Below are 112,058 nucleotides of genomic sequence, written 5' to 3'. Positions count from 1 at the left end.
CGGGAGCACGACGAGCTGACCGGGGGTTTCAAGCAGATCGCCGAGTCCCTGGAAGGCATCGTCGGCAAGCTCGGGCTGGAGTCGTTCGGCACGGCCGGCGAGCCGTTCGACCCGAACGTCCACGAGGCCCTGATGCACTCCTACTCCGACGAGGTCGAGGAGCCGACGGCCATTCAGATCCTGCAGTCTGGGTACCGCATCGGCGAGCGGACCCTCCGCCCCGCCCGGGTGGCCGTGGCCGAGCCGACCACGGACCTCGCTCCGGAGACGGAGAGCGCGGCCGACGAGGCGACGTCTGAGGCGGACCCCGACGGCGACGGCGCCGGCGAGGACTGAGACGAAGACCGACAGCGAAAGAGGTAAGGGACGCCGGTGAGCACCAAGGACTTTCTCGAGAAGGACTACTACAAGGTCCTCGGTGTTCCGAAGACCGCTACTCAGGACGAGATCAAGAAGTCCTACCGCAAGCTGGCGCGGAAGTACCACCCGGACGCCAACCGCGGCGACGCCGAGTCCGAGGAGAGATTCAAGGAGATCTCCGAGGCCTACGACGTGCTGTCCGACGAGAAGCGCCGCAAGGAGTACGACGAGGCCCGCAGCCTGTTCGGCGCCGCCCGGCCCGGCGGCGCGCAGGGCGGTTTCGGGTTCGACCTGGGTGACCTGTTCGGCGGCACCACGACCGGTGGTGCCGGCGGCACCGGCGAGCGCATCGGCGACCTCTTCGGCGGACTGTTCGGCGGCCGCCGGCAGCCCCCCCGGCGGCCCCGCCGGGGCACCGATGTCGAGACCGAGGTCACGCTGACCTTCAATGAGGCCTTGGACGGCAAGACGGTGCCGATCCGGCTGACCAGCGAAGCGGCCTGCCCCACCTGCCGGGGCACCGGCGCCAAGACCGGCACGGTGCCCCGGGTGTGCCCCCGCTGCGAGGGCACGGGGCAGGAGAGCCGCAACGCCGGCGGGTTCGCCTTCTCCGACCCCTGCCGCGAGTGCCACGGCCGTGGCCTGGTGGTCGACGACCCGTGCCTCACCTGCCACGGCAGCGGGCGGGCGCAGAGCACCCGCACCATCCAGGCGCGCATCCCCGCCGGGGTGGGCGACGGCCAGCGGATCCGGCTCAAGGCCAAGGGTGCGCCCGGTGAGAACGGCGGCCCCAGCGGCGACCTCTACGTCGCCGTGCACGTCACGGGGCACAAGGTGTTCGGTCGTTCCGGCGACAACCTGACCGTCACGGTCCCGGTGACCTACCCCGAGGCGACGCTCGGCGCCGAGATCAAGGCGCCGGTCCTCGGCGGCCAGCCGGTCACCCTGCGCATCCCGGCCGGCACGCCGAACGGGCAGACGTTCCGTGTCCGCGGCAAGGGCGCGGCCCGCCGTGACGGCACCAAGGGCGACCTGCTGGTGACCGTCGAGGTCCAGGTGCCGAAGAAGGTGGACGAGACCACCCGCGAGGCCCTGGAGAAGATCCGCGCGAGCAACAACGGTGACGACCTGCGCAGCGAGCTCCTGCGGATGGCGAGAGAGGAGTGATCGTCATGGAACCGTTCGGCGACGACAGTCCGGTCTACGTCATCTCGGTCGCGGCCCAGCTGTCCGGGCTGCACCCGCAGACGCTGCGCACGTACGACCGGCTGGGCCTCGTGTCCCCCGGTCGTACGGCCGGGCGAGGGCGCCGCTACTCCATGCGGGACATCGTGATGCTGCGGGAGATCCAGCGGTTGTCCCAGGAAGAGGGCGTCAACCTCGCCGGCATCAAGCACATCCTCGACCTTCAACGCGAGTCCGACGCACTGCACGGCGAGGTGGCACGCCTCCGCGTGGTGGTCGAGGAGCTGAGCACCGAGCTGGAGTCCACGCGCGCCGTGGCCGCCCGGCTCGCCAAACTGAAGAGTGGCCACGGTTCTGACACTGGAGCGGACCTCGTGCCGATCCGGCAGACCAGCGTGGTGCTGTGGCGATCGCGGGGGGAGGAATAAGTGGATTACAAGCTGACCCAGAAGAGCCAGGAGGCCGTCTCGGTCGCGGTCCGGAGGGCCGCGACGGAGGGTCACCCCCAGGTCGAGCCGGTGCACCTGCTGGTCGCGCTGCTCGGCCAGGCCGACGGCATCGCCGCGCCCCTGCTGGAGGCCGTCGGTGCCGACCCGCAGTCCATCCGGCGCCGCGGCGAGGAGCAGATCGCCGCGCTGCCGAAGGCCGCCGGGTCGACCGTCAACGCGCCGGACACCTCCCGGCTGCTGCTGAAGGTGCTGAACACCGCCGCCAACCGGGCCAAGCAGCTGGAGGACGAGTACGTCTCCACCGAACACCTGCTCGTCGGCCTCGCCACCGACGGCGGTCCCGTCGCCACCCTCCTGAAGGAGAACGGCGCGACCCCCGACGCCCTGCTGGAGGCGTTCGAGAAGGTCCGCGGCCACGCCCGCGTGACCAGCGAGAACCCCGAAGAGACCTATCAGGCGCTGGAGAAGTACGGCGTCGACCTGACCGAGCAGGCGCGTGACGGAAAGCTCGACCCGGTCATCGGCCGCGACACCGAGATCCGCCGCGTCGTGCAGGTGCTGTCGCGCCGTACGAAGAACAACCCGGTGCTCATCGGCGAACCCGGCGTCGGCAAGACGGCCGTCGTCGAGGGCCTGGCCCAGCGGATCGTCGCCGGCGACGTGCCGGAGACGCTGAAGAACAAGCGCCTGATCTCCCTCGACCTGAGCGCGATGGTCGCGGGCGCGAAGTTCCGCGGTGAGTTCGAGGAGCGGCTCAAGGCGGTCCTGAGCGAGATCAAGCAGAGCGACGGCCAGGTCGTCACGTTCATCGACGAGCTGCACACCGTCGTCGGGGCGGGCGCTGCCGAGGGCTCCATGGACGCGGGCAACATGCTCAAGCCCATGCTGGCCCGCGGCGAGCTGCGGATGATCGGCGCGACCACGCTCGACGAGTACCGCGAGCGGATCGAGAAGGACCCGGCGCTGGAGCGGCGCTTCCAGCAGGTCCTCGTCGGCGAGCCGACGGTCGAGGACACCATCGCGATCCTGCGCGGCCTCAAGGGCCGGTACGAAGCGCACCACCAGGTGCAGATCTCCGACGCCGCCCTCGTCGCCGCCGCCGCGCTGTCCGACCGGTACATCACGGCGCGGTTCCTGCCCGACAAGGCCATCGACCTGGTCGACGAGGCCGCCTCCCGGCTCCGCATGGAGATCGACTCGCGGCCCGTCGAGATCGACGAGCTGCAGCGCTCCGTCGACCGGCTCAAGATGGAGGAGCTGGCGCTGGAGAAGGAGTCCGACGAGGCGTCCAAGCGCCGCCTCGAGCGGCTGCGCGCCGAGCTCGCCGACAGGCAGGAGCAGCTGAACGCCCTCGTCGGCCGCTGGGAGCGGGAGAAGGCCGGGCTGAACAAGGTCGGCGAGCTGAAGAAGCGCATCGACGACCTGCGCGGCCAGGCCGAGCGTGCCCAGCGCGACGGCGACCTGGAGACCTCCGCCCGTCTCATGTACGGCGAGATCCCCGTGCTCGAGAAGCAGCTCGCCGAGGCGTCGGAGGCCGCCGAGGCCCGCGAGACCATGGTCAAGGAGGAGGTCGGCGCCGACGACGTGGCCGAGGTCGTGTCGTCGTGGACCGGCGTCCCCGTCGGCAGGCTCATGGAGGGTGAGACCTCCAAGCTGCTGCGCATGGAGGACGAGCTCGGCCGCCGTCTCATCGGTCAGGCCGACGCCGTGCGCGCCGTCTCCGACGCCGTACGCCGGGCGCGGGCGGGCGTCTCCGACCCCGACCGGCCGACCGGGTCGTTCCTGTTCCTCGGCCCGACGGGTGTCGGCAAGACGGAGCTGGCCAAGGCGCTCGCCGATTTCCTGTTCGACGACGAGCGGGCGATGGTCCGCATCGACATGAGCGAATACTCCGAGAAGCACTCGGTCGCACGGCTCGTCGGCGCGCCTCCCGGCTACGTCGGGTACGAGGAGGGCGGCCAGCTCACCGAGGCGGTCCGCCGCCGGCCATACTGCGTGGTCCTGCTGGACGAGGTCGAGAAGGCCCACCCGGAGGTCTTCGACGTCCTCCTGCAGGTGCTCGACGACGGCCGGCTGACCGACGGCCAGGGCCGTACGGTCGACTTCCGCAACACGATCCTGATCATGACGTCGAACCTCGGCTCGCAGTTCCTGGTCGACCCGGCCCTGGACAACGGTTCCAAGCGGGACGCCGTCTTGAACACCGTGCGGGCGAGCTTCAAGCCCGAGTTCCTCAACCGGCTCGACGACGTCATCATCTTCGACGCCCTGTCGACCGAGGAGCTCACGAAGATCGTCGACCTGCAGATCGACCGGCTGGCCCGCCGCCTCGCCGACCGGCGCCTGACGCTCACCGTCACCGAGGCCGCCCGGGAGTGGCTCGCCCTCACCGGCTACGACCCGGCGTACGGCGCCCGTCCGCTGCGCCGCCTCGTGCAGAGCGCGATCGGCGACCAGCTCGCCAAGGAGCTGCTGGGCGGCGAGATCAGCGATGGCGACGAGGTCATCGTCGACCTCGACCTCGCCTCCGACACGCTGACCGTCAAACCCGCCGTCACCGTCAGCTGACCGGTTGGCATGAGAGGGGCCCGCGCGACCGCTTGCTAACCGCCGGTGGCGCGGAGGGCGCGGGCGCCGAGCGACCGCAGGTACGCGATGAGTTCGGGCGGCTCGTGCACGGTGAACTCGCAGCCGAGCATCGTGAGCCGCTGGGCGAGCCATTCGACGGTGTCCGCGTGGGTGCGCAGGTGGCAGCTGTCCTCGTCGATGGGCTCGACCTCGCCGAGCCGAGCCGCCGGGACCTCGCCGGCCGGCGCGCACAGGGTGACCAGCGCCCGGTACGTCGGGACCAGCGAGTAGAGCTTGCGCGTGACGTAGGCGGCCGCGTCCTCGTCGGGCGGCCGGCGGGGTGTGTTCGGCACGCCGGTCGGGCGCGGTCGCCGGACGCGGTCCATCCGGAAGATCCGCCAGTCGTCCCGGCCGAGGTCGTAGGCGACGAGATACCAGCGGCGTCCGGCGGCGACCAGACGGTACGGCTCGACCAGGCGGTCATCCTCGCCGTCCGCGCCGCCGCGCCGGTAGGCGAAGCGCAGTCCCCGACGCCCCGCGGCGGCGACGGCGACGGTCGTGAGGTCGTCCGGGTCGATGCTCGGGCCGGCCTCACCCAGCAGCGCGACCGTTGCGGCGTTCAGCGCGCCCACCCTCTGTCGCAGCCGCGACGGAAGCACCTGCTCCAGCTTCGCCAGGGCACGCAGGGACGCCTCCTCGATACCGCCGACCGGATACCCGGCCGCGGTACGCAGGGCGACCGCGATGGCCACCGCCTCTTCGTCGTCGACGAGCAGCGGCGGCATGGCCGTACCCGCGACCAGGCGGTAGCCGCCCGCCGGGCCCATCGTGGCCTCGACCGGGTAGCCCAGGTCACGCAGCCGCTCGACGTCGCGGCGGACCGTACGGGGGCTGACGCCCAGGCGCTCGGCGAGCTCGCTGCCCGGCCACTCGCGTGGAGTCTGCAGCAGGGACAGCAGCGTCAGCAGACGAGCCGAGGTCACGGGCCCGGAGTCTAGGGGGTGTCCCCCCTAGGCCAGGAGATCAGAGGCGGTTCCATGCGTAGGTGGGCAGGGCGTGGCTGCTTGCGATCGGTTTCCACAAGGCGATCACCTGGCGCTTGGCGGGACCGGCCTTGTCGTTGGCGGCGATGGCGTTCTTGTACGCCGCCGTCAGCGGGGCGACCCTGCCGCCACAACGTCGTGCCCGCACCCCCTGCGCCCACGCCAGGTACGCCCGATCGGCCTTAAGGGAGCTCTGGTACGCGCCGATCATCGACTGGCGGAGCCGTGATCCGTCCGGCAGCCGGTCGACTTTGAGGCCTTTCGCCTGAGAGAGCTCCTGCTGCCGATCCCGGACGACCTGCTGGAAACCGGCGACGCCCGCGGCCACGTCATCGCACGTCCGCAGGCGGGACGGCAGATGCCCACGGGCCGTCTGCCCCGACTTGAGGACCTCGTCGACGGCGGCGGCCTGCCGCGCGGCGCCCCCGGCCTCCGGCTTCTGCTGCGGAGTGTGCGCCTTGTCCGCTGATCCCCGAGTCAGGGCAAAGACCAGGCCTCCGGCGAGCACGACCGCGACTGCGGTCCCTCCTGCCACCAGCAGCATCCGGTTCCGTCCCATGCCGCCACCCGGCGAGGACGGCGCCGTTCCCCCCGCGACCGGCGGAACGGCCTGGTCCCAGCCGCCCGGATATCCGGGCGATGACACCGGGCCCATCCCCGGAGGGCCGCCGTTCGGTGCGGCGGCGTCGTATCCGGGCGGCATCGGGCCCATCCCCGGAGGGCCGCCGTTCGGTGCGGCGGCATCGTGTCCGGGCGGCATCGCACCGGGATTCCAACCGACCGGGCGGTATTCGGGTGGCATCGGACCGGCCGACGAGGTGTCCAGGCGTTGCGTCGCATGACCGGGATCAGGCGTCCCTGCGCCGTCGGCTGCAGGATGCTCGGACCGTACATTCCCAGGAGTCTCCGCGCCCACGTCCCAGACCGGAATCGGCAGTGGCTCGGTTCGCGGGTTCGTCGACGAGTCGCCGGCGAAGGGTGGCGGTGAGCCGGAGTGCTCACCCGCCGACGGGAGCAGTGCACCGCACTGGGTGCAGGCGGACCAGCCTGGGGGTACATCGATCTCGCATGCCGGGCACTTCATGCATGATCCTTACGCTTTGGCCGTTTTCTCGCGGAAAGAACATTGTGCCGTTCAGTCGCGGTGAGTGGTCGCCCAGGGTCGAGAGGCTGCAGGCCCGGAGTCTAGGCCAGGATCCGACCTACATGGGGCATAGCGTCGACCACGTCGCCGATTCGAATCGGTCGCGGCGACGGTCACGCCGTACGACGTCGTACGGCATCCGAGACGTAGGGGACACGATGAGCGAAGAGATCCGGCCGTTCCACATCGACGTTCCGCAGGCCGAGCTGGACGACCTGCGCGACCGCCTGGCCCGTACCCGCTGGACCGCGCAGCTGCCGGGCGAGGGCTGGAGCCCGCGCCAAAGCCCTGGTGCCCGAGGAACTGGCGTTCGCCACCAAACCGCAGCTGGGCCGCCAAATCCTGGCAGACCTGCATACCGAAAGCCGGCTCCCGCCCTGGGTGAGCGGCGACGAGGTCTACGGAGCCGACCCGAACCTGCGCGCCTGGCTGGAGTCGGTGGGTGCCGGTTACGTCCTGGCCGTGGCCAAATCGACCCCGATCGCCTTCACCAAAGCCACCACGGCCAGGGCCGATACGGCGCTGAAGATGCTGATCGCCGCCGACTGGGTCATCGAATCGTGCGGGACCGGATCCAAAGGCGAACGCCGGTATGCCTGGGCGTGGATCGGCACCGCCGACCCACGCCGCCACCTGCTGATCCGCCGCAGCCTGGTCCCGAACGCCAAAGGCGTCCGTGAAGTGGCGACCCTCACCTCGTTGACCTTGGGACTATCGCCCTTCTTCGGCCCTTGCGGACGGCGATAATCCCAAAGTCAACGGAGACGTCTGCCTGTATACCGTGGCGCTAAAACGACCGCGCTGGTTCGGGCCCATGGGCCCGAACCAGCGCGGTCTCAGGGTGCGGGAGAAGAAGCATTCCTTGACGGGGCGTCGCTCAGCTCGGCAGCGTCCACTTCTGGTTGGCGCTGCCAGCGCAGTCCCAGATCTGCAGGCGTGTGCCGTTGGCCGAACTCGGGCCCGTGGCGTCGAGGCACCGTCCCGATCCGGCGTTCACCAGGGAACCGTTCGCGCCGGGCGTCCACTTCTCCGCGGCCAGACCGGTGCATTTGTACAGCTGCGCCTTTGAACCATTGCTCTTGGCGGCGTACGCGACATCGAGGCACTTGCCGAGCGCCTTGACGGTGCCGTCGGCGCCGATCGTCCACTTCTGTGCGGACGAGCCATTGCAGTCGTACAGCTGCACCGCCGCACCGTCCGCGCTGCTCGCTCCGGCCACGTCGACGCACTTGCCGCCATAGCCCTTGATCGTGTTGACAGGGGAGGGCGTTCCGTCGCCGCCGCCGGGGTTGCTTCCGCTTCCGCCGGTGATGCCGTTGAACGTCCGGGCGAACTGGTAAGAGCTCTGGGACGTACCACTGCAGGTGTCGGACAGGGTGCCGTTGCTGGCGCAGGCCTTGTCCCGGCCCAGTGACCAGAAGGCGAGTTCCTTGATGCCCTTGCTCGCGGCGAAGCTTTCCAGGGCCGTGGCGTTGGCCGTGCTGAAGACCTCGTTCTTGGCGTCGTTCACCCCGATCATCGGGGTGTTACCCTCCATCGCCCACAGCTGATCGGAGCTCTTCGTCGTCCAGATCTTCCCGAGCTGATCATGCAGAGCGGTGGCAGCCTTGATGGCGGCCTGCCCCATGTCCATCGACGGGCCGTAGTCCATCGTCATGATGTTCACGACGTCGACGTCCAGCCCTCGCTGCTTCGCGTTCTTGAGGAGGCTGAGCCCGTCGGACGGCAGGCCGGTGGGGTCGACCGGCAACGTGTAGTCGACGGCCAAGTGTTTACCGGCGGCCGCGTATTCCTTCTGCAGCGCGGCCAGGGCCTGGTTGCGGCGATCGTTCGCACCCGTGTCGTCGAGCGTCGAACCTTCGATGTCCAGGTCGATGCGGGTCAGGTTGAGCGTGTCGATGACCTTCTTGTACTGCGCCTGCAAGCCGGAGACCGAGCCACAGGCCTGACCCAGCTCGACGCCCGCGGCGCCTCCGAACGAGGCGAGGACGTCGCCGCCGGAGCTCCGCAGGCTGTTGATCGCGTTCAGCCACCCACTGTCACTGATGGAGGTGTCGCCATTCCAGGAGGCGCTGCAGCCGTTCTTGCTGATGACGAAGGCGAGCGAGTAGTACTTCAGTCCGGTGGCGGCCTTGGCGTTCGCCATCGCCGACGTCGAACCCCACGTCTCAACGTAGGGAGCGGCGAAATGGGCGGGGAAACCGGGCCCAGAGGTGGCCGCGGCGGCGGCCGGACTCGCGTTGAGCAGCAGGCCTGCGACCGGTATCGCGGCCGCGGCGAGGGCCTTCAGGCGGGGACGGGGCATCGTGCATGTCCTAATTTCGGGTCCGAGGCAATTCCTGGCACACCCTTTTGTGTGGCTTAACAGTTATAGCGACCCGAACTAAGCAAGATCCTTAGGTGATCCTTAAGAGAGGCATAACCGATGCTTTCGGGAGGTCCGCAGACGCCGGCAGCGGCCATCGGTGCACCTGAAATGCACTCATGCAGTCCCGGCTATTTGTACGGCCGTACCGGGCCGACCTGCTTGACCAGCGGTGCGCGCCGCATGGATCCCGAACCGGCCGACCAGGGTGACCATGTCCCCGGTGGCCAAGCTCGCGTGAGGGGCCGATCACAGTATGAACTCGGCGATGTCGACTTCGGCATGACCTGACGGTCGCGGTCCACGGCCGGCTCAGCGCGGCGCTGGAACGCTGGACAGAATGGCTTTCCCGACCGGAGCCTCCAACCCCCGGTGTCGCTGACCGTGGGTAGCCGACTCGGTCGGACCCCGCGCACATCACCATGGATTGCGACTTCGGTGGACAGGGTCTGCCTCGGCGCGGTAGTCCGTTAGATCATGACACGACTCATCCTCGGGCCGTTGCTGCGCCACGTCGGTGCCCGTACGGCGACGGTCTGGGTGGAGACCGATCAGCCGTGCGAGGTCCGCGTCCTGGACGCCGTAAGCCGGACGTTCACGGTCCACGGGCACCACTATGCGCTCGTGGACGTCGACGGCCTGGAGCCCGGCTCCGACACCCCGTACGACGTGCTACTCGACGGCGAGCGGGTCTGGCCGGAGCCCGGGGCGCCGCCCGGCCCCATCCGCACCCGTACGCCCGGCGGGGCGCGGCGGTTCGCCGTCGGGTCCTGCCGGGTCGCGCCGGCCTCGGAGGCCACGCACGGCGTCGACGCGCTGGCGGTGTGCGCGCGGCGGCTCCTGGCAGGCGACGATCCGCCCGATGAGCTGCTGCTGATCGGCGACCAGGTGTACGCCGACGAGACGACGCCGGAGGTACGGGAGTTCATCACGGCGCGGCGTGACATCGACGCGCCGCCGTACGCCGAGATCGCCGACTTCGAGGAGTACGCCCACCTCTACCGGCTGGCCTGGGGGACGGATCCGGCGGTGCGGTGGCTGCTGGCCACGGTGCCCAGCTCGATGGTCTTCGACGACCACGACATCCGCGACGACTGGAACACCTCCGAGGCGTGGCGGCGGGAGATGCGGGCCCATCCCTGGTGGGAGCGGCGGATCACCGCCGGGCTCGGCGCGTACTGGATCTACCAGCACCTCGGGAACCTGTCACCGGTGGAGCGCGCCGCCGACCCGGTCTACCAGGCGGTGCTCGCGGCGGTCGGGGACGCGGGGAAGGTCGTCGACGAGTTCGCCGAGCGGGCGGACCGGGAACCCGGCGGGTTCCGCTGGAGCTACGTACATGGACACGGGCGGACGCGGATCGTCGTCCTGGACAGCCGGTGCGGGCGCGTGCTGGAGGAGGGCCGGCGGGCGATGCTCGACGACGCGGAGCTCGCGTGGTTCGGCGAGCAGTGCCGCGCCGACGTCGACCATCTCATCGTCGCGACGTCCCTGCCGTTCCTGCTGCCCGGGGCGATCCACCACATGGAGGCGTGGAACGAGGCCGTCGCGGGCGGCGCGTGGGGACGGCGGGCGGCCGGGTTCGGGGAGCGGCTCCGGCAGACCCTCGATCTGGAGCACTGGGCGGCGTTCGACGCGTCGTTCCGGGCGGTGGCGGACATCCTGCTCGAGGTCGCGAACGGCCCGCGCCCGCCGGCGAGCATCACGCTGCTCTCCGGCGACGTCCACTACTCCTACCTGGCGCGAGTGCGCGGAACCCGTACGCCGATCTCCCAGGTCGTCTGCTCGCCGCTGCGCAATCCCCTGACGGGCCCGTTCAAGCGGGCCAACCAGGTGGCCTGCCGTGACGTCGGCGGCCTGCCCGCCCGGGCGGTGGCCCGGCTGGCAGGGGTACGCAGGCCGCCGCTGAGATGGCGGGTCACCGACGGGCCCTGGTTCGACAACGCGCTCGCGACCGTGCACGTCGATGGGCGGACGGCCTCGGTACGGTGGGAGGCCGCTGACGCCGAGGACCGGTTCCGCGAGCTCGGCCGCGCCCCGCTGTCCTGACCTCCGACGGCCGCCCCGCGCTCCTGCCTCCGACGGTCACGCCCCGGCTGCCTCGATCCACGACGGCCGCGCCGTGGTCTCCTGACCCAGCGGTGTCAGTAGAACTGCTGGTCCGGGGCCTCGTCGGTCTTCTTCAGCAGGTCGTCGAGGAGCGCGTCGTAGTCGTCCTCGGGGCGGCCGAGGTCGAGGCGGCAGCGATACCGGATCCGCAGCAGGCCCTCGAGGGCGTCCGGGTCGGACGACCGGGCGATATCGGCGCCCTCGGTGGACCAGTCGTGCGCGCCGACCAGGTCGCCCTGCTCGTGCAGCAACTCGGCGACCGCGCGGAAGATCTCGGGGTCCTTCGACGCGTCGGCCCGCACCTGGTCGATCAGTGCCCGCGCCTCGTCGGCGCGATCCAGCTCGAACAGGGCACCCGCGAGATAGATGCGCGGATCGCCGTAGGCCTCCCCGCCGTCGTCCAGCGCGCCGCTGTACGCCTCCGCCGCTCTCTCGTGGTCCCCCGCGTGCTGCCACTGTTCACCGGCACGCAGCAACAGGCTGGCGCGGGAAACACCGCCTGAGACCGTATCGGCCAACTGGACGAACCGTGTCGCCGCAGCGGCATGGTCACCGGTGCGGAGAGTCTCGAACTCGAGGTCATCGAGATCGTCTTCGGTCACATGCGTCACCTTCTAGACGCTACCCGGCGTACCTGCTGCGAATCTGGTCATTTGGGATGATCGCCCGACCAGAAGCCGACCGGAGCGGCCCGGCCCGGTAGAGACGTTACCGCGATCAGCTGCGCCGCGAGCGTTCCAGCGCGTCCCAGAAGCCGCGTCGCAGCGCGTGACGCACCTCGTCGTGCAGCAGGAAGTCGATCGGCAGCGACGAACCCTGCAGCAGCCGTGCCTCCAGGTCCGAGGGCATCCGCGGCTTGCGCGCCAGCACGGCCTCCAGCCACAGGGCGGGGGCGTCACGGGCGACCGACTCGCCGAAGTCCTGCCCCTCCTTGTGCGCCGCCTTCACGGCGTCGGCCAGCGTCGGCGTCGACTGATGGACCGGGGTCGGCGTGATCTGCTGCGGGCCGGTGTACGGGCCGACGGGCTGCTGAGGGTACTGCGGACCGGTCGCGTTCGCGGGCGGCGACGGGCTCGGCGGCGACACCGACGGCGTCGGGGCCGAGTGCGTGGGAACCGAGCGCAGCGGCGGAGTCGGTGTGACCGACTGACCGGCGCCGGAGTGGCGGCCGAGGCCGGACGAGGTGGTGTTCGTGGAGGGGCCGAGCTGCGGCGACGGCGACGGAGACGGGGTGATGGGCGTGCTGGGCGGCGCGGCGCCGTGCTGCGTCGACGGCCGCAGCGGGGCGAGCGCGGTGCTCGAACCGTTGGACTGGCCGTTGGACAGCGGTGAAGCCGAGGTGCCCGCGCCGGTCAGCAGGTTGACGTACGGCCGGAGGTGACCGGAGCCGATCTCGATGAGGTCGTCGCACTCCTGCCGGAGCACACGAGAGATCGTCCAGTTGCCGTCGACGGCCACGTGCACGACGGTGACGCGCACGCCGAGGTCCTGCGCGTCGGCGATCACCTGGGCGAGGTCCTCGTCGCCACTGACGATGACGGCGTCGGCGACCCCGCCGTTGCGGGCGAGCGTCATCAGGTCACGGTGGATCTCGGTGTCGACGCCCTCGCGGCGGCCCGGGCGGATCCGGGAGAGCCGCAGCTTGATGCCCGGCAGATCGGCCAGCCCGTCGTGCTCCGGTGTACGGCGACCCTCGACGGTCGCCTCGTACCAGTAGCAGCGCAGCAGCGGCAGACCGGTGCGCTCGCGAGCGAGGTTGCCGAGGAGCTGAAGGATGCCCCCGAAATCCCACGACACCGCTTCGCGACGGCGGGTTCCGTGCACCGCCATCGCGCCGTCCGCCAGCAGATAGCCGGCATCTACGAACAGCGCACAGCGATCCACGCGACACCGCCCCCTTTCTCGGCACGAGACCCTTATCAGTGACCCACGGGTGAGCTTTCGAGCCGGCGAGCGACCTCGGGAACCACAGCGTAGTGAAGTCCGCCGTCGGCGTGGGCCGATCCAGTGATTGGCTGCTCCTCGAGATTATGAGGCAAATGCCGCTTTCCGCACCCGGGTGACGTCACTCCTCCCGCGTGTCACCGTTGACTCCGTCGCTCGCCACTGTATGACGGGGAGCGCCGCGTCACCGCTGACTTGGGAAGACCGTCAAGGTCAGGTGCCCGATGGGCGACGGTACCACCCGCTTCATGCGTGGGGAATATCCCGCCGGCCTCCCCCAGCGGACATAATGATCATGCCTCCGGGACAGCCGACCGGCACTGTGCCTCTGGTGTGTCGCGGGCTCAGAGGGCGGCGATCAGCGCGGTGAGCGCGTGCACCGTCGCGGCCGGATCGGCGACGGCGGCGAAGTGCCCGCCGTCGTTCGCGGCGACGGTCCAGCCACGCAGCCGGGCCTGCGCGGCCTGTCTCTCGTACGCCGCCGACGTGCGAAGGTATCCGCAGGGCGCGTCGGGCCAGTCCTGCGGCATCGGCAGCGGCTCGGTGAAGAAGCCCTCGTCGCGCGGGCGCGCGGTCACGCCGGCGGGCGGCTCCTCGTCGGGGAACCGCCCACCTGCCTTCAGCGACGCGGCGAACTCCGCGCCGAACGCGCCCGCCTGGTCCAGGCGGCTCGCCCCCGCCGGCGGCGGCAGCTCCGCGTCGACGAAGACGTACCCGCCGACGAGGCGATGCGCCGCGCGCTGGGCCGCGCCGATCGGCGGGAGCAGCGGGCCGGCTCCCCCGTGGCCGACCAGGACGACGGGCGGCCGCACGCCCGCCCTGGTGATCTCCAGCGCCGCGCGGGCGACGTAACGGCCGGCGTACGGCGGCCGGTCGTCGTCGGTGATCTCCGGCACCACGACGTCGTACGGGCCGAGGGCCTCCGGCAGGGTTCCCCAGGCGGACGCGGTGGTCAGCGGACTGTGCAGCAGGACGAGGGTGCCGGGTGTCATGTCGATAGAGTTTCCCCCATGACGGATCGCGACGATCTCCTGGCCGAGATCAAGAGCAAGGCCGTGGTCCACGGCAAGGTGGTCCTGTCGTCCGGGCAGGAGGCCGACTTCTACGTCGATCTGCGCCGCGTGACCCTCGACGGGCGTGCCGCGCCGATCGTCGGGCGGGCGATGCTCGACCTCACCGAGGACCTCGGCTACGAGGCCGTCGGCGGGCTGACGCTCGGCGCCGATCCGGTCGCCACCGCGATGCTGCACGCCGCCGCCGCGCGCGGCAGTCACCTCGACGCGTTCGTCGTGCGCAAGACGGGCAAGGCCCACGGGCTGCAGCGGCGTGTCGAAGGGCCCGACGTCGCCGGGCGCCGGGTGCTCGCCGTGGAGGACACCTCCACGACCGGGGGCTCGGTGCTGACCGCGGTCGAGGCGCTCCGTGAGGCCGGTGCCGACGTCGTCGGCGTGGCCACCATCGTGGAGCGGGGAGCCGGGCCCCGCATCGCCGAGGCGGGGCTGGAGTACCGCTCGGTGTTCACCCTGGACGACCTCGGCCTCGGCTGACCGCCCCGAGAGGCGTGCGGGCCGCAGATCTACCGGACCGCCGCCGCTCGTCCGCAGACCTCCTCGAACGCCGGCGCTCGGCCGCGGAGTCGCCGGCCGGCCGTCGCCGGCCCGCGGACCTCTCAGACGGCCGCTCGGTCGCAGACCCGGCGGACCGTCGCCGCTGGGCCGCAGGCCTGCCGTTCGGCCGTCGCCGTCCCGCTGGACCGTGCCACGGCGCGGCGGGCGCGTCCGCTTACTGCTGGGCCGGGGCCTTGTAGGTGTGCTGCTGTCCGTGCCGTGCCTTCGGCTGCTGCTGACCGTTGACGACGACGCTGACCGTGCTCGCGTCGTCGACATGCAGGATCAGCCGGGTGCCGTTGTACTTCCGGCGCTCGCCATGGGTGAGCGGGCGGTTGTCGATGACGTCGTTGGCGCCGGGCCCGGCCACGTAGATCTGACACTGGGCCACAAGGCACTGGACGTCGATCTCGTTGCCCGACTGGACACTCGGTGGCGCAGTGCCGGACTTGCCGGATTTCTTCGGTGTGACCGCGCCGCTGGCCGAAGGGTCGGGCGTGGATGACGCGGTCTTGGACGCGTCCTTGGCGAGCGCCCCCCACAGCGACACGCCACCAAGGATCACGAGGCCCAACGCCAGGCTGACGGCGAGGACCGCGATGGCTATGCGTGCGAGACCCATGGGGTCTGATCGGTGACGTCCCACAGGGGGAGGTTAGCGATAACCGGGACCGTCAGCGACGGTGACGGCCAGATGGCATCGCCGTCTTCTTGCGGTCATCGGTCTCACCGGCCTTCTTCGGACCCCTCAGCACCTCGCGAATCACCGGAATCACCGAGAGGAGGACGGCCACGGCGACGACCGGAAGGATGAATTTGTCGATCCCCTTCACCCGGTCACCGAGGAAACGTCCGAGCAGGACGATCGACTCGGTCCAGAGCACGCCGCCGATCATGTTGAAGACGAAGAACCGGCCCGCGGACATCTCGAGCATGCCGGCGAGCGGGTTGAGGAAGGTGCGCACGACCGGGACGAAGCGGGCCAGCACGACGGCCTTGGCGGGGCCGAACTTGTTGAAGAGGTTCTCGGCCTTCTCGACGTGGTCCTGCCGGAAGAGCCGGGAGTTCGGCCGGTCGAAGAGTTTCCGCCCGTACTTCGCGCCGAGGAAGTGCCCCACCTGGGCGCCCGCGATCGCGCACACGGGCGCGCCGATCAGCAGGGCCGGGAGCGGCAGCGGCGTGATGTGAGCGGCGCTGGCGGCGGTCGTCGTGGTGAAGACGCCCGCGGTGACCAGCAGCGTGTCACCGGGCAGGAAGAACCCGACGAGCAGACCGGTCTCGGCGAAGATGACGGCGAGGATTCCCACGAGTCCGAACGTCGCGATGAGGGACTGAGGATCCATGATGTTCACGGCGAGGGCCACGGGCCGAGAGTACCGGTAGGCGTGCCATGGTCCGGGCCGGGCAGGGATTTCGAGATACTGGAGTGGAGCAGTGCCGGGAGCCACGCCCAAGGAAGGAACAGCCATGCCCATCGCGACCCCAGAGATATACGCGGAGATGCTCGATCGGGCAAAGCGCCAGGGCTTCGCCTACCCCGCGATCAACGTCACCTCGAGCCAGACGCTGAACGCCGCCCTGCGCGGGTTCGCCGAGGCCGAAAGCGACGGGATCGTCCAGGTCTCGACCGGAGGTGCGGACTTCCTCTCCGGCACCACGGTGAAGGACATGGTCACGGGCGCGACGGCGCTCGCGGAGTACGCGCGCGTGGTCGCCGAGAAGTACCCGGTGCAGATCGCTCTGCACACCGACCACTGCCCGAAGGACAAGCTCGACGGCTTCATGAAGCCGCTGATCAAGATCTCCCAGGAGCGGGTGGCGCGCGGCGAGGAGCCGCTGTTCCAGTCGCACATGTGGGACGGCTCGGCCGTTCCCCTCGAGGAGAACCTGCAGATCGCGGCGGAGCTCATCGAGGAGTGCGCCAAGGCGCGCGTCATCATGGAGATGGAGATCGGCGTCGTCGGCGGCGAAGAGGACGGCGTCGTCGGGGAGATCAACGAGAAGCTGTACACCACGCCCGGGGACGCCCTGGCCACGATCGAGGCCGTGGGCCTCGGCGAGAAGGGCCGTTACCTTCTCGCCGCGACGTTCGGCAACGTGCACGGCGTCTACAAGCCGGGGCACGTGAAGCTGCGGCCGGAGGTCCTGAAGGAGATCCAGGACGTCGTCGGCGAGCGTTACGGCAAGGAGAGGCCCTTCGACCTGGTCTTCCACGGGGGTTCCGGCTCCACGCTGGAGGAGATCCGGGAGGCGGTGTCGTACGGCGTCGTGAAGATGAACATCGACACCGACACGCAGTACGCCTTCACCCGGCCGGTCGCGGACCACATGTTCAAGAACTACGACGGCGTCCTGAAGATCGACGGCGAGGTCGGCAACAAGAAGGCCTACGACCCGCGCGCGTACGGCAAGGCCGCCGAGGCGGGCATGGCCGCGCGCATCGTGGAGGCGTGCGAGCACCTCCTGTCGCAGGGCACCAAGATCAAGTAAGCACCGCGATCGACGAGCGGGGACGACCGGACGGCGCGGCCGTCCCCGCGTTGCTTGACGAAACCCTGCGGCCTACGCTGGAAACGTGCTCAACCGCACGTACGACGACCAGAACTGCTCGATCGCCCGGGCGCTCGAAATCGTGGGCGACCGCTGGACCCTGCTGGTGATCCGTGACGCGTTCGAGGGCGTCCGCCGGTTCGACGACTTCCAGGCGAGCCTGGGCGTGGCGCGCAACGTCCTCACGGACCGGCTGAACCGCCTGTGCGACGAGGGCATCCTCCGGCGGCACCTCTACCAGGAGCGGCCCGAGCGTTACGAATACCGCCTGACCCGCAAGGGCGTGGGCCTGTGGCCCGCGATGATGTCCCTGCTGCTGTGGGGCGATCAGCACTACGCCGAGAACGGCTCGCCCCTCGTCGTCGTCCATCGCGGCTGCACCGGTCGGCTGACGCCGGCCCTGACCTGTTCGGAGTGCGGCGCCTCTCTGGGCCCGACCGACATCGACCCGCGGCCCGGCCCTGGCGCCCTGCCGACCGACCGGGTCGTCCAGCAGGCCCGCCAGAGCACACCTTGATCATTGATCATGCTTTCTTGATCATTTTTGCCAGAACCCCAGAACGATCTCGGTAGCGTCGGCGTCTCAATCCGTGAACACCGACCGCCGGGCGCTCCGCGCCCGCCGACCCTCCTGGGGAGTTCATGATGCGAGACAAGAACCTTCGCCGTATGCGGATCGCCGTCGTCACCGGTGCCGTTGCCGCCGGCTCGATCGCCGCCGCCGCGCCCGCCATGGCCGGCACCACGACCGCCACACCTGCCTGCAAGGCCGCGAACCTCACGGTCCGCCTCACCCACATCGACGCCGGCGCCGGCCAGCGGTACGCGACACTCGACTTCACGACCAAGAAGACCTGCGTCCTGCGCAACAACCTGAAGGGCTTCACCTACGCGGTCCCCGGCAAGAAAGGGAAGACGCGCAACGTTTCCGTCCACACCTACCGGGATACCGGCTACTCCGCCAAGCAGGCGGTCGTCCTCAAGCCCAGCAAGCACGGCAAGGGCGGCACTGTCGGCCACCTCGTCGTCCACTGGAGCGCCGTGGCGGACAAGCAGATCGCCCCGAAGGCCCTCAAGTTCAACCTCCCGGCTGCCGGCGGCCGCGCCACCGTGACGTGGAAGCAGCTGGTCGACGGTGACCTCCGCCTCGGCATCGGAGCTCTGTCGCTCCACCGCTGACCGGACGGTCGAGGGCCGGAGGGGATGTTCCCCTCCGGCCCTCTTTCGTTCATGCCGGGAGTTGCTTCACGCAACTTGTGGATGCTCCAATGGGTTTCGTGACGAAACTGATGGCTCGGACGGCACTCGGCGTACCGACGGTCGACGTGCGGCCCTACGACGGCGGTGACCGGGAGGGCGTCCTGCGGATGCGGCTGTCGCTGCGGAGCCTCTACCACCGGTTCTTCGCCGGCACGCCGCACATCCCGGCCTTCTACGCCGGCACCCTCGACCGCGTCGACCACCAGGATCGCGACGCGGTGATCGCGGTGGCGGGGCCCGAGGTCGTGGGGATCGCCGAGTACACGCGGGACACGGCCCTGCCGTGGGTCGCGGACATCGGGGTCGTGGTCGCGGACCCCTGGCACCGGCAGGGCGTCGCCACGCGGCTGATCGGGAACCTGACCGTATCGGCCCGGCGGCACGGGATCACCGAGCTGCGCGCCGACGTGCTGGCGGGCAACCGCGCCGCGCGCGCCGCGATCCACGGCCTGTGGCCGCGTGCCCTCGCCGCCCGCGGCGACGAGGGCACCGTGATCTACCGACTGCCCATTTAAGACAGCGCGGCGAACTGCTCGTCGGTCAGGGTGATGTTCGCGGCGCCCATGTTCTCCTCCAGGTGCGCCACGGAGCCGGTACCGGGGATCGGCAGCATCACCGGCGAGCGCCGGAGCAGCCACGCCAGCGCGACCTGCGAAGGGGTCGCGTCCAGCTCCTTGGCGATGTTGTCGAGGTGGCCGCCCGGCTTGGTGAGGTCGCCCACGGCCAGCGGGAACCACGGGATGAACCCGATGTTCTCCCGCTCGCAGTAGTCGAGGACGTCCTCGGACTGGCGGTTCGCGAGGTTGTAGAGGTTCTGGACGGTGACGATCGGAACGATCTCCCGCGCCTTCTCGATCTCCTCGACGCTGACCTCGGACAGGCCGATGTGCCGGATCCTGCCCTCGTCGCGCAGGTCGCGCAGCTCCCCGAGCTGGTCGGCGAGCGGTACCTCCGGGTCGATGCGGTGCAGCTGGAACAGGTCGATCCGCTCCAGGCCCAGCCGGCGCAGGCTCATGAGCGCCTCCTGGCGGAGGTACTTCGGGTGCCCGAGCGGCTGCCACTCGTCCGGGCCCGTCCGGACCAGCCCGGCCTTGGTTGCGATCGTCACCCCGTCGTACGGGTGCAGCGCCTCGTGGATCAGCTCCTCGGACACGTACGGGCCGTACGAGTCGGCCGTGTCGATGAAGTCCACGCCGAGCTCGACGGCGCGCCGCAGCACGCGGAGAGCCTCCTCACGATCGGCGGGAGGACCCCAGATGCCGGGTCCGGTGATCCGCATGGCGCCGTAGCCGAGGCGGTTGACGGTCAGGTCACCACCGATGGCGAACGTGATTTCGGTCATGCCACAACCGTACCGAGCGTCGAAAAGCGCGAAGTTTCCCCTCCTCCGGAATAGGAGATCGTCGCTGAATTGGGCAGGATGACCCCATGGAGCCACAGAACCTTCTCGGCGGGCCGGCCCCGACCGAGCTGCCGGACATCGACGAGGCCCGACAGTCCCTGGAGGCCGGCGTCGACCCCTTCGAGGTCACCGCCCGGTTCCCGACGTACCCGGCCGCCTGGGCCGAGCTCGCCGACCGCGCCTTCGGGAAGGGTGACGTGATCGAGTCGTACGCCTACGCCCGCACCGGCTACCACCGCGGCCTCGACCAACTGCGCCGCGCGGGATGGAAGGGTCACGGCCCGATCCCCTGGGAGCACGCGCCGAACCGCGGATTCCTGCGCGCCCTGCACGCCCTGGCCCGGGCCGCCGCGGCGATCGGCGAGGACGACGAGGCCGAACGCTGCCGGACGTTCCTGCGGGACTCCAGCCCCACGGCCGCCGAGGTCCTGGCCACTTGACCGGCTCCTGCCGTTTTCCTCGCGGTCATCCGGCGGGTACTCTCTGATCGCAAGAGCCCCTGTCGCTGCTGCTTGCGCCAGGGGCTTCGTCGATGCCAGGGGAGAGAACTCCTATGCCGGCCATCGTGCTCGTCGGCGCCCAGTGGGGTGACGAAGGCAAAGGCAAGGCCACCGATATTCTCGGCGGCGACGTCGACTATGTCGTCCGGTACCAGGGCGGCAACAACGCGGGGCACACCGTCGTCATCGGCGACCAGTCCTACGCCCTGCACCTGCTTCCATCGGGGGTGCTCTCCCCGGACGTCATACCCGTGATCGGCAACGGCGTGGTCATCGACCCCGGCGTGCTGCTGAAGGAGATCGACGGGCTGCAGGTGCGGGGGGTGAGCTGCGACCGGCTGCTGATCTCGGCCAACGCGCACTTGATCATGCCCCACCACAAGGCCCTGGACAAAGTGAGCGAGCGGTACCTCGGCAGGGCCCGGATCGGTACCACCGGCCGCGGCATCGGCCCGGCGTACGGCGACAAGATCGCGCGCATGGGCATCCGGGTGCAGGACCTGCTCGACCCCGGCATCCTCCGGCAGAAGCTCGAACTCGCGCTGCGCGACAAGAACCAGATCCTCGCCAAGGTGTACAACCGGCGTGCCATCGAGATCGACCCGATCATCGAGGAGTACATCGCGTACGGCGAGCGGCTGCGCCCGCACATCGCCGACACCGCGCTCGTGGTCAACAAGGCGCTCGACGAGGGCCGGCTGATCCTGCTGGAGGGCGCCCAGGGCACCCTCCTCGACGTCGACCACGGCACGTACCCCTTCGTCACCTCCTCCAGCCCGACCTCGGGCGGGGCGTGCGCGGGCTCCGGCGTCGGCCCGACGCGCATCACCAAGGTGATCGGCATCCTGAAGGCCTACACCACCCGCGTCGGCTCCGGGCCGTTCCCGACCGAGCTGCTCGACGAGACCGGCGAATGGCTGCGCGTCACCGGCGGCGAGTACGGCGTCACCACCGGCCGCAACCGCCGCTGCGGCTGGTTCGACGCGGTGATCGCCCGCTACGCGACGCGGGTGAACGGTGTCACCGACTACTTCCTCACCAAGCTCGACGTGCTGTCCGGCCTGGAGAAGGTGCCGGTCTGCGTGGCGTACGACATCGACGGCGAGCGTTGCGACGAACTGCCGATGACGCAGACCGGGTTCCACCACGCCAAGCCGATCTACGAGGAGCTCGACGGCTGGCAGGAGGACATCTCCGAGTGCAAGACGTTCGAGGACCTGCCGAAGAAGGCGCAGGACTACGTCCGGGCGCTGGAGGACATGTCGGGCGCCCAGATCAGCGCCATCGGCGTCGGCCCCGGCCGGGACCAGACGCTTCAGCTGCGCTCCCTGGTCTGACGCACCGACTCGGCGGCCCCGACCTCTCGGGGCCGCCGGGTCGTATGTGACCGGACCTTTATTCGGAGGATCTTTTTCCGTATCTCCCTGGCAGGCCAAGATCACCGGCTGTAGTCTTTGCGACTTACGTGAGTTCTGCCCCGCAACGTGACGTCGGAGGCTGGATGTCCGTCCTCGCCGAATTTCCCCCTGCCGGGGTGACCGGGTTTCGGACATCGCCGCTCCGCGGCATGGAGCGATCACTCACCCTTTCTTCCCGCCTCAAGGATCTGAGGGAGCGATATATGTCGGCGGTGGCATTCGTATGCCTGACGGCCGGGCTCCTGGCCGCCGTGGTCCTGTTGGTCCGCCAGCAGCAGATCACCTCCCGGCTCCGCCGGCGGAACGCCGCGCTGGAGGAGATGACCCGCGTCCGTGACGAGGAGCTGGGCTATCTCGTCCGTGTCCGCGTCCCGGCCCTGGCGGACTTCTTCCAGGGCAAGCCGGTCGAGGTGCCCGGTCCTCTCAATCCGGCTTTCGCCGGAACCAGTACCGAGCAGGGCATCAGGGCGATCCTGGGGATGTTCGCCGAGTACGCCGAGACCGCGAAGGATCGCGCCGACCAGGCGGCGAAGGTGACGCTCAAGGCCATGATGCGCGCCGTGCAGAGCCTGACCAACGAGCAGCAGCTGACCATCTCCACCATGCAGGAGCGCCACGACGACCCCGACGTGCTCGGGGGCCTGATGAAGATCGACCATATGAACGCCCAGCTCGGCCGCCGGGCGCAGGCCACCTCCGTACTCTGCGGGTCCTGGCCGGGCCAGCAGCGCTCCGCCGCCGCGCTGGTCGACGTCGTCCGCGGAGCCACCTCCCGCATCCGCGACTACCTGCGCGTCCAGGTCCAGACGCAGGCGAACCTCGCCGTCGTCAGCCGCGTGGTCGAGCCGGTCGTCCTGACGGTCGCCGAGCTCCTCGACAACGCCGCACGTCACTCCCAGCCGAACACCATGGTCGAGGTGAACTTCCGGCAGACCCACAACGGCGTCGCCATCGTGATCGACGACGCCGGAGTCGCCATGGACGCGGAGGAACTGCAGCGGGCGGAGCGGCTCCTGTCCGGACGGGAGTCCACGGACATCAACCGGCTCGGCGACCCGCCCCAGGTCGGGTTCGCCGTGGTCGGCGTGCTCGCCGCGCGGTACGGATTCCGAGTCTCCGTCGACAGCCGCTCCCCGTACGGCGGGGTGCGCGCCGTGGTCTTCCTCCCGAGCGAGCTGCTCACCCGCGTCGACACCGAACCGGCACCGGTGCACGCCCAGTCACTCCCGGTGCACACCCAGTCGCGCCCGATGCGTGCCGAGCCACGACCGGTGCACGCCGCGCCGACCCCGCCGATCCCGCCGACCCCGGCCCTGTCATCCGAATGGGAGGAGCGACCGGTGACCGAGTGGGAGGAGCGTCCGGTGACCGAGCGGGAGGAGCGTCCGTTGACCGCCAACGGCCTGCCGAAGCGCCGACGTGTCACCCCGACGGGCGAGCAGCCCGTCCCCTCGGCCGGGGCACCACCCTCCACCCGCCCGGCGGATGAGATCGCCTCCGGGATGGGCGCCTGGCAGCGTGGTTCCCGAGCCGGCCGCGTCCCCGTTTCTCCCGAGTCCGAAGGGAATGTCGCCGAATGATCGATAGCGCGAACAACAAGCTCGGCTGGATGCTCGACGATGCCCTGAAGATGCCGCAGACGCGGCACGCCATCCTTCTTTCCGCCGACGGGCTGCTGGTGGCCCACTCCGAGCGCATCGGCCGCGACGACGCCGAACGCCACGCGGCCGGGATGTCCGGACTGCAGTCGCTGGCCCGCGCCTCGGCGGAGTTCTGCGGCGACCCGCACACCACCTGGCGCCAGACCGTCAGCGAATTCGATGGCGGGTACGTCTTCCTCGTCGCCGCGGGCCCCGGCGCGTACCTCGCGGTCTCCACCACGGAGCGCGTCGACATGGAGGCGATCTCCTTCCGCCTTCAGGAACTCGTTCAGCGTCTGGGCAAGGAGCTGTCCGCCCCACCGAGGCATACCCCGGGCGTCACGGCATGAGCCCGAACCGGCGCGAACGCGCGCTGGTCCGGCCGCACGTGGTGACCGGCGGGCGCGCCCGCCCGACCCGCAATATCTTCGACCTGGTCACGCTCGTCATGGCCGCACGCTCCGAGGTCACCGGCCTCAACCCGGAGAAACGGCGGGTGATGGAGCTGTGCCGGGGCGGGGCCCTCTCGGTGGTGGAGGTCGCCGGGCATCTCGGCCTGCCCGTCAGCGTCACCAAGGTCCTGCTGTCGGATCTCGTGGACAGCGGCCACATCGTGACCCGCGTCGCCGGGCCGGTGGACACCGGCCCCGCCTCGACCCTGCTTCTCCAGGAGGTGCTCGATGGACTCCGCGCTCGTCTCTGACGGCACGTATGTGCGCGATACCGTACGGACCTCGGTCAAGGTGCTGATCGTCGGTCACTTCGCCGTCGGCAAGACGACGCTGGTCGGCACCTTGTCGGAGATCCGGCCGCTGCGCACCGAGGAACGCATGACGCAGGCCGGCGCCCTGGTCGACGACCTCGCCGGGGTGCCGGACAAGCAGACGACCACCGTCGCCATGGACTTCGGCCGGCTGACGCTGAGCGAGAGTCTGGTGCTCTACCTGTTCGGGACCCCCGGCCAGCACCGGTTCACGCAGCTGTGGCACGACCTGTCGCGCGGAGCCCTCGGCGCGCTCGTGCTGGCGGACACCCGGCGGCTCGAGCAGTCCTTCGACATCATGAACTTCCTCGAGGAGCAGAAGCTCCGGTACGCCGTCGCGATCAACCAGTTCGACGACGGCCCGTCCTTCCCGGAGGAAGAACTCCGCGAGGCCCTCGATCTGCTGCCCTCCACGCCGCTCGTCACCTGCGACGCGCGTGACCGGGCGTCCTCGACCCGCGCGTTGATCGCCCTCGTCGAGTACCTCGTCCAGATCGAGCAGAAGAGGATCCGTGACCTCTGACAGCTCGGCGCCCGTCATCACCTCGCCGCCCGGCCCGGGCTGCCCCGCGCACGGCGGACGCACGCCGCTGTACGGACCGGAGTTCGCGGCCCGCCCGGCCCGGGTGTACGCCTCCCTGCGCGGGTACGGCCCGGTCGCCCCCGTCGAGCTGGCCCCGGGCGTCCCGGCGTCTCTGGTCATCTCCTACGACGCCGCCCTCCAGGTGCTGCGCGATCCCGACACCTTCCCCAAAGACGCACGCCGATGGGAGCGGACCGTCTCGCCGGACTCCCCGGTGGTGCCGTTCTTGAAGTACCGGCCGGCCTGCGACAAGACCGACGGCGCCGAGCACGCACGGTTGCGCGCGGCGGTCTCCGACGGCCTGTCCCGCATCGACCTGAACACGCTGCGCGAGTCCGTCGAACGCCACTCCGAGGCGCTCATCAGGCGATTCGCCGCCAAGGGCGCGGCCGACCTGCGAACCGAGTACGCGCTGGTCCTGCCCCTGCTGGTGTTCAATGAAATCCTGGGCTGCCCCCCGGAGATCGGCGACCGCATCGCCGTCGCCATGCAGGGGCTCGTCGACAACGTCGACACGGCGAAGAACAACCAGATCCTGCTCGAGGCCACCGGCGAGCTGGTCGCGCTCAAGCGCGCGCGACCCGCCGAGGACCTGACCAGCTGGCTGCTGAGCCACCCGGCGCGGCTCACCGACGAGGAGTTGACCGAACAGCTCATCCCGCTCATCGGGCTCGCCACCGAGCCGGAGCAGAACCTCATCGCGAACGGTCTGCGGCTGCTGCTGTCCGACGACCGGTTCGCCGGTGACCTGTCCGGGGGCAGTCTGCCGGTCGAGGACGCCCTCGACGAGGCCCTGTGGACGGATCCACCGATCGCGAACTGGGCGATCAGCTATCCCGTGAAGGACGTCGAGTTCCGAGGCGTACGGCTGCCGGCGGACCAGCCCGTCGTCATCGGCTTCGCCGCCGCCAACACCGACCCGGCGACCGTGTCCGCGAACCGGACGGGCAACCGCGCCCACCTGGCCTGGGGCGCGGGTCCGCACACCTGCCCGGTCCAGGGGCAGGCACGCCTGATCGCCTCGGTCGCCATGGAGAAGCTGCTCGACGCGCTGCCGGACATGGAGCTGGCCGTTCCCGCCGACCGCCTGGAGTGGCGGCCCGGGTTCGCCCAGCGCGCCCTGTCCTCGCTGCCCGTCCGTTTCCCGCCCGTCCAGGTCCCCCCGCGTCCGGCCCGGTCGGCCGGGGGTGCGACCATGCGCCCGCCGGCCGGTGTCCCGGCGCCGCGCGAGGCCGCACATCCCGGCTTCCTGGCCCGCTGGTGGCACGGCGAGTGACCCTCGGCCTGCTCGCCCGTACCCTGGGGCAGGTGGAGATCCAGGGGCACCGCGGGGCGCGGGGACTGTGGCCGGAGAACACCCTTCCGGGGTTCGCCAGAACGCTCGAGCTGGGCGTCGACGTACTGGAGCTGGACGTCGCGCTGACCGCGGACGGCGTCCCGGTGCTCCATCACGACCAGGCGCTGAACGCCGGGACGGTACGGGACCGGGGGCCGTGCCGGCCGCGCGATCCCCTGTTCCCCTACGTCGGCCGCCCGATCGGGGAGCTGACGCTCGCGCAGATCAAGACGCTCGACGCCGGGATTATCAACAGGCGATTCGCGCAAACGCAGACGCCGATCCCCGGCGCCGAGGTGCCGACGCTGGCGGAGCTGTGCGAGCTGGTCGCCCCGCACGACGTACGGCTCGCGGTGGAGATCAAGACCGACCCGTCCTGGCCGGACATCGAAACGATCACGGTCGCCGCGGTGAAGGTCCTGGAGTCGTACGGCCTGACGGAGCGGTCGCGGCTGCTGGCGTTCGACTGGCGGGTGCTGGGGGTGGCGCGTGAGCTGCTGCCCGGCGGGGATCGGGTGGCGCTGGTCGAGCCGGACACCCTCGACGCGTCGTGGATGGCCGGGCGTGATCCGGCGGGCGGCCTGGTCGCCGCCGCGGCCGATGCCGGGGCGACCATGATCTCCCCGAACAGGGTCATGGTCATCCCGGAACTGGTCGCGGCGGCGCACGCCCGTGACCTGCGCGTCGTCCCGTGGACGGTCAACGATCCGGCCGAGATGGCGCGGCACGTCGCGTTCGGCGTGGACGCGATCGTCACCGACTACCCCGACCGCCTCCGGACGGTGCTGGGGCGCTGAGCCCGAAGGCCCTCACCTATTTCAAGATCATCCACCCGTGTCGCCGTCACCAACCTCCGTGGTCAGTACACCTAGAGCCAGCCGTTGCGGCGGAAGCCGCGGTAGAGGACGAAACAGGCGCCGGCGATGACTCCCAGGGCGGCCAGGTAGCCGTACTTCCAGTGCAGCTCCGGCATGTGCGTGAAGTTCATGCCGTACACGCCGGTGATCGCCGTCGGCATCGCGAGGATCGCCGCCCAGGCGGAGATCTTGCGCATGTCGTGGTTGTCGGTGACGGTCACCTGGGTGAGGTGCGCCTGGAGGATGGGGGTGAGCAGCTCGTCGCAGGACTCGACCTGCTCGCGCACACGGGTGAGGTGGTCGTCGACGTCGCGGAAGTATTCGCGGATCTCGGCCGGGACGAAGCGGCGGGCCGCGAGATTGCGCAGCGGTCCGGACAAGGGGCCGACGGCGCGCTTGAGCTGGATGACCTCGCGCTTCAACCGATAGATCCGCTCGGCCTGGTTGGTGGCGTCGGCGGAGAAGACGTTCTCCTCGACCTCGTCGATGTCCTGCTGGACGTCGTTGCCGACGGAGATGTAGTCGTCCACGACCCGGTCGATGATGGCGTGCAGGACGGCGGCGGGGCCGAGGGCGAGGCGCTCCGGGGTCTCCTCGAGACGCCGCCGGACGGGGGCGAGCGCTCCGTGCTCGCCGTGACGGACGGTGACGATGAAGTCGGGACCACAGAAGATCATGATCTCGCCGGCCTGCACGGTCTCCGTGCCGCCGCGCTCGACGTACCCGATCGTCTTCATGACGACGAACTGCACGTCGTCGTAGCGCTCCAGCTTCGGCCGCTGGTGGGCGTGGACGGCGTCCTCGACGGCGAGCGGGTGCAGACCGAACACCTCGGACAGCCGCTCCAGCTCGGCGGCGTCCGGCTCGTGCAGCCCGACCCAGACGAAACGGTCGCCCTGCTCGGCGTCTTCGGGGAGGTCGTCGGGGGCACGGACGAGCTCGACGGCGTCGGCGAGGCTGGCGGTGTCGACGCGCTTGCCGTCGACGTACGCCGCCCAGTCGATGAGTGCGGACCTCTCGTTGATCGACTCACCCGCCGAGATGCGGCCGGGGCGGGCGAGCGGCTTGAACAGGACGCGGGTGGCGCGCCCGGGGCGAACCCTGGTCATGGCCATGGGGGAACTCCTAACCCTGGCCCGGCCCCACGCGCGGCAGCGCGCGTCAACCCGGGATCAGAGCGGGGAGCGCGCGCCGGAGGCGGCCGGACGCCGAGTAGAGATGGTCGGATCGTGAGGAGGCTCGGCGTTACTGCAAGGATCGCCAGGACTCATTCCAACCACCTCCTTCGGGTCGTCGGCGTCAGAGCACGAGGCTCTAAGATTACACCGGGTAATTAAGGACGCCCCGGCAGGGCAACCGGTTCACACGTTTCCCGGATTATTCGAAAAATCACTGCCGTCGCCCGGTCGGCCCCGGCACCGCACGGCCCTCCGCGGCGGCGCGCCTCGGAGCGTACGGGCGTCGGCTCTGCTCAGACCAACACCGCCGGGCCGTCGGCGCTTCCCTCGCCAGTCCGGAAAACCGGAGATCTCGATAGGCTTCGCACCGTGCGAGTCCTCGTTCTCGGCTCGGGCGGGCGCGAACACGCGCTGGTCCGCTCCCTTGCCCAAGACCCTGACGTCACCGCGCTGCACTGTGCGCCCGGCAACGCCGGCACCGCCGCGCTCGCGGACAACCATGTCCTGGATCCCACCGATCCGGTCGCCGTGGTCGAGCTCGCCCAGCGCCTCATGGCACAGCTCGTCGTGATCGGCCCCGAGGCGCCCCTGGTCGCGGGCGTGGGCGACGCCCTGCGCCGGGCCGGGCTCCTGTGCTTCGGGCCGGACGCGGCGGCGGCGCGGATCGAGGGGTCCAAGGCGTTCGCCAAGGAGATCATGCAGGCGGCCGGCGTCCCGACCGCCGACGCCCGGGTCTGTGAGAGCGCCGGCGAGGTGGAGGCCGCGCTCGACGCGTTCGGCCCGCCGTACGTGGTCAAGGACGACGGGCTGGCCGCGGGCAAGGGCGTCGTCGTCACCGAGGACCGTGCGGCGGCCGAGCGGCACGCCGCCGAGTGCGATCGGGTCGTCGTCGAGGAGTACCTCGACGGGCCGGAGGTCTCGCTGTTCGCGCTGACCGACGGCACCACGGTCGTCCCGCTGCTGCCGGCGCAGGATTTCAAGCGCGCCCACGACGACGACCAGGGACCCAACACCGGCGGCATGGGGGCCTACACCCCGCTGCCCTGGGCGCCCGCGGGTCTGGTCGACGAGGTCGTACGGACGGTCGTCCAGCCGACCGTGGACGAGCTGCGCCGCCGCGAGACGCCCTACTCCGGCGTCCTCTACGCCGGGCTCGCGCTGACGTCGACGGGCGTCCGGGTGATCGAGTTCAACGCCCGGTTCGGCGACCCGGAGACCCAGGTCGTGCTCGACCGGCTGGCGACCCCGCTCGGCGCGTTGCTGCAGGCGTGCGCGGTCGGGGGACTCGGGTCCGCGCCGGAGCTGGAGTGGCGGCCGGGCGCGGCGGTCACGGTGGTGATCGCTGCGGAGAACTACCCCGGCAAGCCGACGATCGGCGACCCGATCGCCGGGGTCGAGGACGCCGAAACGGTGGAGGGCGCGTACGTCCTGCACGCCGGCACCAAGCTGCACGAGGGGCTGCCGGTCTCGGCCGGCGGACGGGTGCTGAACGTCGTCGGCACCGGTCCCGACATCGCCGCCGCCCGTGCCACGGCCTACGCCGCCGCCGAGCGGATCCGGCTGCGCGGTGCGCACTACCGTACGGACATCGCGGCGAAGGTCTGACCGGCCACTGAGCGGCGAGCCGACGAGCGAGCGGAGTGGCCGGTGAGGGACGAGCCGGCCGCGGAGCGAGTGAGGAGGGGAGCGCGACCAGGAGGCTGAGCGGCGAGCCGACGGCGTCCCGCCCACGAACAGCACCGGAACATCACGGATTCCCGTCCCGCACCCGAGAAGTTGATCTAGGATCCAAACGATCTTGATCACCGGGGAAGGGAAGACGATCATGCGCCGATCAGTCGGGCTCGCTCTCGCCACACTTCTCATGACGTGTGGCGCCGCCGGGACGGCCCAGGCCGGCACCCCGGCCCGCGAACCCGCCGCCCGGACCGCCGCCCGGACGGCGCAGGCCGCCGCGCTGACCCGGCTGCACGCCACGACCTCTCACGCGTTCGTCGACTCCGCCGGCACCACGCACCTGCTGATCGGCCCGAACGTCCAGCCGATCTGGGACGCCGGCAGCACGGACACCTGGGGACAGTCGACGTACGACTCGATCAAGGCCAAGGGCTTCACCGCCGTCCGCATGGTCCTGTTCTGGGACATGTTCCAGCCGACCGAGGCGGACTGGAACGAGACGGCGTTCACCACCCTCGCGACGGCGGTCACGCGGGCCAAGGCCGCCGGCCTGTACGTCATCCTCGACTGCGTGCACATGTCGGGCAGTCCCGACGGCCAGGAGCACGTGCCGGCCTGGGCACAGGTGACGCCCACGGACGATGGCTCGGTCGAGGGCCTGGACGCCGTCGTCGAGAACGGCCTGGGCTTCCTGCAGACCATCGCCAACCGGTACAAGGACGAACCGGCGATCGCGGCGTACGACCCGGTCAACGAGCCGTTCCGCTCGGCCACGAAGTCCGCGCGGCTGCTGTCCGACTACACCCAGATCGTCAACGCGATCCGCGCCGAGGACAGCGTCACCAGCATCATGATGGAGCCGTCGTACGGCGACTCCAAGGTGCCCACCTCGTCGTTCTCGTCGTTCACCCCGACCAGCCGCAGCAACCTCATCTGGTCGGTCCACGACTACTACAACGGCGACGCGAAGAGCGGCTTCACGAACGGGTACAACAACTCCACCGGGCTGGGCCAGGACCCGAACCCCTCCGACGGCAGCACCGGCTACACCGCGGCGAACAAGGCCGCGCTCGCCTCGCACCTGCAGGTCCAGCTCGACATGGCCGCGACGGAGAGCCTGCCCGTGTGGATCGGGGAGTTCGGCATCGGCTCCGCCGCCACCGGCCACGACCAGTACATCAAGGACAAGGTCGCCCTCTACAAGTCCAAGGGCCTCGACTACGCCTGGTGGGAGTACTCCTCCGACAACGGGAACGGGCCGTTCAGCATGGTCGACGCCAGCGAGAACTGGCGGTCCTGGGTCGGCCTGCTGTTCTGACGCCTGGGACACTGGAGGGGTGATCGAGCGCTATACCCTTCCGGAGATGGGCCGCGTCTGGAGCGACGCGCACAAGTACGAGCTGTGGTGCCGGGTCGAGACCCTGGTGCTGGAGGCTCACGCCAAGGCGGGCACCGTCCCTTCGGACGTCGTCGAGCCGGTGCGCGCCGCTCCACCGCCGACGCCTGAGCGCGTCGCCGAGATCGAGGCCACGACCCAGCACGACGTCATCGCGTTCCTGTCCGCGTGGGCCGACAACACCACGCCCCGTGAGGCCGCCGCGTACGTCCACTTCGGCATGACGTCCTCGGACCTGCTCGACACGGCCCTCGCCGTCCAGCTCGTCGAGGCCACCGACATCCTGCTGGCCAAGGCCGACGCCCTCGTCGCCGCGCTGCGCGACCACGGCTTGGCGCACCGCGCCACCCTGCGCGTCGGCCGTACGCACGGCATCCACGGCGAGCCGGACGTGTGGGGTCACCGGGTCGCGGACTTCGCGTTCGCGATGGCGCGGTCCCGTGACCGCCTGCGCCGCGCCCGCGCGGCCGTCGCGGTCTGCGCCATCTCCGGCGCCGTCGGCACCTACTCCAACATCGACCCGGAGGTCGAGCGGTACGTCGCCGCCGAGCTGGGACTCGCCCCGGCCGACGTGTCCACCCAGGTCGTCATCCGCGACGGCATCAGCGAGTGGGTCTCCACACTGGCGATCATGTCGACGGTGTGCGAGGCGATCGCGCTGGAGGTCCGGCACGGCCAGCGCACCGAGGTGCGCGAGCTCTGGGAGCCGTTCGGGAAGGGCCAGAAGGGCTCCTCCGCGATGCCGCACAAGAAGAACCCGATCATCTCCGAGCGCCTCGCCGGCCTCGCCCGGATCGTGCGCGCGCAGGTGACCCCGGTCATGGAGGGCATCCCCCTGTGGCACGAGCGGGACATCTCCCACTCCTCCACCGAGCGCATCGCGCTGCCCGACGCCTCGATCGCACTGGACTACATGCTCAGCCTGACGCACCGGCTGGTCACCGGCCTCGTCGTCGACGAGGAGCGGATGCGCGTCAACCTCGAGTCGACCGGCGGCCTGATCTACACGAGCGCCGTCCTGCTGGAACTGATCAACGCAGGGATGTCCCGTGACGACGAGGCGTACCCGCTCGTGCAGAAGGCCGCGATGCGGACGTGGGAGACCGGGACGCCGTTCCGCGAGACGCTGCGCGCGCAGGCCGCCGAGGCCGGGCTGACGCTCGACGAGGCACGGCTCGACGACGTCTGCCGCCCCGAGCGCTACGTCGAACGGCTCGACGGCGTCTTCGAGCGCCTCGCCGCCCTGAGCTGACCGCCGGGCGCCGGTGCGATCATGGTGGGGAGCGAAGGGAGCCCCCCGATGACGGCGGTCGTCCGTGAACTCAATGTCTACCCGCTGAAGAGCGGCGGCGGAACGCCTCTCGGCAACGCCGAGGTCGTGCCGGAGGGGTTCCGGCACGACCGGGGCTTCATGCTGGTCCGCCCGGACGGACGGCACCTGTCGCAGCGGGAGCTCCCGCGGATGGCGCTGCTGCGCCCGTCGTACGACGGCGTCAAGCTGACCGTCGGGTTCGCCGGGACGGGGGCGGGCGCGCCGTACGTCCACGCCGCCCCGGCCGACGGTCCGGTCGTCGACGTCACGGTGCACGGCAAACCGTGTCAGGGCGTCGACCAGGGCGACGAGGCGGCGGACTGGTTCGGCGCCCTTCTGGAGCGGGAGTGCCGCCTCGTGCGGTTCACCGGGCGGCGTCCGACCGGGATCGGCGGCGGTACGGTCGCCTACGCCGACGGTTACCCCCTGCTCGTCACCTCGGTCGAGTCGCTGGAGGAGCTGAACTCCCGCCTCGGCGAGCCGCTGCCGATGAACCGCTTCCGGCCCAACATCGTGATCGAGGGCCTCGGCGCGTGGGGCGAGGACTCCGTACGTTTCCTGCGCATCGGCGACGTCGAGTTGGAGCTGGTCAAGCCCTGCACCCGCTGCGTCATCACGACGACCGACCAGGAGACGGCCGTCAAGGGCCGGGAGCCGCTGCGCACCCTCGCGAGCTACCGCACCCGGACCCTGCCCGACGGCGAACGCGGCGTCGTCTTCGGCCAGAACGCCATCCCGCGCACCCTGGGAACGATCACCGTCGGCGACGGCGTCACCGTCCTCAGTCGATGACCTCACCGACCGGCATGCCCATTTGCGGACGGTGCCGAATGAAGCGGCTCGGCATCGCCGTGGACGCGGGCCGGCGCCTCGTCGATCGGGCCCGGCCCGTGCTCCGGTCGTCGTCCGACGAGAGCGGCCCGCCGGGACGCGTGCGGACCTCCGGGCCGCCTGTTCCACTGGACCTCGTGGGTATCCTCGGGGCGCAGGTCCCTACAAGTGAAACGCTGACCGCATGGGCAAGCCACGGCACTGAGGTCCAGAACACACTGAACAAACCTCGGGTCCGCCGAATCTAAAAGATCGAGGTAACCGCGCGAGACCGGACGTTTCGGTCATGCCACGGAGTACCCGATGGAATACTGGGGCCGCCCGTGTAACACGCGCGGCACTCGTGACCCGCCGACCCGACCGAGCGGGCAGTCTAACTTCACCGCAGCCAAAGGAGCACCGGCGATATGAGCTTGGGCCACGAGGTCCGTTACCGCGTGCGGGGCGGCGCCGATTTGCGCGGCACCGTGTTCGTCCAGGGCGCCAAGAACGCCGTCCTTCCCATGATCGGCGCCTCCCTGATGGCGGCCGAGGGACATACGGTCCTGCGCAACGTGCCGATCATCGAGGACGTGAAACGGGCCGTCGAGCTGGCGCAGGCGATCGGCGCGAAGGCCGAGCTGCACGAGGCCGAGCGCACGCTGGTGATCGATGCGTCGGAGCTGACCAGCCCGGTCCTGCCCGAGGAGATCGCCTCGCGGTTCCGTGGTTCCTTCCTGTTCGTCCCGGCGTTGCTGCACCGGCTCGGCGAGGCGGTGATCGAGGGCGTCGGCGGGTGCAACCTGGGAAGCCGCAACCTCGACTTCCACTACAACGGTTTCAAGCGGATGGGCGCGACCGTCACCGAGCAGGTGAGCGACGACGGCCGTGGCAGCATCCACGTCAAGGTCGGTCAGCTGCAGGGCGGCACCCTCTACCTCGACACGCCGTCGCACACCGGCACCGAGAACCTCCTCATGGCCGCCTCGCTGGCCGAGGGCACCACGCTGATCAAGAACTGTGCGCTCGAGCCCGAGGTCCTCGACGTCATCAAGTTCCTGCAGAGCATGGGCGCCCGCATCACCGGCGGCGGCACCGGGTTCATCACCGTCGAGGGCGTGGATCGTCTGACCGCGGTCCAGCACACGGTGATGCCCGACCGCATCGACGCCGGCGTCCTCGTGATGGCGGCCGCCATCACCGGCGGGGAGATCAGCCTGGTCGGCGCGTCGCTCGAGCACCTCGGCGTCGCCGCCGACAAGCTGGAGCAGATGGGCGTGGAGTCCTCCACCGAGGGCGCCGTGCTGCAGGTCCGGCGTGACCGGCCGCTGCGGCCCATCAACGTGATCACCGACGAGTACCCCGGGTTCGCCACCGACCTGCAGTCGCCGATCATGGCGGTGTCCTGCCTGGCCGACGGTCCGAGCTACATCTACGAGCGCATCTTCGACGGCCGGTTCAAGCTGGCCGACGAGCTGGTGCGGATGGGCGCCGACATCGAGGTGAACGGCAACCGGGCCAAGGTCAACGGAGCGACGCCGCTGCGCGGCGCCGAGGTCGTGGCCCACGATCTGCGCACCGGCAGCGCGCTGGTGCTGGCCGGCCTCGTCGCCGAGGGCGAGACCACCATCACCAACGGCTACTACCTCGACCGCGGCCACTCGCACATCGCCGAGCGGCTCAACACCCTGGGCGCGGACATCGAGCGCCTGGCCTGACCCCATCCGGTGCGATCGGGCGGGTCCGACCCGCCCGATCGGATCGATCGCGAAGACACCCCGTCACGACACCTCCGAGTGACCCGGCGCCCACGGAGCGTCGTCAATCGACCGGCGATCGTGGCGGGGCATCGGGCTGTCCGGACCAAAATGATCACAAGCCTCCCGACCACCGGTGACCTAACCAGTTAGTAATAATTTCCTCACCGGACGCGTTCTACTAGTAGTTTTTCGACGCGCTCTTAACCGATTTCGCTAAGACGCGTCACATCTCACGGGCCTCCGGCGATCTGCCCAATGAGGTGTAGTTCACGGGAGCTGGGGCGGACGACCAGACAGGGGCGTCAGTGGGATGAGTCATGCGTTGGGTGGAGGCCGCCGATCGGCGGCCGCGAGTGGAGGAATGCGGCGGGCCGGTCCGGCCGAAAGCCGCCTGGAGGCGCCACGGTGCCGGGAGGGGCGGAGATGAGCGGTCCCCGGGGAGGATCGGTGACACCCGATCTGACCATCGGCGTCGTCGGACCCCACGATCTGGTCGAGCGGGTCATGCTCATGGGCCACGGCCCCACTCCGGTACCCAGCCGCCTCGTCGCGGCGGCGTACCGCGACGAGCAGGAGGCCGCGGACAAGGTAGTACGTCTCGGGTCGGGGGTGGACGTCTGTCTGTTCGCCAGCCCAGTCCCGTACGAGTTCGCCCGCAAGGCGGGAGTCCTCACGATGCCGGCCACCTTCGTCCCCCTCAACGGGGCGGCACTGCAGGGTGCGCTCCTGCGTGCCGCGCTCGACGAGCAGCACGAGCCGTCGCGCGTCAGCATCGACGTGCTGAGCCGGGCCGAGGTCGAAGAGGCCTACGGCGAGATCAGTCTCAGCACCGAGCACGTGCACTTGCGCGAGGAGGCTGCCGGACCGGGCACGCTGGCGGCCTTTCATGAGCGTTTGTGGCGGCGCGGCGCCACAAGTGTCGCGCTCACTTGCGTCCACGCGACGGCGGAGCGGCTGGAGCTGGCCGGCGTGCCGACGCTCCGCATCCGGCCGACCGGCGCGGCCATCCGCTCCGCGCTGCAGACCTCGGCGCTGCTCGGCGCTCACCACCGGCTGGAGGAGTCCCAGCTCGTCGTGATCGTCGTCGACGTCCCGACGCTGCGGGAGACCCCCCGGCGCGTCACGCCGCGTTACTGGCGCGAGGAGCTGAAGCTGTCGCTGCAGCGCCTTCTCCTCCAGGAGGCGCACCGGATGAGCGCGGCGGTCTGGCCGCTCGACGACCACAGTTACCTGGTCACCGCCACGCGCGGCTCGATCACGGCGGCGACCGAGGGCTTCCGAACTCCGCCGTTCGTCGAGCGGGTGCGGGAGGAACTGGGCCTGACCGTCGAGGTCGGCATCGGCATGGGCCGCACCGCCCAGGAGGCCGAGACGCACGCGCGCGCGGCACTCGCGCGCTCGCAGACGTCGCAGCGGGCGCAGGGCTTCGCGCTCGACCGGGACGGCCGGGCGCTCGTGCCCGCGCCGCGGACGCCGCCCCGCGCTCCGGCGCCGGCCAAGCCGAAGGGCCTGGAGATCCTCGCCCGCCTGGCCGACAAGCTGGCCGACCAGCCGAGCGAGGACGGGCAGGACGGCCGGCAACCGCTGATCGTGGACGCGGAGAACGCCGGGAAGATGCTCGGCGTCACTCCGCGTACCGCCCGGCGGCTGCTGCGGACGCTGGTGGAGGAGGGCCTCGCCTGGCCGCTGCCGCCGAACCGGACCCCGCAGCCGGGACGTCCCCGCCAGCTGTACCGGCTGATCGTCGAGAAGCTGGGGCCGACGAAGGCCGGCTGATCCGGCGATCGGGGCCGCTCGGCGTTCGAGCGGCCCCGATCGACCCGGATATCGGGGCCTCGGCCGACGTGGTGCCACACGGGTCGACGCGTCATGCCCGGCAAAGACCGGGAAATGTGTCGCCTTTCTCCAGACTCGTAGTTATCTCTACTGGTCATGGCCGAAACCGGCCACTTCCTCGCGTTCCCTCAACTCGGCATGTGCGGTGAACGTCGCATACGTAGTGTCGGGGCTCCGACGCTCTCCGTCGCTTCGAGCAAGGAACGTCATGGACGGAAACTGGACGGTCCCCGGATACCGGCAGGTCCGAATCCTGGGCCAGGGCGCCTCGGGGACGGTCGTCCTCGCCGTGCACGAGGCGACCGGCACCCCCGCCGCCATCAAGTACCTGTCGGACGGGCTCAGGTCGGACGCCGGCTTCCTCGACCGGTTCCGCGCGGAGGCACGGCTGATGGCGGAGCTGGCCGATCCGCACGTCGTACGCCTCTACGAGTACGTCGAGACACCGGCGGCCGCGGCCCTCGTCATGGAGCTGGTCGACGGCGTCACACTCAAGGACATCGTCGCGACCCAGGGGCCCACCGGTCCCGAGGCGGCGCTGGTCGTCCTCAAGGGCTCACTGCGGGGCCTGGCGGCCGCGCACGCCGCCGGCGTCATCCACCGCGACTACAAACCCGCCAACGTCCTCGTACGCGACGACGGAGAGAGCAGGCTCGCGGACTTCGGCATCGCGATCCGCGCGGAGGAACGCGCGACCGCCTGCGGCACCCCCGCCTACATGGCGCCCGAACAGTGGATCACCGGCACCGTCGGGCCGGCCACCGACGTCTATGCGGCCACCGCCGTGTTCTACGAATGCCTCACCGGCGAACGCCCGTACCCCGTCGAGGGGCTGTGGGCGCTGGCCGCCGCGCATCGCCTGGACCCGATCCCGGCCGGCCGGGTCCCTCCGGAGCTGCGCGACCTGGTCGCCCGAGGTCTCGCCAAGGACTTCGCCGACCGGCCGCCCTCGGCCGACGCCTTCCTCGCCGAGCTGGAGGACGCGGCGCTCGCCGGTTACGGCCCGGGCTGGGAGGAGCGCGGCCGGGTCCGCCTCGCCGCCCTCGCCGCCCTGCTGGCCTACCTCTTCCCCCTCGCCCAGCCGATCGCCACGGGCGGTACGGCGCTGGCGCTGACCCGCCTGGGCAAGAGCCGTCTCATGGTCGTCGCCGGGGCGGCGGCCGGAGCGCTGCTGGCGGGCGGCGGCGGGGCGTTCGTCCTGGCCGGCGTCCATCACGAGATCGGCGTGGGCGCGACCGCCACCTCGACACCGTCCGCGATCGCCGCGCCCGGCCCCTCTCCCGGCGACACGGACTCACCGTCCACGAGCCCGACCCCGCCGCACGGCACCACCCCGACCGGCTCGACCCCGTCGTCCGACACCCCGACGGCGCCGCCGGCGACCACCGGCTCGCCCGTCACGACGACGGCTCCCCCGACCACCGCCCCGACCACCCCCGTGGCCATCGCCCCGAAGCCCACCCCGAAGAAGACCCCTCCGACAACGGTCACCGGACTCACGGTGAAGAACGTCGGCACCGCTTCGACCGCACGCGCCAGTGGCTACACGGCGACGGCCTACGTCAGTGTCACCGTCAGCGGACCCGGTGCGGTGGCCGTCACGGTGACCTTCTCCGCCGGAGACGGGAGCCATCCCGTCTCCCAGACCGTGAGCGGATCCGGCACGCATGACCTGACGCCGACGTGGACCTACAAGCAGTGTCCCGGCACGGTGCGCGTCAGCGCCTCGGCGGGCGGCCTGTCCGACACCGGCTCCGGCTCCTTCGCGTGCGGTGAGTGAGAGGCATGGACGAGACACGGCGTGACATCGATGAGACACGGCCATCCGGCCCAAGAAGCCGGAGCACGCCCTGGCGCCGGGACGAGGTGAGAGGCATGGACGAGACGCGACGTGACATCGATGAGACGTGGCGGCTGAACAGCGAGCGGCCGGACGGGGCCGTGCCGTACGCGGCACCGGAGGAGTCCGGGGACGGCACGACGCTGCGGTTCGGGCCCGGTGTTCCGGCCGAGGTCGCGAGGAAGTGGCGCGGGGCCGCGCTGCGCCGGTCCTTGACACGCCGGATCGCCGGCGGCCTGCTCACCCTGGGCCTCGCCCTGCTCGTCGGCCTGGTCGTGTGGTGGCTGCTGCGCGGCGGTCCCGGCGTCACCGTGACGGGGGCGAGCGTCAGCGCGCCCAGCACGCCTCAGCCCTGCGACACGACCGTCCGCGTCGTCGGCACCATCCGGACCAACGGCGGCCACGGCGAGATCACGTACCGCTGGCGGCGCAGCGACGGCCAGGTCTCCGGAGTCCTGTCCGAGAGCGTGCGCAAGGGACAGCGTTCGGTCCAGGTCCCATTGCGCTGGACGGTGAAGGGCCCCGGCACCCTGCACGCCACGGCGACGCTGGAAATCGTCACACCGAAGGCACCGATCGCCATGGCGACCGGCGCCTTCGACTACATCTGCGAGTGAACAGCGCGAGGCCCGAGCCTCGTCACCTGCACTTGATCACGTTGCCGTACATCGGCTGCTTCTGGCCCTTGTACCACACATAGGCCCTGGCGTACTTGTATTTCTTGGGGCATTTGTAGAGTACCGATGTCCAGGCGCTCCGAGCTTCGATCTTGCCCGTTTTCAGCGCCTTCAACTGACTGCCGCGCGGAAGAGGGTATACAGGAGTCTTCGAGAAGGCAACGCCCAGCGTACCCTTATTAGAGTACGCCACATTGTTTTTCCATTGGCTGGCCAAGTAGCCGCCCGACCGCCCGATGCAGACAATTCCGTACCGGCAGTTGAACTTGATCCCAGTGATCACCGATACGGCCCCGGACGAGGAGGCTTCGGCAGAGGCCGCGGGGGCGACCAGCCCGACCGCTGACACGAGCGCACCCGCCGTGACGGCCATTCGAATAACCGACTTCAATTTTTCATCCATTCTCGAGATTCTGGCCTGAGTGAACCCACTCGGGACCGCTGTCGGCGGCCGGCCACGAAGCCGTTCTCGCTGCCACCCGAAGCGCGACCGGCCGCCACGGCGTCCGGCGCCTTCGACTGCGAGTGAACAGAATCGCCGACCGGATTACTTGATCCTCTTACTGGGGCTGTCCGCGAGATAGCCGACCCATATCTTCTTGTCGAAGGACGAGCGCCGGGCCCCCATAAGAACATCCAGGATGTAGTAACCCTTCGTGCTCTTAGTGGTGAGATGGGTGTAGGGAACATGCCCCTTTTTGCAGGGGTATGTCCTCGGGTTCTTGTCGTGGTCAGCGCCCCAGACGATTTTCTCGGTCGCGAAGTTGCTCCTGGTGGAATACGCGAGCGATGCGACGATCACGCACTTCTTCGCTCCGGAGAATTTCTTCCCGACTCGGTCGACATAGAACTCGGGCCGCACCTTGCCGCCTTTGACGCTGAGGCAGGAACGGACCGTCCAGCCGCCGTCACTCCTGGTGTTGCAGTTCCCCGTCGCCGCCGAGGCCGAGGGGGCGACGGCCAGTACGAGCCCAGAAGCGGCCACGAGCCCGGCGGCCAGCAGCGAGGTTTGCCGGCGAAGACGCACAGATCCTCCTGTGAAGTTCGACATGGATCGCCCTGGATCTTCACACCTCTGCCCGTGTCCCCGATAGAGACCCGAGGCCCAATCTCGGATGAGCCTCAGGGCGGATATCGGGCCCGCCGGCCGGCATCGGCGGGACCCTGCACGCGGCCACCTCCCTGGAGATCGCCCAGCCGGGGAAGCCGGGCCGGCTCGAGGCGTCGACCGGGCCCGCAGGGGACGCAAGCCGCTCGTTGATCTCGGGAGAACCGCCCTTCGCGGCGGCCAGGGAAGGGCGACACGCCCGAATTCAACGCGAGAGGGGCGGCGTCAGAGGGGTACTCGTCCGAAACGGCGTGGCGCGGCCGAGGTCGCGTCCACTACCGTGTAATGAGCGATGACCACATACACTCATGACTCCCGCTCGCCGTTGGTCTGGGTGGCCCTGCCGATCGTCTACGTCGTCTGGGGCTCCACCTACCTCGGCATCCACTTCGTCGTCGACACGATGCCGCCGATGATCAGTGCCGGAATCCGGTTCCTGACGGCGGCCGTCGTGCTGGCCGCCGTGCTGGCAATCGTGCGCGGCCCGTCCGTGCTGCGCGTCCCGTGGCGACGGCTCGGCACCGCCGCCCTCGTCGGCCTGTTGCTGCTGACCGGCGGTAACGGCATGGTCGGCGTCGCCGAGCAGCACATCTCCTCGGGCCTGACCGCCCTCCTCGTCGCGAGCGTGCCGCTGTGGCTCGTCGTGTTCCGGTGGTGCACCGGCGACCGGCCGGCGGCGGCGACCGTCGGGGGCGTGCTCGTCGGCTTCGGCGGGCTGGCGCTGCTGACCCTCACACGCGGCGGCGGTTCGGGCGACGCGACCGGCGTCGTCGTGGTCCTGTTCGGCTCGCTGTCGTGGGCGGTCGGATCGTTCCTGTCGTCTCGGCTGGCGATGCCGGAGAACCCCTTCACCGCCAGCATGTACGAGATGGCGGCGGGCGGTTTGGCGCTGCTCGTCGCCGGGTTCGGGCGCGGCGAGAGACTGCACCTCGGCGAGGTCTCACAGGCGTCCTGGCTGGGCCTCGCCTATCTGATCGTGTTCGGCTCCCTGGTGGCCTTCACGTCGTACGTCTGGCTGCTGGGCAACGCCCCGATCTCCCTCGTCGGCACGTACGCCTACGTCAACCCGGGGGTGGCGGTGCTGCTGGGCGTGGCGTTCGCCGGCGAGCACGCCACGTGGACGATCCTCGCCGGCGGCCTGATCATCATTGTCGGGGTGGGTCTCGTCGTTTCGACCGAGCGCCGGTCCCGTACGGGCCCGTCCCCGGAGCCGGCCGCCGGGGACGAGCGGACCACCGAGCCCGCGGTTCAGGACCTGCCGCGGTAGGCCTCCGCGGCGGCGAGGAAGGCGTCGTTCTCCTCCGGGGAGCCGATGGTGACGCGGGCGCCCTCCCCGGGGAAGGGCCGCACGCTGATCCCGGCGGCGTCGCAGGCGCCGGAGAACGCCATGGTGTCCTCACCGAGCCGGAGCCAGACGAAGTTGGCCTCGGTCGGCGGGACGGTCCATCCCTGGCCGATCAGCGCGTCACGGACCCGCTCGCGCTCCTTCACGGTCGCCTCGACACGTTCGAGGAGTTCGTCTTCGGCCTGCAGGGAGGCGACGGCGGCCGCCTGGGCGACGGCGTTGACCGAGAACGGCAGGTACGTCTTGCGCACCTGCTCGGCGACGCGCTCGTGCGCGACCATGAAGCCGACCCGCAGGCCCGCCAGGCCGTACGCCTTGGAGAAGGTGCGCAGGACGGCGAGGTTCGGCCGGTCGCCGTACAGCGTGAGGCCGTCGGGGACCTCGGGGTCGCGGATGTACTCGTGGTACGCCTCGTCCAGCACAACGAGGCAGTCCTCCGGCACCCGGTCGAGGAACGCCTCCAGCTCCGGACGACGGACGATCGTGCCGGTGGGGTTGTTCGGGTTGCACACGAAGATCAGGCGGGTCCGGTCGGTGATGGCGTCGGCCATCGCCCGCAGGTCGTGGGTCTCCTCGGCCAGCGGCACCCGCACCGAGGTGACGCCGGCCAGGTCGGCGAGGATGGGGTAGGCCTCGAAGGAGCGCCAGGCGTACACGACCTCGACGCCGGGCTCGCCGACCGCCTCCAGCAGCATCTGGGCGACCCCGACGGAGCCGCAGCCGACGGCGACGTGCTCCGGAGGGACGCCGAATCGCCCGGAGATCGCGTCGATCAGCGCCGTGCAGCCGTTGTCCGGGTAGCGGTTGACGAACCCGCCCGCGTCGCTGATCACCTCGCGCACCGAGGGCAGCGGCCCGTACGGCGACTCATTCGACGAGAGCTTGAAGGAGCGGCCCCCGGGTGACCGGGCGACCTTGCCGGGCTTGTACCCGACGTAATCGTCGAGTACGGAACGGAAACGTGGACTGCGCTGCTCGGACACCGTTGTCCTCCCGGGACGGAGACGTACGGGATCACTCTACGAAGCCGGGCGCGGCGCTGTCGCCATTGGCCCGCGGCCAGAGTGCGCCCGCCACCATCGGGGTACGAATGGTGACAAAGGTGTCCGCGCCATCGGGGGGAGATCGTCATGGGCACCGTTGCGCAGATCGATGTCGGTAGAAGCCTGCAGAACGTCCTGGACGCCGTCATCCGGGTCGTGCCGAAGCTGATCGTCTTCGTCATCATCCTGATCATCGGCTGGCTCATCGCGAAGGTGATCCAGCGGGCGGTCGCGCTGGTCCTCCGGCGACTGCACTTCGACCGCGTCGCCGAACGAGGAGTGGTAGGCGAGGCGCTTCAGCGCAATCAATACGATGCGTCCGGCCTCCTGGCGAGACTGGTGTACTACGCGATCCTGCTGATCACCCTGCAGATGGCGTTCAACGTCTTCGGACCCAACCCGGTCAGCAACGTGCTGCGCTCGATCGTGGCCTGGCTGCCCCGGCTGGCCGTCGCCGTCATCATCGTGATCATCGCCTCGGCGATCGCACACGCGGTGCGCGACATCGTCGGAGGTGCGCTCGGCGGGCTGTCGTACGGCCGGCTGCTGGCGAACCTCACCTCGATCTTCATCATCGCCCTGGGCGTCATCGCCGCCCTCAACCAGGTGGGCATCGCCACGACCGTCACCCAGCCGGTGCTCATCGCCGTCCTGGCCACGATCGGCGCCGTCATCGCCATCGGCGTGGGCGGCGGCATGGTCCGGCCCATGCAGCAGCGCTGGGAGCGGATGCTGACGCGGGCGGAGACGGAGGCGGCGTCGACCCGCGCGGGCGCATACGCACGCGGGCGCGAGGACGCCGCGCGAGGTGCCGGAACGCCCACCGAAGCGCCGCACGGGATGGCCGAGACTCCCCGCGGAACCGCCGAGACATCGCACGGAACCGCGGAGACGCCGCCCACGGGCACGATGCCGCCGCGCGGGCCCTCCGCCGAGACACCACCGGGACCGCACGATCGGCCACGCTGAGAGCGACGCCCCGGACGCGGCGCACGGTCGGCGTCGCGGCGGCACGAACCCGGCTCGCCGCATGGTCCGCGTCGGGCGGCGGCGCTCCTGCTCGCCGTGGGGCCCGCCTCGGGCACGGCCGCCGGCTCGCCCTGCGACCCGTGTCGTGGGCGGCCCGGCTCCGGCGCCGTGCGACCCGCGTCGTCGCGGTACGGCTTCGGGCGGCCGTGCGACCGACCGCCGTGGCGGGCTACCGGACCTGGAGTTCCCGGATCAGCCAGCACACGGCGATCACTCGGACCGTCTCCCAGTCGAAGTCGTCGGTCGGCCACCAGCCGCGCTCGATGGCGGCGTCGGTGAAGCCTTCGAGGTAGTCCCGTAGGACGCGGGGGGTGAGCTCGTCTCCCGACGCCGCGATGACGTCGCGGATCGCGGCCGCGTGCTGGTCGACGGCCGCGGCGAGGCCCGGCATCCGTCTTATCGCCGCGACGCCGTCCTCGCCGACTTCGTCGATCATCTGGCGTACGAGCTCTGGTGAAGCGTCCTCGGGCATGGCAAGGAAGGTACCAAAACCGGACAAATGCCCCATCAGCAGCCAGGGCGCATCATCGGCGGATGCAGCGACTCGACGCTTCCGCGACGGTACAGCCGTGCGGGCCGCCCGCCGTCCCGCGTCGTCGTACGCTCCGTCGGCACCAGGAAACGCTCGGCCTTCGTCACCTTCCGGTGGAAGTTCCGGGGATCGAGCGGCGTGCCCCACACGATCTCGTAGACCCGCCGCAGCTCCGCGACGGTGAACTCCGGCGGGCAGAACGCCGCCGCCAGCGGGGAGTACTCCAGTTTCGCGCGGGCGCGCTCGACACCGTCGAGGAGGATGCGGCGGTGGTCGAACGCCGCCTGGTCACGCTGGGTCAGGTCGTCGACCGGCTGCCACAGCACCTGGGCCCGGCTGGAGGCGGGCAGATCGGGGGCGAGCCCGAGATAGGCGACGCTGACCACCCGCTGGCGCGGGTCACGGTCGGGATAGCCGTACGTCGCCAGCTGCTCCAGGTGCACCCGCACGCCGGCCAGGCCCGCACGCTCGGCCATCAGCCGCTCGGCCGCGACGGGCAGGTCCTCGTCGAGCTGGACGAAGCCGCCGGGCAGGGACCAGGCTCCCGCGTACGGCGGCCGGTCGCGGCGCCAGACCAGCGCGCACAGCCGATGCTCGCGGACCGTGAGCGCGACGAGATCGACGGTGACGGCCACCCGCGCAACGGTCATGTTCGAACGCTATCGGGCCATACGGCCTACGAGGGCCTGTCTCAAAGTCCCCGTCCGTAGCGAGCGGTGTCCAGGTGGTGCCTCGTAAGGCGGAGGAGGGAGTCAGCCTGGTGTTGGCTGGCGACCGACGGCACCGCAGCGGCCAGCCGTCCTCGACGACACAACGGGCCAGGCGCAGGCGTCCGGTCTCGGTCAAGGGTGCGTTACGGTGCGGCATGAGGGCCTTTCTGGTCGCCGGTGCAGATCTCGCAATCCACACCGAGCCAGAAGGCCCTCACCTATTTCAAGATCATCCACCCGTGTCGCCGTCACCAACCTCCGTGGTCAGTACACCTAGGGCCCGGAGCGAACGCTCCGGGCCCTCGTTCTGTCAGGTGCTGTCGAGGCCGGCCGTCAGGCGGCGCCGCCGGCGTCGACGGCCTTCTCCGGTGCGGTGGGCCTGCCGTTGCGGGCGGCGAGGTCCTGCCGGTCGCTCATGGAGGCGAGCAGCTGCCGGGCGACGCCGAGACCGGTGCCGCCGAGGGTGAGCGCCTTGGCGAGCATGTCCTCGACGCCCTCCGCGCCGTTGAGCACGACCATGTTGTCGACGTTGCCGAAGACCTTCGCGCCCGCCGCGACGATCTCGGGCCAGTTCTCGGCGAGCTGCTGGGCGATGACCGCCTCCTGGTTCTCCGCGAGCGCGTCGGCCCTGGCCTTGATCGCCTCCGCCTCGGCCAGTCCCTTGACCCGCGTCGCCTCGGCCTCCGCCTGACCGGCCATCTTGGTGGCCTCCGCCTCGGCCTGGGCCTTGGCCACCGCCGCCCGCCGCTCGGCCTCGGCGAGGGTGACGCGCTCGTACGCCTTCGCGTCGGCCGGCTTGCGGACCTCGGCCTCGAGCGCCTTCTCGCGGCGGTCGGCCTCCAGCTCGGCGTTCTTGGTCTCCTTGAGGATGACCTGCTGCCGGGCCTCGGCCGCGGCCTGGTCGACCTGGCCCTGGTACTGGCGCTTCTTGATCTCGGTGTCGCGGATCTGGGCGGCGTTGGCCTGCTCGGCGACCTGCTCCGCCTCGGTCGCCTCCTGGTTGCGCTGCGCCTCGGCGATGCGGGCGGCCGAGGCGGCGGCGGCGGAGTTCGGCTTGCCGAGGTTGTCGATGTAGCCGACCTCGTCCTCGATGTCCTGGATCTGCAGGGAGTCCACGACGAGGCCGAGCTTGCCCATCTCGTCGGCGGAGGAGGTGCGGACCTGGTTGGTCAGCCGGTCGCGGTCGCGGAGGAGGTCCTCGACGGTGAGGTTGCCGACGATGGATCGCAGGTGCCCGGCGAACAGCTGATGGGTCTTGTCGTCCATCATCTTCTGCTGGTCGAGGAAGCGCCGGGCCGCGTTGGCGATGGAGGTGAAGTCGTCGCCGACCTTGTAGATCACGACGCCGCGGACGTGGACCTTGATGCCCTGCGAGGTCACGCAGGTGACCTCCAGGCCGGAGACCCGCGTGTCCAGCGACAGCCGCCGGCAGGTCTGGAAGCCGGGGAGGACGAGCGTGCCCCTACCCGTGGTGATCTTGAAGCCGAGGCTCTCGGCGGTGTCCCGGTTGTGCGCCCGCGCTCCGAGACCGGAGATGATGAGCGCCTCGTTAGGCTCGGCGACCCGCCAGATCGCCTTGAAGATGATGATCAGGATGATGACGGCGACGACCACGCCGATCACCACGGCGACTATCGGCATCGCTCCTCCTCGGGAGCCGCTGCGATTATTACGTCAAATAGACGCAGACGAGACGTAAACGGTTCTCGGTGGGTGGTAATCCATCACGACCACGAGGGAGCCGACCGAGATCTCCTCCCCCTGAATCGCCGGATAGGCATAGAACGCCTCGACCCCGCCCCGAATCGGAATCATCACCTCGCCGACGAGGCCCGGACCGATCCTGCCGGTCACCCGGCCCTGCCTCCCCACCACCGCGTCCTCCTTCGCCCACGGGAACGTTACCCGCAGCGGTGATCCGGCCTCTAGTGCCCGGCATGGGGCGTTCTACGGCAGGATGCGTTCGGCCTGCTGGTAGGCCTGCTGGGCGAGGCGCTCGGCCTCGTCCTGCGTCGCGCCCGGCCCGTACAACGTGATCGTGGCGAGGTACCCGCGCGAGCGCAGCACGACGTACCACGTCTTGGCGGTCGCCGTCCCGACCGTCGTCGCCACGCCGACGGTCCGGGATCCCTCGCCGATGCGCGCGCCGCTTCCTTCGACGATCGAGCCGGCCGCCCAGCGGCCGCCGACGCCGACGCGGAGACTCCGGCACGACGCGGGCACGCGCAGTCCGACCTGCTGGACGGCGACGTCCGGGCCGACCGCCATCAGGGTCTCCGAGACGGTCTGGTCGCGCCCCTTGCCGAAGGCGACCAGCGCCGAGGGCGCGGACCACACCGCATTCTCGGAGGAGACGGCCCGGGTCGACGAGGTGCACTGGGGTTTGTCGAGTTTCACCGCCTGTTGCATCTGGAGGGAATTCCGCACCGCGGTGAGCGAGCCGTACTGCCCCGATTGGGGCACTCCTGAACGCTCATATCCGGGAATGTCGGTGAGAAGTGCCTGGGTCAGCTGATCGGCGTTGTACGCCTCCGACGCCGGCGGTCCCGACGGCGGCGTGGCCACGGGAGCCGGCCGCTCGCCGCTCGCGCAGCCGGCCACCGTCAGGAGCAGCACAACGATGGCGCAGGAGTTCCGGGATGTCACGTCGAATGACGATATCGCACTCGCGAACCGCATCCATCCGACGCCTTCGATTTACCGCGCCACCACATGCACGATAAAAAGGAAGTGCGATGCCGAGGGCGCATCGGAATTGTCCAAGTCAGTGAGCTATTCGGGGGAAACGAATGCTCCGGAAATCTTTTATCATCATTTCGATAATGCTGCTCGCCCTGTCGGGGTGCGGCGGCGGGACCAAGAGCCGGCCCGCGGTACAGGCCCCGGCCAATGGCGCGCCGACGGGCGCCCCGGGCGTGTCGGGGGCGCCGGGGGCCTACGGGCAGACGGCCACTCCGGCGGCCTGCCCGGCCAAGGCGACGAGGAAGTTCGCCAAGACGCGGTTCATCACCAACGCCGGCCTGGCGGCGGGCACGTTCAAGCGCTACATCTACACGCCGTACAAGAACGGCGCCTTCAAGGGCGGGGCGCCGAAACGCAAGCGGGCGATCGTCAAGGCGGCGGCCGCCGCGGTGTTCGCCTTCGACCAGCTCCGGCGGGCGAAGACCAACGCGCAGTCCGACCCGACTCTGTGCAAGGTGCTGATCGGCCCGATCGACAAGCTCAGCGCGTCGATGAAGGACCTGGCCGGCAAGCTCAAGGGCGGGCAGGCCGACCCGGCGGAGATCGGCTCGGTCGCGGGCGGGATCGAGGGGTTCCGCAAGGACGCCGGCGGCGCGGGCGCCGGCTTCCAGGACAAGGCTCCGCCGGCGAGCGCGGTCGGCGGCTGAGGCGGCCTTTCGGTGACGATCGCGTGATCACCGGACCTTTCGGACCACGCGGTCGTCACCCTCCGGAAGACGAGCCCCACAGCGGTTAGGCTTCGGCAGGTGACAACGCAGCCGGGCCCTTCGGGCGACACACGACTGGCGAGCTGGCCCGCGTTCGTCCGCGAGCTGGACGCCACCCTCTCCGTCCACGCGCAGTACGTCCTGTGGGGCAACCTGCACGACAGTTTCCTCGTCCCCGACGAGGGCCGGCTCTTCCCCCTCCGTGATCTGCTCTGGGAGTCCCTGCGGCGCAGCGGTTACTCCTTCATGGTGGTCTATGACCGCGTCGACGGGCTGCGCGTCCACCCCGCCGACGACAAGGCCGCGGCCGACGCCGCGGCGAGCCTCTTCGGCAGCCGCGTCGACGAGCGGAAGGTCCCCTCTCTCGAGGGCCTCCGCACCTACCTGAGCGCCCTCGCCCGGCCCACCCGGCAGGTCCGCGCCGCGTTCGTGATCGACTACGCCTCCCGGATCGCGCGCAGCCCCACCGACCTCGAACCCGCCGAGCGCGACTTCTTCGTCTTCTGCGAGAAGCTCTCCCGCACCGCCCTGCCGGTGCGCGTCGACGGCGACCGGCCGAAACCGCTGTACAACCCGGTGATCTGGCTGGCCGGCCGCCCCGGCGACCTGCCCCCGTGGCTCAGCGCCGACAACGACGCCGTCCGCGAGATCGCGATCCCGTACCCCCACCTCGGTGACCGGCAGCAGACCGCCCGGCTGCTGGCCCGCGCGTTCGCGACCACCGACCCCGAGGTCGACGTCACCGACGACTTCGCCCAAGAGGCGGAGGGACTCACGCTCCAGGCGATGATCGAGATAACACGGCTCGCCAAGGAGCGCGACGTCCCGTTGCACGACCTGCCCGACGCCGTCCGCACGTACAAACTCGGCGTGCTGGACAACCCCTGGAAGCGTGAGCACCTGCGCAGGCGCATCGTCGAGGGGGAGGAGCGCGTGCCGGCACGCGTCCTCGGGCAGCCGCAGGCGGTCACCAAGACCCTCGACATCCTCAAGCGCGCGGTCCTCGGCCTGTCGGGCGCGCAGGCCGCGCGTGCCTCCAGCCGCCCGCGCGGCGTGCTGTTCTTCGCCGGGCCCACCGGCGTCGGCAAGACCGAGCTGGCCAAGGCCATCACCTCGCTGGTGTTCGGCAACGAGGACGCCTACCTCCGCTTCGACATGAGCGAGTTCTCCGCCGAGCACGCCGGCGACCGGCTCATCGGCTCCCCTCCGGGCTACGTCGGTTTCGAGGCCGGCGGCGAGCTCACCAACGCCGTGCGCCAGGACCCGTTCCGGGTCATCCTGTTCGACGAGATCGAGAAGGCGCACCCGCGCATCCTCGACAAGTTCCTGCAGATCCTCGAGGACGGGCGGCTCACCGACGGCCGGGGCAACACCGCCTTCTTCTCCGAGTCGATCCTGGTCTTCACCTCCAACCTCGGCACCCGGGGCATCACGCCCGGGATGCCGTACGAGGACCTCGAGGCCCAGGTCCGCGGCGCGATCACCGAGCACTTCACGACCGCGCTGAACCGCCCGGAGCTGCTCAACCGCTTCGGCGACAACATCGTGATCTTCGACTTCATCGGGCCCGAGGCGGCCGACCGGATCTTCGACCTGCAGCTGGCCAACATCTGCCGCCGCGTGAGTGACGAACACCACATGAAGCTGCGGCTGTCGGACGAGGTGACCGCGACCCTGCGCGCATGGTGCACGAGCGAGCTCGACAAGGGCGGGCGGGGCATCGGCATGGCGCTGGAGTCGTACTTCATCAACCCCCTGGCCCGCGCGCTCTTCGACCGCGATCCGTCCACCGACGTGACGGTGTCCGGCGTCCACCGGGACGGCAGCATCGTCCGGCTGGACCTCCGGTGAACGCCGGTCCGCGTGACCAGGAGCGGACACTGCTGCTGGCCAAGGCGCACTTCCCCGTCACCACGCTCGGCCCGGGGCGCCGGGCGGGCATCTGGACCCAGGGGTGCACGATCCACTGTCCCGGCTGCCTGTCCCGTGACACCTGGGAGGCGGATCCGCGGACCGCCATCCCGGTCTCCACGGTGCTCGGCTGGCTGCGGTCGCTGGACCACGTCGAGGGGGTCACGATCTCCGGGGGAGAGCCGTTCCAGCAGCCGGAGGCGCTGCGCGCCCTCCTGCTCGGCATTCGCGCCTGGGCGTCCCCCGAGGTGGACGTTCTGGTGTACAGCGGTTACGCGGCGTCACGGCTGCGGCGGTCCGCCCGCACCCGCGAACTTCTCGAGTTGTGCGATGCGGTCGTCGCGGGACCGTACATTGAACGCCTGAACCAAGCAGATCGGGGGCTTCGGTGGCGTGGATCTTCGAACCAACAGATCATCGCTGTGAGTGACCTTGGCAGGAAACGCTATGGTGACGCGGAGAGGGGCGGAGAAGCCCCCCATATGCAGGTTTCGGTGGACGACAACCGCATCTACTACATCGGGATTCCTCGGAGGGGCGACATGGAGCGGCTGACGGAGCGACTTTCGCTCTCCGGTGTACACGCCGGGGAGGTTTCATGGCGCCCCTGACATGCCCGGTCTGTGCCGCTCCGGTACGGCAAGGGGATCTCATCTGCATCAACTGCGGAGCGAACCTGGCCCGGCGGGAGGCGCCCCCTGCCCCGCAGCAGCCCGGCGGTTACCAGCCGCAGGACCAGGGACAGTCGCCCTATCCGCAGCAGCAGTACCCGCCACAGCAGGACCAGCAGCCCTATGGCGGGTCGCAGCAGCAGGACCAGCAGCCGTACGGCGCGCCGCAGCAGTACGCCCCGCCGCAGCAGGACTACCAGCAGCAGTACCCGCCGCAGCAGCCGCAGGCCCCGTACCAGCAGGACCAGCAGCAGCCCTACGGCGCCCCGCAGGATCAGCAGCCCTACGGCGCGCCGCCGCAGCAGGACCAGCAGCCGCCCTATGGCGCGCCCCAGCAGCAGGACCCGTCCCCGTACGGCGCTCCCCCGCAGCAGTCCTATGGCGCCCCGCAGGACCAGCCACAGCAGCCGTACGGCGCGCCGCAGGACCAGCGGGGCGCGCCCTATCCGCCGGCGCAGGGCCAGCCGCCGTACGGCGCGCCGCCGCAGCAGGATCCGTCCCCGTACGGCGCTCCCCCGCAGCAGCAGGACCAGCAGCCGCCTTACGGCGCGCCCCAGCAGCAGTACGCCCCGCCGCAGCAGCAGGGTTACGCGGGCGGTGGGTACGGCGGCCCCAGCGCGCCGCACGTGCCGCCGCCGCCGCGCGAGCCCACCATGACCGGTGGCGAGTCGACGGCCGCGTTCACGCCGTTCTGCCCGCACTGCGGCGCCGACATCCCCGACATCGGCAATCCGGTCTGTGTCTCGTGCTTGCGCCCGTTGCACGATCAGGCCGGCGGCGGCCCCCAGCAGCAGCTCACGCTGTTCCTGCAGTTCTCCTCGGGTGAGCTGCAGGTCAACCCTGGGCAGGAGCTGGTGCTGGGCCGGGACCCGGTGCAGTCGCCGGTGGCCGGCACGTTCTCCCGGTTCGACAACGTCTCGCGTCGGCACGCCACGCTGGGCATCGACGGCACCGGCCAGGCGTGGGTGCGCGACGAGCGCTCGACGAACGGCACCTTCGTCAACGACCGCCGACTCCAGCCGGGCGAGCAGGCGCCCATCCGCGACGGCGACTCCGTGCGCCTCGCCGCCGACGCGCGCGGCCAGGTGCGATTCGGCCGCTGAGATGGTCTCGTCCGCGCTGATCGGGCCCTGGATCTCCGGGGCCCGATCGGCGCGGATCAGTAGCCGACCAACGCGACCCGCGCGAGCGTCGCGGCGCCGACGGTGATCGGATAGTCGTTCGGATTATGGACCCGGAGGCGCAGCCGCATCGTACGGTCGAGACCGAACTGGCCGCCGTGCGACGTGCGCAGGCCGCCGTCCGGATCGCCCCGGTACGTGATGCGCCACGGGTCGTCGACGACGGCCGTCCCCTGGGCGTTCATGCGGGTCCAGGCGACGTCGACCGGATCGTCCGCCCGCAGGCCCGTGATGACCGCCAGCGCGTCGCACAGCGCCCAGTACGCCTCTCCGACGATGATCGAGTAGAGGTCGCCCCCATGCAGCCCGTGGGTGTCGGAGAGTTCGGTACGAAAGAGCACGAAGGCGTCGGCCTGAGGTTCGACCGGCTGATCCTCCCCTGCCGCGAGACTCACGACGATGGCCACGCGTCCTCCAGAGAAGCGTCGTTTACTGGCAAAGTAGGCCAAAACCGCCTCACCGCCGAGGCCTCGCCGACGGCGAACGTCGGTACGGGGGCCCGCACACCGAACGGCGGGCGGCCTCGGACATGCCCATAGACGTGTCGCGCAGACGCCGGACCATGAGCCCCCGGGCGGGCGGAGCACCGTCGCCCCAGGTAGATCGACTGTCCCGACAAGTCACCTGTACCAGGCAACAAAGCACGTCAAATGGGTATATGACACTGCGCAGAACTGAGTCGCGATGGTACGGGTGAGTATGACCTCGAATGAGGGGCAGGGTGAGACAGACATGCGAGGGCTCGTTATGGTGGCCACCCACTCCATAGCCAGACCCTGGCAGCCACCACCGAACGATTCGGCCGGCCCCATGGACGAGATGAAGTTCACGGCGGAACAGCTGCCAGGCGTGCGCCGCTTCACCGAAGTGCACGCCCGCCGATACAAGGTCGGCGCCGATCTGATCGGCGACCTGGTGATCGCCGTCAACGAGATCGCGACGAACGCCGTGCGCCACGGGTCGCCCCACGCCCAACTGCGCATGTGGGCCCAGGACGGGTGCGTCGTGGCGGAGATCCACGACCGCGGCACCTGGATGCCCTCCGCCGACCCCGGCGGCAACCCACCATCGCCCGAGGCGGAGGGCGGCATGGGAATCTGGGTCGCCCGCCAGATCTGCTCGGCCGTTCACATCCGGACGGGGATCAACGGCACAGTCGTACGATTGGAACTCTCTCCGACAGCGCGGTACATCTAGCCCGGTACCTTGGGTCCTCCAAGGCCGAGGGGGACACCATGGCAGCGCTCGAACTCTCCTCCAGCCGGCGTGGCGACCGCACCGTCCTGCACATCAACGGCGAGCTGGACATCATCAGCCGCGCCGAACTCATCACCTACCTGGACAAGATCATCCGGGAAAATGGCGGAAAGATCATCCTCGATCTGACCGGCCTGGACTTCATGGACACCAGCGCCCTGAGCACCGTCGTCTCCTACTGGAAGCGCCTGACCGCCACCGAAGACGGTTTCCTCGCCCTGGCCGGCGCGAAGTACCACACCGCCCGAGTCCTGTGGATCACAGGCCTGGCCCAGCGCCTCCCGATGTACGACGACGTCGCCGCCGCCCTCGCCGACACCTGATCTCCCGCCGGGGGAGTCGCCGCGGTCCAACCGGCCAGGGACTGGAGACCCCGCACATCTTCGACCACGGGAATCCACCGATCGGCCGGACCCGGCCGTGCTCAGTTCCCGTCGACGAGCCGCACGAGCGATTTGCCGATCTTCGCGCCGGAGAAGAGCCTGCCGTAAGCGGTCAAGGTGTTCTCGAGGCCGTCCGTCACGTCGAACGTCATCCGCAACCTGCCCGCCTCGTACCAGGGCTGAAGGCGCCGGTTGACGTCCGGACCACGGTGGTAGAAGTCCGGGGAGAAGAACCCGGTGAAGGTCAGCCGCTTCATCAGCACCTGATCGAACTTGTACGGCCCGGGCACCGGCCCTTCCTCGCCGTAATTGGCCAGCAGCCCGCATACCGCGATCCGCCCGAACAGCGCCATGTTCTCGAGTGCGGCGTCCAGAATCGCTCCGCCGACGTTGTCGAAGTACAGGTCGATTCCGTCCGGGCACAGGGCGCGCAACTGTTCGGCGACATCGCCGTCCTGGCGATTGACCGCCGCGTCGAATCCCAGTTCCTCGGTGATCCACGCGGCCTTCTCCGCCGAACCGGTGATCCCGATGACCCGGCAGCCGAGCTGAGCGGCCACCTGCCCGGCGAGCGCGCCGGTGACCCCCGACGCCGCCGACACGACGAACGTGTCGCCTGCCTTGGCGGCACCGTACTCGGCGACGCCGAGGTAGCTCGTCCAGCCGTTCGGTCCGAACACCGCCAGGTGCTGGCGGGGGTCGTCGATACGCCGGCTCACCCGCTCGACATACGTATCATCGGGCCGGGCCACCGAGAAGTCCGACCACTGCCCGTACGCACGCGCGAGATCGCCCTCGCGGAAGTCGGGATGGCGGGAGGCGATGACCTCGCCCAGCACCATTCCGATCACCGGGGAACCCAGCGGCGTCGGCGGCGAGTACGAGTCCTCGCGTGCGCTCATCCACATCCGCGTGCCCGCGTCGAGCGAGAAGTACGCGTTACGTATCAGCACATCGCCGTCGACGAGGTCGGGCGTCTCGTCCTCCACCAGGTCGAGAGCGGAGGCGTAGTCGTCGCCGACCGGCCTCCGGACGAGCTTCCAATAGCGGTTCTTCTCGCCCACCGCGCATCCTTTCCACCACGTTCAGACGGTCGGCCACTGTCCGAATCGCGCGTGGAGCCTATGGCCGTCGCCCGCTGGACCACCACGTGATGTGATCAGACTCATAGAGATCACTCGGCCCTGGATCGTCGGCGGCGGCGCGCAGGGCAAGTGTGAGCCCGCCCGGCCAGAGGCTCCAGCAGGCTCGGCAACCGACCGGCCGGCCCCCGGCACCCGACCGCGCCTCAAGCTCAGCGATCCGCGCGTTCGCCTCATCCAGCCGAGCCGAAAGCTCCCCTACCACGCAGCAAGCTGCTCCTGTCCACAAGGACAGAGAATTGTCATAGAAAACCTTGACAGACGCCCGCGAGGTCCGGAATCATCCTTTTGTGGCGTCCGAATCCTGACGGAATAAATTCACTGACTACTCACCCTCTTTCCCTCGCAACAGTTGACCTGCGGCATGGTTACGAATCGTGAACTTTCGATCACGTCAGAAGGTGAAGCGTCGCGCTGTGATGAGCCCTCAAGGTATTGACACCCGTTACTCGGAAGTGTCAGCCAGGTCGTCATTCGGATACACGTTGGCGGTAAACGGCTTTTGGGCCCTGCAGGTAAGTGAAGTGCACATCCCGTAACGTCGACTTCTTGCCCTTTCCGATGCCCTCCCCTAAAGCGCCGTGATCTGGCCGAACGCCGACACTCCGGAAGTTTGAGTCGTTCTGCCCCGCCCCGCCCGTTTCGATAGGTCCGCCCGTCGATGGGCATTTGATCTCCGCTGGCCCGGCCATGCCTTATTGCCCGCGAAACGGAGTTGTCGCACAGCGCCGAGCTTCAGTGGCGGCGGCGTTGCGTCGGACCGACGAGACGGAGCGGCAGTGTGCTCGCTCGACGTCACTGGTCGATCTCATCTGGAGGCACCGTGCTACTACTGCGCGATGAGAAAGTGCGTACCGACTACGTGAACCTGCTGGAATCCCACCTTCGGACCGTTCGGGATGTCCACGCCGGTCGTGGTGACCTGCGCGCGCTGCAGGCACGGAAGTTCCTGGGCACCCTCGCCGTCGCGGCACATTCCAAGCTGTACGCGGAATCCCTGCGTGCATGGCGTGCCGACGGAGCGATCGCCGCGGCCGAACTGCTGCCCGCCGATGTCGTGCTCAGGGAGACGCTGCCCACGGTGCCATTCCTTGGCCGTGGTGAGCTGCGAGAACGGTCCCGTGACGCGTTCACGAGACAAATCACCAGCTTCCTCCACTACTACGAGTCATCTGGCACCACCGGCGATCCGGTCGCGGCACCCAAAGCGATCGACGACCTGATCGTGAACACGGTGAACATCGGCGAGATGTGGGGGCGGATGCTCGGCCCTGCGGACTCGGCGCTGATTCTGATCAACGGTCCGTTCGCGCCGGCCGGGTACCAGTTCGAGAAGGTCCTGGAATATCTCGGCGTGATGTCCATGCGCCTGTGGGTCGACAACGTCACCGGTGATTACACACGGGTACTTCGGCTGACCCATGAGCTGCGTGCCAACATCTATGTCGGCACGGCCTCACGGCTGTTGGAAATGCTGCACTTCGCCGTCCGTAGCGGTGTGGCGCTGCCGCGTTTCGACCGGCTGTTGCTGATGGCGGAGCAGACCGGTGCCAACCTTCTGCGGCACGTCGAACGGCTCACCGGTGCGACCGCCTACGTCGCCTCCTACGGCTCGTCGGAAACGGGGACGACGGCGGTCACCTGCGAGCGGGGGCGACTGCACCTTCAGGTGCAGAGTTACCTGCTGGAACTGCACGATGAGCGCGGGACCCGGCTGGTGGACGGCACCCCTGACAGCGGCGAACTGGTCGTCACCACCCTTGACCTGCCGGCACGCCCGCTGGTGCGTTACCGAACCGGCGACCTCGTCGAGACGACCGGGGTGCGGTGTCCATGCGGGCTGGCGCTGCCGGTAATCCGTACGCTCGGCCGGCAGCAGGACGTGCTCACGCTGGGCAGCGCCAACGTGCGGCAGGAGGACTTCGAGGCGGCGCTGTGGTCGGACGGTGAGCCAGGGCCCTACGTGCTCAACTACATGTTGGTCGTTCGCGGCCAGGACGTCGTCTGCCTCGTGACCACGGACCGACCGCCGAACGACGCGTGGCTCGCATCGATGACGGCACGCCTAGGAACACCGTTCACCGGACGTCGTTTCGCTGTGCGCGTCGTGGACACGCTGCCTCCGTTGGCCACGATGGGGTCCTATGTCGGCTGGAAGCTGTCCCGTGTGCTGGATCTGGACGAGGTCCGAATGTGGGACACCCTGCCGGCGCCCATCGAGGCCGTGCTGTTCGAAACTCTCAACCAGGTCGAGGCGTCCACTGGCCTGCGCCCTGGCAACGGCTGAACGTGTCGTGGAAAGGATCATCACCCATGGAACCTGACCCGAGCCCGATGACCGACGCGGAAAAGACCCAGTTCGTGTTGGGGGTGTATTTCCGTACCCAGGCCGCCATCGAACGTTACCTTGGGCCGGCTGCGCTTCCGCAGTGGACGGAGCACGTGGCGAGCATCAACGCCGAAGCCACACGCAAGCGCATCCCGGACCGCGTCGGCCAGGCGCGTGATCTACTGACCGGTCTGGAGACCATGTTGGAGGTCTACGACTCGGACACCACTCGCACTGAAGAACCCGATCGCTCCCAGCTCACCGTGCGCCGTTGTGGCATCTACGACTACCGGGAACGCGCCCAGCGTCAAGGCGTCCAGCTGACGTTGAAGCGGCCATGCGAATACTGCGTCGATCTGCACCACCGGACCGCCGACCAGCTCGGCGTACGGGTGGAGCACGAACTCGGCGAGCGCAGCTGCCAGTGGGTCGCCTATATACCGGCGGGCGAGGAGGAGTCGTCTACAGCGGATGAACGCGGCGGGACATCTGGCCTTTCTGCGGAGAGGCCGCCGTCATGACCGCGAATTCCACGCTGCCGCTGCCGCTGCCGCTGCCGTACCGTCGCGAGGCGGGATGCCCGTTCAATCCCGACCCGGAAATGCGCAGGCTACGCGCACAAGAGCCGATCGTGCGGGTGTCCATCAACGGCGGGGACCTCGTTTGGATGGTCACCCGATTCGACGACGGCCGGGCGATACTCGGTGATCACCGGTTCAGCAGCGAGCTCACCCCTCTGGGCATCGTCCTCCCGGCGCCGGAGAACCGCACCCTTGCCGAAGAGTTGCGCGACCAGCAACCCGGCACGTTCATTGAATGCGACCCGCCGGAGCACACCCGGCTACGTCAGATGGTCGCTGGGGAATTCACCGTTGCGGCGATGAGGCGGCTCCGCCCTCGGATCGAGGCCATCGTGGACCACTACCTCGACGTGATGGCGTCCGCCGGGCCGCCGGTCGACCTCATCGATGTGTTCGCGCTGCCCGTTCCGTCGACGGTGATCTGTGAAATGTTGGGCGTGCCGCCGGACGGCGGATTCGACTTCGCCGGTCTCACCCGAATCATGACGGACGTAATGTCCAGCCTGGAGACGTTGATCCCGGCGCGCGACGCACTGCGTGCTGGGATGCGGGAACTGGTCGCGCGCAACCGTGAGCATCCCGGAGACAATCTGCTCGGCCGGATCATCAGGGAACACGGCATCGGCGTCACCAACGAGGAACTGGTCGGCATCGGCAACCTTCTGCTGGTCGCCGGGCACGAGACGACCGCGAATATGCTCGGCATCGGTACCCTCGCGCTGTTCCGCCATCCGGAACAGCTGGCGATGTTGCGGGACGACCCGCGGATCGTCGAGCGCGCGGTCGATGAACTCGTGCGGTATGTCTCCATCCCCAACCACGGCGAGATCAGGACGGCCACGGACGATGTAACGATCAATGGGACATTGATCAAAAAGGGCGAGCAGGTGCTGGTTTCCATACCATCGGCCAACCGGGACGAGTCCAGGTTCCCCGACCCGGACCGTCTCGATTTCACCAGGGCCCCGCGCACCCACCTGGCCTATGGACACGGTATCCACCACTGCGTCGGCGCGCCCCTGGCACGGCTGGAGATGCACCTGGCGTTTCCCGCGTTGCTGCGCAGGTTCCCATCGCTGCGGCTCGCGGTGCCGTTCGAGGACGTCTCGTACCGCCGATCCAATGTCACGTACGGAGTCCACTCGCTACCCGTCACCTGGTAGCGGACCGCCGACCGGAACTGTCGCCTGGAGTGAGCAATGTCCAACATCACCGCGGTGATCGCCAGGGTCCTGGTGGCCGATCTCGACGCGGCCATTCCGTTGTACCAAGCCCTTTCCGGTGTCGACCGGGTCCAACGTTTCGGTTTCGCCGGCGTGCAACTGGCCAGCGTGGGGCCGTTCTTGCTGCTGTCCGGCCCGGACGCGGCCAGGTTCACCAATCGGGTGGCCACGCTGTTGGTGGCCGATCTCGCGCCGGTGGTTCACGAGATCACCCGGGCGGGCGGCGACATCCTGGAAGGACCGGCACCGGGACCCAACGGCGACCGAATGATCGCGCGGAATCCGGACGGTGCCGTCTTCGAATACATCCAGACCGGCACGTCGGCCGAATGAGGTCGACGCGACCGACCGCACGACTCAACCCACGGGAGAGGCCATGACCATAGACACGACTCCATCAGCCCCATTTCTCGATCTACACGACCCGCTGTTCGCCTTCGACGGTGAGGAGATCGCCGCGGCACGGGAGGCGAACTGGTTCGCCCCCAGCCCCATCGGACCGATCGCGCTACGGCACCGCGAGGTGTCCGAACTGCTGCGGGACCATCGCTTCCGGCTGGGCGGCGAAGCGTACATGGCGTTGTTCGGCATCACGGAGGGCCCGCTCTTCGACTGGTGGACGCATACTTTGATGAGCGTGGACGCGCCCAGCCACAAGCGCCTGCGTGGTCTGCTGAGCAAAGCTTTCACGCCCAGCGTGGTGGAGGGTCTGCGACCGTTCACCCGCGCGGCCGCGGCGCGCCTGGCCGATCAGATCGCCACCTCCGACGAGCGTGACTTCGTGACGTCGTTCGCCGATCCACTGCCGGCCCTGGTGATGTGCGAGATGCTGGGTGTGCCGTTCGAGGATTACGACCAGTTCCACGCCTGGTCCGGTGATATCGGTCTGGCGTTCGCCACCGGGTTGACGGAGGACGTCGTGCGCGTGGTGGAGAGCGGAATCGAGGGCATGGGCGCCTACGTCGAATCGCTGATCGCCCGCCGCCGACGAAATCCAGGCCGCGACCTGCTCTCCGCCCTGATCGCCGCGCAGGCCCAGGATGGCTCCCTCAGCGCCGCCGAGCTGAAAAATCTCGTCCTGCTCCTGGTGTGGGCGGGGCAGGACACCACGTCGCGGCAGCTCGGGCGGGCGCTGGTGGCGTTCAGCCAGCACCCCGCACAGTGGACGCTGTTGCGCCAGCGACCGGAATTGCTGCCCCAGGCGGTCAACGAGGTGCTTCGCTGGACGCCTCAGTCGCGGCTGATCCAGCGCTTCGCCAATGTGGAACTCACCTACCAGGACCTGCATTTTCCCGTCGACGGAGTAATCTTCTGTTGCGTCCCGTCGGCGAACTACGATTCGCGTGTATTCGAGAATCCGTACGAATTCAACATCCGCCGGGTACAGTCATCTCGCCAGTTGGTCTTCGGCGGCGGACTTTATCACTGCCTGGGCCACGCACTGGCCCAGTTGGAAATCGCCGAGGGTTTGTCCGCCCTCGCCGAACGGCTCGGCACGCCGACAGTGTCCGGGCCGATCGCCTGGCGGCCGCAAATGGCCATGATTCATGGTCCGGATTCGCTGCCGCTGGTGTTCGCGGACTCTGACACGGTGCCCGCGCCCAACTGATGACGCGGGCAGGGGCCTGGCCTGCAGCCGCGCGAAGGTGCCGTCGAGGTCGGCGGTGGTCAGGATGATGCGGGCGTAGGTGCCCTTGGCCATCGTTTTATGGGTAAACCTCGCAGGCGACGCCTTCGCTGACGTAGCCGTACCTCACTACCGCGTTGTTCCGCTCATCGACGGAGGTCGTGTAGAAGTGGTCGTGAATAACCGGGTTCCAGAGCCGGAACAGCGGCGTGGTTCCGAGCCGCGGGACCGCGTACACCCAGGCCGCGACGCCTTCGTCGACGAGCGCTTCCCCTAACCGCAGTGCACACCGTTCACGACACGGTCGGCGTCGCTGCCGATCTGCCCCTCGAGATCGATGCAGGTGTTTGCGGCCGAGACGTACACCGGACCCGCGTAGTACTTGAAGTCGCCGAAGTCTGGCGTCCAGTAATCGCCGGACCGGGCGATGGACACCGACTTGTAGGTCGTCGTTCCGTACGTGCTGCCGACACCGTAGGCGAGGGCACAGTTCTTCCCGGAAGCGGAGCTGTAGTAGAGCTCCAGGGAGCCCTTCTTCACACCGCTCTTCGTGGAGATGTCATAGACGTCGATCCGCGTGTAGCCGCTTCCACAGGGACCGGTCGCGTACGCCGGTGCGGCCGCGCCGACGGCCCAGGAGGAGGCCAGTGCGACGGTCGCCGCTACTGCGATTCTGCGACGCATGGACATGTGTTTCCTTTCCCCAATGATCATGAATGGGTTGATCATCGCATACGGAGTCTCCCGCCTGGCTTCCGGCTGGGTTGACCACCTGGGCACGTCCTGCTCGTCTTTCGGATCGGCGAGGAGCCACTGCGCCCGACGCGAGCATTCGGCCACGACGTCTCGTTGGTCGCCCACCGATGGCCGATCGGACGCATCGCCGATCTGTTGCGGGACGCCGGATTCGCCGAGGTCGCTCGAACGACACGCGCGCCTGCCGGTGAGGCCGAAAGAGGCCCAGCGCGGCTATTTCCTCGCCCGCAAACGCAGACCCCGCCCGTCATCCCCCTGCGCCGCGACCTCCTGAGCGAAGACGCGGGGATGCCGCACCGAAAGCTCGGCAAAGTCCCGAGTCGGGACGGACATCGCAGGACGTTCCACCCTGCCCCGGCGTCCTTTGCCGAGCTGTGTGCACGCACATCCAGGGGGCCGACGGGCGACGAGCGATGCCCCGGCGATGTCGTCTCTAGTGGCAGTGGACGTTGTTCTCGAGCGCGTAGGCGTCGGTGCCGATCTGCGCCTCAAGGTCGATGCACACGCCCGCGGCCGAGACGGACACCGGACCCGCGTAGTACTTGAAGTAGCCTTGGTCGGGCGTCCAGAGCGGGTCGGTGGATCGGGCGATCTTGACCTGCTTGAAGGTCGTCGTGCCATACGTGCTGCCGACGCCGTACGCGAGGGCGCAATTCTTCCCGGAAGCGGAATCGTAGTAGAGCTCCAGGGAGCCCTTCTTCACACCGCTCTTCGTGGAGATGTCGTAGACGTCGATCCGCGTGTAGCCGCTTCCACAGGGACCGGTCGCGTACGCCGGTGCGGCCGCGCCGACGGCCCAGGAGGAGGCCAGTGCGACGGTCGCCGCCATTGCGATTCTGCGACGCATGGACATGCGTTCCCCTTCCCCAACGATCACGAGCGGGTTGATCATCGCATAGGAGGTCTCCCGTCCGGCTTGCGGGCGGATGAATGCCTGGCCTGCCTGACCACCCGATCTGAGCCGTGACGGAGCCGAACTCAGAAGGCCTGGTCGTACACCAGTCCGAGTGCCGGCTCAGCGACGACGCCGACGGGGAGGGCCACGAGGAGCCCACGAGCGAGGCAGCCGGTCCAGAAGAGCAGGATCCCGTGCCCGCCGCCCGCGAAGTACCCTCGCGTCGCACGCCGGCACCCGTTCGACCACGACGTCTCGTTGGTCGCTCACCGATGGCCGATCGGACGCATCGCCACGAACTGAAAGCTCGGCAAAGCCCAGGTCGGACCGGACATCACGGGACGTTCCCCGCTGTCCCGGTGTCCTTTGCCGAGCTATGTGCACGCGCTCAGGCGGCTGACCGGCGATGGCTGACCAGACTGTGCAGGCGCTCCGAGTCGGTGACTTTTCTCAGGTGCGGGTCGAACCAGCCCCCAGGCCCGACGGCGACGTCTTTCTGGAAGCCGGCCGCCCACCGACCACAACTTGATCTTGTTTTGTTGATCTTGGATCCGTATTTTGGCCGATGCAGGAATTTTGCGGCGATCCCCCCGAAGGAGCAAAGTGAGAATACCTGTCGTGCTAGCTGGAACGGCCGTTGCGTCAATCCTGCTGGTAGCACCGGCCGATGCTGCAAGTTGGGGCGGCCAGAGCGGAGCCAAGTACGAGACCTGCACCAACTCTCGTACATATAAGAACGTCGCATACACCGCGTGCATGCAACACAACGCTGGGTTCGCCAAGGCCCGAATCGTCATTCGCGTCAAGACCTCGGCCAAGCGAGCGGTCAAGGGCGGTGTCTACCTTCAGGTGCCCGGGAAGTCGGACATCAGCAGCACGGTGACCTGCTCGGGAACCCTGGCAAAGGGCGCCAATAAGCAGTGCTCGACCACGTGGCTGCCCGCCAATCGGGTCGTCCAGAACGGCAACGGCTACATCATCATCGCCGGCAGCAAGCGTCCGACGATGATCCTTCGTGGCATGCACGCGAACGGCAAGAAGCAGGAGAACTCCGCGAAGTACTGCGGCCCCGCGACCGTTCAGGCGGCGCTATGGACGATCAAGGGCTCGGCGCCCTCGCAGAACACGCTGGCCAGCACCAGCAACCTGCAGACCAACCGGTACGGCTTCACGTTCCCGAGCAAGCTGGCGGGGGTGCTCAACAAGTACAAGCCGGGGTCGATCGACAAATATCACCTGTACGACTTCGGGCCGTCCGGCCAGTCGTCGGAGCTGGCGTTCAAGCAGATACACCAGTCGATCGCGAACGCCAACCCGGTCGTGTACCTCGTTGACCCGTCCAAGCTGCCCTGGTCCAGCAACCCGACCGGAACAAACATCCGTCATTACATCCTGCTGTACGGCAGCGCCGGATACCACACGACCAGCGACACCAACCTCAACGGTGGGTACATCGTGGACCATTTCTCCGCCTGGGACCCGGCCAGCGGCAGCAACCACAACATCACCGTCCCCCAGCTGATTCACGCCTCCACCGCGTCGCAGTACATCGACGACGACCTCGTCTTCGCCGCGCGATAACCCCTCCCACCTCGCGCCGGCCCGAATTCCTCTGGTCCAGCGACCCCCGACACAGGTGTCGCCACTCACCACGAGTGGCGGCACCTGTGTGCCACCGACTCGCCGCGCCTGTCACCAGCGGAAACTCGTACACCACGTCCGTGGACGCAACCGAACCCGCCGGGGCGTCTGATGCACGCCGGTGCGTCGTAGACCGCAGTCTCTACTCGTCGATGCCGATCGCCTCGACGAGTTGTCTAAGACCTCGGATCCGTGATGGCGGTTCCCGGCGCCGCATCTCCGTGACGATTTCCCGCGCGACGCCCTGATACGGCAGCCATCCCGGCGCGCGCCGATCGATCCGCAGCAGCGTCGATGCGGCTTCCTCATCCCGCTTGACGGCGTACTGGGCGTGCGCGACGTCGAGTAGGTGACGGGTGCACCACGCCGTTGGCAGCGACGCTGACGGCGGCACGTCATCGGCGAGTCTGAGTGCCTTACGCGGGTCGCCCAGCTCGACGGCGGAGCGCACAGCGTGCATTGCCACGTTGGTCGGCCCGGACACCGTCCATTGGTCGATGCGGTCATCACCGATCCGGCGGCCGACCGCTCCGGCAAGGCTGATCAGATCGTCGACCATGTCCGCGTCGTCCTTGCGAGATGCCACCATGACGCCACGCTGAAGCAGTCCGCACCACACCGACAGGTCCTCCGGTGATGCGCTCCCGAACCGGGCAGGCTCGGCTTTGTCGGCGGCTTTGAGCGTGATGCCCTGGGCGTCGTCGAGACGGCCCTGCCGGCTGTAGATCCACGCCCAGGTGTCGGCGGCACGAGCGGTCGTCGCAGAGTCGCCTGCGTTGTCCGCGGCGACCTGTAGCCGATCCGCGGCGACGCACGCGAGATCTTCGGAGCGGATGCCCAGAAGCAGCATCGCCGCAAGTTGGTACGCCTCGGCGAGCAGCCTGTACGCGCTATCTCCCGGCTCCTCTTGAGCGCGAATACGGGCACCATCGATCAAGTCGGGTAGGACTCGCGCCAACAGCACGTAGTCGCCACACTGGTGCAGCCTCCACGCCTCATCCGCGCTCAGCCGTACCTCGGTTTCGGTGGGGAGCTCGGCGATGTGGGAACGGCCAGCGGGAGTGAGCGCACGGCGTAGCTCACTGATCCCGGCACCGGCATTGCTCGCGTCGTTGGCCGTAGGGCCGTCGAGAAGCGCCGAGACCTGTACGTCGAGCGCACCTGCAATGGCCTGCAAGCTGCCGATCCTCGTCGACCGGCGTTGGTTCTGCTCAAGCTTGCGAATGAGGTCGACGCTGACGCCGGACCGTTCGGCAAGCTCGGCTTGCGTGAGGTGTCGTTGCCGGCGGAGCTTCGCTACCCGCTCGCCGATGGTGAGGCCGTCGCCCATGACTTCAGAGTAGGACGTGCGGTCCCACAACGACGCTTACTTTGCGTTGAAAGACTGGGACGCTCTGGCACTTCTGCGCTGTGACCGGCGCAAATAGCGTGCTCAGTACGTCGACCCGGTGCAACTCAGGGAGTGACAGATGCACGCACAGGAAAACGGTCCCACCCCGCCGACCGCCACCGTCAAGGGCTTGGTGCTCAAGCTCGCGCCGCTGCTCATCCAGGACGGCCTGAACGTCGCGGTGCGTTGGGATGGCGTCGTCGAGGTCCGGAACCCCGGCGACACTCGGATGACGCAGCCGATCGTCGTACGCGAGCACCAGGGCGGCCTTTGGTACCACTGGCAGTGGTCCGGGCCGACCCGTGACGGCGCGCCTACACCGCGTTCGCCGCGTGCACCGCCGGCCCAGTGATCGTCGACGACCCCCACGCAACGGACACGACCTCGTGAGCTGCCCTCAGCAGGGGTGGAGTGACCAGCAGAGGTTGCACATCGAGCGCATGCACGGACGTGTACGATCATTACGCCCGTCGTTACGATCATTACCCCCATTTCAACGTTAATGAGGACGGTTTCTGTGCGGAAGTTCAACAAGGGGGCCGTGCTGGCCCTGGCCGGTGCGGCTGCCGTCGCTGGCTCCGTGGCCGTCAGCACTCCCGCAATGGCGGCATCGTCGCCGATCGCGGCGTGCGGCGGCGGCTCGTACCATGTGATTGACACCCACGATCTGGGCGCGGCCACCATCTACCTGATGTACAACGGCAGCACCAACTGCGTGGTCACCTGGAAGGACAGCTCGAACTCCACCTCCGTCGAGGCTTGGCTACGGCGCCAAAGCGACGGGAAGATCGTCTACGACGTGGGTAACTACTCGACCTACGCCGGTCCGGTGAGGCTCAGCGCCGCAGGATCGTGCATCGGGTGGGGCGGTCACTACGGCTCCACTCAGTGGATTTCGGACTGGTCGCACTGCGGCTGACCAGCACATCTCCCAGGCGAGGATTCGCCTAGGTTCGGTAGTGCCAAGGCGGACAGATCTTCAGGCCCGGACTCCTCGCCTCGTCAACCTGTTCGCGGACATCGTCGACGACAAGATCGACCAAGATCAGGCTCCCGCGCCGGGTACCCGGCACCTACGTCTCGTCGGCCGCGACGAGTAGCCAAACGACAGAGAGGCCCCGCCGGGTTCGCCTGGCGGGGCCTTCGTGTTCCCCGACCGGGCCTTGCATGCGCGCGTAGCCTGGTCGGTAGCTGATGGAACAACCAAAGGGTAAGCGATGGACCTTCGCCCCGACCTGTCCATTGGTGACCGGCTCAAGGTCGCCCGCCGGCACGCTGAACAGACGCAGGAGCAACTCGCCGAGCGCTCCGGTGTGAACGTCGACACGATTCGCAAGCTTGAGCAGGGCCAGCGGCAATCCGCGCGGGTGTCCACCATGAACGCCCTGGCGAACGCCCTCGGCATCGAGACGTCCGCGCTGCTGTTCGGCGTCGCTGAGCAGGAGCCGGCCCGGCAGGATCCGAATATCAAGCGCATCCGCAAGGCTCTGGCGCCCGTGCACGACTTCGCTCCCGCCGTCGACCACGCCGAGGAAGACGAGGCCCCGGACGTCACGACGCTGCGGCGCGGCATTGAGGACGCGTGGGGCAACTATCACGCCGGCGACTTCGTCGCCCTCGGCGAGATCCTCCCCGACCTCATCACCGAGGCCCGCGTGGCGACCCGCGAGCATACGAACGGCACGGCGACCGAGGCCAACGGTGTCCTTGCCAAGGCCCTCCAGCTCGGTGCACACACGATGGTCCAGAGCCGGCACGAAGACCTCGCCCTGCTCGGCCTCGCCCGTGCTCAGGCGCCGGCTGAACGGTCCGGTAGTCCCCTGATGCCGGCCATGCTCGCCAACAGCGTCTCGTGGATCTTCCTCCGAACCGGCCGACTCGCCGACTCCGAACGGGTCGCGGTGGCGACCGCGGACGGCATTGAACCGAGCTTCCGCAGCTCGCCACCGGGCCACGTGGCGGTGTACGGCGGGCTCCTGCTGTCGGGCCTGACGGCAGCGGCCCGGCATGAGCGGTATGACGATGCACGCGAGCTCCTCGCCGTTGCGCGGGCGGCGGCCGACCGGATCGGCGACGACTCGACCGATCGATGGACCACCGTGTTCGGCCCGACCTCCGTCGCGATGCAAGCCGCGTCCGTCGAGGCCGCGGCTGGAAATTGGGGCAACGTCCTCGCCATGGCCGAACGGGTGCCGCTGTCCGGGAAGACTCCGGTGTCGTGGAAGGTGCGCTTCCTGCTCGACATCGCGCACGCCCGTGCCGAGACGTACCGTGACGCTGACGCCGTCGAGACGCTGCGGACGATCCGCGCGATGGCGCCTGGCTGGATACGCCGGCATGGCTTGGCGGTGGCGATCGTCCGGCAGTTGCTCGACCGGCCCAAGCCACCGCGCGGCATCTTCGCTCTCGCCGACTTCCTCGGGGTCGCACACTAGGACGCACCCCTCCAATCGCGGATGAACGCCATGCTGGCGATGGTGGGTTCCGTCCCTGTCAGCCTCCTGCCTGCCCTCCCTAGTGTCCTGGTCAAGCTGATGGACACGCGGACACTGGGAGGCAAGAGGTGCACGCACAGGACACGAATCCCTCACCATCGATCGACGCGGTCAAGGGCTTGGTGCTCAAGCTCGCGCCGCTGCTCATCCGGCACGGCCTGAACGTCACGGTGCGTTCGGACGGCGTCGTCGAGGTCCGGAACCCCGGCGACACTCGGATGACGCAGCCGATCGTCGTACGCGAGCACCAGGGCGGCCTGTGGTACCACTGGCAGTGGTCCGGGCCGACCCGCGACGCACCGCCCGAGTACGAGCCGATGGTTCCCGTCGAGGACGTCGACGAGGCGGCCCGCCGTCTCGGCAACGTCCTCCACATCGCCGAGACTGCCGGGGCCGAGCAGTGATCGCGGGTATCCGCCGACTCGCCGGCATCGAGCCGGCCGGACCGACGCGTCCTCCGGTCCGCCGTTCGATCGTCACGGACCCAAGTCTCCAGGATCTCGCCGCGGTCCAGGCGGCGTGCCGCGGCTGGGCGGTGATGTGGTCGAGATGGCGGCGCGCCTACACCGCGTTCGCCGCGTGCACCACAGGCCCAGTGATCGTTGACGACCCCGACCCGATGCGGCTCGTGCAGCGGTGCCGGGCGATCGAAGCGGCGGCCACATGAGCCTCGCCGACGAGGTCGGAGACTTCCGACGCATGCTCGATGAGGTGTCCGTCGTCGGGCACCCCAGCCGCAAGGCACAACTCACCGCGCTCGAGCGCCTCATCCACCTGTTCCCCGAGGAGGCGCGGGCGATCCTCGCCCGCCTCGACCGGGGCACGTAAACGTGGGCGCGTCCCGCGTGGCCATCGCAGGATCCGCCCCGACCGGATCGACGGGATGCGCCCACCCGACCCCCGTACGGCCGGACCGCCCCGTTTCTGCCGTACGGTGCCGACCGCGCGCTCGGACTCGGCGCCTACGTCGCCGCGACGCTGGCCCGCAAGCGGGGCGCCCACGCTGGGCATGCGGCTGGGCTCTGCGGCGACGAGGACCGCACGTATCACGGGGTGCAGCGCGACGACGACGCCAAGAACGATCGGATCGAGACCGCCACGTGAACAGGGCCTTCGCGGCGACGGCATCGCTGCGAAGGCCCTGTTCATCAGGAGGGGTTGTCAGAAGGAGACGGCGACCAGGGCGATGGCTGAGCCGGCGAAGACCACCGTGTTGCGGATGTAGGTCTGGGCTCGCACCCAGTGGGGGAAGGCGTTCTCGGCGGCCTTGAGGAACGGCGTGACCTCGACGCGGGCCAGTTCCGGGTCGCCCTTGCGGCGGAAGGCGGCCCGCACCGACTTCACCGCGGTGAGGTTGCTGTAGACGATCCCGGCGTTCATCAGCAGGGTGAGCGAGGAGAAGATCCAGGTCATCAGCGGGGCCAGACCGGTGTCGGCGAAGTTCAGGGCGGCGGTCGCGGCCATGATCGCGGCGACGGTGGCCGGAGCGGCGGTCTCGTGGCCTCCGGCGTCGAAGCGGAGCTTGTTCTCCTCCAGCACCTCCGGGCGGACGTTCTGGCGGCGCAGCTCGGCGACCGCTGCAGCCTTGGCGGCGGCGCCGTAGCGGTGGCGGACGACCGGGATGCTGACGAAGGCGACGGCGACGAGCAGCTGCATGACGGCGGCGAGGATGTTCATCCGGAGGGCTCCACTTCGACTTGCACTTAGTTCAACTGGCCGACAGGAAGAACGCTAACCGCGACTTGAACACTGTGCAAGTCCTTCCTTGAACTTTGTGCAAGCCGCTGCGTACGGTGACGGCATGCCACGCGACACCCTCACCCGGGACCAGATCGTCCGCGCCGCACCGGCTCGTACTGTGCGATTGACCTTCTACTGAATGTTGATCACGTGCGCTGGTGTCTGCTGGTATTGCTGTCATCGCTGCTGTCATCTCTGGCCCCTCCCACCAGGCCCTTAAATAAAAACCAGCCGCTCACCCGATAGATGGGTGAACGGCTGGCGGTTCGGGGTCGCGGCATCCACAACGGATGCCGCGCGGTGTCGTTGGGACGCAGACCTACGCGAGGACCACGCCATACTCGTGACCCGCGTGGGCCCGAGCCCTGGCCGCGTCGATCACCGTCTCCACGATGAGCTCAACGGCGTCAGTGAGTCGTGCAGAGGGGAATCTCGACGGTGTTGCGGGTCCGTACGCCTGGAAGCCATCCCGTCACGCCGCTGTGCGGAAGGGTGACGTGGTACCAGCGGGTGGAGGATACCCCGGCCTCGTCGGTGACCGGATCGGCGTCGGCGGTCACACAGTCGGCGTGGACGACGTCGCCGTGCCAGACGCGGGCCACCGTGATGCTGCCTTTTACGCGTGAGATGTCTCTGATGGAGATGCCGCATTCGATCGTATGCAGGCTCTGGCAGGGACGTTCGGCGTTGTAGACGGTCAAGTCCGCCGGCAGGGCACCGGCGGTCACCGGGCGTACAGACCGCTCGGTGTGGCGGCCGAACTTCGTGCCTGCGGCGAAGGATCCGCCGGCCAGCACCGCGGCGGCGATCGCCGCCGCAACCGGCTGCCATCTGCTCCATCGGCGAGCTCGCCACCGGTCACCGGCCCCGGTCGTGCCCATCACGCGGTCATTCAGACCCGGCGGGATCCGGATCGAGGAGTCCGCGCGCCGCAGCAGGTCCCGCAGTTCGTCCTGCTCACTGCCGGCCTGCTCATCCATCACCATCCCGCCCCTCTCGTCCGGTACCAGTGGTCAAGGACGATCGCAGGGCCAACAACGCGCGTGCTCTTGCTCGGGAGACCGTACCTCGATGCACGCCCAGGATGTCGGCCGCCTCATCGATGGTGTAGCCGTCGAGATCCACCAGCAGAACCGCGGCCGCCTGCTTCGCCGACAACCCGCTCAGCAACTCGACCGCTTCCAGCTCGGCCTCCCTGTGGCCGATGCCACCGTCCCATGACCCGATCTCGTCACCGGTCAGAGGCACGAGGGCCTGTCGGCGATCACGGCGCCATTCGTCACGGATCACGCTGACCATCGCCGCGAAGGCATAAGCGTAGGGCTCCGGATGGTCCAGCAGCCGCCGTGGACGGGACGACAGCTTCAGATACGCCTCGTGGACCGCGTCCTCGGCACCCGATCGTCCAGCCAGCAGCGCCGCTCGCCGGTACAACCGAGGCAGCAGGGCACAGAACACCTCATGGAAATCCTCGCCGGCAGGGGAGCCGCCCCCCTGAGTGCGCATCGCCCCCGACCACCCATACTGTTCGTCTGCCCGCATCCCGCGACTCCGGCGGAGATTACCGTCACGCAGGCCCCAGTGGGAAACAAGAAGATCGACCACATGTGGCCGAATCTGTCAGGACGCCGTGGCACGGCTCGCCGGATGGCTTGAGCCGATCCATGAGTGTGACGTACCTCACCCCCGTGGAGATCATACGGAGGCCCTGGCTGTCTCGTGTGCTGGATGACGTCGCACCGATGCGGCGAAACCCCGGGTCCTTCATGGAGGAGAGCATGGCCAAGATCCGACCGTTCATGTCCGTCAGGAAGACTTCCGCCCTTGTGATCGGCGTGGGAACTCTCCTCGCTACGGTTGCCATCATCGGCACAGCGCCGACCGCGACGGCATCGGTGCCGTGCAAATCGGGCGGGACCAGCCCCGAATGGCAAGATGCCGCGAAGTGGAATGACGGCAGCGACGGCAGTCCCAAGGGGTACCAACTACGGTTCACCAACAAATGCCTGTTCCGTGGCCAAACGTTCTCCTGGTCCCTGGATAACGGCAAGACGGCGACCCTCGACTTCCAGGACGACGGCAATGTCGTGCTCTATGAGGGGCAGGACGGCAATACGAACGATGCCGTATGGACTACGGGCACCAACGGCGACCCGAAGGGTTTCGCGTCGGTACTCTCCGTCCAGACAGACGGAAACATGGTGCTGTACGACCTCAACGACAACCCGCTCTGGGCCAGCGGCACCTGGGGCTGTGACAACGAGCCCCAAACCGTCCTGGCGCTGCAAGCGGACGGGAACATGGTCATCTACACGGTCGACAACTTCAACAATGGCTGGTGGCCCAAGTGGGACGCCTGGGGCAACCTGAACGGCTGTCACTGACCGGTCATGGACAGCGGTGGACGGCGATCAGCGCCGCCGGTCGGAGCACCAGGACCGGACTCGTCTGCGTACTGTCCAGGGGGCTGCGATCTATTTCGGCGTGGCGCGTAGCGACAGCTCAACCGGGTGCACGTCGCCCTGCGCTTCGAGCGCGTTGACGACGAAAGCGGCAACCGAGCACGGGCGGAGGGCGGCATCCGGGTCGTACGGCTGCCCGAACTCGGTACTAACCCGTTCCAGCAGGTCGGTCGCGGTCCCGCCGGGATACACGGTCGTGACGCGCAGTCCGTTCGGCCTCTCCTCCTCGCGCAGCGAGTCGGCCGGCTCGCGCAGGGCAGCCTCGGAACGCCGACCGTTCGGGCGCCAGAGACGATCAAGGGCCTTCCCCTGTGTTCGGTGGGGAAGGCCCTGATCATGGGGCGGAGGCTCGGGGATTTGAACCCCGGATGGACGGTAAGCCCAAGCCGCATTAGCAGTTAGTCCAACGACCTTCCGCCGTTCATCGCCAAGATCCGTCGACGTCTGCGTCTGCGTCTGCGTCTGCGTCTGCGTCTGCACAGGTGAGCAGGCATATCTCGAAACGTCGGCGGACCTTGGCGTACGTCAACGACTGTTATTTGATCTCGGCCACAAATGAGACCAGTTCTGGGACCACCCGCGTGTCTGGCAGAGACCGCCTGGGGCCTACTCATTCCCCTTTAGATGGCCGCGGACCCGTCCGGGAGTCTGCAGCACCGCTGCTCATTGCTCGCGCCCCTTGTGGGTCTTCGTGGCTTTGCCGGACGGGGTCGTGCAGGGCGCCTCGCCGGTCGCGCCGCAGCGCGGGCACGCGGCGGGCGCCGTGGCCGGCTCGGTGGCCGGCTCGGTGGCCGGTTCCGTGGCCGGTTCCGTGGCCGGCTCGGTGGCCGGTTCCGTGGCCGGTTCCGTGGCCGGCTCGGTGGCCGGTTCCGTGGCCGGTTCCGTGGCCGGCTCGGTGGCCGGCTCGGTGGCCGGCTCGGTGGCCGGCTCGGTGGCCGGCTCGGTGGCCGGTTCCGTGGCCGGTTCCGTGGCCGGCTCGGTGGCCGGCTCGGTGGCCGGTTCCGTGGCCGGCTCGGTGGCCGGTTCGGGCTCCGGCGCCTCGTGGGCCGTGGACACCGCGAGCCTCTTGTCATCGCGGTTCTGCTTGTGCCTTGCGCTGTCGCGCTGCGCCGGGGCGGGGTCGGCCGCTCCGTCGAGCGGGTAGCCGGTCGAGCGGGGGTCGCGTCCCTTTTTCTGTTGGATGTACGCCTTGACGCGGTCGATGATCTTCACGGTTGGGGGGCTCCTTAGCGTCGGGTACCGGGCCGCGAGGGCAGGCTGGACACGGTCTCTCGGATCGCGTCGGTGCGTTCGGCGTCGACCTGGTCACGCTCCTCGAAGGTCATCAGATCGTAGGGCAGGCCGCGGCTGTACTCGCCCATGAGGACCTGGATCTACTCCCGACTCCACGAGGTCGACCGCATCGCGGCCACCAAAGACCCGTTCGTGCTGCTCCGCCTCGCCACCGAACGCCTCGCCACCGCGCAGCAGGAAGTCACCGAGCTGGCACGGCTACGGCGGCGGGTCATCCAGGATCTGCACAGTCAGGGCCTGTCGTACGCCCAGATCGCCAAGCAGGCCGGTCTCAGCCGGGGCCGCATTCACCAGATCCGCCACACCGGTCCAGCACCGGAAGGGGCCTTTCTCGGCACGGGTGCGGTGACGGTGGTGACTCCCCTTCGGCCTGACGCCGCCAGTGACCGGACCCTGGTGACCCTCGATGACCTGACCACCGGCAAGCGGCTGGAAGATCTCGCGCGGTCGTTCGACCTGGAAGTCTCCTCTGAGCATGTCGGAGTCAATGGGGAGATCGACCTGAACCGGCCTGGCCTGCTGGTCATCTGCGGCCCACGCATGTCCAAGCCCGTGCGCGAGACGTATGAGAAAGATCCGGTACTGCGTTGGCAACGGTCACCGGAGGGCCGGTGGACGCTGTACGACTCGCGAGCGGACAAGACACTGCGGGCGGGGACGGACGCCGATCCGTCGCAGTCGCATGACATCGGATACCTCGGCAGGCTCCCCCGGCCGGACGGAAAGGGCACCGTATTGCTGATCGCTGGTGTCCATCCGCCCGGTTCGATCGGTGTCGTGCATCTGCTCACCACCGAGATCGCCACACTGTGGGGCCAGGTTGGTGACCAGCCGTTCTCCGTCGTCGTGGGCGTCGACTACGATCCCGACACCCACGAACCGGGCAATGTAGAACTATTGACGCCGCTCTATCGGCACGAGGACCTGTAAATGCGCGTCTGGCTCGCCTCGGCTCCCGGATCGACCGAACGACTGAACGAGGACTTCGTCGCCGCATCAAATGACGTGGTCGTTCTCTTGGACGGTGCGGGCACGCCTACCGGAACCGAGTCCGGGTGTTCCCATGGTGTCGCCTGGTACGCGCGCCAACTCGGTGCACAACTCCTCATCGAAGCGAGCGTCACGCCCCGCCGGCCGCTCACCGAAGCGCTCGCGGTCGGGATCAACCGGGTACGTGACATGCACGCTGACACCTGCGACCTCACCCACCCTGGCACCCCGTCCGCGACGGCGATCGCCGTACGGCGAAACGGACGTGACCTGGAATACCTGGTGCTGGCGGACTCAGTCCTGGTGCTCGATGTCCTCGACGGTGCTCCCACCGTCGTGACCGATGACCGCCTTGCACAGACCAGCCGAACCCTGCGCTCCGAGATGGACGCCCTGCCCACCGGAAGCCCTGAACACGCCAAAGCACTCCGCTCCTACACCGAATCCCTCGCCTCCTACCGCAACACCGAAGGAGGCTTCTGGGTCGCCAACACCGACCCGGCTGCCGCGACGCACGCGTTGACCGGATCGCTTCCGGCCGACACCGTGCGGGCCGCCGCCCTGCTCAGCGACGGCGCAAGCCGCCTAGTCGACCGCTTCGGCCTCACCGACTGGACCGACACGCTCAAGCTTCTCGGGGAAGAGGGACCGGCCGAGCTGATCCGCCGGGTCCGCGTGGCTGAGGACAGCGACCCTCACGGCGAACGCTGGCCACGCGGCAAAGCAAACGACGACGCGTCGGCCGCATACTGCTGGCTCTCCGGGATCCGTTCGGATCCTGAGCCAGTGGCTCCCAGCGTGGCTCCCACGGCCAAAAGCAAAGGCCCGTTCCTTGAACTGGAACGGGCCTTTGATCTGGTGCGCAGCCGGAGGGATTCGAACCCCCAACCTTCTGATCCGTAGTCAGATGCTCTATCCGTTGAGCTACGGCTGCTGGCGTGCAAGAGTGTACGGGACTTGACCTCAGCGCGCGAATCGAATGTCTTCCGCCACATCGGGCTGCGGGCGGGGACGGCCAGGCCGGGGCGTCTGCTCCGGAGGTCGCCGGCGCTAGGTGAGGCGGTGCATCCGGCGTCGTGCGCCGCGCGTGGCGCCGGGTCCGGCGGTCCTCATGTGCCGCAGTTGCCGCGGACCGGCTGCTGCGTTCCGGTGTCGACGTCGACATCGGGGATGTAGCCGCCGTCGATCCTGTCCCAGAGGGTGCTCTGGTGGCCGGTGGGTCCCGCGACCAGGCCGCCTTGGACGGTGCAGTAGATCCGGACTCTCGTTCCCCGGACCAGCCGGGCGGTCACCGGCGTGTTGAGCCACTGCCCCGCGTGCACCAGGGCCGCGGTGTACCCCGCCGGGACCATGATCGCCCCGATGGCGGGCAGCGGGCTGTTGCCCACCGGCATGGCCGGGGACGAGGCGGGTGACGAGATGGGTGATGAGACCGGGGAGGAGACCGGAGAGGAGACCGGTGACGAGGGAGGGGAAGGCGACAAGGGTGATGGCGGTGAGGTTATGGATACCGGCGCCGGCATCTGGGCCGGCGCCGAGCCCGACCCTGAGCCCGATCCTGAGGTGACGGTCGCGATCAGGCTGATGATCCCGCCGATGACGGATGCGATACCGCCGGTAAGCCAGTAGGACCGATAGGGATGCCTTCTGTGGTCGTGAGACGGCGGCTGTTCGGTTTGCGTGCTCCCCGTCGACTGAGCCATACGACATGCCTCTTTCCAGCAATCCGCGCAAGAGAGATCGTTTACTGATCGCCCCCCCCATTGAGATCGATGGTAGGTCGGCGAGAGAAAGAGAAAAATCCCAGATTTCTGGGATAGCCCACTACGATGTCACCGTGGCCAAATCACGTCCAGGTCGACCATTCGCTGATTCGGTCCGGAGATTCGAGTTCGAACTTCGGTCCGATATCGGGGCCGTCGAGGTCATCGATCGGGCCGTCGGGGCGCTGGCGGAGGTCATGCCGGCCGACGTGTGGTGCGGAGTCCTGCTCGATCCGTCGACGATGCTGGACACCGGCGGTCAGCACGCGCACGGCTTCCCGCCGGAGTACATGGACCGTCTCTTCCAGATCGAGCACGTCGAGCAGGACGACGTCGACAACATTCGCGCGCTGGCCGAGCGGGCCGCCCGGGTCAGCCTGCTCAGCGAGTCCACGCACCACGATCTGCCGGCGAGCAAGTACTACCGGGAGATCCTCGAACCGCTGGGGCTCGCGGACGAACTGCGGGTGATGCTCCGTGACGGCGACCGGGTCTGGGGTCTTCTGGTCCTGTGCCGGGGCGAGGACAGCCGGCCGTTCGACGCCGGTGACACGGCTCTGGCGGAGGCCATCAGCAGGCCCGCCTCGGACGCGCTGCGGCGTTCGCTGCTGCTGACGGGCCTCGACCGTGGGGACCTTCCCGACGCTCCCGGGCTGATCATGCTCGATGCCGACCTCCGGGTCCGGTCGCTCTCGGACACCGCCCGGCACTGGGTCGGTCACCTCCAGGAGAGCGGATCGGCCACCGACAGGACCTGCCCCTACGCTGTTCAGGCGCTGGCCACCCGCGCCCGCACGGCGACGCCCGGCACCCCGGTGCGGTCCCGTGCCCCCATCGGCTCGGGCCGCTGGCTCACATTGCACGCCTGGACGGTCGACCAGGGCGGCGAGCCCGCGACCGCCGTTTCCATCGCGCCCGCGGAGGCGAGAGATCTCACGGCCATCGTCCTCGACGTCTACGGATTGTCCGTCCGCGAACGCCAGATAACCCAACATGTGCTCCGGGGCAGATCGACCAATGAGATCGCGCGGCGCCTGCACCTTTCTCCGTACACGGTGCAGGATCACTTGAAATCAGTTTTCGACAAAGCGGGTGTGCGAAGCCGCCGGGAACTCACCGCCAATCTCTTCTTCCGACACTACTTTCCCCAGCTCGCGGATCCTCCTTTGTCGACGGACGGCAGGCTCATCAACGGCGTGGATGGCTGACGGCTTTCACGGCACGATGAAAGGGCAGCCGTGGTTCGGGCCGGCGTGCGACGAGAACGTACGGCTGGTTCCGGACGGCTTCCCGTAAGGGAGAGGTCTCCCCGGCGTCATTTCACGGAAGTAGCGTCTCTGATTAGCTAAGCGATCCTTGGTCCGGTTGTGGTTTCGGGTTGGGGATCTGCCCACCGGGGTGGGGTGGCGTGGGCGTGCAGGTGGAAGCCCGCGCCCAGCGCCGCCCCCCTGGGCCGGTGCCGCGACCGGTGCCGGCGGGTGGTGGGGGTATTTGAGCTGATCGTGTGCACGCCCTGGTACCGGCAGGCCGCCCGAGGCGGCTTGTGGTCCGTGTGAGCGTGTCCCTCCGGACGCTGACCCGCCGGCCTTTGGGGGCCGGGGGTGGAGGGTGCCCTGCGTCGCCTGGGCGCGGGGCGTGGAGTTCGGCGCGGGGTGGGTCCGGTCTTGGACCGCTCACCCCGGCTGACCTGAGGACTTGCGGTCGGGGTGACGACCGCGCCGGTTTCGAGCTTGTCGATGACGCGGGGGATGGCCATCTGGCCGGTGCCGCGGTCGACGACGATGGTGTTGTTTTGGTGGGTCAGCCCGCGGGCGGCGATGCGGCGCCACGCGCCGTGGTCGCGGTCGCCTTGCCAGCCACAGTGCGGGTCGGGGCAGTATGCCCATTTCCATCCGGGTGTGGTGGGGCGGTCGGGTGCTTTGCAGTGCCGCAAGGGGACCAGGCACTGTGGGCAGTGCTTGGATGTGTTGCGGGCGGGGACGGTGACGACGGCGATGCCGGTCTCGGCGGCCAGGTGCCGCATCCGTTCGAGGATCTGTCCGCGTACGGTCTGGGACAGGCGGGTGTTCATCGTGCGGCCCATGCCTTTGGCCTCCATGGACCGCAGGTCCTCCACATAGATCACCGTCGCGCCGGCGGCGATGGCCTGGTCCACCGCCCACCGCGCGGCCGACCATGCCAGTGCGTCGTTCAGGCCTGAGCGGCGGTCGGCCACGTGCCGGCGTTCGGCCGTCAGCACGGCGTGTTTGGCGGCCAGGGCGTGGTCGGGGGTGCCGCCGATGAGGTGGGTGTAGGTGTCGGTTTTGGCGTGCAGGTGTTCGCCGTGGCGGCGCAGCCGGTGCTGGCGGGCCATCACCCCACCGGCCCTAAACATCGCCCCCGCCCCCAGCGCAGTGATCGTGCCATCGGGATACAACCGGCAGGCCCCGGCACTGAGCAGGGTGTTCAGACCCCAGTCCACGCTCAACGCAATGGTGTGCCCGGTCCGGGCGGCTTTGGGGACGGCATGGGAGAACGCCAGGTCGGCGTGCACCCTGCCACCGCCCGGCCCGGTCGTGGGGCGCAGAGTGGGCAGGTGCAGCACCGCGCCGGGCGGGACGGTGGGCGGCAGCGTGATCGGGCAGGCCACCCAGGTCCAGTCGGCATACGAGCGCGGATCCGGGCGGGTCGGCAGTTGCAGCCGCAGCAGGGCCCTGGCCGGGTTGTCCTCGGCGCGTTCCAGGGTGGCCTGCTGGCGGTCCACCGCGGCCAGCACCAGCATCCGCGCCACGCGCGGCGCGTCCTCCAGGTCGAACACATCGACCGGAAGCCGCCCGCGCTCATCGCAGAAGGCGGCGATCTGCCTGGTGCGCGCTTTGATCACACTGGCGGGCAGGGACCGGCCGTCGGGGATCGCCTCACGGACGGCGGCCCACTCGGCCGGCGTGCGCTTGGCCGGGTCGGCGGGCCAGGTCGCCAGGAGGCCGCCGGTCAGTTCCGCCCGGTGCCGCGCCGATCGCAGGGTCCGCCCGGCCTGCTCCTGAGCCATCCGCACGATCCGGTCATTGACCTTGAACCCCTCAGGGACCCTCACGTCCCAGCCCAGCCTGCGCAACGCCATCCACGCGTTCGACGGTAAGACCCGACCCGCATCATCCACCCCGGCCGCCAGCACGGCCACATCACCGGCGTTCCAACGCCCAGCCAGCAGACCGGCGACCATCCCCGCGACCAAATCAGCGGCCCAGCCCACCCGCTCGGCCACCACCCGCGCCGTGAGAGCCTCTCCGGTCTTCTCATTCACCCCGCCACGCAAAAGCACGCGGGCGGCCGCGGTCCGGGCGGCCTGGCCTTCGGCGAGCGGGAGCTTACGGCTACTCATGCGACACGACCCGCCGGGCACTGCCCACTCTCGGCCGGCAGCCGCCTGCACGCCTGGCCCGACCGCATCCCGTACACCCGCCCCGCAAACATCGCCACCAAGGACGCGAAATCCACAGATCACCCCGGCCACAGGACCCGCCGGCGTGCAGCACCTCCAGCTCAACGCCATCCGCCGCGAACAGGCGCTTGAGCCAGCCCACCCCGAACCGGGCCAAACGGTCCTCACACCTCACCCGCACCACCCTCACGAACTCGCCCGTATCGGCCAGCGCGTCGGCGACGGTGCGCGCCAACCGATCCTCCGCCAGCAGCGCCGCGGTGATCTCACACGTGAGGTCGTTGAGCACGTCCAGATACCCGTCCGGGCGGGAGTCGTTCACCCCTCTTGCCGATACGTGACGAGACACGTACGCACAGTAGCGATCCGCATCGACATTCCGCTCGATGATTCGAAAATTCGAGCGAGATCAACCCGTCAGGGCGTCGGCCACCCACCGGCGAAGCGTCATCAGATGCACCCCGAACGCTCCGCCGCCTTCGACAAACACAGCAACTCCACGCCCCCACAGCGACCTACGTAACAGGCGTAACACTGGGAATCCCTAAGCAAACCGGTGAGCCTTCGCACGTTCCGACTCAGGAGGTATTCCATGTCCCGACGACCTCTCGCTGGCGGGCTGGCCCTTGCGACGGCGGGTACGGCGTTCGCCGTGGCGACCACGAGCAGCAGTGCCGCCGCTCCGGCGCACCAACGGGCGCGTGAGTCGATCGTGATCGCGCACCGTGGCGCCAGCGCGTACCGGCCGGAGGAGACGCTGCACGCGTACCAGCTCGCCGCCGAGATGGGCGCCGACTACATCGAGCCGGACGTCGTGACGACGAAGGATCACGTGCTCGTCGCCCGGCACGACAACTGGCTGGCCGACACGACCGACGTGGCGAGCCATCCGGAGTTCGCCGGCCTGAAGAAGACCAAGACGGTGGACGGCGTGCAGCGCACGGACTGGTTCACCGAGGATTTCACGATCGCACAACTGCGGACGCTGCGGACGAAGGAGCGGCTGCCGGACGTGCGGCCGGGGAGCAGCGCGTTCGACGGCCTGGACCCGATCCCGACGCTGGAGGAGGTGCTGGCGTTCGCGCGCGGCCACCACGTGGGCGTCTACCCGGAGACGAAGCACCCGACGTACTTCCGGTCGATCGGCCTGCCGCTGGAGGACGAGCTGCTGAAGGACCTGGCGAAGTACGGGTTCAAGGGCCGGAACGACAAGGTGTTCATCCAGTCGTTCGAGACGGCGAACCTGCGGGAGCTGCGCAAGAAGACGAGCATCCGCCTGATCCAGCTGATCGACACGCAGGGCAACCGGCCGTACGACTTCGTCGTGAACAAGGACCCGCGCTCGTACGACGATCTGGTCAAGCCGGACGGGCTGAAGTGGATCGCGGCGTACGCGGACGGCATCGGTCCGGCGATCTCGCGGATCATTCCGGTGGACGCGAACAACCACGCCGGTGCGCCGACGACGCTCGTACGGGACGCGCATCGGGCCGGTCTCGACGTGCATCCGTGGACGGTGCGGCCGGAGAACAACTTCCTGCCCGCCGAGTACCAGCAGGGCGACCCGAGCGCGCCGAACTTCAAGAGGGCCGAGGGTGACGCGTCGCGGTACCTCGCGGACCTGTACAGGCTGGGCGTCGACGGGATCTTCTCCGACGACTCGGCACTGGCCGTGTCGACCCGGCACCGGGTCTTCGGCCGCTGACCCGCCGCGGACGCCCCGTGCCCCACGGGGCGTCCGTCCGGTCGGTTCTCGTACTCGTCCTGGAGTTCGCGTTCGAGCTCCTGCTCCGCGGGGCTCATCGAATCCCCTTCGCGTAGGAGGATTGTTCCGTGAAGATCCTGTTTTCCCGAAACATGCCTAATCACGCCGTCCGTCCCAATCGATCCGCAGACCAGGTCACGGCTTTTGCGCTATTTCGTGTGATCTTGTGACCTATCCTTGACACTGGTGTAAACAGGAGTGCGCCGTCCAAATACGTGGAGCACGTGCATGGCAAGGTGGTCACGGTTCGCCCCCACCGCCGACAGGCGTCTCGTCAAGGCGCTGCACGAGGGGGACGAAGAGGCCCTCGCCACGCTCTACGACGTGTACGCCGAGCGGCTGTACGACTACTGTGCGGCGCTCCTCGACGATTCCAAGGCCGCCGCGGACGTCGTACACGACACCTTCATCGACGCGTCGCGCCGCGCCCCGCGTCTGCGCGAACGCGAGAGACTCCGCCCCTGGCTGTACGCCTCGGCGCGGCGGCGCTGCCTGCTCCGCAAGCGACCGGCCGCGATGGCGGCCGACGAGGCCTTCGCCCGGCTGGACTTCTTCCAGCGGGAGGTGCTCTTCCTCGTTCACCGCCACGATCTGACCGGCGAGGATCTGGCCGCGACGCTCGGCATCACGACACTGCGAGCCCAGCGGCGGCTGATCCGCGCCGACCGGCAGTTCCCCGAGGCCGAGAAGGTCGTGGACGCGGTGGCCGTACCGGAGCCGCCCGCCGCGCTCCGGCATCGGGTGCTGCACGCCGGCACCGATCCGGAGCTCGCCGGATACCGTACGGAGATCGCCGCGCGCGGCGGCGCCCTCACGGCCGAGGGGATGCCCCGTCAGCCGGACGCGCCGTCCCGGCTGGCGCGGCGCTGGGCGTTCGCGAGCGGCGGGTCGGTGGCGGCGCTGGCCACCGCCGTCGTCGTGCTGATGTTCATCGGCCCGAACATGCCGGTCCCGGATCTGGAGTGGCCCGGCCAGGGCAAGCCGCAGGCCAAGACGCCGTCCGCCCGGCCGCATCGGTCCGATGGGGCCACGACGACGCGGCCGCGGGCCTCTCGCCCGAGGTCCCAGCCGCCTCCCGGCAGTCTTCCCCAGCTGATCCCGTCGACAAGTCCGAAGCCGCCGAAGAAGTCGCCGAAGCCGCCCAAGGGCACGCTCGTGGTGTCGCCCGTCTCGGTCCACCTGCGCGCGGACACCAAGATCGCCGACATCCAGCTGTCCGCCAAGAACGGCAAGGTCGCCTGGAACGCGTCCAACGGCGATTCGAAGATCGTCCTGTCGAACGTGAGCGGCGCGATCCCGGCCGGTGAGCACGCCACGGTCCAGGTGATCCTGAACCGTCAGGGCATCACGCCCGCCGGTCAGACCGTGGTGACGGTGACCGACGGCGGAGGCCACTCCACCGCGGTCACCATCACCTGGGACCTGTCGCTGTTCTGATCACGGCGTGCCGTGCCGTGGTCCTCAGCCCAGGCCACCCGGAAGGGCGACGAGGTTCGAACCGCCCGCCCCGCCGCCGCCTCCGACCGCCCGCAGCACCGGCTGAGCGATCTCCTCCTCGACCGCGCGCCGCTGCACGAAGCCGTGGTAGAGCACACCCTTGGCGTTCACCCGGACCGCGTGGAAGTCGTGCGGGTCGAGGGAGCAGAACCCGGTCCGGACGACGTCCTGGAACAGCGTCTGCGAGACGATCAGCGCGACGTCCCGGTGCTGCTGGTCGGCGAGCACCCGGCGCAGGGGCTTGGCGTTCAGCAGCCGGCTGACGACGATGGGGGCGTCGCCCGCCGGGCCGAACGGCCCCGGCGTGAGAGTGCCGTGGTGCAGTGCGACGCGCAGCCGCAGCCGCCTGCCCCCGGTCCTCTCGCGGTTGAACTCGCCCAGGATGGTCTCGAGCTGGCGGGTGAAGTCCCCGACGACGAGGGAGACGTCGACGTCTTCGGGCAGCACCGCGAGCTCGCCATCGCCGCTGACCTGTTCGTACCAGAGGCTGCGGTCGAGGCCGACGTTCTGCGCGGCGAGGCTGAGGATGTTGCGCAGATCGGTCTGGGCGCGCAGCTGTCCCCGCGCGTCGCGCGTGCTGTATTTCTCGACGTCGACCGCCAGAAGAAGACGGTAGATAAGGCGAACGTCAGCATAAACGTCCGTGTGCGGCATGACACCTCCAAAGCAAACTGGGCTACGCGCCCCCATTCGCTCCACTTCGGAGAGAGTGTGCCTCTCGGAGGATGACCAGCGCCGCTCTTTTTCTTGCCTTCCCGGTGTCCTTCCGGCTCGTCGCGAATCCAGCAGCCCCTTAGACGTGGTGGGGGCAGCGAAAGATCCTGGAGGTAAGACAAAGCTTACCGATGAGATAGACGACCTGTCGGATCATGGGGAACACCGTGATGTTCCACCAGGTCAGCGAGATGGAGCCGACGACAGGGAGCGTCCGCCGGCCCCGGTAAGAGAGGCCCGTGACGGTCAGGGCGGCGAAGGGAGTTACGCATATCCTAGTTTTTGCGTCGTTTAGGTGAATTCTTCGCGACCCTACCGCTTGGCACCGACACCGACGGCGCACGCGAACTTCTCGCCCGCCCCCCACGGGTCCGACGGAATGGCACCAATCGCGTCGAAGAACCGGAGGATCGCGTCCCGGCCGCGCACGCCGCCCCCCTCGTGCACCCCGCCGCGCCCTGACCATCTTCTCCAAGCGCCGATCCGGTCGACTACTTGAAGTGACAATAGGGTAACTAGCTGTCGTGACCGACATAAGGGAGGAGCGCCCCCGCGATGGCCGGCTCCTGGTGATCGGCGGCGCGGAGAACCGCACCTGCGGCACCGGGCCCCTGGAGGAGTTCGTCGCCCTCGCCGGCGCGCGCGAGTCCCGCATCGTGGTGGTGACCACCGCCACCGAGATGCCCGAAGAGGTTGCCGCCGAGTACACCCGGGTGTTCCGCCGGCTCGGCGTCGCCTCCGTCACCGAACTGCGGCTCCCGCACCGCGCGGTCGCCGACAGCCAGGCGTCGCTCAGCGTGCTGCGGGAGGCGACCGGCGTCCTGTTCAGCGGCGGGGACCAGTCGCGCATCCGCAGCCTCGTGGGTTCGAAGGCCAACACCCTGCTGCGGCGACGGCTCAGCGGCGACGGGCTCGTCATCGCCGGTACGAGCGCGGGCGCCACCGCGATGGGCCGCTGGATGATCCTCGGCGGCGACGGGCACGAGGTCGCCGCCTCCGCCGTCCGGATCGGTCCCGGCCTCGGCCTGCTCGACAACGTGCTCATCGACATGCACTTCGCCGAACGCGGCCGGTTGCCCCGGCTCCTCAGCGGCATCGCGCTCGACACCGGGCGGCTGGGCGTCGGCATCGACGAGGACACCGCAATCGTGGTCCGCGACGGCCGCTTCGAGGTGATCGGCAGCGGTGTCGTGACCGTCGTCGACGCCGACCAGGCGACCGTCGGATACGCCGATTGCGACGACGATCCGATGGCCCTCTTCCAGGTCCGCCTGCATCTGCTCCCGGCCGGCTGCTGGTTCGACATGCGACAGCGCAGACCGTGGTTCGGCCCCGTACCCGCAGCGGAGGAGTGAACCGTGCACCTCGAGCATTTGCGCCGGCTCAACGGTCCCAACGTCTACGTCTCGCGACCGGTGGTCATCGCCCGGCTCGATTTAGGAGAACTGACCGAACGGGAGACCACGGACGTCCCCGGCTTCGCCGAGCGGCTGGTCTGCGCGCTTCCCGGCCTCGCCGACCACCACTGCTCCGCGGGCCGGCCCGGCGGGCTGCTGACCGCGATGGCCCGCGGCACGTACTTCGGGCACGTCACCGAGCACGTGACGCTCGAACTGTCCGCGATGATCGGCCGGGACGTCTGCTTCGGCCGTACGGTGTGGGCCGGAGCACCGGGACGCTACGACCTCATCCTCGAACGCCCCTGGGACGAGCCCGCCGAGACGCCGCTCGTCGGCGACCTCATCGACCTCGCCGTCCGTACGGTGACCGGTCTGGTCAACGACGGCGAGGCGGGCGGCGCCCTCGACGCCGAACTCGCCGCCCTCGCCTCGCTGCACGAGCGGACCCGCCTCGGCGTCAGCACCGCCGCCCTCGCCCACGCGGCCCGGCGGCGCGGCGTCCCCGTACGCCGGGTCGGCGACCTGAACCTGCTGCAGCTCGGGTACGGGCGGCACCGGCGCACGGTGTGGGCGGCGATGACCGACCGGACGTCCGCGATCGGCGTGGAGGCCGCGGGCGACAAGATGCTCACCAAGCGGCTCCTGGAGAGCGCCGGGCTGCCGGTGCCGGAGGGTCTCGTCGTGACGACCGTCGAGGAGGCGATCGCGGCGTACGAGGAGATCGGCGCCCCGGTCGTGGTCAAACCGCTGGCCGGCCACCACGGGGAGAGCGTGTGGATCGAGCTCGCGGACGCCGGTGAGGTGGCCGCCGCCTTCAGCGCGGCCTCCGCCGACGGAGACGCCGTGCTCGTGGAGACCTACGTCCCCGGCCGAGACCACCGGGTGCTCGTGGTCGGCGACCGCGTGGTCGCCGCCGCCGAGCTCAGCCCGGCCCGGGTGACCGGGGACGGGGTGTCCACCATCGCCGACCTGGTCGCCGCCGCGAACACCGACCCGGCGCGCGGCGAGGGCCACGGCCGCCCGCTCACCCGCCTCGCGCTCGGCGCCACGGAGCTGACCCACCTGGCACGCCGGGGCCTGAACCCGTCCTCCGTGCCGAACGCCGGCGAGGTCGTGACGCTGCGCCGCAACGCCAACCTGTCGACCGGCGGGACCAGCAAGGACGTCACCGACCACGTCCACCCCGACGTCGTACGGCTCTGCCGCCGCGTCGCGGCGACGGTCGGCCTCGACATCTGCGGCATCGACCTGCGCCTGCCGGACATCGCCGCCCCGCTGCCGCCCAACGCCGGCGCCTCCGGCGTCATCGAGGTGAACGCCTCGCCCGGCCTGCGCATGCACCTGGCGCCGTACGAGGGGCGGCCCCGCGACGTCGCCGCGGAGATCATCGATCGGCTGTATCCGCCCGGCACGTCCGGACGCGTGCCGATCGTGGCCGTCACCGGCACCAACGGCAAGACCACGACCGTACGGATGATCGCGCACCTGCTGGCGCAGGACGGACGGCGCATCGGGATGACCAGCACCGAGGGCGTGTACGTCGGCGGGGAGCTCATCTACCGGGCCGACGCCTCCGGCCCGCGCTCCGCCGCGATGGTGCTCGCGGACCGGACCGTCGACGCGGCGGTGCTCGAGACCGCGCGCGGCGGCATCGTACGGCGGGGGCTCGGCTACGACCGCGCCGACGTCGCCGTCCTGACCAACATCACCGACGACCATCTCGGCGTCGACGACATCACCACCGTCGACGACCTCGTGGAGATCAAGGCGCTGGTCGCCGAGGAGATCCGCCGTGGCGGTCACCTCGTGCTGAACGCCGACGACCCCCGGACCGCCGCGCTGGCCGACCGCCCGCGCGTACGGGACCGCGAGCCGGTCGTCCGCTACTTCGCCATGTCGGCGGCCGAACCACGCGTCGAGCGGCACCTGCGGGCGGGTGGCGTCGCGTACTTCGTCGAGGACGGCCTGCTGACCGAGGGGACGGCGGAGGAGAGGCTGGCGCTGCTGCCGGCCGCGGACGTCGCCGGGTCGTTCGGCGGGCTGGCCCGGCACGTCGTCGGCAACGCGCTGGCGGCCGCCGCGGCGGCCCGCGCCCTCGGCATGCGCGCCGACCTGGTGGCGCGGGGACTGCGGTCGTTCGAGCCGCACGACCTCAACCCGGGGCGCGGCTGCGCCTTCCGGATCGACGACCGGCCGGTCGTGGTCGACTACGCCCACAACCCGGCGGCCGTCGCCGCGGTCGGCGAACTCATGCGACGGGTCTGGCGGCGGGACGGCGTGGCGGCCGTGACCCTGCCCGGCGACCGCTGCGACGACCTGGTGATCGACACCGCCCGCGCGGTCGCCCGGTCCTTCGGGCGGGTGGTGGTGTACGAGGACGAGGACCTGCGGGGCAGGAGACCCGGCGAGATGTCCGGCCTGATCAGGCGGGGGCTCGTCGACGCCCGCCCCGACGTCCACGTCCACCCGGCGGGTGACCTCAAGGGCGCGGTCGGCATCGCGCTCGGCGTATCCGCACCCGGCGAGCCGATCCTGCTGCTGTACGAGAAGCTGCAGCCGGTGATGGACCTCCTGGACACGCTCGGCGCGACCTTGGTGCCGGGCGCGCTCTGACCGCGGGCCGATCGACCGGACCGCCCGCCGTGCTCACAGCCACGCGCGCTCACAGCCCACGCGGCTCACAGCCACGCGCGCTCACAGCCCACACGTGCTCACAGCCACGCGCGCTCGATGGCGATCCGGATCGCGTCGATCCGGTTGCGGGCCGCCGTCCTCGTGATCGCGCTCGACAGGTGGTTTCGTACGGTCTTCACGGACAGGGACAGCCGGGCGGCGATCTCCGCCGTCGTCGCGCCGTTCGCCGCGATGCGAAGGACCTCCAGCTCGCGGGGCGTCAGCGGGTTCTCCTCGACGGCGCGGGCAGTGGCCGCCAGCTCCGGGTCGATCACCGGCCGGCCCGCCGCGACCTGGCGGATGACGCGCGTCAGGACCTCGACCGGCGCCTGCCTGCTCAGCAGGCCGAGCGGGTCGACGGCCAGCGCGCGGCGGACGCCGACGGGGTCACCGCGGTCGGCCAGCATCACGACGGAACACTCGGCGGTCAGCTCGCGCAGGTGTGCCACGCCGATGGAGCCCACCGGCGGGGGCAGGTCGACATCGATGACGGCGACGGCGGGGCGCGACTCCGCGACCGCCGCCGCGAGACCGTCCCCGTCGCTCAGGTCGGCGACGACCCGGATATCGGGTTCACGGTCCAGACAGGCGGACAACCCTAACCGGAGCACGTGCACATGCTCGGCGACGAGCGTACGGATCACCGCGTGGCGCGTGTCGTTCCGCGGTGATGCCCATCGCCCGTGTCCGGGACATCGCTCCGAACCACGATCGTTTCCGTTCATGTTCGCCCCCACAGCAGCCGTGAACGCACTTTTCCCAGTACGTCGCAAATAAACCTTTGCAGTGCGGTAAGACCCGAGAGGCGCTGGTCAGGGCGCTCCCACCTGCCCGGTCGGCTTCTCCCCGCCGGCGGGCGAGCCCGCATGTCCGGTCGAGGAGACGCCGGGCGTCGGCTGAGAACGCGTGGGCGTCGACTGGACGCGCGCGGATGTCGGCTGGGAGCCGCCGGACGCCGTCCCTGAGCCGCTGTCCCGCGCCGACGCGCCGCTGGGTGCCGGCGAGCTGCTCGGTGCCGGCGAGCTGCTCGGTGCCGGCGATTCCGTCGGTGCTGAGCCGCTCGGTACCGGCGAACCCGCCGATGCTGAGCCGCTCGGCGCCGGCGAGCCGCTGGGGGCCGTGGGCATGGCCGTCACGGCCGACGCGGCGGCCGGTCCCGCCGGTGCGGATTCGGGAGCCCCCGAGGCGACCCCGGATCCGGCCGGAGCGACGGCGGCCCGGTGCGAGACCGCCGCGGACCGCGTCGGTACGGACGGCGAGCCGCCGGAGACGGCCGCCCGCCGACGTGGGACGGACGCCGAGCCGTTCGCGGCCGCCGACCGGGCCGGTACCGACAGCGAGCCCTCCCAGACCGCCGGCCGGGCCGATGCGGCCCCCGACCCGGGGGCCTGCCGTCGAGGACGGCCGGCGAGCGTCCGGACCCATCGGGGCCACGCCCGGTAGGCGGGGGCTCCGGGCCGGGCGGCACCGGCGAAGGCCCGTCGCCGCCAGCCGGTCAGGGAGCCGCGCTGGATCACCGTCCCCGTGTGCGGGGCATGGATGAAGTGCCCGTGTCCGACGTAGATGCCGACGTGGCTGGCGCCGGAGAAGAAGACCAGATCACCGGGGCGCAGGCTCCTGATCGGGACCTTGCGCCGGATGGTGTGGTACTGGATGTCGGCCCGGTGCGGCAGGCCGACGCCGCCTTTACGCCACGCGGCCATCGCCAGGCCGGAGCAGTCGTACGACCGCGGGCCGGCCCCGCCCCAGCGGTAGGGCTTGCCCATCTGCCGGTAGGCGAAGTGAACGGCCCGGCGGGCAGCGGCCTTCTGGGCGGCGATCCGGGCGAGGTAACGCTCATAGGCGTGCACGGCCAGCCGTTGCCCATGAGCCGTTCCCGACGCCGCGATCACCGCGTATCTCCGCTCCGTACGGGCCGACGCGTCCGACGGTGCGGACAAGGCGATCAGCACGCTGACACCGATGACCGGGTATCGCAGTAAAGCGGGGCGCGCCGCGCCGAGACGAAATCTTATGACCGGAGCGCAATCGTCGTATGGCGACTTCATCCACCATCCTCCAAATGGCAAGTGACCTACTCAGCAGCAGCACATACCCTGAAAGACGGGAGACGTACCATTACCCTTTTCGGCTCAATCCTCGCCATCCGGATCTCGACAGATTCGCGATAAGGAGAGGTCAGTAAATACATTCGGATGAGTCAGATCCGAGTAAACGGAGCCGACCGTTCCGGCCTCGGTGTTCGGCAAAGAGGAGAAATCGACCGTCCGGGAAAAAGAAAACCGCCCGGCCGAGGACCGGCCGGGCGGAATGGAGCTCGAGTCAGGAGGTGCCGCCCTTCGTGAAGGAGGCGTTCCCGTCGCAGGCCGCCGCCGCCAGGCCCCGGATGGCCCCGGCGTTACCGCAGATGGTGATGGGCGCCGAGACCGGAACGCTGGCCTGGTTGTTGCTGAGGAGCTGGCTCTGCGACGAGTCGGCGCTCTGCTGGGCGCACGCCGAGGAGCACATCGGCGCCCCGACCTGAGTGCAGGCCTCCGAGCAGACCGGCTTGGTGGGAGCCTGGGGTGCGGCGCAGGCGTCCGAGCAGACCGGCGCGGCCGGCTGCGCGGGAGCGCAGGCCGCCGGGCAGGCCGGGGCGGCCGGCTGCGCCGGCGCCTGAGCGCAGGCGGAGCAGGCGGAGCTCGCCTGCGACGCGGACCCGCTCGAGATGCTCGCGGAGCCGTGGCAGGTGGCGGTGCCGAGGCCGTCGGCGGCGATCGCGTTGCCGCAGATCAGGATCGGAGCGCTCACGGGAGCGCTGACCTGGTTACCGCTTCCGACGGACCCGCCGCCGAGCGAGGTCGCCTCGATGTTGCGGCTGCGGTGGTAGCTGTACCGGAAGCGCTGCGTGCTGCCCGTCGACGCGCTCGAGTTCGAGCTGAGAACGTTGAGGGCGTTGCCCGCCAGCAGGTTGGGAGCGGTGACCGGGATCTGCGTTCCGCCGAGGAGGCTGTGGTCGCCGCTCGTGGTGTCGGCGTTGGCGATACCGGCGCCGGCCGCCGCGAACGCGGCTCCGACGAGGAGGGCGCGGGCGGCGCGAACAGTCCATTTACGCATTGGTCCCCCAAGGGTGATTGTTTTCTTCGGTGAAGACGCGGGCGGTTTTCCGTCATCCAGCCGCGAATGACTTTTCGCCAAGTAGCGTGCGCGGCGGGATCACACGATCACGTCGGATCGGGATGTTGTCGAGATTCACCCATCGTGCCCGCGGAAGCGGAAACCGGGATGCTTGGGCGGCGATCGTACTCGTCGCGCAGAACGTCGTCCGCGCGTACGGGTCGTACCGCTTCACGCACCCTCCAGATGGCCGGTGATCTCGGGAAGTCGAGCCTTCTTGCTGAGCGGTCGAAAGGCTAACACCGCCTTTCATGCCCGTCGGTGAGCGCCGGATCGGCACGTAAAAGGGTCACCCGCCCGGCGGCGCGGTTCTCCACGAGCAGGCACGGGAATGCCCAGGCGGGAGACCGGTACGGCAAATGACGGGCAATGACGCGCGCACCATTCCGCGCCGATCCTTGGTGTTGTCATTACCCGGCGGTCCTGGAAACGGCCTGGCGGACCTGCGACTGCGGAGCGGGGTCCCCCGATATTGAGATGACATGTCCGGATCTGGTTCTTAAGCTGCGCGGGTGCGCGACCTGACCCGCCTGCCAAAGGCCCATCTGCACGTCCACCTGGAGAGCGCCATCCGGTGGGCGACGCTCCAGGAGATCGGTACGGCCAATGGGGTGCCGGTCCCGGATCCGCCCGCCGGCGGCCCGGTCGTGTTCGACGGCTTCCGCCGGTTCGCCGATCTGGGCACCATCGTCCGCGACTGCCTGCGCCGGCCGGAGGACTTCCGGCGGATCGCCGTGGAGTTCTGTGCCGACGAGGCCGCGCAGGGGACGCGGTACGCCGAGGTCACCTTCACCGCCGCCGCGCACGGCGAGCGCCTCGGCCGGCCGGAGATGCCGTTGGAGGCCGTGCTCGAGGGGCTGGCCGAGGGACAGGCCACGTACGACATCGAGTGCCGGGTCCTGCTGGATCATTCGCGGCGGCGTTCGGTGGACCGTGCCCGGCGCACGGTCGACCTGGCCGCGCGGTACGCCGCGGACGGGGTCCTCGGGGTCGGTCTGGCCGGTGACGAGTCCCATCCCCTGGCACCGTTCGCCGAGGTGATCGAGTCGGCCCGGGAGGCCGGTCTCCACCTCGTGCACCACGCCGGTGAGACCTGCGGGCCGGCGAGCATCCGCGAGGCGATGACCGTCGGCCACGCCGAGCGGCTGGGGCACGGCATCCGCGTGCTGGACGACGCCGACCTGGTCGCCGAGGTACGGGACCGGGGCCTGCCCCTCGAGGTGTGCCCCTCGTCGAACGTCGCGCTCGGTCTGGCCCGCTCGTTCGCCGCGCATCCACTGCCCCGGTTGCGGGACGCCGGGCTCGTCGTGACGGTGAACACCGACATCCCGTCCATCGTGGGCACCACGCTGACCGACGAGTACGCCCGGATCCGTGAGGCGTTCGGGTACGACGACGCCGTGCTGGCCGAACTGTCGCGGGCGGGGGTCGAGTCTTCCTTTGCCCCCGAGACGATCAGGGCACGGCTGCGCCGGGAGATCGACGCGTGGCTGTCGTCACCCGTCGCCTGAGCGGAGCGGATCCCCACGTCGCCCCGGGGCTTCGCGTACGGACGCCGGCCACGCGGCCGTTCTCACCGCCGGGTGGCCGTTCTCACCGCCGGGTGGCCGGCCCGGTCCACCGCGCGACGCGGTGGACCGGTGCCGCCCGCTCAGGCCGGGTTGTCGGCGTGGGTCAGGGTCTCCCACGCGACGAAAAGGTTGTTCGTTCCCGCGGGCCGCTGCTGCTCGGTGAGCTTCTGCGTGTTCGTCATCGCGATGCCCGACCGGTTGTGCAGCGCGTTGAAACCGACCTCCGTGACGGGCCCGATACCGCGCTTGAGCGTGCCGCCGCAGAGCCAGGACGGGGCCGCCGCGCCGAGCTGGTACTTGGCCTGGAAGCCCAGCGCCTGCCGGAGCCGCTCGCCGACCTCCGGGTAGAGGTCCTCCTTCTGGATCCGGCTGGTCTCGGCGACATGCGAGATCGCGGAGATGCCGTATCCGGTGTGCACGAAGTCGCGGCAGGTCTCCTGCGTGAGGCCGCTCACGAACGTCGACTGGCCCTGCCAGTACTTGACGATCTCGGACTTCGTGTCGATGCCGCTACCGGCGGGGGCGACGGGGAGCGCGCCGTCCGAGGAGAGATAGATGTAGGCGGGCACCCGCTTGCGGAACCTGGCGATGGCCTTGTCGTAACTCGTCCGGTCGTTCAGGAAGACGGAGATGCCGACCGCGGCCTCCATCATGCTGAGCTCCCAGTTCCCGTTGCTGTTGGAACCGTTGATGACCTTCGGGAGGTAGACGTTCCGCAGCATCCCGCCGAAGCGGGTGATGGCGTCGCTCTTCCAGCCGGTGTAGGTGTACCGGATGATCTCCGCTGCCCGGGGCCACGCCGACGCGGACCAGCCGGACTGCAGCGGCGCGTTGCTGTTGGTGTGGTCCTTGAGCACCGCGGACCAGGCGTTCATGAGCTGGATGGCCTTGTCGGCGTACCGGGCGTCCCGGGTGACGTACCAGGCGAGCGCGTCGGTGTAGGCCGCCAGCGCGTCCTCGCGCTCGTCGGTGCAGCCGTGATTCGGGTTGCTGATCGGGCCGCACTCGACCACCGCACGCGGTGCCGGCGTACGGGACAGGGAGGCGTATCTGCTGCCCATCATCTGGCCGTAGGCGGATTTCCACGGCTGCGCGCCCGCCTTGACCTTCGAGCGTACGAAGTCCAGCTGGGATTGGCTGACCAGCACTCCGGGATGGACGAAGGCGGCTGGTGCGGCCTTGACGCTCACGGTCGCGGCGGTCTTCGTGGCGCCGCCGGCCTGGGCGCAGCCGCTCGCGGCCAGGGCGGTGCCGAGGACGACGGCGGCGATGGACCGGCCGCGGGGACGACCGTGGATTCGAGCCATGCACCTACTCCTAGTTAGGAAACTTTACGAAACTTGCGGTGATCCTAGGCATGGCACGATTCCCGAATCCGCGTTTTATGCCGCTCTTAAAGAAGAAGCGCCGCCCGCTTAAGGCGGCCTTAAAGAAAGGGGGCGGCGTGGCCACCGGGCCCGGAGCGCCTGGTGCCGCCGACGGCCGGTGGCACCGAGGCCCGATGGCGCCTACGGCCGGTGCCGCTAACGCGGAGTGACGCCGACGCGGGGTGACGCAGAGGCCCGGTGGCGCAGAGGCCCGGTGGCGCCACGCCGGCTGATCCAGGGTTCTCCGAACCACGGCGGCCGGCCGGGGAGACGGCCAGGCACGGGCCGACGCGGCCCGGCTTCCCGCATCGCCCACGCCGGCGGCGACCAAGCGGTCGAGCGTCCGCGGCGCGAAGTGCTCGAATACGCTCGACGTATGTCCGATATGGTCTATCGCCCGCTGGGCGACTCCGGTCTCATGGTCTCCGTCGTCGGTCTCGGCTGTAACAACCTCGGCCGGCCCAAGACGCGCACGCAGACCGTCGAAGGCAGCCAGAAGGTCATCGACGCCGCCCTCGACGCCGGGATCACGCTGTTCGACGTGGCGGACGTCTACGGCGGTGAACCCGGCCTCTCCGAGGACATCCTCGGCCAGTGCCTCGCCGGCCGCCGCGACGACGTGATCGTCGCGACGAAGTTCGGCATGGACATGCGTGGTGCGGGCGGCCCCGACTTCGGCGCGCGCGGATCGCGACGTTACATCCGCCGGGCCGTCGAAGCGTCGCTGCGGCGGTTGCGGACCGACCACATCGACCTCTACCAGTACCACGCGCCCGACGGGGTGACGCCGATCGAGGAGACGCTCGCCGCGCTGGACGAACTGGTCCGTGAGGGCAAGGTCCGCTACATCGGCTCCTCGAACTTCGCCGGATGGCAGGTCGTCGAGGCCGACTACATCGCCCGTGCCGCGGGCGGGGCCCGGTTCGTCAGCGCGCAGAACTACTACAACCTGCTGCGCCGCGGCCCCGAGGCCGAACTCCTCCCCGCCTGCCAGGCGTACGGCGTCGGCCTGCTGCCGTACTTCCCGCTGGAGAGCGGCCTGCTCACCGGCAAGTACCGGGGGGACGAGACGCCTCCGGCCGGCACGCGGATCGGCGACGGCAGGCGTTCCATGCACGCCGCCGCGGACTGGGACACCATCGAGGCGATCCGCGACTTCGCCGACCAGCGCGGCGTGTCGATGCTGCACGTGGCCATCGGCGGGCTCGCCGCCCAGCCGACCGTGGCCTCGGTGATCGCCGGCGCCACCTCTCCCGAGCAGGTGCACGGAAACGTCGAGGCCGGCCAGTGGACTCCGAGCCCCGACGACCTGGAAAAACTCGCCGAGATCACTGGCTGAGACGGGCCGGGCGACCGACGTTCCTCCCGTTCTTTCGGATTTCCTCCCGATCGATTGAACCCCCGCCGTACGCGCTGGCGTACTTCCTGCCGACATCGGACTCGGAAGGCAGGACGATCGACATGACTCGACGGCCCATCGCCGTACGGACGGGGACAGTACGGCCGGGGGCCGATCGAGCGGGGGCCGAACCGTCGGGGGCGGGGCGGCCGGGAGCGTCCCGGCCGCTCCTGGTGCGGCCCGCGAACGCCGAGTGTGCGTCCGGGACACGCGTCGCCAGACGGCACGGTCCGTAACGGGGCCCGGAGATGCGCCAGCAGACCCCCGTCTCCTCACCGCGTCGAGATGTTGCCGGCGATGATCCCGGGCCGGCCCGCCGTGACGGCTCGCCCCCGCGGATTCCGCGGTCGCGCGGCCCGCGCGCGTGGGGTCGCCGGATCCGGGCGGCCGACGACGACCGGATCATCGCGGAGTTGTACCGCGCGTACCATCGCCCCCTGCTGACCTTCGTGATGCGCCTGGTCGGCGGCGACCGCCTGTGGGCGGAGGACGTGGTCCAGGAGACGATGATCCGCGCCTGGAACTCGATCGGCCACCTGGACACCGATGGCGACTCGCTGATGCCGTGGTTGGCGACCGTGGCGCGCCGGATCGTCATCGACGACCGGCGCCGCAGGGCGGCACGGCCGGCGGAGGCGGGGGAGGGACCGCTGGAGCACCTCCAGGTCGCGGACGGGATGGAGAGCCTCCTGCGTTCGGTCGTCGTGACCCAGGCGCTGGACGCCCTGACGCCGGCCCACCGCGAGATCCTGCGCGAGACGATCCTGCGGGATCGAAGCGTCAACGAGGCGGCCGAGGTGCTGGGCATCCCCGTCGGCACGGTCAAGTCCCGGACGTACTACGCGCTCCGGGCGCTCAAGCTGGCCCTGGAAGAGCGGGGGGTGCTCGCGTGACCGCCGGAATCCGGCATACGGACGTCGCCGCGTACGCCCTCGATCTGCTCGAGGAACCGGACCGGCACGCGTTCGAGGCCCACCTCGCGTCCTGCGCCGCGTGTGCGGAGGAGTTGCCCGACCTGACCGGCCTGGCGGCGTTGCTGAGCGACGTGGAGCCGCCCGCCGAGTTGGAGCCGCCCGCTGAGAACGACGAGCCGGACGGCGTGCTGGTCGACATGCTCCGCCACCGCAGGACGGCCCGTCGCCACCACCGGAGGCGGACCGCGGTGCTCGGCGCCGCCGCCGCGGTCACGCTGGTCGTGGCCGGTGCCACGGTCGGCGCCGCCGCCGGCCGTGGGGCGACCGTGGACCACGTGCACCAACAGATCGCCCACGACCATCAGAACCTGGCCGCCGACCTGCTCAGGTCGGGCGAGACGCGGTCGGCAACGGACCCCCGGACGGGTGCCGTGGGGACGATCGCGATGGAGAGCAAGGGCTGGGGCACGAACGTCGCCCTCGACCTCGGCAACGTCCATGGTCCGCTGACCTGCCGGTTGGTCGCCGTCGCCCGGACGGGCCGGCGGCACGTCGTCACGGAGTGGGCCGTACCGCCGGAGGGCTATGGCGTTCCCGGTTCACCGGCGCACCTCAAGGTTCACGGAGGCACGGCGATCACACGCGCCGACCTCGTGCGCTTCGAGGTGGAGGCGAACGACGGCCGGACGCTACTCCGCCTCCCCGTATGAACGATCCGGAAGGCCGGCGCCGCGCTCGGAAGGGATGTCGCGCCCGGAGGTGGGCGTCGCGCCCGTGCCCGGATACGGTGAAGTCCAGGGTCGATGACGTGATCCGGGGTGGGTCGCGCCGTGTGGGAGAGACCGGGGGATGACCAGATGAGCGTCGCGCACACCGATGTCGGCGCCTACGTTCTGGGTCTGCTCGAGGAGGACGACCGCCGGGCGTTCGAGGAACATCTCGCCGCGTGCGCGTCCTGCGCCTCGGAGGTGGAGCAGTTCACCGGGATGCGGGAGCTGCTCACCGAAGTCGACCCGGTCGAACCCGCCCCCGGTGGAGCGCCGGGAGACGTCACCGACCTGTTGCGGCACAGGCGCCGGGCCGCACGCCGCCGCAGGCGCGGCACCCTCGTCATCGGTCTGGCGGCCGGTGTCGCCATCGTCGCGGGAGGGGTGACGGCCGGCGCCGCCCTCACGGGCTCCCGCACGCAGACCCACCACCACGGCAGCCCCGCCGCCGACCTCCTGGCCCGGGGCGAGCGCCACTCGGCAACCGATCCGGTCTCCCACGCGAGCGGGATGGTCGCGACCGAGAGCACGCCGTGGGGGACGCAGGTCGCCCTCGATCTGGCCGGTGTCCGCGGCCCGCTGACCTGCCGGCTGGTGGCCGTCACCCGGACCGGGCAACGGCGCGCGGTGACGGAGTGGGCGGTTCCACCCAAGGGATACGGGATGCCGGGGGCGCCGGCCCATCTTCAGGTCCACGGCGGCACCAGCGTCGGGCGGGCGCAGATATCCCGTTTGGTCGTGCTGATCGAGGGCGGCGGAACCCTCTTGTCGATACCGGTCTGAATAAACCAATCCACCCGGGAGGAACACGAAAAGCCGGGCGGATACGCCCGGCCCTTTCGCGAAATTCGGCGCGAGTCATCCGGTTTTCCGGATAGGTCCTCTGAGTGTGTTCGAGCGGCCCTCCCCGCGCGTTCTCCGACGGCGGACTACCCTGCGGCCTTGACCAGCTTTCCGTCGGCGCCCACGGCGAACCAGACTCCGTCGACGCCCTGACCGTCCACGTCTCCGGCGTTCATGTCGCCGGCGTAGTAGTAGAGCGGCCAGACGCCGTACTTGGCCTGCGTCGTGCCCTCCGCCCTCCGGGTGCTGCCGAGGAGCGAGCCGTTCGCGCCGCTCGCGGCGGTCACGGTGCCGCGGCTCGTCAGTGCGGGCCAGGTGGCGATGCAGTCCGCGGTGCAGCTGCTGCCGCCGTCCTTGTCCTTGGCGAACGCGTACAGGGTCCGTCCTGTCCGGTCGGTGAGGATCGGCCCCAGGCTCGACTGGCTGATCTTGACGCTCGCGGCCTGGACACCGGAGGCCGCCGAATGGTGCCGCTCTTCGGTTCCACCGCCGCCGCCGCACGCGGCGAGACCGATGGTGAGGGCGGTACCGAGGATGACGAATCGTGCGCGCATGAGAACTGCTCCCTGACGTAGCCGAGATCTGCGTGTCGGCATGCGGTACGCACGCGAAGTCGCGAGGGTTCAATGTGAAAAAAATTGTTCTTCCTTGAACCGGGCGCGCGGTATCCGCCGTACTCCCGGACGACTCAGCGAACGGAGACTGGAAATGCGCATTCGTACCCTCACCATCCCGGCCCTGGCACTCACCTTCGGCGCGCTCGGCACCGCCACGGCCCGGGCGGAGTCCGAAACGCCCGCACCGTACGGCTCCCAACCCGCCCAGGCGACCTCACCGTCGACGCCCGGGATGCCGGGCATGGACATGCCGAGCTCCGCCGCGTCCAGCGAGGCGCCCGAGCCTCAGGTCGACCTGAACGCCGCCATCGCGCGGGCCCGGCAGAAGCCGGTCTTCCTGGCCGCCCGGCTGTCAGGCCGCAACGAGGTCCCGGTGGCCGGAAAGCCGGCCGTCGGCGACCCGGACGGCAGCGCCACCGGCGTCGTCCGCGTCCAGGGCGACCGGGTCACGTTCGCCTTCAGCTGGAAGAACATCGGCGCGCCCACCCTCGGCCACATTCACGAGGGCGTCGCCGGGGCCAACGGAGACGTGAAGGTCCCGCTGTTCACGAGCCCCATGCCGGACACCACCGACGCGGCGGCCGGTGCCGTCACCGTCTCCGACCCGGCCGTCGCGGACCGGCTCCGCGCCAATCCGTCGGGCTTCTACCTGAACCTGCACAGCAAGGAGTTCCCCGGCGGCGCCGTCCGCGGGCAGCTCGCCCCGCTGAACCGGGCCGCCGACGTCCTGGCGCTGCTGAAGGGCGGCGGGGCACGGGCGTTCCTCGCCGGGGACCAGGAGGTGCCGGTCGCGAACGGCCCGAAGGTCGGCGACCCCGACGGCCGCGCCGTCGCGTTCATCCGGGCCCGCGGCGACCAGGTCGGCTACTCCTTCGCCTGGCTGGGCGTCAACCCGACCCTCGGCCACATCCACAAGGGCGCCTTCGGCGTCAACGGCCCGGTCGTCGTCCCGCTGTTCACCACGCCCGTGCCGAACACCGTCTTCGCCATCTCCGGCACCGCGACCGGCGTGGACCGGGCGGTCGTGAGCCAGATCGCCGGCAACCCGTCGGGGTTCTACGCCAACCTGCACAGCGCCGAGTTCCCCGGCGGCGCCGTGCGGGGCCAGCTCTTCAACTGACGGAGCCTGAGCCGCGGCGGTGCCCCGAGGAACCCCTCGGGGCACTTTCGCGCGTTCCCCGGCGCCTCGACCCCCGTACCAGACTCCGACCACATTCGTCGAATATTCACCAAGACCGCTATCGACCAAGATCGTTCGCAGAGTTACGTTGATCGGGTCCGCACAATCGACTTTTCCGCGAGGCAAGGGAGACGGGACCGATGCGAATGAGAACCTCCTCCACGGCCGGCGCTTTAGTACTGCTGTCCTCCGCAGGGTTCGTCGCCGCGACGACGACCACCGCGTCCGCCCAGACCATCGGCCCGCACCGGATCGTTCAGGACGCCACCGGGCGCTGCCTGGACAGCAACAAGGCGGGGAAGGTCTACACGCTCAAGTGCAACGGCGGTAAGAACCAGCAGTGGAAGCTCACGTCCCACAAGATGGACCACATCAGGACCGCCTGGTACGTCAAGAACGTCGCGACCGGCCGCTGCCTGGACAGCAACAAGGCCGGGAAGGTCTACACCCTCAAATGCAACGGCGGAAACAACCAGTACTGGCTGCTCGCCCCCCCGGCCAACTGGCTCGACTGGGCGACCAACCTCTACCTGGACGGCAACGCCAAGGGACAGGTCTACACCCACAAGAAGAACCAGGGCGCGTACCAGATCTGGTACCTGAAGTGACCGTCAACGCGTCCTGACCGGGCAGACTGCCCGGTGAAGGACACCGCTGCAAGGCGGTGCGGCCTTACCCCCGTTCCGTGACCACGGCCCCCGAGCATTCGGACCTTTCGCCGATGCCGACCGCCCCGTGCTCGGGGGCCTGATCAAGGAGCGGCATGACCGTCACCCTGTCCGTGGACTCGACCGCGTCCGCCCCCGCATTGCGCTTGCGACCGTGGCGTGCCGAAGACGCGATGGCCTTGGTGACGGCTCATCGTGATCCGCACATGCGTCGGTTGATCACCTCTCTGGTCACCGAGGCCGACGCCCGTCGATGGATCCGCGACCAAGACGACGGCTGGGCCGCGGGCACCCGCTTCAGCTTCGCCGTGGCGGAGTGCGGCAGCGACCTGAGCGAACCCGACCGTCCCGTCGGCCACATCGTCGTCAAGGGAGGAGCGGACCCCACCAAGGCCGAGGTGGGTTATTGGACGTCGGCCGAGGTCCGAGGCCGGGGAATCGCTCCCCGCGCGCTCGAGGCGGTGTCCCGATGGGCGCTCGGCTCGCAGGCCGGGATGCCCCTGGCCTCCCTCGAACTGCTGCACGCCGCGGACAACCCTGCTTCGTGTCGCGTCGCGGAGAAATGCCGATACGTCCTCCGCTCCCTACTCCCTCCCCGACCGCCCGCCTTTCCCACTGAGGGACACCTGCACGTACGGACCGGCGCCTTCGAGATGAACGAAGACGGTTCTCTCCGGATCACGTGACCACGCACGGCGAACCCTGACCCCCTGAGCCGGACGACCGCCTGGTGAAAATGCCCGAGACGGGCGGCCTCGAAATCACCTTGCTATCCACATGTGATACATGTCACATGTTGTTCTTTAGGTCGCCACAAAACCTGACATCCAGATGTCTATAATCAAAATACATTTCCCGATGACTCCCGGCGAGGAAACGGGTCGCATTGGGCACATAAGCAACCCGAGCGGCCGCGTTCCTGGGAGCAACAGGAACACGTCGACTGGACGCGACTCCCCGAGAGGAAGATCTCCCCCACATGAAGAAACATCTGTTCGTCGCTTCGGCTGTTGCCGCCCTCGCCCTTGTTGGAGCGGGGACCGCCACCTCGGCTTTCGCGAAACAACCCACCACCACGACTCGCCAGGCCGCGCCGACGGTCCAAGCCTCGAAGTGCATTTCCGTTACGGCGAAAGAAAAAATCCACCTCCGCAAGTCGCCCCGCTCCAACTCCGCGAGCCTGCGTTTCGTCTACAAGAACACGAAGGCCTGCTGGATTGGGTTCACGCCGAAGGGCGGCAAGTACAAGGCGTGCGGAGGCAAGTCCGACGACTGGGATCACGTCACGTACCGCGGCAGCAAGGGCTGGGTCCCCACCAACTGCATCAAGTAGAAGTAGTAACCAATCGATAATGATCGCAGCTCTCTGTTCCGGCGCCGGCTACCGGAACGGATTCGGAAGGCGGCGACAACGCGGCCGGCGGTACGGAGCACGCCGGTGGTCCGTGCTCGACAGGGAGTTCACCGAGAGTCTGCACGGCGTGTGTGAGACCTTCGTGGCCGCCGCCCAGATCCAGGACGCGGGCACCCGGATGGCTGCCGCCCTGTGGGGCGAGGGATAGCAACTGCAACTGAGACTGCAACTGGGGCCGTTCCAGCCGCCAGAAACGATCAAGGGCCTTCCCCAACGTTCACTGGGGAAGGCCCTGATCATGGGGCGGAGGCTCGGGGATTTGAACCCCGGATGGACGGTAAGCCCAAACCGCATTAGCAGTGCGGCGCCATAGACCGGACTAGGCGAAGCCTCCTCGGTGGCCAGCAGGCCGCACACAGCGTACCGGTCATGGGGCCCTACCGGCAAAGCGATTGGCCGCGACGGGTGTCGGCGCCCTCCCATCGAGAGTTTTCGCACCTCCGACGACGACGAACCTCGACGATCACCGCTCGCCATCCCGCGACCCGCACCTACTCCGGCTCCGTTACCTCCAGGGCGCCGTCGGCGTACAGCTGGCGGAGGGTTCGCTTGGAGAACTTGCCGACTGAGGTCTTGGGAACCGCGGCTATGAAGGACCAGCGCTCTGGGAGCTGCCACTTGGGGACGCGTTCGGCGAGGAACGCGCGGAGGTCGGCGGCCGAGGTGGACGCACCGTCGCGGAGGACGACCGAGGCGAGCGGGCGTTCCTGCCACTTGGGGTCCGGGACGCCGATGACGGCGGCCTCGATGACGTCCGGGTGGCCCATGAGGTGGTTCTCCAGCTCGACCGAGGAGATCCACTCGCCGCCGGACTTGATGACGTCCTTGGCGCGGTCGGTGAGGATGAGGTAGCCGTCGCGGGAGACGGTGCCGACGTCGCCGGTGCGCAGCCAGCCGTCGTGGAACTTCGAGGGGTCCTCGTCCTTGTAGTACGAGCCGGTGATCCAGGCGCCTCGGATCTCGATCTCGCCGACGGAGGTGCCGTCGGAGGGCAGGACCGTGTCGCCGTCGCCCACGACGCGGACCTCGAGGCCGCTCATGATGCGGCCCTGGGTCGCGCGGTAGCGCCAGGGGTCGGAGCAGGCCGGCGGCGGGTGCGCCACCGAGGCGAGCGGCGACGTCTCGGTCATCCCCCATGCCTGCACGATCCGGACGCCGAGGTCGTCGAAGGCGCGCATCAGCGACTCGGGGACGGCCGAGCCGCCGCAGGGCACGAGGCGGAGGGAGCTGAGGTCCGATTCGTTCTCCTGGACGTGGCGGAGGACCTCGTTCCAGATGGTGGGGACGGCTCCGGAGACGGTCGGGCGTTCGTCCTCGATGATGCGGACGAGGGGCTCGGGCTGCAGGAACCGGTCGGGCATGACGAGTGACGCGCCGGCCATGAGGGCGGCGTACGGCAGGCCCCAGGCGTTGGCGTGGAACATCGGCACGACGGGGAGCACCCGGTCGGCGGCGGCCAGCGCGAAGGCGTTGCCGGTGCAGGCGGCCATCGCGTGGAGGTAGGCGGTGCGGTGGGAGTAGACGACGCCCTTGGGGTTTCCGGTGGTGCCGCTGGTGTAGCACATCGACGCGGCCTGGCGTTCGTCGATCTCCGGCCAGTCGAACGTCTCGGGTGCGGCGGCCAGCAGCGCCTCGTACGAGTGCAGTTCCTTGCCCGCGGCCTCCAGCGGCGTCAGGTCGGCGTCGCCGACGACGAGCACGTGGCGCACGGTCTTCATCCGCGGCAGCACCGAGGCCAGGAGGGGGACCAGCGTGTTGTCGACGATGACGACGTCGTCCTCGGCGTGGTCGGCGATGTAGACGAGCTGGTCGGCGGAGAGCCGGATGTTGAGCGTGTGCAGGACCGCGCCCATCGACGGGACGGCCAGGTATGCCTCGAGGTGCTCGGTGTTGTTCCACTGGAAGGTCGCGACCCGCTGGTCGGCGTCGACGCCGAGGCGGCGCAGGGCGTTCGCCAGCCGGGCGGCGCGGCGGCCGAGCTCGGCGTACGAGGTGCGCCGCATGCCGTCGCCGGTGAAGGTGGCGACCTCGGCGTCACCGAAGATCCGGGTGCCGTATCGCATGATCGACGAGATGGTCAGCGGATGGTCCTGCATCGTGCTCCACACGGCGGCCTCCACGCTAGGAACGGTGTGACCGGATTGTGGTCCGTCACGTGGGCCGTTGTCAGTACCCGGGCTCGGTCGAGTCGGCGAACTCCTCGTCGGCGTCCTCGCGCAGCTTGGCCATGGCCCGTGAGACGGTGCTCTTGACCGTCCCGACGCTGACGCCGAGCGCGTCGGCGATCTCGGCCTCGGTGAGGTCCTCGAAGTAGCGCAGCACGATGTACGCGCGCTGGCGGGCGGGCAGGCGGTCCAGCAGGCGGTCGAGCGCGTCGCGCAGCTCGCTGCGGTCGGTGTGGTCGGCGACGGGCGTGTCGGGCATCTCGTCCGTCGGGTACTCCTCCAGCCGGCGCCGCCGCCACCAGGAGATGTTGATGTTCACCATCGCGCGACGGACGTAGCCGTCGAGCGCGGTGCGGTCCTCGATCCGGTCCCAGGCGAGGTACGTCTTGGCCAAGGCGGCCTGAAGCAGGTCCTCGGCCTCGGTACGGTCGGCGGTGAGCAGGAGGGCCGCGCGCAGGAGCGTGGGGCGCCGGGCCGCGACGTAGTCACGGAACTCATCGTGCGTCGCTGCGCCCACATGACCGCCCGGCATGCTGGGGAGTTCGTTCTGACACCATGCCGACGATCGCACGAAGATCGTAATTACGGATCAACTCGGGCCTCATGTTTCGGCCAACCCGCCGCGCGGCAATCATGAAAAACCGTCACGTATACCTCTCGGCATCTTTGGCCGATTTGGACAAAGGAGTCGACAGAAGGAACGCTCCGAGTAAGGCTTGACGTGCGACTTCCGTCGCAACGGCCATGAGCGTGTCCATCGATGTTCGGAGCTTCCCCCATGCTGCCCTCGCACGATTTAATGCACCGTCGGCGTCGACTACGGGAGGCGGTGTTCAGCGATCCACTGCGCTATCTCGAGGAGAACGATTCCTGGCCCCGGCGCGCGATCGAGGGCGTGATCGCCGACGCCAGTCCGCACGTCCTCGTGCTCACCCTGGCGGACGGTTCACAGGTGCGGCTCCCGATGTCGGCCTCGGTCTCTATCTGGTACGACGGCCGGGCCGAGCTCGCGGCGCTGCGTCCCGGGCGGCACGTGGTGGTGCGCCCGGCGGGGGCCGGCGGCCTGGCCGCGGAGCGCGTCTGGGTCGACATCGCGCGGGTCACCGGTGTGATCACCAAGCGCGTCGGAGAGGTGTTCGAGGTGGACGCCGGTCCGCATCGCGGGCACCTGACCGTCACCGTGCCGGAGCACGCGCTGCGCCGGGTACAGGTGCGCCATCCGCGGCTGGAGCCCGGTGCGCTGCTCGACGTCATCGGCGTCCGGCGGGACCACAAGGTCATCGGGCTGCGCCCCGCGCGCACCTCCCCCCAGCCCTCTCCGCACGCGGTCGCCCCGCCGTCGCGCCGGTCGGGCACGTCCGCGCGGGTCCTGCGCGGCACGGCGACGTGGTACGACGATCCCGACGGCGTGCGCGGCGCGGCGTACCCGGCCCTGGATCCCCATGGTGCCGGCGGCGGCTGCGGAGCCGGTCCGGCCGCACGGCTGCCGTACCTGTCACTGGGCAGCGAGCTGCGGGTCCGTAACGAGTGCACTGGTCTGGAGGCGCACGTGCCGGTCATCGAGTGCGGCTGCCTGGCGGCGCGGTTCTGCGACCGCTGCGTGCGGTGCGGGACCTCCCCGCGCGGCCGGGTGATCGAACTGTCCAGGAGCGCGTTCGTCGATCTGGGCGGCGACCTGGACGCCGGATGCTTCAACGTCACGGTACGAGTGGACCGCCCATGACCGCGCTCGTCCTCGAGGTACAGATCCCGTTCCTGGCCGTCCTGCTTCTCGTCGCGGGCGTCGCGAAGGCGTTCCCCCACGCCCGTACGCCGGCTCTCGGCCGGGATCGGCGAGGCGCCGTCACCCTGACCGTGGCGGCCGTCGAGGGGATGCTCGGGATCCTGCTGCTGACGACCCCGCTGTTCGTGGTCCGGCTGGCGAGCGTGGTGTTCTTCGCGAGCGCGACGTCGGTGGTCGCCGACCTCGTCCGGCGCGGGTCCGACGAGGCGTGCGGCTGCTTCGGCCGCCTCAGCTCGACCCCCGCGGGCCGTCTCGGCGTGGTCCGCGCGGCGGTGCTGACGGGGGTGGCCGTCGCGTCGGCCGGAGTCCCGAAGACCGGTGCGCAGGTCCTCGGCTCGGCGGGAGGGTGGTCCGTCGCGCTGCTGGCCGCGGACTGCGCGGTGTTCCTGGCGCTGTCCCCCGAGGTGGTGGCCGCCGTCCAGCGCCGGCTCCATCCGATCCCCTGCGAGTTCCGCGACGTCCCCCTCGGCGCGACCTACGCGGCGTTGCGGCCCAGCCCGGCCTGGCGGGAGCACGCGGCGTCCCTGACGTCGCGCGAGCCCACCGACGTGTGGCGCGAGCTGTGCCATCGCTACCTCGTCTACCCCGGGGAGGTCGACGGGCGGCCCGTGGAGGTGGTGTTCGCGGTGCCGATCGACGGACGGCCGTCGGGCGTACGCGCCGGGGTCGCCTGGGATCCCGGCTGGGAACGCCAGGACGACGACTCCGGTCCGCAGCGGGTGCACAGCCCCGTCGGACGCTGAGGGATCGCTGACGCCGCACGCCGCCGGCTGCCAGTGCTCTGTCAGCCGATGGTGCGCACCGGGGGCGATATTCGGATCGGCGCGGGAGACACCGCGCCGATCCGAACCCCAGGGAGTCCCTCATGCGGAACACGAGCGTCCTCATCTCCGGCGCCGGCATCGCCGGTCTCGCCCAGGCGTACTGGCTGGACCGCCACGGCTTCGACGTGACGGTCGTGGAGCGGGCGTCCGTACCGCAGCCCGGCGGCCAGGCGATCGACGTGCGCGGTCCGGCGATCACCGTCGCGGAGCACATGGGCGTCCTGCCCGGCCTGCGGCGGCTCAGGACCGACATGCGCGGCTCGTCGGCGGTCGACGGGGCCGGCAATGAGCTGTTCTCCAGCACCGAGCGCACGTTCAGCGGCGGCGACCTCGACAGCCCCGACATCGAGATCCTGCGTGACGACCTGATCGAGCTGCTGCGCGATGCGGTGGGGGACCGGGTGGAGTACCTGTTCGACGACTCGATCGCCGCCATCGTCCAGGACGAGGAGGCGGTCCACGTCACCCTCGAGAGCGGCCGTACCCGGTCGTACGACCTCGTGGTGGGCGCCGACGGGCTGCACTCCAACGTCCGGGGGCTGGTGTTCGGCCCCGAGCAGGAGTACATCCGCCACCTCGGGACCTACCTCGCGGTGTACACCGCACCCAACTTCCTCGGCCTCGACCGCTGGCAGACCTTCTGCATGGCGGGCAACGTCGGCGGCGGCGTCATGAGCGCGCGGGGCAACGCGGAGGCCCGGGTCTACATCGGCTTCGAGTCCGAGGAGCCCATCGACTACGACTTCCGCGACGTCGAGGCGCAGAAGCGGCTCCTGGCCGACCGCGTCGGCGACGTCTGGGTGTTCCCGACGGCGCTGAAGTACATGTGGGACGCGCCCGACTTCCACTTCGACTCGATGGCCCAGATCCGCATGGACCACTGGTCGCGCGGGCGCGTCGTGCTGCTCGGCGACGCCGGCTACTGCGGGTCGCCGCTGACGGGGCAGGGTACGAGCATGGCCCTCATCGGCGCGTACGTCCTCGCCGGCGAGCTGGCGGCGGCCGACGGCGATCACCGGACGGCGTTCGCGGCGTACGAGACGGAGTTCCGCGACTTCGTCGTCGCGAACCAGTCCCTGGCGCTGGAGAACCGGGAGCACATCGAGGCGCAGGCGTCGGGCGACGCGGAGGCGACGTCCAAGGCGTACGAGGAGCGCCTTGAGCTCCTCAACGAGGTCGTCAACGCCCTCACGCTGAAGGACTACGGGCTCGTCGGGGAACCGGCGAACGTACGGCGGTAGCTCGTGGGCGGCACGCCGACGACGCGTGCGAAGTGGCGGCGGAGCATGGTGGCGGTGCCGAATCCGGTGCGCGCCGCCACCTGCTCGACGGCCAGGTCGGTCGTCTCCAGCAGCCGCTGCGCCTCCGCGACCCGCTGCCGGATGAGCCAGTGCGCTGGCGTCGTGCCGGTCAGCTGCGTGAAGTGCCGCGCGAACGTACGGGGGGCCGTGCCGGACCGCCGCGCCAGGTCGGCGACGGACAGCGGCTCGGCGAGGTGGTGGCGGGCCCACTCGAGGGTGTCGGCGACGGCGGACTGGGCGGTGGCGGGAGCGGGGACCGGATGCTCGACGAACTGCGCCTGCCCGCCCTCCCGATGGGCGGCGGTGACCATGCGCCGGGCGATGGAGTTCGCGACGGCTGCGCCGCATGCCTGACGCACGAGGTGGAGGCACAGGTCGATGCCGGCGGCGGTACCGGCCGAGGTCCAGATCCCGCCGTCCTCGGCGAACAGCACGTCGGGCTGCACGCGGGCGGCGGGGTAGCGCTCGGCGAGGGCTCCGGTCAGGGCCCAGTGGGTCACGGCCCGGCGCTCGTCGAGCAGGCCGGCCGCGCCCAGTACGAACGCCCCGGCGCACAGCGACGCGATCGGCACCTTCGCCTCGTGCGCGGCGCGCAGCGCGCCGAGGACGGCGGCGGACACGGGGGCGAGGGCGTCGACGCGGCCGGGCACGACGACGAGGTCGCATTCGCGGAGCGCGTCCAGGCCCCGGTCGGGGGCGATGGTCACGCCGTGTTGGAGGGCGACGGGCCCCTCACCGCAGCGCCAGAGCTCGAAGCCCGGGCAGCCGGGCCGGGAGACGCCCCACACCTCGGTGATCACGCCGTAGTCGAAGGGGCGGATGCCGTCACAGAGGACGACACCGACGGTACGCATGGCAGAAAAGTACCGCACATCGACATTTCTGCCACTCGTGGCCCCACGCCGTCGGCGGGATGCTCGGTGACATGACAGAACTCAGTGAGAACGCCGCGCTCATCGTCATCGACGTCCAGAAGGGCTTCGAGGACCCGTACTTCGGCCGACGGGACAACCCGGCCGCCGAGCGGAACATCGTGGACCTCATCCGGGCCTGGCGAGCGGCGGGCCGGCCGATCGTGCTGGTCCGGCACGACAGCCCGGAGGGGTCGCCGCTGGCGCCGGCGTCCCCGGGCAACGAGATCAAGGACGCGGTCATCGCGGCGTTCGGCGGTGCCGAGCCCGACCTGTTCGTGACCAAGAACGTCAACTCGGTGTTCTACGGCAGGCCGGACCTCGACGGCTGGCTCCGCGAGCGGGGGATCCGCCAGATCGTGATCGCGGGCATCCAGACGAACATGTGCAACGAGACCACGGCCCGCATGGGCGGCAACCTCGGGTACGACGTGCTCTACCCGATCGACGCGATGCACACGTTCGACGCCGTGGGCCCGGACGGGGAGACGGTGACGGCGGAGGAGCTCACCCGCGCTACCGCGGCCAGCCTGCACCACGGACGGTTCGCGCGGGTCATCCGCACCGCCGACCTCATCGGCGTCTCTGCCTCCGTATAGCGGCCTCTTCCGGCTGCGCTAGAAACCCGTATACGGAACTCGAATCGGCGGCGGTCCGGTGTGCGACGGCTGTCCGGCTTCTCACCCGGCCATCGCGTTTTCTAGGGCTCTCTAAGGTGTTGGCTAGACAGTCGTAGATTTCGCTCGACGCACGATCGCGATGTCTACGCCTCTATAGCGGTTTCACAAGAGGCCGATATACGGCCTCAGACCGGCTGCGACCTGAGGAAATGCCCGAAGTGCGGGACCGTGAAGGCCACCAGCCCGCGCTCCGCGCTGTAGATGAGACCCTTCTTGATCAGGCCATCGCGGGCCGGCGAAAGGCTGGACGGCTTGCGGCCCAGCTCTTCGGCGACGCTCGAGGTCAGCACCGGGTCGTCGCCCAGCGACGCCATGGCCCGCATGTAGTCGCGCTCGGCCGGCGTCGCGCGTTCGTACCGGCTGCCGAAGAAACCGACGGCCAACTCCCCCTCGGCCTCGGGGGCCGCGACCTTGATGTCACCCGCGTTGATCGGGCTCTCGGGCGCGATGTCCCACGCCACCTTGCCGTACGCCTGGACGAAGTAGGGGTAGCCGTCGGCCGCCTCGTACAGGGCGTCGAGGGCGTCGGGCGTGAAAGTCACGCCCTCCCGCTCGGCCGGGGCGAGCAGGGCGAGGTCGGCGGCGGCCCGGTCGAGCCGGTCGATGCGGGCGTACCGGAACAGGCGCTCGGAGTAGGACTTGCTGGCCGACAGCACCGCCGGCAGGTGCGGCAGCCCGGCGCCGACGACGATGAGCGGGCCGCCGCTCTGGGACAGCTCATGGCAGGCGGCGCACAGCGCCGACACGTCGTCGGCCGGGATGTCCTGCATCTCGTCGACGAAGAGGGCGATGCCCACGCCGAGATCGGTGGCCACCGACGCCGCGTCGACGAACAGCTCGGTCAGGTCGATCTCCAGGTCACCGGAGTCGGCCCGGCCGCGCGCGGCGGGCACGTCGATGCCCGGGTTCCATCGGCGCGGCACCGTCTTGCCCTTGACCGGCTCGGCGTCGGCCTGCGCGAACGCCTTGAGCACGCCGAGGAATCCCTCGATGCGGTCGGGCGCGCGATGCCGGGGGGCCAGCTCGCGCACGGCCATGTGCAGGGCCGAGGCCACGGGCCGGCGGATCGACTGGTCGGGGCGCGCCTCGATCTTGCCGGTGCCCCACAGTCGCTGGATCGCCATCGACCGGAACGTGTTGAGCAGCACGGTCTTGCCCACGCCGCGCAGACCAGTGAGGATCATGCTGCGCTCGGGGCGGCCATGGGCGACGCGCTCGAGGACGACCTCGAACTGCCGCAGCTCGCGGTCGCGCCCGGTGAGCTCGGGCGGCCGCTGTCCAGCGCCGGGGGCGTACGGATTGCGCACGGGGTCCACGCTCTCGGACTCTATGAGCGGATATAGCTGCGGCCGTAGATTTCCGTAGAAAGTGCTACGGCGTGTCGCGCGACGATGCGGCCGGCACCGCGTCGCACCCGGAGCGGTGAGGATCGCCACCGGCCCCGCCTCCTCAAGACGTGCACGGACATGACATCGAACCTGTGTTCGAAGTCGTGCCAACGGTAGCGCACGCGGATCGCCGCGTCAGCGGGAATCGGGCGATCCGTCGAACAAAGAATCGATCATCCCGTGCAGGGACCTCACGGGCCGCGCGGAAGAGCTCTTCCTTGCCGGCGAAGTGGTGGCACAGCGCGCCGCGTGTCACATCGGCGCGCCGCGTGTCACATCGCCCTACTCCACCTTGCGGCTCATGCGTTCATCGCAGGAGGTGCACTCCGGAGCACGTCAGCCGCACGCCACAGCGCCGGTGTTGTAGTAACCGTCGCCGTCAAGGCCGTCGCCGCGGGTGTAGGTGACGGTTCCCCATGCCTTGACACAGGCGTCGACCGCCTTCACATACACGGGCCCCGCGAAGGAGTTGTAGGCGCCGTCGTCGGGCGGGCTCTGGTCACCGGTCTTGGTATTCATGATGGTGACGCTGTGACGATATCCGTGCGAGGCCACCGTCTGGCTGCTCACCGTGAGGTACGCGCAGTTGTAGCCGTTCGACGAGTTGTAGCCGATGTAGACGCTACCCGCATAGATGCCGATCTCGGTGTAGACGCTCTTCGGCCCCCACACGGTGTGGTACGACGATCCGCAGATCGATGCGGTATCGGCCATCGCGGCGGGTGCCACCGCAATGCTCGTGCCGACGATCGCCCCGGCCATGGCCATGGCTGTAACAATCCTCTTGCTTCGCATGATGCCTTCCGAATCCACAGCGAGTGAGTAAACCGTTCCGAACACGCCCCGATTCGGTTCTGGCTGAGGAAAAGATACGGACGAGGCATAACCGCTGTCAATACCGGGTTTCACACACAATTCGGCGGCCAGCCAGGCCACGCGCAGACTATTCGCGCGACGACCGCCGCCCGTCTCGCGGCCGTCGCGGCTCATGGACTCATCGTGGGCCGTGCACGTTGACGTCCGCGCGTCCGCGGCCAACTCAGCCGGAACCACCGACCGACCGCCGAGTGCACGCGCTCCGCGATCCCGGCGACGGCCTCCCCCGCCCCCGCCCCCGCCCCCGCC

General features: G+C 69.5%; 112 protein-coding genes, 2 tRNA genes and 2 pseudogenes (1 of these 116 running past the window's edge). 69 read left to right on the top strand and 47 right to left on the bottom strand.

Going from position 1 to position 112,058, the window contains the following annotated elements; all coding sequences use genetic code 11:
- The 4 genes in view from grpE to clpB are tightly spaced (at most 36 nt apart) and all read left to right on the top strand, a layout consistent with a single transcriptional unit that may run on beyond the window.
- On the top strand, positions 1-336 hold the 3' portion of the coding sequence (gene grpE, locus NE236_RS34850; RefSeq protein WP_252846496.1) for a nucleotide exchange factor GrpE. It extends 330 nt beyond the left edge of the window; the window shows 336 of its 666 coding nt (coding positions 331-666); its start codon lies beyond the left edge, outside the window; it ends in the stop codon at positions 334-336.
- A 36-nt stretch (positions 337-372) separates the two neighbouring features.
- A complete protein-coding gene (dnaJ, locus tag NE236_RS34845) occupies positions 373-1,527 on the top strand; it encodes a molecular chaperone DnaJ (RefSeq protein WP_252846495.1) in 1,155 nt (384 codons plus the stop codon).
- A 5-nt stretch (positions 1,528-1,532) separates the two neighbouring features.
- Positions 1,533-1,973: a heat shock protein transcriptional repressor HspR gene (locus NE236_RS34840; protein WP_252846494.1), complete on the top strand. Its 441-nt coding sequence runs from the start codon at positions 1,533-1,535 to the stop codon at positions 1,971-1,973.
- On the top strand, positions 1,974-4,562 hold the full coding sequence (clpB, locus tag NE236_RS34835) for an ATP-dependent chaperone ClpB (protein ID WP_252846493.1): 2,589 nt from the start codon (positions 1,974-1,976) through the stop codon (positions 4,560-4,562).
- 35 nt (positions 4,563-4,597) lie between these two features.
- Here the strand turns inward: clpB and NE236_RS34830 are convergent, their stop codons facing one another.
- Together NE236_RS34830 and NE236_RS34825 are read right to left on the bottom strand one after the other, a co-directional pair.
- Positions 4,598-5,545, bottom strand: coding sequence for a helix-turn-helix transcriptional regulator (locus NE236_RS34830; RefSeq protein ID WP_252846492.1), 948 nt, complete (start codon positions 5,543-5,545; stop codon positions 4,598-4,600).
- Positions 5,546-5,585: 40 nt separating this feature from the next.
- Positions 5,586-6,308 (bottom strand): hypothetical protein, encoded by a 723-nt coding sequence (locus NE236_RS34825; RefSeq protein ID WP_252846491.1) that lies wholly within the window; start codon positions 6,306-6,308, stop codon positions 5,586-5,588.
- A 690-nt stretch (positions 6,309-6,998) separates the two neighbouring features.
- Here NE236_RS34825 and NE236_RS34815 point away from each other — a divergent pair.
- Positions 6,999-7,496, top strand: a pseudogene (locus NE236_RS34815) (hypothetical protein); the annotation flags it as partial.
- A 130-nt stretch (positions 7,497-7,626) separates the two neighbouring features.
- On the opposite strand, the gene NE236_RS34810 reads toward NE236_RS34815, so the two are convergent.
- Positions 7,627-9,054 (bottom strand): ricin-type beta-trefoil lectin domain protein, encoded by a 1,428-nt coding sequence (locus tag NE236_RS34810; RefSeq protein WP_252846490.1) that lies wholly within the window; start codon positions 9,052-9,054, stop codon positions 7,627-7,629.
- A 537-nt stretch (positions 9,055-9,591) separates the two neighbouring features.
- Between NE236_RS34810 and NE236_RS34805 the strand changes: the two genes are divergently transcribed.
- Complete coding sequence (locus NE236_RS34805; RefSeq protein ID WP_252846489.1) at positions 9,592-11,163, top strand: alkaline phosphatase D family protein; 1,572 nt, start codon at positions 9,592-9,594, stop codon at positions 11,161-11,163.
- 95 nt (positions 11,164-11,258) lie between these two features.
- Here the strand turns inward: NE236_RS34805 and NE236_RS34800 are convergent, their stop codons facing one another.
- The 3 genes from NE236_RS34800 to NE236_RS34790 form a co-directional block, all read right to left on the bottom strand.
- On the bottom strand, positions 11,259-11,825 hold the full coding sequence (locus tag NE236_RS34800) for a tetratricopeptide repeat protein (RefSeq protein ID WP_252846488.1): 567 nt from the start codon (positions 11,823-11,825) through the stop codon (positions 11,259-11,261).
- Between the two features lie 115 nt (positions 11,826-11,940).
- A complete protein-coding gene (locus NE236_RS34795; protein WP_252846487.1) occupies positions 11,941-13,107 on the bottom strand; it encodes an NYN domain-containing protein in 1,167 nt (388 codons plus the stop codon).
- A 404-nt stretch (positions 13,108-13,511) separates the two neighbouring features.
- On the bottom strand, positions 13,512-14,159 hold the full coding sequence (locus tag NE236_RS34790; protein WP_252846486.1) for a hypothetical protein: 648 nt from the start codon (positions 14,157-14,159) through the stop codon (positions 13,512-13,514).
- An 18-nt stretch (positions 14,160-14,177) separates the two neighbouring features.
- Between NE236_RS34790 and pyrE the strand changes: the two genes are divergently transcribed.
- A complete protein-coding gene (gene pyrE, locus NE236_RS34785) occupies positions 14,178-14,714 on the top strand; it encodes an orotate phosphoribosyltransferase (protein ID WP_252846485.1) in 537 nt (178 codons plus the stop codon).
- A 235-nt stretch (positions 14,715-14,949) separates the two neighbouring features.
- Here pyrE and NE236_RS34780 read toward each other — a convergent pair whose 3' ends face one another.
- Both NE236_RS34780 and NE236_RS34775 read right to left on the bottom strand, forming a co-directional pair.
- Positions 14,950-15,396, bottom strand: coding sequence for a hypothetical protein (locus NE236_RS34780; RefSeq protein ID WP_252846484.1), 447 nt, complete (start codon positions 15,394-15,396; stop codon positions 14,950-14,952).
- A gap of 52 nt (positions 15,397-15,448) precedes the next feature.
- Positions 15,449-16,138, bottom strand: coding sequence for a DedA family protein (locus NE236_RS34775; protein WP_252846483.1), 690 nt, complete (start codon positions 16,136-16,138; stop codon positions 15,449-15,451).
- A 103-nt stretch (positions 16,139-16,241) separates the two neighbouring features.
- Between NE236_RS34775 and fbaA the strand changes: the two genes are divergently transcribed.
- From fbaA to NE236_RS34755, 4 genes are all read left to right on the top strand, one after another.
- On the top strand, positions 16,242-17,264 hold the full coding sequence (fbaA, locus tag NE236_RS34770; RefSeq protein WP_252846482.1) for a class II fructose-bisphosphate aldolase: 1,023 nt from the start codon (positions 16,242-16,244) through the stop codon (positions 17,262-17,264).
- Positions 17,265-17,349: 85 nt separating this feature from the next.
- Positions 17,350-17,841, top strand: coding sequence for a winged helix-turn-helix transcriptional regulator (locus NE236_RS34765; protein WP_252846481.1), 492 nt, complete (start codon positions 17,350-17,352; stop codon positions 17,839-17,841).
- A 128-nt stretch (positions 17,842-17,969) separates the two neighbouring features.
- On the top strand, positions 17,970-18,503 hold the full coding sequence (locus NE236_RS34760; protein ID WP_252846480.1) for a DUF4232 domain-containing protein: 534 nt from the start codon (positions 17,970-17,972) through the stop codon (positions 18,501-18,503).
- 98 nt (positions 18,504-18,601) lie between these two features.
- The gene (locus NE236_RS34755) at positions 18,602-19,099 is read left to right on the top strand and encodes a GNAT family N-acetyltransferase (RefSeq protein WP_252846479.1); all 498 of its coding nucleotides are present in this window, start codon (positions 18,602-18,604) and stop codon (positions 19,097-19,099) included.
- Here NE236_RS34755 and NE236_RS34750 read toward each other — a convergent pair.
- Positions 19,096-19,926 carry an aldo/keto reductase gene (locus NE236_RS34750; RefSeq protein ID WP_252846478.1) on the bottom strand — a complete coding sequence of 277 codons (831 nt, stop codon included), beginning with the start codon at positions 19,924-19,926 and terminating at the stop codon, positions 19,096-19,098. The two genes, NE236_RS34755 and NE236_RS34750, sit on opposite strands and share 4 nt — an antisense overlap.
- A gap of 86 nt (positions 19,927-20,012) precedes the next feature.
- Here NE236_RS34750 and NE236_RS34745 point away from each other — a divergent pair, with 86 nt between their 5' ends.
- The 8 genes from NE236_RS34745 to NE236_RS34710 all read left to right on the top strand — a co-directional run bounded on the left by NE236_RS34745 (position 20,013) and on the right by NE236_RS34710 (position 27,023).
- Positions 20,013-20,426, top strand: coding sequence for a DUF3151 domain-containing protein (locus tag NE236_RS34745; protein WP_252846477.1), 414 nt, complete (start codon positions 20,013-20,015; stop codon positions 20,424-20,426).
- Between the two features lie 113 nt (positions 20,427-20,539).
- On the top strand, positions 20,540-21,823 hold the full coding sequence (locus tag NE236_RS34740; RefSeq protein ID WP_252846476.1) for an adenylosuccinate synthase: 1,284 nt from the start codon (positions 20,540-20,542) through the stop codon (positions 21,821-21,823).
- Positions 21,824-22,107: 284 nt separating this feature from the next.
- Positions 22,108-23,484 (top strand): ATP-binding protein, encoded by a 1,377-nt coding sequence (locus tag NE236_RS34735; RefSeq protein ID WP_252846475.1) that lies wholly within the window; start codon positions 22,108-22,110, stop codon positions 23,482-23,484.
- A complete protein-coding gene (locus NE236_RS34730; protein ID WP_252846474.1) occupies positions 23,481-23,894 on the top strand; it encodes a roadblock/LC7 domain-containing protein in 414 nt (137 codons plus the stop codon). The genes NE236_RS34735 and NE236_RS34730 overlap by 4 nt, the downstream gene beginning before the upstream one ends.
- Positions 23,891-24,247: a DUF742 domain-containing protein gene (locus tag NE236_RS34725; RefSeq protein ID WP_252846473.1), complete on the top strand. Its 357-nt coding sequence runs from the start codon at positions 23,891-23,893 to the stop codon at positions 24,245-24,247. The genes NE236_RS34730 and NE236_RS34725 overlap by 4 nt, the downstream gene beginning before the upstream one ends.
- Positions 24,225-24,830, top strand: a complete 606-nt coding sequence (locus NE236_RS34720) for a GTP-binding protein (RefSeq protein WP_252846472.1) — start codon at positions 24,225-24,227, stop codon at positions 24,828-24,830. Before NE236_RS34725 ends, NE236_RS34720 begins: the two co-directional genes overlap by 23 nt.
- Positions 24,820-26,166, top strand: coding sequence for a cytochrome P450 family protein (locus tag NE236_RS34715; RefSeq protein WP_252846471.1), 1,347 nt, complete (start codon positions 24,820-24,822; stop codon positions 26,164-26,166). The genes NE236_RS34720 and NE236_RS34715 overlap by 11 nt, the downstream gene beginning before the upstream one ends.
- Entirely contained in the window at positions 26,151-27,023 is an 873-nt protein-coding gene (locus tag NE236_RS34710; protein ID WP_252846470.1) for a glycerophosphodiester phosphodiesterase family protein, read from the top strand. The genes NE236_RS34715 and NE236_RS34710 overlap by 16 nt, the downstream gene beginning before the upstream one ends.
- A 71-nt stretch (positions 27,024-27,094) precedes the next feature.
- Here the strand turns inward: NE236_RS34710 and corA are convergent, their stop codons facing one another.
- Positions 27,095-28,198, bottom strand: coding sequence for a magnesium/cobalt transporter CorA (gene corA, locus NE236_RS34705; protein WP_252846469.1), 1,104 nt, complete (start codon positions 28,196-28,198; stop codon positions 27,095-27,097).
- A gap of 432 nt (positions 28,199-28,630) precedes the next feature.
- Here corA and purD point away from each other — a divergent pair, with 432 nt between their 5' ends.
- From purD to NE236_RS34665, 8 genes are all read left to right on the top strand, one after another.
- Positions 28,631-29,866 (top strand): phosphoribosylamine--glycine ligase, encoded by a 1,236-nt coding sequence (gene purD, locus NE236_RS34700; RefSeq protein WP_252846468.1) that lies wholly within the window; start codon positions 28,631-28,633, stop codon positions 29,864-29,866.
- A 220-nt stretch (positions 29,867-30,086) separates the two neighbouring features.
- Positions 30,087-31,256, top strand: coding sequence for a glycoside hydrolase family 5 protein (locus NE236_RS34695; protein ID WP_252846467.1), 1,170 nt, complete (start codon positions 30,087-30,089; stop codon positions 31,254-31,256).
- A gap of 19 nt (positions 31,257-31,275) precedes the next feature.
- A complete protein-coding gene (purB, locus tag NE236_RS34690; protein ID WP_252846466.1) occupies positions 31,276-32,586 on the top strand; it encodes an adenylosuccinate lyase in 1,311 nt (436 codons plus the stop codon).
- 48 nt (positions 32,587-32,634) lie between these two features.
- A complete protein-coding gene (locus NE236_RS34685) occupies positions 32,635-33,438 on the top strand; it encodes an MOSC domain-containing protein (RefSeq protein WP_252846465.1) in 804 nt (267 codons plus the stop codon).
- A 446-nt stretch (positions 33,439-33,884) separates the two neighbouring features.
- The gene (gene murA / locus NE236_RS34680; RefSeq protein ID WP_252846464.1) at positions 33,885-35,174 is read left to right on the top strand and encodes a UDP-N-acetylglucosamine 1-carboxyvinyltransferase; all 1,290 of its coding nucleotides are present in this window, start codon (positions 33,885-33,887) and stop codon (positions 35,172-35,174) included.
- A gap of 531 nt (positions 35,175-35,705) precedes the next feature.
- On the top strand, positions 35,706-36,992 hold the full coding sequence (locus NE236_RS34675) for a transcriptional regulator (protein ID WP_252846539.1): 1,287 nt from the start codon (positions 35,706-35,708) through the stop codon (positions 36,990-36,992).
- A gap of 268 nt (positions 36,993-37,260) precedes the next feature.
- On the top strand, positions 37,261-38,832 hold the full coding sequence (locus NE236_RS44045) for a serine/threonine-protein kinase (RefSeq protein ID WP_289851252.1): 1,572 nt from the start codon (positions 37,261-37,263) through the stop codon (positions 38,830-38,832).
- Between the two features lie 95 nt (positions 38,833-38,927).
- Positions 38,928-39,509, top strand: coding sequence for a hypothetical protein (locus NE236_RS34665; protein WP_252846463.1), 582 nt, complete (start codon positions 38,928-38,930; stop codon positions 39,507-39,509).
- A gap of 22 nt (positions 39,510-39,531) precedes the next feature.
- On the opposite strand, the gene NE236_RS34660 is transcribed toward NE236_RS34665, so the two are convergent.
- Together NE236_RS34660 and NE236_RS34655 are read right to left on the bottom strand one after the other, a co-directional pair.
- On the bottom strand, positions 39,532-39,972 hold the full coding sequence (locus NE236_RS34660) for a hypothetical protein (protein WP_252846462.1): 441 nt from the start codon (positions 39,970-39,972) through the stop codon (positions 39,532-39,534).
- A gap of 144 nt (positions 39,973-40,116) precedes the next feature.
- The gene (locus tag NE236_RS34655; protein ID WP_252846461.1) at positions 40,117-40,620 is read right to left on the bottom strand and encodes a hypothetical protein; all 504 of its coding nucleotides are present in this window, start codon (positions 40,618-40,620) and stop codon (positions 40,117-40,119) included.
- A gap of 349 nt (positions 40,621-40,969) precedes the next feature.
- Here NE236_RS34655 and NE236_RS34650 point away from each other — a divergent pair, with 349 nt between their 5' ends.
- On the top strand, positions 40,970-41,944 hold the full coding sequence (locus tag NE236_RS34650; protein ID WP_252846460.1) for an EamA family transporter: 975 nt from the start codon (positions 40,970-40,972) through the stop codon (positions 41,942-41,944).
- Here the strand turns inward: NE236_RS34650 and hisC are convergent.
- Positions 41,926-43,005, bottom strand: a complete 1,080-nt coding sequence (hisC, locus tag NE236_RS34645) for a histidinol-phosphate transaminase (RefSeq protein WP_252846459.1) — start codon at positions 43,003-43,005, stop codon at positions 41,926-41,928. The two genes, NE236_RS34650 and hisC, sit on opposite strands and share 19 nt — an antisense overlap.
- 147 nt (positions 43,006-43,152) lie before the next feature.
- Between hisC and NE236_RS34640 the strand changes: the two genes are divergently transcribed.
- Entirely contained in the window at positions 43,153-44,034 is an 882-nt protein-coding gene (locus NE236_RS34640; protein WP_252846458.1) for a mechanosensitive ion channel family protein, read from the top strand.
- A 229-nt stretch (positions 44,035-44,263) separates the two neighbouring features.
- On the opposite strand, the gene NE236_RS34635 is transcribed toward NE236_RS34640, so the two are convergent.
- The 5 genes from NE236_RS34635 to NE236_RS34615 form a co-directional block, all read right to left on the bottom strand.
- Positions 44,264-44,566, bottom strand: a complete 303-nt coding sequence (locus NE236_RS34635) for a DUF6401 family natural product biosynthesis protein (protein ID WP_252846457.1) — start codon at positions 44,564-44,566, stop codon at positions 44,264-44,266.
- A gap of 35 nt (positions 44,567-44,601) precedes the next feature.
- Positions 44,602-45,276, bottom strand: a complete 675-nt coding sequence (locus NE236_RS34630; protein WP_252846456.1) for an NUDIX hydrolase — start codon at positions 45,274-45,276, stop codon at positions 44,602-44,604.
- 393 nt (positions 45,277-45,669) lie between these two features.
- A complete protein-coding gene (locus tag NE236_RS34625) occupies positions 45,670-46,977 on the bottom strand; it encodes an SPFH domain-containing protein (protein ID WP_252846455.1) in 1,308 nt (435 codons plus the stop codon).
- 33 nt (positions 46,978-47,010) lie between these two features.
- Complete coding sequence (locus NE236_RS34620; RefSeq protein WP_252846454.1) at positions 47,011-47,211, bottom strand: NfeD C-terminal domain-containing protein; 201 nt, start codon at positions 47,209-47,211, stop codon at positions 47,011-47,013.
- 72 nt (positions 47,212-47,283) lie between these two features.
- Entirely contained in the window at positions 47,284-47,982 is a 699-nt protein-coding gene (locus NE236_RS34615) for a hypothetical protein (RefSeq protein ID WP_252846453.1), read from the bottom strand.
- Positions 47,983-48,158: 176 nt separating this feature from the next.
- On the opposite strand from NE236_RS34615, the gene NE236_RS34610 reads away from it, so the two are divergent.
- The 4 genes from NE236_RS34610 (at position 48,159) to NE236_RS44040 (ending at position 52,470) form a co-directional block, all read left to right on the top strand.
- Positions 48,159-48,725 carry a hypothetical protein gene (locus tag NE236_RS34610; protein ID WP_252846452.1) on the top strand — a complete coding sequence of 189 codons (567 nt, stop codon included), beginning with the start codon at positions 48,159-48,161 and terminating at the stop codon, positions 48,723-48,725.
- 99 nt (positions 48,726-48,824) lie between these two features.
- Entirely contained in the window at positions 48,825-50,636 is a 1,812-nt protein-coding gene (locus NE236_RS34605; protein WP_252846451.1) for an AAA family ATPase, read from the top strand.
- Positions 50,633-51,307 carry a 4Fe-4S single cluster domain-containing protein gene (locus NE236_RS34600; RefSeq protein ID WP_252846450.1) on the top strand — a complete coding sequence of 225 codons (675 nt, stop codon included), beginning with the start codon at positions 50,633-50,635 and terminating at the stop codon, positions 51,305-51,307. The genes NE236_RS34605 and NE236_RS34600 overlap by 4 nt, the downstream gene beginning before the upstream one ends.
- A complete protein-coding gene (locus tag NE236_RS44040) occupies positions 51,295-52,470 on the top strand; it encodes an FHA domain-containing protein (protein WP_289851251.1) in 1,176 nt (391 codons plus the stop codon). The genes NE236_RS34600 and NE236_RS44040 overlap by 13 nt, the downstream gene beginning before the upstream one ends.
- 56 nt (positions 52,471-52,526) lie before the next feature.
- Here the strand turns inward: NE236_RS44040 and NE236_RS34590 are convergent, their stop codons facing one another.
- On the bottom strand, positions 52,527-52,955 hold the full coding sequence (locus NE236_RS34590; protein WP_252846449.1) for a hypothetical protein: 429 nt from the start codon (positions 52,953-52,955) through the stop codon (positions 52,527-52,529).
- A gap of 412 nt (positions 52,956-53,367) precedes the next feature.
- On the opposite strand from NE236_RS34590, the gene NE236_RS34585 reads away from it, so the two are divergent.
- Both NE236_RS34585 and NE236_RS34580 read left to right on the top strand, forming a co-directional pair.
- Positions 53,368-53,745, top strand: a complete 378-nt coding sequence (locus NE236_RS34585) for an ATP-binding protein (RefSeq protein ID WP_252846448.1) — start codon at positions 53,368-53,370, stop codon at positions 53,743-53,745.
- Between the two features lie 38 nt (positions 53,746-53,783).
- Complete coding sequence (locus NE236_RS34580; RefSeq protein WP_252846447.1) at positions 53,784-54,128, top strand: STAS domain-containing protein; 345 nt, start codon at positions 53,784-53,786, stop codon at positions 54,126-54,128.
- 101 nt (positions 54,129-54,229) lie between these two features.
- Here the strand turns inward: NE236_RS34580 and NE236_RS44800 are convergent, their stop codons facing one another.
- Complete coding sequence (locus NE236_RS44800; protein ID WP_252846446.1) at positions 54,230-55,252, bottom strand: NADP-dependent oxidoreductase; 1,023 nt, start codon at positions 55,250-55,252, stop codon at positions 54,230-54,232.
- A 925-nt stretch (positions 55,253-56,177) separates the two neighbouring features.
- Between NE236_RS44800 and NE236_RS34570 the strand changes: the two genes are divergently transcribed.
- The 5 genes from NE236_RS34570 to NE236_RS34550 are packed head-to-tail and all read left to right on the top strand — an operon-like array spanning position 56,178 to position 61,072.
- Complete coding sequence (locus tag NE236_RS34570; RefSeq protein ID WP_252846445.1) at positions 56,178-57,617, top strand: phenylacetate--CoA ligase family protein; 1,440 nt, start codon at positions 56,178-56,180, stop codon at positions 57,615-57,617.
- A 26-nt stretch (positions 57,618-57,643) separates the two neighbouring features.
- Positions 57,644-58,180 carry a hypothetical protein gene (locus NE236_RS34565; protein WP_252846444.1) on the top strand — a complete coding sequence of 179 codons (537 nt, stop codon included), beginning with the start codon at positions 57,644-57,646 and terminating at the stop codon, positions 58,178-58,180.
- On the top strand, positions 58,177-59,403 hold the full coding sequence (locus NE236_RS34560) for a cytochrome P450 (RefSeq protein ID WP_252846443.1): 1,227 nt from the start codon (positions 58,177-58,179) through the stop codon (positions 59,401-59,403). Before NE236_RS34565 ends, NE236_RS34560 begins: the two co-directional genes overlap by 4 nt.
- A 36-nt stretch (positions 59,404-59,439) precedes the next feature.
- On the top strand, positions 59,440-59,796 hold the full coding sequence (locus NE236_RS34555) for a VOC family protein (protein WP_252846442.1): 357 nt from the start codon (positions 59,440-59,442) through the stop codon (positions 59,794-59,796).
- Between the two features lie 43 nt (positions 59,797-59,839).
- Positions 59,840-61,072, top strand: a complete 1,233-nt coding sequence (locus NE236_RS34550; protein ID WP_252846441.1) for a cytochrome P450 — start codon at positions 59,840-59,842, stop codon at positions 61,070-61,072.
- Between the two features lie 97 nt (positions 61,073-61,169).
- On the opposite strand, the gene NE236_RS45335 is transcribed toward NE236_RS34550, so the two are convergent.
- The 3 genes from NE236_RS45335 to NE236_RS34540 form a co-directional block, all read right to left on the bottom strand.
- Positions 61,170-61,373, bottom strand: coding sequence for a hypothetical protein (locus NE236_RS45335; protein WP_443612862.1), 204 nt, complete (start codon positions 61,371-61,373; stop codon positions 61,170-61,172).
- The gene (locus tag NE236_RS34545; protein WP_252846440.1) at positions 61,364-61,774 is read right to left on the bottom strand and encodes a spore-associated protein A; all 411 of its coding nucleotides are present in this window, start codon (positions 61,772-61,774) and stop codon (positions 61,364-61,366) included. The genes NE236_RS45335 and NE236_RS34545 overlap by 10 nt, the downstream gene beginning before the upstream one ends.
- Positions 61,775-62,279: 505 nt before the next feature.
- On the bottom strand, positions 62,280-62,693 hold the full coding sequence (locus NE236_RS34540; RefSeq protein ID WP_252846439.1) for a hypothetical protein: 414 nt from the start codon (positions 62,691-62,693) through the stop codon (positions 62,280-62,282).
- 804 nt (positions 62,694-63,497) lie between these two features.
- Here NE236_RS34540 and NE236_RS34535 point away from each other — a divergent pair.
- Positions 63,498-64,322, top strand: a complete 825-nt coding sequence (locus tag NE236_RS34535; protein ID WP_252846438.1) for a C39 family peptidase — start codon at positions 63,498-63,500, stop codon at positions 64,320-64,322.
- Positions 64,323-64,524: 202 nt separating this feature from the next.
- Here NE236_RS34535 and NE236_RS34530 read toward each other — a convergent pair whose 3' ends face one another.
- Positions 64,525-65,712 (bottom strand): helix-turn-helix domain-containing protein, encoded by a 1,188-nt coding sequence (locus NE236_RS34530; protein ID WP_252846437.1) that lies wholly within the window; start codon positions 65,710-65,712, stop codon positions 64,525-64,527.
- Positions 65,713-65,851: 139 nt separating this feature from the next.
- Between NE236_RS34530 and NE236_RS34525 the strand changes: the two genes are divergently transcribed.
- From NE236_RS34525 to NE236_RS34500, 6 genes are all read left to right on the top strand, one after another.
- On the top strand, positions 65,852-66,124 hold the full coding sequence (locus NE236_RS34525) for a hypothetical protein (RefSeq protein WP_252846436.1): 273 nt from the start codon (positions 65,852-65,854) through the stop codon (positions 66,122-66,124).
- Between the two features lie 165 nt (positions 66,125-66,289).
- Positions 66,290-66,691: a spore-associated protein A gene (locus tag NE236_RS34520; RefSeq protein ID WP_252846435.1), complete on the top strand. Its 402-nt coding sequence runs from the start codon at positions 66,290-66,292 to the stop codon at positions 66,689-66,691.
- Positions 66,692-66,731: 40 nt separating this feature from the next.
- On the top strand, positions 66,732-66,872 hold the full coding sequence (locus tag NE236_RS34515) for a hypothetical protein (RefSeq protein ID WP_252846434.1): 141 nt from the start codon (positions 66,732-66,734) through the stop codon (positions 66,870-66,872).
- 117 nt (positions 66,873-66,989) lie between these two features.
- Entirely contained in the window at positions 66,990-68,207 is a 1,218-nt protein-coding gene (locus NE236_RS34510; RefSeq protein ID WP_252846433.1) for a helix-turn-helix domain-containing protein, read from the top strand.
- Between the two features lie 128 nt (positions 68,208-68,335).
- On the top strand, positions 68,336-68,671 hold the full coding sequence (locus tag NE236_RS34505) for a hypothetical protein (protein WP_252846432.1): 336 nt from the start codon (positions 68,336-68,338) through the stop codon (positions 68,669-68,671).
- A gap of 259 nt (positions 68,672-68,930) precedes the next feature.
- Positions 68,931-69,095, top strand: coding sequence for a hypothetical protein (locus NE236_RS34500; RefSeq protein WP_252846431.1), 165 nt, complete (start codon positions 68,931-68,933; stop codon positions 69,093-69,095).
- 333 nt (positions 69,096-69,428) lie between these two features.
- On the opposite strand, the gene NE236_RS34495 is transcribed toward NE236_RS34500, so the two are convergent.
- The 3 genes from NE236_RS34495 to NE236_RS34485 all read right to left on the bottom strand — a co-directional run bounded on the left by NE236_RS34495 (position 69,429) and on the right by NE236_RS34485 (position 71,549).
- Positions 69,429-69,944 carry a hypothetical protein gene (locus NE236_RS34495; protein WP_252846430.1) on the bottom strand — a complete coding sequence of 172 codons (516 nt, stop codon included), beginning with the start codon at positions 69,942-69,944 and terminating at the stop codon, positions 69,429-69,431.
- A gap of 470 nt (positions 69,945-70,414) precedes the next feature.
- A complete protein-coding gene (locus NE236_RS34490; RefSeq protein WP_252846429.1) occupies positions 70,415-70,987 on the bottom strand; it encodes a hypothetical protein in 573 nt (190 codons plus the stop codon).
- A complete protein-coding gene (locus tag NE236_RS34485; RefSeq protein WP_252846428.1) occupies positions 70,980-71,549 on the bottom strand; it encodes an RNA polymerase sigma factor in 570 nt (189 codons plus the stop codon). Before NE236_RS34485 ends, NE236_RS34490 begins: the two co-directional genes overlap by 8 nt.
- Before the next feature lie 236 nt (positions 71,550-71,785).
- Between NE236_RS34485 and NE236_RS34480 the strand changes: the two genes are divergently transcribed.
- Entirely contained in the window at positions 71,786-72,391 is a 606-nt protein-coding gene (locus tag NE236_RS34480) for a hypothetical protein (RefSeq protein ID WP_252846427.1), read from the top strand.
- A gap of 90 nt (positions 72,392-72,481) precedes the next feature.
- Here the strand turns inward: NE236_RS34480 and NE236_RS34475 are convergent, their stop codons facing one another.
- The 3 genes from NE236_RS34475 to NE236_RS44025 all read right to left on the bottom strand — a co-directional run bounded on the left by NE236_RS34475 (position 72,482) and on the right by NE236_RS44025 (position 73,830).
- On the bottom strand, positions 72,482-72,949 hold the full coding sequence (locus NE236_RS34475; RefSeq protein WP_252846426.1) for an SDR family oxidoreductase: 468 nt from the start codon (positions 72,947-72,949) through the stop codon (positions 72,482-72,484).
- 183 nt (positions 72,950-73,132) lie between these two features.
- Positions 73,133-73,681: a hypothetical protein gene (locus tag NE236_RS34470; protein WP_252846425.1), complete on the bottom strand. Its 549-nt coding sequence runs from the start codon at positions 73,679-73,681 to the stop codon at positions 73,133-73,135.
- A gap of 14 nt (positions 73,682-73,695) precedes the next feature.
- Positions 73,696-73,830 (bottom strand): hypothetical protein, encoded by a 135-nt coding sequence (locus NE236_RS44025; protein ID WP_289851250.1) that lies wholly within the window; start codon positions 73,828-73,830, stop codon positions 73,696-73,698.
- Between NE236_RS44025 and NE236_RS34465 the strand changes: the two genes are divergently transcribed.
- Together NE236_RS34465 and NE236_RS34460 are read left to right on the top strand one after the other, a co-directional pair.
- On the top strand, positions 73,829-74,692 hold the full coding sequence (locus NE236_RS34465; protein WP_252846424.1) for a sigma factor-like helix-turn-helix DNA-binding protein: 864 nt from the start codon (positions 73,829-73,831) through the stop codon (positions 74,690-74,692). The two genes, NE236_RS44025 and NE236_RS34465, sit on opposite strands and share 2 nt — an antisense overlap.
- Entirely contained in the window at positions 74,693-75,655 is a 963-nt protein-coding gene (locus NE236_RS34460; RefSeq protein WP_308209192.1) for a protein phosphatase 2C domain-containing protein, read from the top strand.
- On the opposite strand, the gene NE236_RS34455 is transcribed toward NE236_RS34460, so the two are convergent.
- Positions 75,614-75,686, bottom strand: a tRNA-Arg gene (locus NE236_RS34455). The two genes, NE236_RS34460 and NE236_RS34455, sit on opposite strands and share 42 nt — an antisense overlap.
- Positions 75,687-75,861: 175 nt before the next feature.
- Complete coding sequence (locus tag NE236_RS34450; protein WP_252846423.1) at positions 75,862-76,146, bottom strand: hypothetical protein; 285 nt, start codon at positions 76,144-76,146, stop codon at positions 75,862-75,864.
- Between NE236_RS34450 and NE236_RS34445 the strand changes: the two genes are divergently transcribed.
- Positions 76,145-76,381, top strand: coding sequence for a hypothetical protein (locus tag NE236_RS34445; RefSeq protein WP_252846422.1), 237 nt, complete (start codon positions 76,145-76,147; stop codon positions 76,379-76,381). The genes NE236_RS34450 and NE236_RS34445 overlap by 2 nt on opposite strands.
- Positions 76,382-76,589: 208 nt before the next feature.
- Positions 76,590-77,723 (top strand): LuxR C-terminal-related transcriptional regulator, encoded by a 1,134-nt coding sequence (locus NE236_RS34440; protein ID WP_252846421.1) that lies wholly within the window; start codon positions 76,590-76,592, stop codon positions 77,721-77,723.
- Positions 77,724-77,860: 137 nt separating this feature from the next.
- Here the strand turns inward: NE236_RS34440 and NE236_RS34435 are convergent, their stop codons facing one another.
- Together NE236_RS34435 and NE236_RS34430 are read right to left on the bottom strand one after the other, a co-directional pair.
- Positions 77,861-79,876, bottom strand: coding sequence for a zinc ribbon domain-containing protein (locus tag NE236_RS34435; RefSeq protein ID WP_252846420.1), 2,016 nt, complete (start codon positions 79,874-79,876; stop codon positions 77,861-77,863).
- The gene (locus NE236_RS34430; RefSeq protein ID WP_252846419.1) at positions 79,869-80,258 is read right to left on the bottom strand and encodes a hypothetical protein; all 390 of its coding nucleotides are present in this window, start codon (positions 80,256-80,258) and stop codon (positions 79,869-79,871) included. Before NE236_RS34430 ends, NE236_RS34435 begins: the two co-directional genes overlap by 8 nt.
- 270 nt (positions 80,259-80,528) lie before the next feature.
- Here NE236_RS34430 and NE236_RS34425 point away from each other — a divergent pair, with 270 nt between their 5' ends.
- On the top strand, positions 80,529-81,641 hold the full coding sequence (locus tag NE236_RS34425) for a glycerophosphodiester phosphodiesterase (protein ID WP_252846418.1): 1,113 nt from the start codon (positions 80,529-80,531) through the stop codon (positions 81,639-81,641).
- Positions 81,642-81,929: 288 nt separating this feature from the next.
- On the top strand, positions 81,930-83,138 hold the full coding sequence (locus NE236_RS34420; protein ID WP_252846417.1) for an RNA polymerase sigma factor: 1,209 nt from the start codon (positions 81,930-81,932) through the stop codon (positions 83,136-83,138).
- A 24-nt stretch (positions 83,139-83,162) separates the two neighbouring features.
- Here NE236_RS34420 and NE236_RS34415 read toward each other — a convergent pair whose 3' ends face one another.
- Entirely contained in the window at positions 83,163-83,852 is a 690-nt protein-coding gene (locus tag NE236_RS34415) for a hypothetical protein (protein ID WP_252846416.1), read from the bottom strand.
- Between the two features lie 584 nt (positions 83,853-84,436).
- On the opposite strand from NE236_RS34415, the gene NE236_RS34410 reads away from it, so the two are divergent.
- Positions 84,437-85,267: a cyanophycinase gene (locus NE236_RS34410; protein WP_252846415.1), complete on the top strand. Its 831-nt coding sequence runs from the start codon at positions 84,437-84,439 to the stop codon at positions 85,265-85,267.
- 3 nt (positions 85,268-85,270) lie between these two features.
- Entirely contained in the window at positions 85,271-87,925 is a 2,655-nt protein-coding gene (gene cphA, locus NE236_RS34405; RefSeq protein WP_252846414.1) for a cyanophycin synthetase, read from the top strand.
- Between the two features lie 98 nt (positions 87,926-88,023).
- Here cphA and NE236_RS34400 read toward each other — a convergent pair whose 3' ends face one another.
- The 3 genes from NE236_RS34400 to NE236_RS34390 form a co-directional block, all read right to left on the bottom strand.
- Positions 88,024-88,629, bottom strand: a complete 606-nt coding sequence (locus NE236_RS34400; RefSeq protein WP_252846413.1) for a response regulator transcription factor — start codon at positions 88,627-88,629, stop codon at positions 88,024-88,026.
- A gap of 168 nt (positions 88,630-88,797) precedes the next feature.
- Positions 88,798-89,937 carry a C40 family peptidase gene (locus tag NE236_RS34395; RefSeq protein WP_252846412.1) on the bottom strand — a complete coding sequence of 380 codons (1,140 nt, stop codon included), beginning with the start codon at positions 89,935-89,937 and terminating at the stop codon, positions 88,798-88,800.
- Positions 89,938-90,307: 370 nt separating this feature from the next.
- Positions 90,308-91,081 (bottom strand): chaplin family protein, encoded by a 774-nt coding sequence (locus NE236_RS34390; protein ID WP_252846411.1) that lies wholly within the window; start codon positions 91,079-91,081, stop codon positions 90,308-90,310.
- Between the two features lie 572 nt (positions 91,082-91,653).
- Between NE236_RS34390 and add the strand changes: the two genes are divergently transcribed.
- Positions 91,654-92,652, top strand: coding sequence for an adenosine deaminase (gene add, locus NE236_RS34385; RefSeq protein WP_252846410.1), 999 nt, complete (start codon positions 91,654-91,656; stop codon positions 92,650-92,652).
- Positions 92,653-92,792: 140 nt separating this feature from the next.
- Here the strand turns inward: add and NE236_RS34380 are convergent, their stop codons facing one another.
- Positions 92,793-94,019 (bottom strand): alginate lyase family protein, encoded by a 1,227-nt coding sequence (locus NE236_RS34380; RefSeq protein ID WP_252846409.1) that lies wholly within the window; start codon positions 94,017-94,019, stop codon positions 92,793-92,795.
- A 436-nt stretch (positions 94,020-94,455) separates the two neighbouring features.
- Between NE236_RS34380 and NE236_RS34375 the strand changes: the two genes are divergently transcribed.
- The 4 genes from NE236_RS34375 to NE236_RS34360 all read left to right on the top strand — a co-directional run bounded on the left by NE236_RS34375 (position 94,456) and on the right by NE236_RS34360 (position 97,942).
- Complete coding sequence (locus tag NE236_RS34375; protein ID WP_252846408.1) at positions 94,456-95,418, top strand: aldo/keto reductase; 963 nt, start codon at positions 94,456-94,458, stop codon at positions 95,416-95,418.
- Positions 95,419-95,891: 473 nt separating this feature from the next.
- Positions 95,892-96,371 (top strand): sigma-70 family RNA polymerase sigma factor, encoded by a 480-nt coding sequence (locus tag NE236_RS34370; RefSeq protein ID WP_289851248.1) that lies wholly within the window; start codon positions 95,892-95,894, stop codon positions 96,369-96,371.
- Positions 96,368-97,102: a zf-HC2 domain-containing protein gene (locus NE236_RS34365; protein WP_252846407.1), complete on the top strand. Its 735-nt coding sequence runs from the start codon at positions 96,368-96,370 to the stop codon at positions 97,100-97,102. Before NE236_RS34370 ends, NE236_RS34365 begins: the two co-directional genes overlap by 4 nt.
- A gap of 147 nt (positions 97,103-97,249) precedes the next feature.
- Complete coding sequence (locus tag NE236_RS34360) at positions 97,250-97,942, top strand: zf-HC2 domain-containing protein (RefSeq protein WP_252846406.1); 693 nt, start codon at positions 97,250-97,252, stop codon at positions 97,940-97,942.
- A 146-nt stretch (positions 97,943-98,088) separates the two neighbouring features.
- On the opposite strand, the gene NE236_RS34355 is transcribed toward NE236_RS34360, so the two are convergent.
- Entirely contained in the window at positions 98,089-98,556 is a 468-nt protein-coding gene (locus NE236_RS34355) for a COG4315 family predicted lipoprotein (RefSeq protein ID WP_252846405.1), read from the bottom strand.
- Between the two features lie 154 nt (positions 98,557-98,710).
- Between NE236_RS34355 and NE236_RS34350 the strand changes: the two genes are divergently transcribed.
- The 4 genes from NE236_RS34350 to NE236_RS34335 all read left to right on the top strand — a co-directional run bounded on the left by NE236_RS34350 (position 98,711) and on the right by NE236_RS34335 (position 101,800).
- Positions 98,711-99,739 carry a CHRD domain-containing protein gene (locus tag NE236_RS34350; RefSeq protein WP_252846404.1) on the top strand — a complete coding sequence of 343 codons (1,029 nt, stop codon included), beginning with the start codon at positions 98,711-98,713 and terminating at the stop codon, positions 99,737-99,739.
- 200 nt (positions 99,740-99,939) lie between these two features.
- On the top strand, positions 99,940-100,407 hold the full coding sequence (locus NE236_RS34345; protein WP_252846403.1) for an RICIN domain-containing protein: 468 nt from the start codon (positions 99,940-99,942) through the stop codon (positions 100,405-100,407).
- Positions 100,408-100,562: 155 nt separating this feature from the next.
- On the top strand, positions 100,563-101,153 hold the full coding sequence (locus NE236_RS34340) for a GNAT family N-acetyltransferase (RefSeq protein ID WP_252846402.1): 591 nt from the start codon (positions 100,563-100,565) through the stop codon (positions 101,151-101,153).
- Between the two features lie 293 nt (positions 101,154-101,446).
- On the top strand, positions 101,447-101,800 hold the full coding sequence (locus tag NE236_RS34335) for a hypothetical protein (RefSeq protein ID WP_252846401.1): 354 nt from the start codon (positions 101,447-101,449) through the stop codon (positions 101,798-101,800).
- A gap of 325 nt (positions 101,801-102,125) precedes the next feature.
- Here NE236_RS34335 and NE236_RS34330 read toward each other — a convergent pair.
- The 3 genes from NE236_RS34330 to NE236_RS34320 form a co-directional block, all read right to left on the bottom strand.
- Positions 102,126-102,215 (bottom strand) — tRNA-Ser (locus NE236_RS34330).
- A 157-nt stretch (positions 102,216-102,372) separates the two neighbouring features.
- The gene (locus tag NE236_RS34325; RefSeq protein WP_252846400.1) at positions 102,373-104,001 is read right to left on the bottom strand and encodes a long-chain fatty acid--CoA ligase; all 1,629 of its coding nucleotides are present in this window, start codon (positions 103,999-104,001) and stop codon (positions 102,373-102,375) included.
- A gap of 46 nt (positions 104,002-104,047) precedes the next feature.
- The gene (locus tag NE236_RS34320) at positions 104,048-104,563 is read right to left on the bottom strand and encodes a SigE family RNA polymerase sigma factor (RefSeq protein ID WP_252846399.1); all 516 of its coding nucleotides are present in this window, start codon (positions 104,561-104,563) and stop codon (positions 104,048-104,050) included.
- A gap of 312 nt (positions 104,564-104,875) precedes the next feature.
- Between NE236_RS34320 and NE236_RS34315 the strand changes: the two genes are divergently transcribed.
- The 3 genes from NE236_RS34315 to NE236_RS34305 all read left to right on the top strand — a co-directional run bounded on the left by NE236_RS34315 (position 104,876) and on the right by NE236_RS34305 (position 107,894).
- Positions 104,876-105,769, top strand: coding sequence for an RlpA-like double-psi beta-barrel domain-containing protein (locus NE236_RS34315; RefSeq protein ID WP_252846398.1), 894 nt, complete (start codon positions 104,876-104,878; stop codon positions 105,767-105,769).
- Positions 105,766-106,572 carry a MauE/DoxX family redox-associated membrane protein gene (locus NE236_RS34310; RefSeq protein ID WP_252846397.1) on the top strand — a complete coding sequence of 269 codons (807 nt, stop codon included), beginning with the start codon at positions 105,766-105,768 and terminating at the stop codon, positions 106,570-106,572. Before NE236_RS34315 ends, NE236_RS34310 begins: the two co-directional genes overlap by 4 nt.
- Before the next feature lie 122 nt (positions 106,573-106,694).
- Positions 106,695-107,894 carry an FAD-dependent monooxygenase gene (locus tag NE236_RS34305; protein WP_252846396.1) on the top strand — a complete coding sequence of 400 codons (1,200 nt, stop codon included), beginning with the start codon at positions 106,695-106,697 and terminating at the stop codon, positions 107,892-107,894.
- On the opposite strand, the gene NE236_RS34300 is transcribed toward NE236_RS34305, so the two are convergent.
- On the bottom strand, positions 107,855-108,808 hold the full coding sequence (locus tag NE236_RS34300; protein WP_252846395.1) for a GlxA family transcriptional regulator: 954 nt from the start codon (positions 108,806-108,808) through the stop codon (positions 107,855-107,857). The two genes, NE236_RS34305 and NE236_RS34300, sit on opposite strands and share 40 nt — an antisense overlap.
- 71 nt (positions 108,809-108,879) lie before the next feature.
- Here NE236_RS34300 and NE236_RS34295 point away from each other — a divergent pair, with 71 nt between their 5' ends.
- Positions 108,880-109,464, top strand: a complete 585-nt coding sequence (locus NE236_RS34295; protein ID WP_252846394.1) for a cysteine hydrolase family protein — start codon at positions 108,880-108,882, stop codon at positions 109,462-109,464.
- A 206-nt stretch (positions 109,465-109,670) separates the two neighbouring features.
- Here NE236_RS34295 and NE236_RS34290 read toward each other — a convergent pair whose 3' ends face one another.
- The 3 genes and pseudogenes from NE236_RS34290 to NE236_RS34285 form a co-directional block, all read right to left on the bottom strand.
- The gene (locus NE236_RS34290; protein WP_252846393.1) at positions 109,671-110,861 is read right to left on the bottom strand and encodes a DUF8462 domain-containing protein; all 1,191 of its coding nucleotides are present in this window, start codon (positions 110,859-110,861) and stop codon (positions 109,671-109,673) included.
- A gap of 133 nt (positions 110,862-110,994) precedes the next feature.
- Positions 110,995-111,192: pseudogene (locus tag NE236_RS44795) on the bottom strand (hypothetical protein); the annotation flags it as partial.
- A 77-nt stretch (positions 111,193-111,269) separates the two neighbouring features.
- Positions 111,270-111,923 carry a hypothetical protein gene (locus tag NE236_RS34285; protein WP_252846392.1) on the bottom strand — a complete coding sequence of 218 codons (654 nt, stop codon included), beginning with the start codon at positions 111,921-111,923 and terminating at the stop codon, positions 111,270-111,272.
- Positions 111,924-112,058 lie beyond the last annotated feature (135 nt).

The organism is Actinoallomurus purpureus, assembly GCF_024055795.1.
GTDB lineage: Bacteria > Actinomycetota > Actinomycetes > Streptosporangiales > Streptosporangiaceae > Actinoallomurus > Actinoallomurus purpureus.
Note: the sequence above shows the minus strand (reverse complement) of the source record. Positions and strands in the feature narration are given on the sequence as shown.

What these genes read in the sequence shown, in the direction of transcription:
- NE236_RS34525 (WP_252846436.1), top strand. Translation starts at nt 65,852, where the DNA reads ATGCACGCACAGGAAAACGGTCCCACCCCGCCGACCGCCACCGTCAAG.
- NE236_RS34530 (WP_252846437.1), bottom strand. Translation starts at nt 65,712, where the DNA reads ATGGGCGACGGCCTCACCATCGGCGAGCGGGTAGCGAAGCTCCGCCGG.
- NE236_RS34660 (WP_252846462.1), bottom strand. Translation starts at nt 39,972, where the DNA reads ATGGATGAAAAATTGAAGTCGGTTATTCGAATGGCCGTCACGGCGGGT.
- NE236_RS34355 (WP_252846405.1), bottom strand. Translation starts at nt 98,556, where the DNA reads ATGCGCGCACGATTCGTCATCCTCGGTACCGCCCTCACCATCGGTCTC.
- NE236_RS44045 (WP_289851252.1), top strand. Translation starts at nt 37,261, where the DNA reads ATGGACGGAAACTGGACGGTCCCCGGATACCGGCAGGTCCGAATCCTG.
- NE236_RS34635 (WP_252846457.1), bottom strand. Translation starts at nt 44,566, where the DNA reads ATGCCCGAGGACGCTTCACCAGAGCTCGTACGCCAGATGATCGACGAA.
- NE236_RS34805 (WP_252846489.1), top strand. Translation starts at nt 9,592, where the DNA reads ATGACACGACTCATCCTCGGGCCGTTGCTGCGCCACGTCGGTGCCCGT.
- NE236_RS34415 (WP_252846416.1), bottom strand. Translation starts at nt 83,852, where the DNA reads ATGCCGCACACGGACGTTTATGCTGACGTTCGCCTTATCTACCGTCTT.
- NE236_RS44040 (WP_289851251.1), top strand. Translation starts at nt 51,295, where the DNA reads ATGGCGCCCCTGACATGCCCGGTCTGTGCCGCTCCGGTACGGCAAGGG.
- NE236_RS34540 (WP_252846439.1), bottom strand. Translation starts at nt 62,693, where the DNA reads ATGCGTCGCAGAATCGCAATGGCGGCGACCGTCGCACTGGCCTCCTCC.
- NE236_RS34695 (WP_252846467.1), top strand. Translation starts at nt 30,087, where the DNA reads ATGCGCCGATCAGTCGGGCTCGCTCTCGCCACACTTCTCATGACGTGT.
- NE236_RS34350 (WP_252846404.1), top strand. Translation starts at nt 98,711, where the DNA reads ATGCGCATTCGTACCCTCACCATCCCGGCCCTGGCACTCACCTTCGGC.
- NE236_RS34360 (WP_252846406.1), top strand. Translation starts at nt 97,250, where the DNA reads ATGAGCGTCGCGCACACCGATGTCGGCGCCTACGTTCTGGGTCTGCTC.
- NE236_RS34480 (WP_252846427.1), top strand. Translation starts at nt 71,786, where the DNA reads ATGGCCAAGATCCGACCGTTCATGTCCGTCAGGAAGACTTCCGCCCTT.
- NE236_RS34725 (WP_252846473.1), top strand. Translation starts at nt 23,891, where the DNA reads ATGAGCCCGAACCGGCGCGAACGCGCGCTGGTCCGGCCGCACGTGGTG.
- murA (WP_252846464.1), top strand. Translation starts at nt 33,885, where the DNA reads ATGAGCTTGGGCCACGAGGTCCGTTACCGCGTGCGGGGCGGCGCCGAT.
- NE236_RS34555 (WP_252846442.1), top strand. Translation starts at nt 59,440, where the DNA reads ATGTCCAACATCACCGCGGTGATCGCCAGGGTCCTGGTGGCCGATCTC.
- NE236_RS34490 (WP_252846429.1), bottom strand. Translation starts at nt 70,987, where the DNA reads ATGGATGAGCAGGCCGGCAGTGAGCAGGACGAACTGCGGGACCTGCTG.
- NE236_RS34730 (WP_252846474.1), top strand. Translation starts at nt 23,481, where the DNA reads ATGATCGATAGCGCGAACAACAAGCTCGGCTGGATGCTCGACGATGCC.
- NE236_RS34685 (WP_252846465.1), top strand. Translation starts at nt 32,635, where the DNA reads ATGACGGCGGTCGTCCGTGAACTCAATGTCTACCCGCTGAAGAGCGGC.
- NE236_RS34790 (WP_252846486.1), bottom strand. Translation starts at nt 14,159, where the DNA reads ATGACACCCGGCACCCTCGTCCTGCTGCACAGTCCGCTGACCACCGCG.
- NE236_RS34745 (WP_252846477.1), top strand. Translation starts at nt 20,013, where the DNA reads ATGGAGCCACAGAACCTTCTCGGCGGGCCGGCCCCGACCGAGCTGCCG.
- NE236_RS34420 (WP_252846417.1), top strand. Translation starts at nt 81,930, where the DNA reads ATGGCAAGGTGGTCACGGTTCGCCCCCACCGCCGACAGGCGTCTCGTC.
- NE236_RS34840 (WP_252846494.1), top strand. Translation starts at nt 1,533, where the DNA reads ATGGAACCGTTCGGCGACGACAGTCCGGTCTACGTCATCTCGGTCGCG.
- NE236_RS34300 (WP_252846395.1), bottom strand. Translation starts at nt 108,808, where the DNA reads ATGCGTACCGTCGGTGTCGTCCTCTGTGACGGCATCCGCCCCTTCGAC.
- NE236_RS34445 (WP_252846422.1), top strand. Translation starts at nt 76,145, where the DNA reads ATGGCCGGGGACGAGGCGGGTGACGAGATGGGTGATGAGACCGGGGAG.
- NE236_RS44025 (WP_289851250.1), bottom strand. Translation starts at nt 73,830, where the DNA reads ATGGGCGAGTACAGCCGCGGCCTGCCCTACGATCTGATGACCTTCGAG.
- NE236_RS34760 (WP_252846480.1), top strand. Translation starts at nt 17,970, where the DNA reads ATGCGAGACAAGAACCTTCGCCGTATGCGGATCGCCGTCGTCACCGGT.
- NE236_RS34810 (WP_252846490.1), bottom strand. Translation starts at nt 9,054, where the DNA reads ATGCCCCGTCCCCGCCTGAAGGCCCTCGCCGCGGCCGCGATACCGGTC.
- corA (WP_252846469.1), bottom strand. Translation starts at nt 28,198, where the DNA reads ATGGCCATGACCAGGGTTCGCCCCGGGCGCGCCACCCGCGTCCTGTTC.
- NE236_RS34735 (WP_252846475.1), top strand. Translation starts at nt 22,108, where the DNA reads ATGTCGGCGGTGGCATTCGTATGCCTGACGGCCGGGCTCCTGGCCGCC.
- NE236_RS34380 (WP_252846409.1), bottom strand. Translation starts at nt 94,019, where the DNA reads ATGGCTCGAATCCACGGTCGTCCCCGCGGCCGGTCCATCGCCGCCGTC.
- NE236_RS34740 (WP_252846476.1), top strand. Translation starts at nt 20,540, where the DNA reads ATGCCGGCCATCGTGCTCGTCGGCGCCCAGTGGGGTGACGAAGGCAAA.
- NE236_RS34565 (WP_252846444.1), top strand. Translation starts at nt 57,644, where the DNA reads ATGGAACCTGACCCGAGCCCGATGACCGACGCGGAAAAGACCCAGTTC.
- NE236_RS34580 (WP_252846447.1), top strand. Translation starts at nt 53,784, where the DNA reads ATGGCAGCGCTCGAACTCTCCTCCAGCCGGCGTGGCGACCGCACCGTC.
- NE236_RS34495 (WP_252846430.1), bottom strand. Translation starts at nt 69,944, where the DNA reads ATGAACATCCTCGCCGCCGTCATGCAGCTGCTCGTCGCCGTCGCCTTC.
- NE236_RS34610 (WP_252846452.1), top strand. Translation starts at nt 48,159, where the DNA reads ATGCTGCTCGCCCTGTCGGGGTGCGGCGGCGGGACCAAGAGCCGGCCC.
- NE236_RS34825 (WP_252846491.1), bottom strand. Translation starts at nt 6,308, where the DNA reads ATGCCGCCCGGATACGACGCCGCCGCACCGAACGGCGGCCCTCCGGGG.
- NE236_RS34650 (WP_252846460.1), top strand. Translation starts at nt 40,970, where the DNA reads ATGACCACATACACTCATGACTCCCGCTCGCCGTTGGTCTGGGTGGCC.
- NE236_RS34720 (WP_252846472.1), top strand. Translation starts at nt 24,225, where the DNA reads ATGGACTCCGCGCTCGTCTCTGACGGCACGTATGTGCGCGATACCGTA.
- NE236_RS34500 (WP_252846431.1), top strand. Translation starts at nt 68,931, where the DNA reads ATGAGCCTCGCCGACGAGGTCGGAGACTTCCGACGCATGCTCGATGAG.
- pyrE (WP_252846485.1), top strand. Translation starts at nt 14,178, where the DNA reads ATGACGGATCGCGACGATCTCCTGGCCGAGATCAAGAGCAAGGCCGTG.
- NE236_RS34750 (WP_252846478.1), bottom strand. Translation starts at nt 19,926, where the DNA reads ATGACCGAAATCACGTTCGCCATCGGTGGTGACCTGACCGTCAACCGC.
- NE236_RS34630 (WP_252846456.1), bottom strand. Translation starts at nt 45,276, where the DNA reads ATGACCGTTGCGCGGGTGGCCGTCACCGTCGATCTCGTCGCGCTCACG.
- NE236_RS34535 (WP_252846438.1), top strand. Translation starts at nt 63,498, where the DNA reads ATGCAACACAACGCTGGGTTCGCCAAGGCCCGAATCGTCATTCGCGTC.
- NE236_RS34450 (WP_252846423.1), bottom strand. Translation starts at nt 76,146, where the DNA reads ATGCCGGTGGGCAACAGCCCGCTGCCCGCCATCGGGGCGATCATGGTC.
- NE236_RS34465 (WP_252846424.1), top strand. Translation starts at nt 73,829, where the DNA reads ATGAGGACCTGGATCTACTCCCGACTCCACGAGGTCGACCGCATCGCG.
- NE236_RS34460 (WP_308209192.1), top strand. Translation starts at nt 74,693, where the DNA reads ATGCGCGTCTGGCTCGCCTCGGCTCCCGGATCGACCGAACGACTGAAC.
- NE236_RS34335 (WP_252846401.1), top strand. Translation starts at nt 101,447, where the DNA reads ATGAAGAAACATCTGTTCGTCGCTTCGGCTGTTGCCGCCCTCGCCCTT.
- NE236_RS34780 (WP_252846484.1), bottom strand. Translation starts at nt 15,396, where the DNA reads ATGGGTCTCGCACGCATAGCCATCGCGGTCCTCGCCGTCAGCCTGGCG.
- NE236_RS34390 (WP_252846411.1), bottom strand. Translation starts at nt 91,081, where the DNA reads ATGCGTAAATGGACTGTTCGCGCCGCCCGCGCCCTCCTCGTCGGAGCC.
- NE236_RS34655 (WP_252846461.1), bottom strand. Translation starts at nt 40,620, where the DNA reads ATGTCGAACTTCACAGGAGGATCTGTGCGTCTTCGCCGGCAAACCTCG.
- NE236_RS34295 (WP_252846394.1), top strand. Translation starts at nt 108,880, where the DNA reads ATGACAGAACTCAGTGAGAACGCCGCGCTCATCGTCATCGACGTCCAG.
- NE236_RS34550 (WP_252846441.1), top strand. Translation starts at nt 59,840, where the DNA reads ATGACCATAGACACGACTCCATCAGCCCCATTTCTCGATCTACACGAC.
- fbaA (WP_252846482.1), top strand. Translation starts at nt 16,242, where the DNA reads ATGCCCATCGCGACCCCAGAGATATACGCGGAGATGCTCGATCGGGCA.
- NE236_RS34375 (WP_252846408.1), top strand. Translation starts at nt 94,456, where the DNA reads ATGTCCGATATGGTCTATCGCCCGCTGGGCGACTCCGGTCTCATGGTC.
- NE236_RS34310 (WP_252846397.1), top strand. Translation starts at nt 105,766, where the DNA reads ATGACCGCGCTCGTCCTCGAGGTACAGATCCCGTTCCTGGCCGTCCTG.
- NE236_RS34485 (WP_252846428.1), bottom strand. Translation starts at nt 71,549, where the DNA reads ATGCGGGCAGACGAACAGTATGGGTGGTCGGGGGCGATGCGCACTCAG.
- NE236_RS34285 (WP_252846392.1), bottom strand. Translation starts at nt 111,923, where the DNA reads ATGAGCCGCGACGGCCGCGAGACGGGCGGCGGTCGTCGCGCGAATAGT.
- NE236_RS34560 (WP_252846443.1), top strand. Translation starts at nt 58,177, where the DNA reads ATGACCGCGAATTCCACGCTGCCGCTGCCGCTGCCGCTGCCGTACCGT.
- NE236_RS34640 (WP_252846458.1), top strand. Translation starts at nt 43,153, where the DNA reads ATGGGCACCGTTGCGCAGATCGATGTCGGTAGAAGCCTGCAGAACGTC.
- NE236_RS34340 (WP_252846402.1), top strand. Translation starts at nt 100,563, where the DNA reads ATGACCGTCACCCTGTCCGTGGACTCGACCGCGTCCGCCCCCGCATTG.
- NE236_RS34510 (WP_252846433.1), top strand. Translation starts at nt 66,990, where the DNA reads ATGGACCTTCGCCCCGACCTGTCCATTGGTGACCGGCTCAAGGTCGCC.
- NE236_RS34665 (WP_252846463.1), top strand. Translation starts at nt 38,928, where the DNA reads ATGGACGAGACGCGACGTGACATCGATGAGACGTGGCGGCTGAACAGC.
- NE236_RS34305 (WP_252846396.1), top strand. Translation starts at nt 106,695, where the DNA reads ATGCGGAACACGAGCGTCCTCATCTCCGGCGCCGGCATCGCCGGTCTC.
- NE236_RS34625 (WP_252846455.1), bottom strand. Translation starts at nt 46,977, where the DNA reads ATGCCGATAGTCGCCGTGGTGATCGGCGTGGTCGTCGCCGTCATCATC.
- NE236_RS34545 (WP_252846440.1), bottom strand. Translation starts at nt 61,774, where the DNA reads ATGCGTCGCAGAATCGCAGTAGCGGCGACCGTCGCACTGGCCTCCTCC.
- NE236_RS34585 (WP_252846448.1), top strand. Translation starts at nt 53,368, where the DNA reads ATGAAGTTCACGGCGGAACAGCTGCCAGGCGTGCGCCGCTTCACCGAA.
- NE236_RS34435 (WP_252846420.1), bottom strand. Translation starts at nt 79,876, where the DNA reads ATGAGTAGCCGTAAGCTCCCGCTCGCCGAAGGCCAGGCCGCCCGGACC.
- NE236_RS34345 (WP_252846403.1), top strand. Translation starts at nt 99,940, where the DNA reads ATGCGAATGAGAACCTCCTCCACGGCCGGCGCTTTAGTACTGCTGTCC.
- NE236_RS34425 (WP_252846418.1), top strand. Translation starts at nt 80,529, where the DNA reads ATGTCCCGACGACCTCTCGCTGGCGGGCTGGCCCTTGCGACGGCGGGT.